Source organism: Nocardia sp. GCM10030253, assembly GCF_042675075.1.
Taxonomy (GTDB): Bacteria; Actinomycetota; Actinomycetes; order Mycobacteriales; family Mycobacteriaceae; genus Nocardia.
This window is the reverse complement of the sequence record NZ_JBHTDL010000011.1, coordinates 343,187-424,337: the sequence shown is the minus strand read 5'-3', so window position 1 is coordinate 424,337 and position 81,151 is coordinate 343,187. Positions and strand designations below refer to the sequence as shown.

The window sequence follows — 81,151 nt, the reverse complement described above, 5'->3', positions numbered from 1 at the left end:
AGCCCCAGCCCGCCGCCTGATTCGGTCTCGGTAGATCACCGCTCCGTCCGTGCCGCCCCTCAGGGCCGGACTTCTTTTGTGCCACTACGCAACACATCAGCGAGTGCACACTATTGCAGTGAATTTGCCAGAATCGCACCGGTCATTCGCCGTGTCGGACCCCGACGGGCGGACGCGCATTTGAAGTGCCCGCCCAAGACGGGTAAACAGTTCACTCGCCGAGTCACCGACCAGCCCACAAGCATTCAACGCCGAATGCCATCCGCGCACACGCCGCCGCGGTCGGGAGTACGTCACGAAACTGGTCGGTACCGGTAGCGTTTACCACGGTCGGCAGATGGTGACCGGCCGTCCATTCCGCGCCGGAAAGCCCATCACCGCACGCCGACTTCGTAGCCCTCCGGACTCGGTGCCCGACCACATCGAGGGTGCATTTCTCCCAGTCCGCGTAAAGACCGCGCTCGGCCTCCTCGAGGAAGATGTGCGAGGCGGTGTTCAGGCCCGGCATCGGCCGACTGTAGAGGAGCCCGGCGAGGCGGTTCCCGGCGAGCACGTCCAGGCGGTGGTCCATGATCAGACGCCGTCGATGACGCAGGTTCGGTAGAGCCGGTCGCCGTCGCTCAACGCCGCCCAACGGCCGTGCTGTCGCGGTATACGTCCCCTCAGCCACCTCCACGGTGACCTGCGGCTCGGCTGGCGCATTCAGATCGCCGAGCCACGCGCTCCGCGACTATCGCAGTTATATCAATGCGCGGGCTAGGTTCCGAGATCGAAGCGGATACCGGCACGCAGCATTGTCGTGGCGGACAGTCCGATCATGTCGCGGAAGGTTTCGCTGAAGTGGGACGGGGTGGCGAAGCCTGCGTCGATTGCGGATCGGGTGAGGTCGTGTCCGGCCACAGCCTTGCAGACCGTTTGGATCAAGCGGTTCCACCGCTGATACCCGCGGAATGTGGTGCCATACTGCTCGGTGAATAGCCGCAGGAAATGGGTGGTGGACAGGCCAAGGTTCGCGGCTATCCGGTCGGCGCGGAAGGTTCGTGACGGGTCAGTGCGAATAGCGGCGGCGACCTGCTCGATTCGCGGATCGGCGGGCGGTGCGGTGCCGGCGATGGCACAGGCGTAGATGCGGTCGGGGTCTACTCGCTCGGCTCGGCACAGCTCGGCCAACTCACGTTCCCGGCGGTGGTTGAGTCCGAAAGATCCTGCAGCAGAGGTCATCTCGTCAACAATTGCGGTGGCCGGTGCGCCTGCGGGCTCGACGAACAGCGCCAGGATCCATCCCTCGGTGGCGACTATGCGCTGCGTCGTGCGGGCGGGAGCGAAAGCACTGCCGGTGCGTATCCGCCCATGCGCGCCGGTATGCAGTACAAGCGGCGCGTCCAATCCGACGCTGAGCATCGCGACAGAGGGAGAATGCTGGTCGACGCCGAGATCTGGCCCGACGTATCCGATGTGACCAGGTCGCATCCACGCCACCGGTGCCCGCGCGGGGCCGCGGACCTCAGAAAGCGCGTAAGTCGTCACGCCTGCCAGGTTAGCGCTACGCCGCCTGCAATGCAGCGGCCGACGTACGGCATCACGAACAGGCATTACCGGACGTCCGGCGCCGCCGTGGAGCCGGTAGAGGTTGTTCGGCTTCGGAACTCCACGTGGCCGAGCCTCCGCTCGCTGGTTGCACGCTCGGATCGAAATGGTTGTGCAGCAAGGGGTTCGGGCCTGCGGTTGCTTGTCTTCAGTCGAACAAGCGCGGTACGACACCTACTGCACACGAGACCCGAGAACGGTCACACGGACCCTCTCGGTGCGGGAAAGCCCGTTGCGGCGTTTGGGGCTGAGGTAGGACGCGGCCTTAACAGGCCTGGTGGCCGCTCTTAACAGCGCAACCAGCAGGCATTTCCGGGCGTTCGTCGAAGGGGCCGGGCCGACCGTTGATCACCATCGGCCGTACGTCCTCCCGGCGGCATTGCTGCGCATCCACTGCCCACGAAACTCAGCCGAGAGCCGGAGCAGCTAGGTCACGACTTCGCCGGAGGCAACACGCCGAACACCAGTCATGGTTCGTGCTCGGCGGTGAGATCAGTCGGCGATATAGCGCGTCGCCCGATCCGGCAGGATCCCTGCCCGGACGAGTTCCTCGTAGATCCGCTGCTGCTCGTCGTCGAGATTCGAGTACAGCATGTCGTACGCCAGATCTTCCTCGGCGAGCACCGCGACCGGATCCCAGTCATCACCGAGCGCCGCGACGACGGCGCTGCGCCGTCGTGCCTCGTCCAGTGTGAGGTCGTAAGCAAAATTGTGGTCGGCCATATGGGCATCTCCAACCAGATTCTTTCCAAGAATGAATTGACGACGATGCCCAACCACGCCTTCTCTGGCAATGACCTGCATCACGTTCCACGGTTGGACTTCGTCACATTTGATGCCCGTGCGCGGACTGGACCACGGAGTAAATGCGGCACGAGCGGACGTTTGCATTCTGCCCGCAGGACTTGGATTACTCTGGCGGCGTGGGGTTTACCGAATATGCGCCAGGTGATGTCGTCTATTTCCCGGAGGGGCCGTTCAGCGGTGTCTGTGGGGTCGTGCGGGCAGTCGACGCCCCGGTATACAGGGACGACGACGGGCGAGGCACCGACCGAACCGCTTGACACTAAACGACTTACGCTGACCTGCGGTGTTTGATGCCGGGCGTGATCATGCGGCGCCGCTCGACGCGGCATGGTGACCGCGCGGAAATACGATCTCGGGTGTGGATCGGTTGGTCCTCGCGAAATCGGCGAAGCTCGACTCGCTGCGCCGACGCGTCCTGCTAACCCACGCAGGCGGCGATCAACGACGCACCCGGCATTGATCGCAGTGTTCGCGCTCGCGCTCGTCTAGGGTGTGGGTGCGGCGAGGCCGCGCAGTCAGATATGCGTGAACAGCGGTACGTTCCGTGGTTGTTTCCACCGAATCGAAAGGCGCTGCATGGCAAAGGATTTGACGCAAATCGAGCTACTGGCGGAGCTGGAGCCGGTCGTCGCGGCCAACATAGACCGGCATGTGGCCACGGTCAGGGACTGGTGTCCGCATGATTATGTTCCCTGGGACGAGGGCCGCAACTTCGCAGCAATGGGTGGCGAGGATTGGGATCCTGAGCAGTCACGGCTCTCGGAGGTCGCCAAGGTCGCGATGATCACGAATCTGCTGACCGAGGACAACTTGCCTTCCTACCACCGCGTGATCGCCGAGAACTTCTCTCGCAACGGTGCGTGGGGCACCTGGGTTGGCCGCTGGACCGCCGAGGAGAACCGGCACGCCATCGCCATGCGTGACTACCTCGTATGCACCCGCGCTGTCGATCCCGTCGCTTTGGAGAACGACCGGATGGTGCATCTGACCCGCGGTGTACACGCGCCGGATGGCTTCGGCGGTGTGCTCGATCAGGTCGCGTATGTGACTTTCCAGGAGTTGGCTACCCGGGTCAGCCATCGCAGCACAGCGCGAGTCTGCGACGATCCGATCGCCGAACGGATGCTGCAACGCATTGCGGCCGACGAGAATCTGCACATGATGTTCTATCGCAACATCACCGGTGCGGCGTTCGACATCGCTCCTGACCAGACGATGGAGTCGGTGACCACTATCGTGAAGACGTTCGCCATGCCGGGCGCCGGCATGCCGAACTGGCGTCGCAATGGCGTGTTGATGGTCAAGCACGGGATCTACGACCTGCGCCAGCACCTGGACGAGGTCGTGCTACCGGTCCTGCGAATCTGGAATGTCTTCAAGCGCACCGACTTCACCGCACGCGGCGAACGCAGCCGCGAAGAGCTCGACAAGTACCTCGACAAACTCGCTCGCGACGTCATCCGATTCGAAGAACAACGCGCCCGCATCCTCGCCCGCGAGGCGGCGCGGGTCGGGTAGGGCACGTCGGCGCGAGTCGGCCGAATACCGGTGGTTACCTGGCCGTTCGCGCCGCGGGTCCGGCGTCGCAATATCGTGTCCGACTTTGGCAACGAATCACGGTGCCGCCCCATTTCCGGCCGGGCTCACTTCGTGATGAATATGCCCGCCACGTCAGCCTTCTTGATCGGCGTCTCCGCATTGCGTTGCGTGCCGCACAGCAGGTCCACCGAGATCATCGTCGTGTCCACCACGGTTCCCGCGGGCTCGCGATCGTCCTTGGTCTGCTCCTTGACGAACTTGGTGATCGTCACCCGCTTGGTGTCCTGATCCTGCTTGACGTACTCGTTGCAGGGAGTGTCACCGCCGCGATTGAGCACCCGCTCGATATCACTGCACCCCGCCAGCAGTAACGCGACCGCCGCGACCCCGAGGCCGGTCCGGCCGGTCCGTGACAGCGTGGCATTCATCTTTTCCTCCTGGCAGCTGGTCGCGCGGTATTGCCCGCAACGATCGCTCCAAGCGTAGGGCCAATGAGGCTGGTCGTTCGCTATGGTGCTCGTGCGAGTTCAGCGCGCGTCGCACATTACCCGCCAGCGCGCGTCGACTACAGAGGTAAGCAGGTCGTGGGCGGTCAGGGGCGGTGGACGCGCAGTGGCACGTTCACTTCCGCGGGCGTGAGCGATCCGTGGTGGCCGATCAGCATGGATTGCAGTGGCTCGGCGCCGGTGCGGACGATGCCGCGGGAACCGGCCGCGACGACGACGAGGTCGCCGATGCGATCGGCGAAGCCGGGACGGACGGTGGGGCCGAACCAGCCGCGGGTGATGACGTCGGCGCGAGGCAGGACGTGGAAGTCGGGGCCGAGGAATTCCTGCCACGCCGATGCGACATCGGTGGCGGCGCCTCCGGTGGTGTAGACGTGGCGGGCGCGGGGTTCGCCGCCGAGGAGGGCTACGCCGTCTTGGAGGAGTGGGGTGTTGTCGAAATCTATTCGGGCGTCGAGCTCCACCATGCCGTGGTCGGCGGTGACGATCAGTGCGCCGTCCGGCGGTAGGTGTTCGGCGATGGTGGCGGCGAGGCGGTCGACGTGCGCCAACTCCAAAAGCCATGCGTCCGAGGCGGGCCCGCGTACATGGCCGGTGGTGTCGAGGTCGCCGTGGTAGGCATATACCAGCGAGCGATCACCTGCGCGCAGCGCTTCGGCAACGCCTGCGACGAGGTCGCCGGTCGAGAAGTTGGGGCGAAACTCGCAGCCGCGCAGTACCGCTCGGGTGAGCCCGGAGCCGGCTTGATAGTTGGGTGCCACCTGGGTGACCGTTATGCCATCGGCCGCAGCGCGCTCGAATACCGTTGCACTGGGCTGGAATTGCTCAGGGACGAGTTCGCTCAGCAGGTCGATCTTCGGTCCCTCGCCGTGCAGGCGCCAGCGCAGCGAGTTCACCAACCGGTCGTAGCCGGGAACGTTGATGAGATACCCGACGATTCCGTGCTCACCCGGTGGGACGCCGACGCCGAGAGAGCTCAGGCTGGTCGCGGTGGTGCTGGGAAAGCCCGCGGCGAGCTCGGCGGGCGCGAGGCTCGACAGGAACGGCGCCGCATCGGGATTCGCCGCCAATGCCTCGGCGCCGAGGCCGTCCACCAGCAGCACGCAGATCCGTGCGGCCGTGCAGCCGAGGCCGAGCCGATCGACCTCACCGGGCACGCCGAGCCCGGCGAGGACTGAGGGAAACAGATCTGCGAGGGAGCCCGTACCGTAACGGGGCGCGACGAACACGAGCGTCAGCCTGTCAAGAACGGGGCCGCGACCGCAAGAGTTTCAGGCTTGCCCGGTCTCGAATCGACTGACCTTGCCGTCGCGGAGGATGAAGCGCCAATTGGTGCGCATCGATCCCCAGCGTGAGTTGGTGTAGTTGGCCACCAGGTCGGTGCCGTGGTCACCGATCGATTCGACATCCAGGCGCCCGTTGCTGCCGAAGACCTCGGAGTCGGTCCACTGCGCGAGGTTGCGTTCGACGCCGTCGTCGGACATCGATGCGTCATCGGTCAGGATCGCAAAGAACCGGTCCTGGTCGCTGGCATTGAGCGCGTCCACGAATTCCTGGACCACTGGATCGAGCTGCTGTGCGGTCATCCGGTCTTCCCTCTCGGATCAGGTGGGGAGCGTAGGCGAAACAGCAAATATCCGGCACTCACTCTAGGTCGGTGCGGGCCTCGAGCGTGTGACCTTGCGGTGCGCGTTATGTACCGGGTGCGATGAGGGTGGTGAATGTGCGCATGATGTCGTCGACCAGCGCGGGAGCCGCGGTGCCGAGCTGGACAGAACGCTTCTCCAGTTGTCCGTCGAGCCAGAGCGAGGCGAGACCGTGCGCGAGTCCCCACCAGGCGACGGCGAGGGTGTCGGCTTTGTCGCTCGGAAGCAAGCCCGCGGCGACACAGTCGGCGACGGTTTCGGCCAGCACCGCGAACGCCGCGTCGCCCGCGGCCATGCCGTCGGGATGCTTGTCCGGCTGCGAGAGTTCGGGGCGGAACATCAGCCGGAAGTGGCCGGGATGTTCCTGGGAGAACCGCACATAGGCCTCGGCCAATGCGGTGAGCGCGTGCAGTGGGGTGTCCGCGGCCGCGCGAGCAGCGGCCACATCGCTGCCCAGCAGTTCGAAGCCCTGGGTGGACAGGGCGGCGAGCAGTGCCGAGCGATCGGCGAAATGGTGGTAGGGCGCGCCGGTGCTCACGCCCGCCTCGCGGGCGACGCGGCGCAGACTCACCGCGCCGATGCCCTCGGTTTCGATCAACCGGAGACAGGCGGCCAGCAGTGTGTCGCGCAATGCGCCGTGGTGGTAACTCGTCCGCGTCACTATCCGAGCCTATTCGACGAGCCCTGGACAACCTAACTATGCAATGCTTAGATTATCTGAGCGGCGCTCAGATTGGTTGGCCGCACTCTCACCTTCGAAGCGGGTAAAACGCATGGGCACACAGGTACTCGTCACCGGCGCAACAGGATTTGTCGCCGGACATTGCATCGCCGAACTGCTGGAGCACGGCTATGCCGTACGCGCGACGGTCCGGGATCTCGACAAAAAGGACAAGCGGGCGCACTTGGTGGCGCTCGCCGATCGCATCGGTGGCGAGCTGACGTTCGTCGAGGCCGATCTCGATGACGATTCCGGCTGGGCGGCGGCGGTTTCGGGTTGCGACTACGTCATGCACGTCGCATCGCCGTTTCCCGCGGCGCCGCCCGACGATGAGCGGGCATTGATCGCCACCGCGGTCAACGGGACCCTGCGGGTACTGCGCGCGTGCGCGGACACCGACACGGTGCGGCGGGTGGTGCTCACGTCCTCGATCGCGGCGGTAGCGCACGGTCATGACGACCCGGAGGCGATGCGTACCGAGGCGGACTGGTCGGTGGTCGAACGCAGCGCGTCCTATCAGAAGAGCAAGACGCTGGCCGAGCGCGCCGCCTGGGAATACATCGGCGAGCTGCCCTCGGGTCGTGGGTTGGAGCTGGTAGTGCTCAACCCCGGAATGGTGCTCGGGCCACTGCAATCCACGGCGCTGAGCACCTCGCACGTGCCGGTGCGGTGGCTGCTCGGGCGCGCTGTGCCCGGCTCGCCGCGGGTGGGCTGGTCGGTGGTCGACGTGCGCGACCTCGCCGTGGCCCACCGGCTGGCGATGGAGCTGCCGCAGGCAGCGGGCAACCGGTATATCTGTGCGGGCGAACATGTTTGGATGGGGGAGATCGCGGCGCTCCTTGCCGAGGAATTCGGCCCGCGTGGCTTCCGGGTGCCCACCCGAGGTATCCCCGACCTATTGGTGCGGGCGATGGCGCTGTTCGACAAGAGCGTTCGCCTGGCTGTACCGACACTGGGGCGACCAGAACGACTCAGCTCGGAGAAGGCTCGCCGGGAACTCGGCTGGGGTATGCGCCCGGTGCGGGAAACCGTTCTGGACACCGCCGAGAGCATGATCGCCAACGGTGTCGTCGCGGTGCCATGGCGTTCCGGTGCGCGCCCGTCCCGGCCGACAAGCGTCGTCGGCGCGTAGGGCCTCACCATGCTGATCGCGACATTGATCGTCACCATCGTCACTCTGGTCAAGCGCCGGCTGAGTAGGCGCACCACCACAACGTCATCCGACAATCGTCGGCGGATTCGTTCGCTCGGGTCATCACGATGGATCAACGTGCGGCGGCCGGTGCCGGTATTGGCCGCGGCGGTGACGCTCATCGGAATCGCCGTCGCGGCGGGCACTCTCGCGCAATGTTGACCGGCCGGCCACGGTGCTGAACGCCTTCGTGCTGAACATGCTGGGAAAGCCCCGGATCCGTCAGAATTTGCCCGTTTGATGCTCGATGCGGTGTCCCAGTTGTGCTCCGAACTCGGTGATGAAGGTGTCGGTGAGTGGTGGCCAACCCCAGAAGTCGAAGGCGAGTGCGCCGAGAGCGAACCCCCACGGCCATTGCCATTCGGTGACCGGGATGGCGTCACCGCAGGACTTGCAGGCGGCAGTGCCGACGCCTGTCTCCTTCCACGCGTCGATGCCGTTCCGGAATGGCCGCCAGATCTCGGGATCGGCTTTCCACTGCTGCGGGTAATCGATGACCACGGTCTTGGTGTGGCAGTGCGGGCACACAGCCGACTCCGGCTCGATCTCGCCCTGCCCACCATAGTGGTCGTCGCGCCCGACGATCACGGCTACCGGACCGGGGATCCAGTCGCCCCATTCCTGGGTGACCTGCGCCCAATCCGATCCTGGCACATAGCCTTCGTCCACCCCGAGGCTGTACATCGCGTCGCCGGACATCTCGCGCGAGAGCAGCCGCCGGGAAATCATCCAGTCCAGCATCCGGGCCGCCACCGCGTCCGCCTCTGTGGCAGTCACCTCGATATCGACGATCCGTTCGAAGTAGTCACCCATGATTTGTCGAGCACCTCCTAGAGCCGTGGTGCACACTCTGCCAGCACGAACCGACAGCGATTCGGGATACCGCCGATGCCCTGCTGCGCCCTGGGGCCGTGCTACCCATCTCAGCGTGGTGTGTCGAAGTCAATGCCCACCAGTGGCGGGTCGGGCCACCAGTTCCACCACGATCAGGGCCACGATGGTGACGAGGACGGTCACCACCACGACTACGCCCGACGGGTATCTCCAGAACACGAGGGTCATCACCGCGATCGCGATGATGACCACGCGCAGCGGGATGCGGAACTGGGCGGCGACGGACTCGATCGGATACGGGGCGCGCCCATGCTTCGGCGCTCTCGCCGCGTCGACTGCCTTGCCGAACGCGCCACGGATCGCGACTGCGGACCCGGACGGTCCGATGAGGTATCCGAGGACCGCGATGACCACCGCCAGCACGAACACCGCGCGCAGGGTGGTTCTCAGGGGGACCAGGAGGGTTTCGATCAGAACCGCGGCCGCTTGCGGCGCGAGAATATCCGCGGGCACGGCCCCGAGGTAGACCGACCGGCCCACGCTGATCGCCACGGCAAGCAGTGCCATGGCCACGGCCAGGCTGACCCCGACCAGCGAAAAGGCCCGCCGGCGTGCGCCTTTGGGCGCCACCCACACGACAGCGGCGGCCACGAGCAGGGTCAACCAGGGCAGCACGTCGGAAGCCTTCTCGAGCGCCGAGGTCGCCCGCTGCGCCTTGACCAGGTCCGGGGAGTGCAACAGCACGAACGACTTGTCGATCTCGGGGATATTGTCCGCGAAGGCGAACCCACGCTCGGTCAGTTCGGTGCGAACCCTGCCGATGATCGGCGTCAGCGAGATGCTCACCGTCCCCTGGTCACTGATCTGGATGGCAGCCCGGGTTTTGCCCGTCAGCAGCGCAACCAGCTCCTGATGGGCTTCCCTGTTGGCCTGGATCCACAAGGCTTCGAATTCGTCGGAGGACACGAACGATTCCACCGTCTTGTGCACGAACGATTGGGCCTGCTCGCCGATCACCGGTGCCAGGCCGACCACGGCAGGTGGGACGCGGGGCGCGTCCTCGGTGATCGACTTCAGTGCCTCGGCGGTGACTTTCTCGACGTCCAGCCGAGTCATGATCTCGTTGGTGATCTGGTCGGCGAGCTCGCCCTGCAGCACCGGATTCGATCCCAGCGGCGTCACCGTCTGGACGTAACGGTCGGTGTCGAGCAGCTCGCTGCGCGTGAACCGCGCCAGAACCGTGGAGAATGCCAGGACAGCGAGCAAGATCAGCAGCAGGACCGCCGCGGTCCAGCGCAGCGCCGGGTGACCGGCCGCCCGCGGTTGCGTGCCTGGTTCGCCACGAAGCTCCGCCAGCTCCCGGCGGAGGCGCTGAAGTTCCCCGCGCTCTGCCGCGCTGAGCGGTTCGTCAGATCCAGAAGCGTTCATGAATCAGCTCCGATCGGCGACGACCAACCCATCGGCCTCTCGACCGCTCGAGTCCAGGATTTTCGCGGCGGCGCGGTCTCACCCGCGGCGGGTGAGACCACACTCGCGCAGTCCTTCGGCACACTCACCGCGTTCACAATCGGCGCTGTTCGAATTCAGGTCGGTGAAATGGGCTGGAAGGGCCGGATTTCGTCAGCGCCGGCTCGGACCAGCCTCGCCGATGATTCCGGCACTTCGTTCCACGCGCCTGCCAGGTCGCGAAGCAGCGGCTCGGAGACCACGAAGCGGGTCTGCTCGCCCAGGTGGCGCAGCACCTGTACTTCGGGATGGAGCGCACGCAGCTTCGAGATCTCGGTGGAGTAGAACAGCGACCTCGTCTGCCGCTCGCTGGAGTAGCGGAAGATCCAGAAGGATTCGCCGTCACTGGTCGCGACGGTCATCTGTACGGGATGGTCGATCCCGTACGCGCGGCCGACATCTTCGACGAAGCCGACCGCACGGGCAACGCCGCTGAAGGGATCGTCTTCGAGACCGAACGTCAGTGCGAGGAAGAACAAGGCTTCCGAGTCCGTCGAACCTTCGATGTCGGGGAACAGGGTCGGGTCGACAGCCATCAGCAGATCGCGCTTGATCTCTTGAAAGCCGTGGAGGAGACCGTTGTGCATCCACAACCAGTGCCCGTGCCGGAACGGGTGGCAGTTGCTGCGCTGCACCGGCGTGCCGGTCGAGGCCCGCACATGCGCGAACAACAGCGGCGTTCGCATTTGACGGGTGATCTCGCGAAGGTTCCGATCGTTCCATGCTGGTTCGATGCTCTTGTAGACCGCCGGTTCGCGGCCCTCGCCGTACCAGCCGACACCGAAACCATCGCCATTCGTGGTCGTCGCCCCGAGATGGGAGTGCAAACTCTGGACGATCAGCGAATGCGCCGGACGGAACAGCAGATCCTCGGCGAGGATCGGCTCACCGGAGTAGGCCATCCACCTACACATATATCCATTGAAGCAGAACCCTCACTGGCTGCGACAGCAAACCGGGAGCGTGCCGTACCCAAAGCCGAACGGCCGTCGACGTGCCCGTAGGCCTACTGCACTGTTCGGCGCGGTGTGCGCCAGCGGTGCGGAGCCGCAGGCACACTTTCCATTGGCAGCTGCTGTCTTTTGGGATGGGACCGGTACCAGCGGACATAGCGGTCGGTCAACGGTGTAGCGGTCAGGCCGTGGGCATAGACGGACATGCCGATGGTGGTCACCGCGGCGAGCAGCAGCGTGTGCTCATTCGGTAGGTCTGCGTCCTGGATCAGCAACACGCCGAAGACGATGGTGGCGAGGCCGCGTGGGCCGAACCAGCCGACGAATGCCACGGTCTCTTTCCGGGCGCCGGTCCCCAACAGCGACAACGCCACCGGCAACATGCGCACGACGGTCAGGCTCAGCACGGCGTACAGGGCAAGTCGCCAGGTCAGGTCGTCCAGAACGGGGCCGAGGATAGCGGCGCCGAAGACAAGGAACGTGACAGCGTTCAGCAACTCGCCGCCCTGGTCGACGAGGTCGGTCACGTGGCCACCTACGCTGCCGCGGAGCGTGCCGAAGAGGAGACCGCCGACGAACGCGGCGATGAACATGCTGCCATGGAGCCCGTCGGCGATTCCAGCGCCGAGCAGTGCCGTGGCGACGGTGAGGATCTGCAGCCAGTACCGCTCGATCCAGCCGCGCTTCGCCCCGATCCGCAACGCGAACGCGCCGAGTACTCCTGCGATGACGCCGCCGACGATGCCATATCCGATCTCCTCGAGCACCAATCGGACCGCAGCGTGCTCGGTCAGCGCGCCCGCTTCCGCCTGGGCAAACCCGATCGCGATGAAGAACAGTGGCACGCACAGCCCGTCGTTGAGCCCACTCTCGACATTGAGTCCCTGCCTGATGCGTGACGGGATCCGTTCGTCGGTCACCACGGCCTGCCCCAGCGCCGCATCCGTACACGCAACCATCACCGCGAGCACCAGCGCTTCGACGCCGCTCACGCCCGGAAGCACCGCGACGCCGACCACCGCGCCCGCGGCAATGGTCAGCGGCAGACCGATCCCCAACAACCGGAGCGGCACGGCGTACTCGCTGCGGAGTCGGCCGAGTGAGATCCGGGATGCGTCCGAGAACAGCACCAGCGTCAAGGTGACCTCGACGAGCAGCTTCAGTGTCGACGAGCCGACCTCGAGTTCGAGGAGCCCGAGCACGGGTCCCGCAACAAGGCCCGCCGAGGTGAAGAAGATGGCAGGCGTGACCACGACCGAGAGCTTCCGCGAGAGCACCGCAAAGGCGAGCAGCAAGAACGCGATGGTCGAGATGTCCCAGGAATCCACGCGTCCAACCCCTTCGTCTGCCCAATCACCGGCTTGTAAGGGACATCGCCACTCTTGGCCCACCACCGGTCGCTGAGCACCATCCCCAGTGGGTGATTCGCGCTCGGCAGTCTCTTTCGCGCGCACTGGACGGCAAGCCGCACGCCGCGATGCTGGATGGCCGCCACGCTCGGAGTCCCGATAGTGCCGGATGTATCACCCGCTGCGGGTGATGCGCGCGGCCCCGCAACTGGGCACGGTCGCGTGCAGAGCGCTGAGTAGCGGATGCGAGGAGGCGGTCCATGGCGGCAGCCAACCAGGCAAATACCTCTCACGCCTCCCTCAGCGGGGAGACCGGGAACTCGGCGAGCGATCCGCTCCCGAGCTGGCGAGCGGGCGCCAGCAAACAGGCCATCCTGGGCTTCGTCGGGCAAGTGACGGCTGAAGGCGGGCCCGATACCGTCCCGCCCGAGGACCGGGTCGCGGTCTTCGACAACGACGGCACGCTGTGGTGCGAGAAGCCGATGCCTATCCAGCTCGACTTCATCCTGCGCCGCTTGGTCGCCATGGCCGAGCATGACCCGGCGCTGCGCACCCGCCAGCCGTGGCAGGCCGCCTACACGAAGGACTACGGCTGGCTGAACGGCGTCATCACCAAGCACTACCACGGCGATGACAGCGAGGTGGGCGTGCTCGCTTCCGGTGTGCTGACGGCATTTGCCGGCGTGACCGTGGAGGAGTTCGAGATCCGTGCCGATCAGTTCCTGCGCACGACCCGGCATCCCACTCTCGGCCGCTCCTACCTGGCATGCGGTTACGCACCGATGGTTGAACTGCTCGGCTTCCTGGAGGCCAATGGGTTCGACAACTACATCGCCTCGGGCGGGGGCCGCGACTTCATGCGACCGATCAGCCAGCAGATGTACGGCATTCCCCGCGAGCGTGTCATCGGCAGCAGCGTCTCGCTGGTCTGGAAGGACGGCACGCTCGTCCACAAAGCCGAGGTGGATGTCCTGGACGACGGACCCGAGAAGCCGGTGCGGATCTGGAGCCGGGTCGGCCGGCGACCCATACTGGCGGTTGGAAACACCAATGGGGACATCCCGATGCTGCAATTCACCGAGCAGCCGGACCGGCCGTCGCTGCGGATGCTGGTGCTCCACGATGACCCCGCCCGGGAGTTCGACTACGTGACGGGCGCCGAGCAGGCGCTCGAGCTGGCCGGGATTAATGGCTGGACGGTGGTCAGCATCAAGGACGACTGGGCGACCGTGTTCTGACCCGCCGCGCGGGGGAGACGCTGGGCGTGCTCGATCGAGGCATGCGGCGGGTTCGACCGAGCACCGGAAAGCGTCAACCCCGGGATCACCTGCGCATCACCCGTCACGGGTGATGTGACCCCATCCGCGGCTACCTAGCTTGGAGCGGGGGCCTACCTGTGAGGAGAAACGCCCATGGCAAATCCATTCCGCGGTGTGGTCAACCTCGACATCCGCGACTCGGTCCCGGACTGGGGCCCCTACGAACAGCCGAAGGCCCCGCCCGGTTCACCGAATGTGCTGTACATCGTGCTCGATGACGTCGGCTTCGGCGCCATGGGCTGTTATGGCGGCCCGATCGACACCCCGAACATCGACCGGATCGCCGCGAAAGGGCTGCGCTACAGCCAGTGGCACACCACCGCGCTGTGCTCCCCGACCCGCTCCTGCCTGCTCACCGGCCGCAACCACACCACCAACGGTATGGCCTGCATCAGCGAGTGTGCGGTGGGCTTTCCCGGCGCCAATGGCCATATCCCCCCGGAGTGCGCCACCCTCGCCGAGATCCTGGTCGAGCGGGGCTTCAGCACGGCCATGGTCGGCAAGTGGCATCTGTGCGCCGAGGACGAGATGAACTTGGCGTCCACCAAGCGAAACTGGCCCATCGGCCGCGGCTTCGAGCGCTTCTACGGCTTCCTCGGTGCGGAGACCAATCAGTGGTACCCGGACCTGGTGCACGACAACCACCCCGTCGAGCAGCCGTCAACGCCCGAGCAGGGCTACCACTTCAGCGTCGACATCACCGACCGAGCCCTCGAGTACATCGACGACGTCAAGGCGATCGCCCCCGATCGTCCGGTCTTCCTGTACTATGCGCCGGGCTGCGCGCACGCTCCGCACCACGTGCCACGCGAGTGGGTCGAGCGCTACAGCGGCCGGTTCGACGCGGGTTACGAGGCGATGCGTGAGCAGACTCTGACCCGGCAGAAACAGATGGGTCTGGTCCCGCAGAACACCGAGCTACCGCCGCTCAACCCGATCGGCACACCCGAGACTCGCAGCGGGCCAGACGGTCAGCCGTTCCCACCGCTGGACTACACCCGCCCCTGGGACACCCTCTCCGACGACGAGAAGCGGCTGTTCGCCCGCATGGCCGAGGTGTACGCGGGCTTCCTCTCGCACTGCGATGACCAGATCGGCCGCCTGCTCGCCTACCTGGAGCGGATCGAGGAGCTCGACAACACCATCATCGTGTTGGTCTCCGACAACGGAGCCAGCGGCGAGGGCGGCCCGGACGGCTCGGTCAACGAGAACAAGATCGCCAACAGCGTGCCGGACGACCTGGCCGAGAACCTGGCCATGCTGGACGAGCTGGGCAGCCCCAAGACCTACAACCACTACTCGAACGGGTGGGCGATGGCCTTCAACACCCCGTTCAAGATGTGGAAGCGGTACTCCTTCAACGGCGGCACCTGCGACCCGTGCCTCATCTCCTGGCCCGCCGGGATCAAGGCCCATGGCGAGACCCGCGACCAGTACCACCACGCTGTCGACGTGGTGCCCACCTTGCTGGACTGCCTCGGCATAGAGCTCCCGGAAACGGTGAAGGGCCATGCCCAGACGCCGATCCAAGGGGTGAGCATGCGCTACAGCTTCGACGCGGCCACCATCCCGACCGCCAAGCACACCCAGTTCTATTCGATGCTCGGCGGCCGAGGCATCTGGCACGACGGCTGGAAGGCAGTCACCACCCACCCGACCCTCAGCGGGTGGAGTCACTTCCCCGATGACACCTGGGAGCTCTACAACACCGACCGGGATCGCGCCGAGCTTCACGACCTCGCCGCCGAGGAACCCGGCAGACTGGCCGAACTCGTCGGCCTGTGGTTCTACGAGGCCGGCGCCAACCAGGCGTTCCCGCTCGACGACCGCTCCGGTGTCGAGATCCTCACCACGCCGCGCCCCCAGCTCGCGCCGCCGCGCAACCGCTACGTGTACCGTCCCGGCGGTGCCGAGGTGCCCGAGTCGGTTGCGGTCAACATCCGCAACCGCTCCTACTCGATCGGCGCGCTCGTCGACCTGCCCGGCTCGGGTGCGGCCGGGGTGCTGTTCTCCCACGGCGGCCGGTTCGGCGGACATGCCCTGTACGTCAAGGACAACCGGCTGCACTACGTCTACAACTTCCTGGGCAGCGAGGAACAAAAGATCAGCGCGACCGAGGACCTGCCGACCGGTCAGAACCTGATCCTGGCCGCCTCCTTCGACAAGACGAGCGAGGACCCGCCCGGCACCGCCCGCGGCACCCTCAGCCTCTACTACGGCGACCGCAAGGTCGGCGAGGGCCGGATCAGGACCCAGCCCGGCAAGTTCAGCATCGCAGGCGAGGGCCTCAACGCGGGCCGCGACAATGCGGAGGCCGTCACCGACGACTACCCCGGAACCTCCCCGTGGGCGTTCACCGGCGGGACTCTGCACCGGGTCGCTGTCGACGTCAGCGGCGAACCGTTCGTCGACCTCGAACGCGAAGCCGTAGCCATGCTTTCCCGCGAATAGGCATGAGCGGTCGCACACCGCTGCCTGCCGACTCGAAGATCCCCGCATCCTGCGGACACGGCGGCAAGCGCACCGGCCCGCGCGCGGTGCTCAGCTTCGAGTCGGCCGGTGCGCGTCCGCTCGCGTTCCGGCTGCTGGCCGATATCGCGCTGCTGGGCGAATGAAGAGATGGCCAACCGCTTTCCGCGCCTGTGACGGCGCTGGCGGACTGCGTCATTCGTGGTCGCCGCTAACCGGACCCCGCAGGTAGCGACCGACGGAGGTCTCGTCCAGGGCGAGCGCCTCGACCACCGATGCCGCGCCGACGATCACTACCGACATGACGAAAAGCCAACTGACCGAGGTGAAGGCAAGTCCCAGCGGACCGAAATGCTGCTGGGCGTTCGTCGTGATCCGGGGCAAGACGACGCGACCCGCCACGTGCACCGCGGTCAAACCGACGGCGGTGAGCACGCCGGACACCCAGAGCAGGCGCCCGGTCAGTGCTCCTTTCGTGAGCAGGAACGGAGCGAGAGTCCAGACGAATGCCCAAATAGCCACCTCGCCCACCAGGGCAAGCGGCTGACCTGCATAGCGGATCTGCGTAAGTTCCCGTGTCTGCCCCACGAGCCCTGCCGAGAGTGCGACCGCGAGCAGCGTGGCGAGCCACCGCCAGGCATCTCGAGGACCGATCACCGGCACCTTCCACACCGCTCCGTAGACGCGCGCCAGAGCGCGCGCGAACGAAGTGCCGCCGAGCACAACCATCAGCAGTCCAACCACACCGAACGCCGCGAAGGATGGATCGACCGGCACGGATCCATTACTGCCGGACAGCGATCCGGCATCGAAGCCGAACTGGTCGTTGATCGTCTTCGCCCCCGCATTCCAGCCGCTGAGAACGGAAGCGGTGATGATCACCGGCAGCACCGAGGTGAAGATCTGCGCGGCAAGCGCCAGCGACCGGTCGACGATCTGTATCGCTACCAGGCCATCGATCACACGCCGCAGCGTGCGGCCATATGGTGTTCCTCGCAACCAGCCGGTCACGGCCTCGGTTCGCGCCACCGATACTTCTCGGGCCAGCGCCACAGATAATTTCACGGACCGCACCGTGCTTCACTGCCCCTCTGCTTTGCGAGAACTATCCGTGAGCACGCACACACTGCCGAATCGACGCTACGCGGTCGTCGCGGCAACCACGTCGGCTTACATTTATCCGGTGACAAAGTCTCCATGACTCGGGCCCGGAGTCCGAGTGACTCGAAACGACACTCCCGACGATGCGCCTGTGCGAGGATCGGTAAAACTGCACCGTCGATCGAAGTGTGCACGCGGACTGTCTACCAGGTTCGATCTCGCGGAAGTTCCGATAATTCCCGGCATCGCGATGAATGCCGCAGATGGGATTTTCTCGCCGAATACAGGAGCAGTCAGATGGTATCCAGAAACAGCATCGGCGGAATCGCCGCTATTGCAGTAGTTCTGATCATGACCGCAGCCTGCGGGTCCGACAGCGACTCGCCCGATTCGACTACCTCGCCGAGCGTCCACACGAACGGGATGCGGAGCAGTATCGCCGCAACCGCCTCCTCTGTCGTGGGCTCCGCACTGAACACCGCACAGCAAGCAATCCAAGATGCGATCAACACGGCGCTCGCCGCCGCACCGATCACCTTCAGCAATGGCAGCTCGGATCTCGATGCAGTGGCTGTCGCAACTATCAAAGTGATAGCGATCCCGCTGAAAGGTAACGACACCGCGATACAGATCACGACCTACGCCCAGGATTCGAACATGATCGCGGCGAAATCCCTGGCCAACTCCCGTGGCGACAACGTCGCGGCGGCGCTCGAGGCCGAGGGCATCGACAAAACACGGATCACCGTGCGAGCCGACGCCAACCCGACCACGCCAGACGTTGAGGTCGACGAGGTACAGATTGCGGTGGTCGCCGAATAGGCGAGCCCGGCGCCGCCGCGCACGACGGCGATGGGATCAGAATGAATCCAGCATTCGCGTGCTCGAGTTCTTCGGCCCCTCGGGGTGTCGACCGGGACGGAGCCCGCATCGTCTACGCCGGCGTCGATACTCCTCGGAATCGCCGGTGCGGCGGGCACACTCGCGCAATGTTGACCAGCCCGTTGTGGCGTGCGGCCGCGACCGTGCCGAATCGTGATGGTAGACAGACCAGATGACTGTGCAACGTCCGTTCCGGTTCGGCGTCAACATGGTGGTTCCCGACTCCCGCGCGAATTGGATCGAAAAGTGCCGCAGGGCCGAGGAATTCGGCTACGACGTGATCGGAGTGGCCGATCACCTCGGGATGCCGGCGCCGTTTCCCGCGATGATTCTGGCGGCCGAGGCGACCGAGCGGGTCCGGCTGAACACCTTCGTGCTGAACACGCCGTTCTACAACCCGGTGCTGCTTGCTCGCGATGTGGCCGGCGCGGACCAGTTCACCGACGGTCGAGTGGAACTCGGGTTGGGCGCGGGCTACGTGCAGGCCGAATTCGAGGCTGCGGGCATCCCGTTCGCCAGCGGCGGCAAGCGTGTCGAGCACTTGGAGAAGACAATTACCACGCTGCGCGGACTGTTTTCGGATCCGGAGTATCAGCCGCGCCCCGCACAGCCGTCTGGGCCGCCGATGCTCATCGCGGGCTGGGGTGACCGGCTGCTCGGCGTTGCCGCGAAGCATGCCGATATCATCGGATTCACCGGGGCCGCGGCGGCGCGCAATGGTGGGCCACTACAGATGGCGGGGCTCGAAGAAACCGCGGAGCGGATCGACTACGTGCGCGCTCTGCTTGGCGCGCGAGTCGATCAGGTGGAGCTGAATATCCTGATCCAGCGCGTCGTTCCGCCGCATGAGCTGGCGGCCGTGCTGGAAGTATTCGGTCCCGCACTGCCGCCTGATGTCGCGGAGAGTCCGGAAGAGCTGCCGATCCTGCTGATGGGGACGCACGACGAGATGGCGCAGCGGCTACGCGATCGCCGCGAGCGGTACGGCATCAGCTATATCACCGTGCTCGAAGACAGCATGGAGAACTTTGCGCCGGTGATTCAGCTACTGCGTTAGCGTGCTTCGGCGCTTCCGGCCCCTGCTTTCGTGAGGACGTCGACGATATCTCGAGCCAGCGGCATGTCTGCGGCGGCGATGAATTTTTGTCGGTGGCCCATGGCCTTTGCGATATCGGCCAACGTGCCGAACCCGCAGTCGAGAGGTATGGGGTCACCTTGCAGGTCAAGGACGGTGCCGCCTGCAGCAGTGAGGATGTAATGGCCTGGAGCGAGATCCCATATCGCGAACCCCTTCGCGAACTCGATCATCGCATCGGTGAATCCGGCGGCAACATGACAGAGTCCGATGGACCCGAAGTCGACGCCGAGACGTCCGCGCTTGCTCCCGTCTGGCGAGGGTCGGCTCAGGGCTTGGATGAGTCCGGTCTGTTCAGCCAATGGAAGGAAGCGTTCCGCCGGTTTCATGAGGTAGTTGGTGACCAGCGACTCCGACAGGGCAGCGGATCCTTTCAGACGCAGTGGATGCAGGATGCCGTCTGTTGTGATGACAAAAGCCTGATCGCGCCCGGTGTGATCGCGCGCCGCGAGGTAGAGCTGGAGATGGTGGAAGATATCGCCGACCACTGCCGCGATCGGACGCCTGAGCGCGCGCGAGTAGACCATGACGTGGGTGTAGCCGTGCAGGGCGCGGACCGCGAGCTCGCTGGTGTCGAGTGGATCTACCAAGACGCACAGGTCCGGATCGGGATCATCACCGATGATCTGCGGGTCCGCTTCCTCGGAGGCGTAGACGAACGACGGAAGAAATTCGGTGAGCAGCTGCCGATACCGTTCGTGCATCCACAGATCGTGAACGGACAGAAAGTTGTCACTGTGCCGAAGGTTCGCGCTCTCCGCATGTTCGCCGGAGATCGCCCCCTCGACCAGCCGAGGGCGGATTTCACCGATCACTGTCGAGACCATGCTCGCAAGGTGTTGTGCGAGCTCCGGTTCGAGCTGAGGCCGGGTGGGCATCACAGTGCGTTACCTCTCGAATCAGCGTAGTTCCAAGGGCGGTTCGATACCGGGAGGGCTCATGGTGGCAGCGATGAACACCGCCGCGAAGTCAGCGGCTCTCATGATCGCGGCACCGGTCAAGTGATCGAAGCTTGCCACCTCGAGATCACATGCTTTGGTCATTGCCCCGAAGACCGCGAAGTAGATTTCAGCTCCGGGGTAGCGGCTGCGGATCTCGCGGCCGATGAGTCCGACTACGTTCGCATGCTTAACTTCGAAGTCGCATAATACGATTGTCGGTGCGTTCGGTAATCGGGGATAGATGGATGCCGGATCAAGAGTGATGTCGTCGCGGCTCTTATTGCACTTGAGGTATCCGATCGGGCAGCGGCTGAACTGAGCCGAGGCGAGAAAAGTCGCCATCACCAGCCCTGCCTCGTTGATGCCGAAACATGCATCGGCATCGAGGCGTCGCCCTAGATTTTTGATCTGGTGGATCAGCCGTTCGAGCCCGAAACCAAATGTCGCCCATGTCAGGTTCAACAGCTGGCCAGGCTGGGGATTCGGCAACGAGAACAGCCGAATCGCCGGATTGCCGTACTCGACGGTGGGCACGGCAAGTTCGAAGTCGGTGCCGATCAGGTTACCTTCCGCGACAAGCCGCGCCGCTGATCGCGAAGCAACGGGCGATGAGGTTGCAACGCCGGTGAACTTCCCGAGCGAGATCTGATCCTCCGGCGCGAGGCGCTCATACGCCTCGGCGACGAGGTCAATGGGAGAGATGCCTTCGTCGGCCACCCCCAGCGGTCCCCGCCCGTAGGCAGCAGCGAGAATCAAGAGGCTGGAGAAAGTCGGAGGCGAGCCGGAACTGCCACGGCCGCGGGCCCAGGTCTCCCATGCGTTGATAGTGGTACCGCCGAGGCTGGTCTGATGGTCTGTGATCTCGTTGTACCGGGCAGCGGCTTGATCTTGGGAGATGCCGCACGCATACCGATGCGCCTGCAGGCTCGAGGTTTTCGGATGGCGGTTCATCAACTCGACAGCCGCGTCTTTGACCGACCCGACTTCCTGCCAGAGTTGCCGCCCGACGCGCGCTCTCTACAGCTTGCATGGCCGCGTCGCCCGTCGCGTCCTATGCTGCGCCGCCGGATGTCATCGTCCGATTCGTGCAGGCGTTGCGGGAGTGGGATAGCGACTACACGGTCACCGTGGATGCCGATTCGGTCGGGTCTGCGCCGATGCCGTGCTGGCAGCTGTGGATCTGGGACTGACGCGGGTGCGGGGTGCGTGGCATGTCATCGCCGCTTCCGCAGGCGCGGTTAGTGAACTAGTTCGGCGAGTGCGTCTTTCAAGTAGGTGGCGATGTTCCAGACATCCGGGATCGTGTCGGTGCAGGCGAGGATGCCGAAGTCGAGGTGGCCGTTGTAGGACATGACGGTGATGTTGAGTGGGCCGGATAGGTCGGTGAGCACGGAGATGGGGTAGCTGCCGGCCACGCGAATTCCCCCGGCGTACAACGGCATCTGGGGGCCTGGCACGTTGGAGACGACCATGTTGGCCAGGGGGAGTGCGGGCGCGGCGGCGCGGAGCAGCATTCGGGTCGCCAGGCCGTGCAGGATCTGGGGGAGGACCGCGGTGGCGTAGTGCAGCAGGGACGGTGGGGTGGCTTGGAAGCGCTCCTTGGCGGCGAGCATGGCGGCGTGGGTGAGTTTCATGCGGTGCTGCGGGTTCGCTTCGCCGATCGGTAGTTCGCACAGCATGATGGAGAACTGGTTGCCGGCGGTGCCGCACTGCTCCGCGGTGCGGACCGAGACGGGTATCGCGGCAACGGCGGGGTCGTCGGCGGGTATGTCGTGTTCGACCAGCCAGCGGCGAAATGCGGAGGCGCACAACGTCATCACGACGTCGTTGACGGTGCCGCCGAAGCTGTTCTTGACCTGCTTGACGGTGTCGAGGGGCAGGGACGCGAAGGCAAAGGAGCGGTCGGTGCCGTTGGGGCCGGTGCCGGGCAACGTGGGATTCACCTTGCGCATATCGTCGAGCGCGCTCGGCAACATCGGTCCGAGGCGCAACGGCAGGCGCATCCGGTCGGCCTGGCGGGTCATCGTGTTCGCGATGCCGCGGCCGAGCATTTCGGCGGGGTTGGGAGTTCGGCCGAGCTTGACCCCGTCGGTCGGTGGCGGCACCGGCTGAGACTCCGGGACGATGTCGAAGACCACGGCCATCACCTCGGCACCGGATACGCCGTCGATCAGTGCGTGGTGCACCTTGGTGTAGATAGCTTGGCGACCTCCGGACAGTCCCGAGATCAGGTGGCATTCCCACAGCGGTCGGCTTCGGTCCAGCGGCCGCGCGTGCAGGCGAGCCGCGAGATCCGCCAGCGCCACGTCGGTCGAGCCTTCGGGCAGGCGCGTGTCGCGCACGTGATAGCCGAGGTCGATGGTGTCGCAGTCGTCCCAATAGGGGAGATCGAGACCCCAAGGGACAGTGCGCAGTCGCCACCGCAGCGGTGCGACGAGGTGTAGGCGGCTCGCGATCAACTCCCGCAATGCCGTGACGGTCAACGCGCTGCCTTCGGCGGTCGGCTCCAGCAGCGTGACGGATCCGACGTGCAGCAGCATGGTGGGTGATTCGGCATTGAGCAGCTGGACGTCGAGCGAGCTGAGCTGCCGAGACGGCCCGCGATCACTCGATAGCGGAATCCTTTGCGACGGCGCTGCCGAGTTCGCGGGTGTGCCGCCGGCGAGTTGGCCGGGCGTCGTGATGCGGACGTCCAAGTGGCTGGCGGGTTTCAGGTCGGCGTGGATCATGAGGTCTCCGCGGTGTCGCTGGGTCAGGACAGACTGCCGACTCGGTTCAGGCGCGGAGCGCGATGGTGCCGCAACGCATTGACGATCTGCCGGTATCTGCGAGCGCTAAGAACCGTGCGAGCTGCTGTGCTCGTCCGGTGACGCCACTGTCCGTGTCAAAGACGCGTCATTGATTTTAGTGGTCGACCGGGTGCTATCGGTCGCCATCGTGTGCTCGGCAGGTTAATTCTGCGCAAACCCTCGACAAGGGTGTGTAACTCCGGCGACCGCTCGTCGACTCCGGACCGCGCGCCCGCAACCGCGTCCGGGTGCGGCGCCAGGCTGAAATTGCCCTCGAGGCAGGACATTCCGGACTGACGCCTGGGCGTGATGCGTGAGGTCGGCGGGCGTTTACGGCCGTTCGGTGTACCGCGCTCGCGGACGGTGTGGAGAACTGTGCGCCGGTAATGCATATGCTGCATTAATGTGATATGCCTCACATCACCCCGCACAAATTGTCGGTGTCGGATGGCATGGTTGTCGGTATGCCATTGACCAATTCCGTTGCCGCCACCGATGTCATCCGAGTGTTGGGGGCCAGCGAGCACAACCTGCGCAATGTGTCGCTGGAGATTCCCAAGGACAAGATCACGGTGTTCACCGGTGTCTCCGGTTCCGGGAAGTCGTCCATCGTGTTCGACACCATCGCCGTGGAATCCCAGCGCCAGCTCTACGCAACGTTTCCCGCATTCATCCTCAACTTCCTGCCCCGCTACGAGCGCCCGCACGCGGAGGCGATCGAGAATCTGACCGCACCGGTGATCATCGACCAGCAGCCGGTCGGTGGCGGGCCGCGCTCCACCGTCGGCACCATGACCGATATCTACTCGATGGTCCGGGCGATGTTCGCCCGATTCGGTTCGCCTTCGGCCGGATTCGTCTACAACTACTCCTTCAACGTGCCGCAGGGCATGTGCCCGGATTGCGACGGGCTCGGTCAGGCAGTACGCGCCGATCCCGAGCGGCTGGTGGATCGGAGCAAGTCGCTCAACGAGGGTGCGATCCTCCTGCCCGGCTATGCGGTGGGCAGCGGAGACTGGCAGTTGTACGGCAACTCCGGCCGATTCGATCCGGACAAGAAGCTCGCCGACTACAGCGACGCGGAGTTCCAGGATCTGCTGTACGGCACCGGCGGCAAGGTGGAGCTGACCTTCGCCAAAGGCACCTGGAAAGCGAATTACGAGGGTGTGGCAACCAAGTTCACTCGCACCCGGCTGCAACGCGACACCTCCACGCTGAGCGAGAAGACCCGTGAGCAGATTCAGAAGTTTCTCACCGAGGGCGTGTGTCCGACGTGTAATGGCGCACGGCTCAACGCCGAGGCGCTCGCGACGAAAATCAACGGGCGCAATATCGCCGACTGGTCCGGGCTGCAGATCACCGATCTGATCGTGGTGCTGGACGAGATCGCCGATCCGGCCGCGCTCGGGCTGGCAGCCGCCATTCGCACCGCATTGCAGCGGGTGGCCGACATCGGGCTCGGCTATCTGAGCCTGGACCGGGCGACCTCCAGCCTGTCCGGCGGTGAGGGGCAGCGGCTGAAGATGATCAAGCACCTGGCCAGCACGTTGATCGGTATGACGTATATCTTCGACGAGCCGAGCGTCGGCTTGCATCCGCGCGATGTCGGGCGGTTGAACAACCTGCTGAAGGCATTGCGGGACAAGGGCAATACCGTGCTGGTCGTCGAGCACGATCCCGATGTCATCCAGATCGCCGATCACATCGTGGATGTCGGACCACGCGCGGGTGTGCACGGCGGGCAGGTGGTGTTCGAGGGTAGCTTCGCGGACCTGCGAGTGGCCGACACTCCGACCGGCGCCGGGTTGCGCAGGCCGTTCACGGTGAAGGACACCTTCCGGAAGTCGAACGGCGAGTTGCTGATCGAGCACGCGAACGTCCACAACCTGAAGGATGTGACGGTCGCGATCCCTACCGGCGTGCTCACCTCGATCACCGGCGTCGCGGGATCCGGTAAGAGCAGCCTCATTCGGGATGTGTTCGTGCGCGAGCATCCCGAGGCCATCTTCGTGGACCAGTCGGCCATCGCGGCGTCGTCGCGCTCCACCCCGGCCACGTATCTGGGGCTGATGGATCCCATCCGCAAGCTGTTCGCCAAGGCCACCGGTGAATCGCCGGGGCTGTTCAGCTTCAACTCGGCGGGCGCGTGCAAGCAATGCGAAGGCCGCGGCGTGATCATCACCGAGGTCGCCTACATGGATCCGGTGACCACACACTGCGACGCCTGCGATGGGCGGCGCTTCTCCGAGGAAGTCCTCGCACATACCTTGCGCGACAAGTCGATTGCCGACGTGCTGGAGATGTCGGCGGAAGAGGCGGTGCAGTTCTTCCCGGAGAAGGCGCTGCATACGAAGCTGCGCACCATGAACGAGGTCGGCCTGGACTATTTGAGCCTCGGTCAGGCGATGAGCACCCTGTCGGGCGGTGAGCGCCAACGCATCAAGCTCGCCACGCAGCTGCAGAACACCGGCACCGTCTACGTGCTCGACGAGCCGACCACCGGCCTGCACATGTCGGACGTGGACACGCTGCTCGCGCTGATGGACGGGCTGGTGGAGCGGGGCAACACGGTGGTGGTGATCGAGCACAACCTCGATGTCGTCGCCCACTCCGATTGGGTGGTCGATCTCGGTCCGGATGGTGGTAAGGACGGCGGTGAAGTGGTCTTCACCGGCACGCCCGCCGCGTTGCTGGAGCATCCGACGTCGCTCACCGGCGAATACCTCCGCAAATACAAAGCGGCGTAAGCGGCTCCGAGGTGACCGGGTCGAGTACCGGCCCGGTCACCTCGCTGTTCCGCTGGTTCAGCCAGGTGGAGCTGCCCGAGGCCGACCGGGTGCCGTCGCGCGGCAGCACCCGACTCGACATGGCGCGGGTCGCCTTCGCGCCCCTTCAGCAGACCTTGTCACCCGAACAGCTGGATCGGCTGACCAACGCGGTCGCGATGGTGTTCGGCACCGAGGCGATGGCCTAGCGATGATCGGCTGCCTCCGACCTCGGGGCGAATCAGTTATGGCCGGTGAACTGTTGGGTGCCGGTGATGCGGAGAAGGTCAAGCGCTGAGGCTACGGGGGTGCCGGGTGCCGCGGAGTAGACGATGACGGTCTGGTCGGAGTCGGGGACGAGGAGGGTGTCGCACTCCAGGACCAGGAGGCCGAGTTCTGGGTGGTCGACCGACTTGCTGGCACTGCGCCATGGTTCGGATGGCCGATCGTTCCACAACTGTTCGAATCGTGTGCTGCGCGTACGGAGTTCGCCGATCAGACGCAGCAGGCCGGGGTCATCGGGGTAGTGGGCTCGGGCGCTGCGCAGGCTGCTCACCGAGAAGACGGCAGCCGTCTGCGCCTCGGTCGGGGTCGTCGCGACACGCCGCGGTCCGGTGCCAAGGAACTGCTGCCAGATGATGTTGCGTTGCGCGGGCGGCCACTCGGTGAAGTCGCCGAGTAGGGCCGCTGCCATCGAATTCCACGCCAGCACATCGCCTTTCGCGGAAATGACCAGGGCGGGCAGGTCTGCCATCCGGTCCAGCAGTCGCAGCACGCTCGGCCGGACAACCATGGCGATCCGGCCCGCTTGCGGTGGTGGCGATCCGGCGAACCGGAACAGCAGATCGCGGTCTTCGTCGTTGAGGCGCAGAGCCCGGGCCAGGGCCGCGAGTACGGCGGTCGAGGGTCGTGGGCCACGGCCCTGTTCCAGCCGAACCACGTAATCGACGCTGACACCGGCCAGTTGCGCGACCTCTTCGCGGCGCAATCCCGGCACCTGTCTGCGGGAGCCCGCGGGGAGCCCGACATCGCGGGGCTGGATGCGCGCGCGGGCCTGCCGAAGCAGGGCGGCGAGTTCCGTGCGATCCATGTCCTCGATCATGCCGCAGCATTCGCACCGTGGGGTGGTACCACCGGTCCCAGGAGATACCGGTCCTGGAGTGCGGGTAATGTGGCCGGCGATGCTCGGACGATGACCAACCCCACGAACTCCACGACGACGGCTCTGATCACCGGAGCGAACAAAGGACTCGGTCGCGAAACCGTCCGCAGACTGGCGAGCCTCGGCTGGCAGGTGTTCCTGGCCGCACGCGACGCCGACCGCGGAAAGGCGGCAGCGGCCGACCTCGCCGACGCCGGTCTCGACGTCGAGTTCATTCAGCTGGACGTCACTTCCGCCGACTCCATAACCGCGGCCGTCGAGGCAGTCGGACAACGGACGCGGCAGCTCGATGTACTGGTGAACAACGCCGGAATCGGCGGCACCCGCAACCTCCCACCCGATATCGAAGCCGCGGACTTCCGAGAAGTGTTCGAAACCAACGTCTTCGGCGCGGTCCAGGTGACCAACGCGTTCCTGCCGCTACTACGCGCGGCCACCCAACCTCGAATCGTGATGGTGTCGAGCGGCATCGGGTCGCTGGCACGCACCTCCGATCCGACCCGCGTCGAGTCCACTGTGCTCGGCCTGCCGTACCCGTCCTCGAAGACCGCCCTGAACATGGTCACCTCGATGTACTCCCGCGCGCTGCCCGACATCCAAGTCAACGCCGCCGACCCCGGCTACACCGCAACGGATCTGAACAACAACTCAGGCCACCAAACAGTCACCGAGGGGACCGACGCGATTGTCCACTTGGCGTCGATCGGACCGGACGGACCGACCGGCGGATTCTTCGATCGCTTCGGTCCGGTGCCCTGGTGACCACGTTCGAGCGGTGAGGAACCGGATCAGCGGCGGGTTCCGCTACTGGTCCGGCTCGGCGGTGCGGTGGCCGTCATGACAGCAGTGCTCAGCGGGTCGTATTGATCGAAATGGACTGGTACCCGGCGGTTTGCGCGGCGGCGGCGAGCAGTGCCCGGACATCGCGGGGCTCGGCGGGTAGCAGTTCGAGCAGGTCGGTCCGGCTTGCCTCGAGTACGCCCGCGCCGATATTGGCGAACAGGGAGACGGCATTGGTGACCTGGTAGGGCTCCATTCCTATGTCCTGTAGTGCGATTCGAGTGTCGAACAGTGACATGGATCGGTAGCTCACCGGCCGGTTGAGCGATTCGGCCAGCACCGCTGCGATGTCGGACCCGCCGATCGTCGTGACACCTTCGAGTTCGTAGACCTTGCCCGCGTGCCTGCTGCGACCGCCCGCCGTGAGGTCGCGGCTGGTTTCAGCGGCCACTCGCACCGCCACGTCGGCGAGGTCCTCGCGAGCGACAACCGACACCCGTCCATTGCCGAATGCGGCTGTGTAGAAACCTGTTTCGGCAGCCGCCGCGGCGCCTGCCGCCGCCAATCCGACCGGCACCTCGGCGTACAGGCCGTTGCGCAGAATCGTCACATCGAGCGGCGCCGAGGCCAGACGCGTCTCGGTCCATCGGTGTGGGAGCGCGATGGTCATCAGGTCGCCGGAGCCCGCGAGGCTGGTGTAGACGACGTGCCGGACCCCGGCCGCAGTCGCGGCGGCGACCACCGCGTCGTGCCTGGCCAGCACCACGTCGTCTTCCGCGTATCCCAGCGCATGCTGACATTGACCACCAAGAGGCTGTGGCGGGACGGGATCATCGAACGGATCGCCTACCCGACCATCCCGCCGCAGGTCGAGTACCGGCTCACCACGACCGGTCGGAGTCTCGCCGAGACGATTCTTGTGCTCGCCGGCTGGTCGCGCGAGCACAAGGGTGTCATCGCTGCTGCTCGGCAGCAGTGGGATGCCGAGCACGCATCCGCGAATCAGGCTTGAACGGAACTGTGCGGCTGGTGTGCCGCTATCGGTCTCAGCGCTTTCTTTCGAGGCAGATCCACTTGCCATCGGCTCCGCACTCGCAGAAGAGGGGACCTTCTTCTTTGGTCTGGCCTACTTGGCACTCCGGCTCCGGGTCCTGCTGCGTTACGGCAGCTGCCGTGGCACCGGACAGCGCCAGGCTTCCGGCGGTTGCCAGGCCCGCGAGGAGGATTGTGAGTGAGCGGTTCGGCTTGACTTTCATTGCCGTGGCTCCTTCCCATCGACGTCGTCGATCGAACTACTCATTGTCCTCGCCATACCGGGCGGTCGCTATAGCGGCACTCGGGCTCGCTCAGCGGGCTCCACCGTTGACGTAGAGCGTTTGGCCACTGACGTAGGAGGCCTCATCGCTGGCCAGGAACGCGATGACGGCGGCGACCTCCTCGGGCTGTCCGACCCGGCCGAGCGGGGTGTGCTCGGCGACGGACTGCTGATGTTCCTCGGCGGTGAGCCCGACTCGGTGGGCGGTCGCGGCGGTCATTGCGGTGGCGATGTAGCCGGGGGCGACCGCGTTGACGTTGATGTTGTAGGGGCCGAGTTCGATGGCGAGCGTTGCGGTGAGGCCTTGGATGCCGGCCTTCGCGGCGGCGTAATTCGCCTGGCCTCGGTTGCCGAGTGCGGAGCGGCTGGAGAGCGAGACGATCTTGCCGTAGCGCTGGGCGACCATGAACTTCTGTGCCACCTGGGCGCAGTGATATGCGCCGGTCAGGTTGACCGAGAGCACCGCGTTCCAGTCGTCCTCCGACAGCCGGAAGAACATGTCGTCGCGGGTGATCCCGGCATTGTTGATCAAGATGTGCGGTTGCCCGAGATCCGTTGCCACCTGGTCGAATGCGGACTGCACTGACGCGCGATCGGTGACATCGCAGACATAGCCGCGGGCCGTGCCGCCCGCCGCGGTGATCTGCTCGGCGGTCTTGTCTGGGGCATTGCGGTCGAGCACCGCCACCGCCGCGCCCTCGGCGGCCAGCCGCACCGCGGTGGCCGCGCCGATGCCCTGTGCCGCACCGGTGACGACGGCGATCTTGTCGGTGAACCTGTTCATCGATGGTCCTTTCTGTTCTTCGACGAGGCCGGGTCCGACGTCGTCAGAATGCGCTGATTCCGGTCAGGTCTCGGCCGATCAGCAATTTCTGGATCTGGCTGGTGCCCTCGTAGAGGGTCATCACCTTGGCGTCGCGCAGATACTTACCGACCGGGAACTCGTCGATATAGCCGTAACCGCCGAACACCTGCAGCGCGCGGTCGGCAGCGCGCACGGCGGCCTCGCTCGCGAACAGCTTCGCCTTGGACGATGCGACCGCGAACTCGGCGCCGCGGTCGATCAGATCGGCGACCCGCCACACCAGCAGCCGGGCGGCGTCCACATCGAGTGCGATGTCGGCGAGCAGCTCCTGCACCAGCTGGTGGCCGGCGATCGGCTTGCCGAATTGCTCACGCTGCGTTGCGTATCCGACCGCGGCGTCGAGGCACGCCTGCGCGAGGCCGACACACCCCGCGGCCACCGACATCCGGCCCTTGGCCAGTGCCGCCATCGCGACGGTGAAACCCTTGCCCTCGGCGTGCAGTCGCGCACTGTCAGGTATCCGGACGCCGTCGAGCACGAGTTCGGCGGTGGCCTGCCCGCGCAGGCCGAGCTTGCCGTGCACGGGGCGGGCGGTGAAGCCGGGGGAGTCGGTCGGAACGAGAAATGCCGTGATGCCGCGGTGTCCCGCGCCGCCGGTGCGGGCGAACACCAGCGCGATGTCCGCCCAGGTGCCGTTGGTGATGAACATCTTGCTGCCCGAGAGCACCCAGTCGTCGCCGTCGCGGACCGCGCGCGTGCTCAATTGTGCCGCGTCCGAACCGGTTCCGGGTTCGGTGAGCGCGAAGCAGCCGAGTGCTTCGCCCGCGGTGAGCCGGGGCAGCCAGGTGCGCTTCTGTTCGTCGGTGCCGTAGCGATGGATGGACTTGGTGACCAGGCCGAGGGAGACCGAGACTATGCCGCGCACTGCGGAGTCGCCGCGGCCGAGTTCCTCCAGCACCAGGCAGTAGGTGAGATGGTCGCCGCCGCTGCCGCCGTATTCCTCCGCAATAGTGAGACCGAGGAACCCGAGCTCGCCGAGCCGCGGCACGATCGCCGGATCGACCGACTCGGCGCGATCCCATTCCGTTGCGCGCGGTGCGATCTCACGGTCGACGAAATCGGCGGCCATGCGCTGCGCCGCGGTCTGTTCGTCGGACAGTTCCAGGTTCACCGCAACTCCAAAAACTAGCGCCGGAAGTTTCTTGTAGGCTAGCTCCGCATAAACTAACAACGCAAGTTTATGAGCTCGCATGCGACACTGATAGCCGATCGACCAGGAGGTTTTCGTGGGTAGACCGCGCCGACCATTGCTGAGCCGCGACCGCATCGTGTCAGCCGCGCTGGCCCTGGTCGATGCCGAAGGGCTCGAGGCGGTGTCGATCCGCAGGCTGGCCACCGAACTCGGGGTCCAGGGGCCGTCGCTGTACAACCACGTGGCCACCAAGGACGACCTGCTGGACGCGATGGTCGACACGGTGCTCGGTCAGGTGGACCTGTCGATGTTCGCCGGCAACCCGGACTGGCGCGGCGCGCTCGCGGCCTGGGCCGGTTCCTACCGCGCGGCATTGGCGGACCATCCGAACCTGGTGCCCGCCTTGCATCAGGGCATGGGCAGGCGGCCGAATGCGCTGCGCCAGGCGGATGCGGTCTTCGGTGGGCTGGTGACCGCCGGATGGCCACGGCGCGAAGCAACGCAGGTGGGCGCGCTCATGCGGTTTTTCGTCACCGGTTCCACCTTGGGATCGTTTGCCGGCGGTTTCCCCGAGGACGCGGCGGTATATCGCGGCAACTACCCGCACCTCGACGAGGCGCACCTGCTGTCGGGACGCCAACGCGAAATCGACGACGCCGCTTTCGAAACCGGCCTGCGCGCACTGCTCGATGGCCTGACATTGCGCTTCCGAGCACTGTCCGCGGCCGACGGCTGACCGCGCGCCGGTCTCGCTGCTGCCAGCAGTCCCTTTGCTGCGACGAGGGGCGTGGAAGTACTGGTCAGCCGCTTGTCTCGGCGCTGTCCGCGACCGCGGGTTCGCCGAATTCGGTCAGCCAGTCCGGAAACTCGGTGAGGTTGTCGAGCACGACGTCCGCACCTGCCGCGCGTAGTTCGTCGGCGTCGCACGGTCCGGTGGTGACGCCGACGGCGGTCACGCCCGCCGCCCGCGCACCCCGCATATCGCCGGCATGGTCGCCGACGAATACTTCGGCTCGCTGGTCGCGCAGCACTCCGGCCTTGCCCGCTGACCAGAGATCACCTGCCAAATGGTCTACCCGCCAACCGAGTTCGACCAGATGCAGCCGGGCCAGCGGCTCGTGCTTGCCGGTGACGATCAGTACCCGCCCACCGCGCTCGGCAACAGCGGCCAGCGCCGCATCGGCACCCGGCATGGCCGGAATATGCGGCACCACCGTCGGATAGAGCTCGCGGTAGCGGGCGATCAAGGCCGGAATGAGGTCGGCGGGCACACCCGCATCGGCCAGCAGCATGTGGAGTGGGGGACCGAGCCGGTCGGCGAGCTCGATCCCACGCAGTGCGAGACCGAACTCGGTGGCGATGGTGTCGATCGCCCGTGCGACACCGGGACGTGAGTCGATCAGAGTCATGTCCAGGTCGAAACCAACGGTCCAGGTCACCAGTCGACCCTATCGGCCGGTTGATCGGCTCTCGCGAGTGCCTGTTATGCCTTGTCGTTCGGTTTGCGTTGTTCCTGAGGTCCTTGATCGTCCGGTGCCTCGATCGTCTCGGCTGCCTGGATGAACTCAGCGATCGGCATGATCTCCTCGGCATGTGCCGATCCCAGCTCACGCAATGCGTCGGGATCGATCTCGAGCTCCAGCAAATTGACCAGCGGCAGCGGTGTGTTTCGTACCGCCAGAAACGTATCGAGGAGCGCGAGCTCGTCGACAGTCATGTCGTACCCCAGGTATGACAGCTCGTCCTGCAGGATTTCCCGCCCTGGTGCTGCCTCGATTTCGGGTGATTCGAGATCGACACGCCGCCATTGGACGGTTGCCGTCCAGGACGGGTCGCCGCAGGTCCACGCCCAGATGACGTCACGGACCACGGTGTGCAGCATGGCGTATGCGCGGAAATGTTCCGAGGCGGAACCGGCCCGATGCTCTATTTCATAGACCGCGTCGCAGCGCCGCGTCTGGATGTAGGTCTCGTCGTCGCGTGCGACGACCAGAAACGGATCGTCCGGGTCGGCGGCACCGACCACCAAGTCCGCGAGCAGCGCGGTGGTGAGATAGGGCAGCGACCTTCCGTCGCCGACGGTGACGTGGACATCGACGCGGCCACGGGGGTCGTACAGGTGCCCGGTCTGAGCGTCGAGCACAGCGAGGTCGCGGTCCTTGGTCAGTTTCAACACGGTGAGCAGGTGCTGATCTCGGCCCGGTCCCCAGGTGCGCAACACTGCTCCGCGGGAATCCGCAACGGCCGCAACGAATCCGACGGCGCCACCGTTGCGGTTGATCTCGTCCACGAGATCGAGGACGACAGGCGCCGCCGCACTGCTGTCCGGAGTGGCGCACATCCGCTCATAGCGCTCGAGCGCGTCCAGGGCCGTATCGATTTCGTCGGCCGACATCACGCCGAAGTCGCACGTGACAGCCAGGCTGGTCAGCAGTGTCTCGAATTCCGGAGTGGGGTGGACCGCGACATTGCCGTCGCCATCGGTCTCGGTGTCGGCGGCGAGACTGATTTCCGAGTCCTTCCACCAATAGACCGCTGGGCTGACGGGTCGCGGTTCGCTGCGGTAGGTGTTGGCGGCTACCTTGCCGAGCAGGGTCATAGCGGTCAGCGTGTCCGGCCCGATGATCGGGTGGGCATACACGCTGCCTTCGTGGGACGCGACGAAAAGTGCACCGTGCGTTCCGATTACCGGGTAGTCGCCGAGCCACCGGGCGTGTGCGCTGGCGAAATCCGACCCGCTCAGGATGGCGAAGTTGGCATCGTTGTAGCCCTTCCACTCGAGATCGAGGTAGCCGTCGGCACGAGTGTTCGCCTCGGCCAGATCGAAGAGTTCGTCGAGCCCGATGCCCCAGATGGCGAGCATGTCAGGGGTGACGGCCACCGCGGTGAGGAGCTGACCGATCACCGCCGACTGAATGATTCCCGGCGCGACGTCACGGTGGACGACATCGATACCCGTGTCGGTGCCTGCCGGAGCGAAGTGGGTCCTGAGCAGGCCGCAGACCGTGGCGAAGTCGTTGGTGTCCAGCGGATCGGTGTATTCCATGTCCACTTCGGCGAGGAACGTGCCGACGTAGTCGGTGATGAGCGCCGGCCACTGGTCGGCAGGCTGCTCGTCCAGGCTCCGGCGCAGGTTGTCCAGCCACAGGAAGTGTGGGCCGTCGCCGCGCCTACCGATGAACTCCACCACTTCGTCGGCATTGGTTGCCCGACATACATAACCCATGCGTTGGGCTGCCATGGTTACCAGCGAAATCAGCGTGTCCGAAGGCAAATTGGGCAATGTCCCTCCCCGAGATCGGCGTCGTGACGACCTTAGATGAAGCGCCCCCACCGCCGGCGCCGCTGTTGCCGTCGATGGGAGGCCGAACCGAGCGTCTGCGCGTCAGGTCAGGCAGTGGTCGCGTACTCCTCGCTGAGGTGGACGAGCTCGGCGCTTCGGTCGGCGAACGTGGGGCCATAAGTAACCCTTGCTGGTATACATTTAAGCGGAAATAAGATTTCTGGTCTCGATTATTCGACTTCACTTTCATTTGCTCAGGCCCGGCATTTGCCGGGCCTTATCTATTTAAATGGACTACGGGATGTTCGGCTCGGTCGAATTCCGCGCGGTCCGGGGCCGATGACTGCCGCTCGCGCTTCGGTCGCCCTCTTCAGGGTTGCCCTCTGGATAACCAGGAGTATGCTCATTAATGAGTCCACTCATTGTCTGAGAGGTGCGGGATGTCGGATTCGCCCGAATCGGTGCGGGTAGGCCGTCGAGTGCGCAACATGCTCGACAAGCAGTCCCGCATCTTCGAGGCGGCCGCCGCGCTGATTGCCGAGCGAGGGTTCGAGAACATCACCACGCAGGAGATCTCCGACCGCGCGGACGTCGCCGCCGGGACGCTGTTCCGGTATGCGTCGTCCAAGGGCGAGTTGCTCCTCATGGTGTACAACGCGGATTTCCGGTCGGCGCTCGAAGTGGGCGAACGGGAGTCGCGAGCACAGCGTGATCCGGCGGAGGCGGTCTTCGGCATGGTCAAGCCGATCGTCGAGACAGCCGATCGTCGTATCGAGAACATCGTGGCCTACCAGCGTGAACTCTTGTTCGGCGCACCGACCGAGAAGTACCACGCGGAAGGGCTCGCGCTCGTCGCGCGGTTGGAAGCGATGATCGCCGACCGGCTCACCTCGGCCGCCACAGACCTTGGCCTCGAATCGGAGCGCGTTGCGGCACAGGCCCTGCTGGCAGGCCGCAGCGTATTCGCGGTGCTGCATCTGATCCTCGCCCGGCCGTCGACCGGTGCGTTTCCCGGTCACGACGCGCTGCGCGACCTGCGTGACCAGATCGCTCAGATCGTCGCCGGTTTCTTCGTATCGGTCGACGCAGTGGACATCGAGGGACGAACGTCGCCCCCCGAAGGAAGGAGAACGTCATGACGATCGAGATCCGCAAGGTGACCGTGCTCGGGACGGGGGTGCTCGGTTCGCAGATCGCGTTCCAGACCGCGTTCAGTGGGTTCGATGTCACCGCATACGACATCAGTGACGACGCCCTCGCCGCGGCCGGCGACCGCATCACCAAGCTGGCGGCGACCTATCGCGACGAGGTACCCGCAGCGGCCGACGGCAAGGCCGACAAGTCGGCGGCGGGCATCGCCCTGACCACTGATCTCGCCGCGGCGGTCGCAGACGCCGACCTCGTCATCGAAGCGATACCGGAGGTCCTCGCCATCAAGCAGGAGACCTATCAGCGCCTCGGCGAATTCGCGCCCGAGCGGACCATTTTCGCCACGAACTCCTCCACTTTGCTGCCCAGCGACATCAAGGACTTCACCGGACGCCCCGACAAGTTCCTCGCGCTGCACTTCGCGAACCTTGTGTGGAAGTACAACACCGCCGAAGTCATGGGCACATCCGACACGGACCCCGAGGTGTATCAGGCGGTCGTCGATTTCGCCGCCGCGATCGGCATGGTGCCGATCGAACTGCACAAGGAAAAGGCGGGGTACGTGCTCAACTCGCTGCTCGTGCCGCTGCTGAACGCCGCCATGGCGCTCTCCGCGGGCGGATACGCGGAGCCGGAGGCGGTCGACAAGACCTGGCGGATCGGCACCGGCGCCCCGGTCGGCCCGTTCCAGATCCTCGACATCATCGGGCTCACCACCCCCTACAACATCCTCGCCAACAGTGGCGAGGACGGACAGCAGCTCGCCGCGTGGCTGAAGGCCAACTACATCGACAAGGGCAAACTCGGTATCGCCAGCGGCGAGGGGTTCTACCGGTATTCGGCCTGATGAGCGCAGCCGGACACGGCGTCGGACCAGACCTCGGGGGCCACGGATGTGCTCAGTGACGAGGAGTGTCAGAGCCGCGAGGTCCGACGCCTACGCGGTCGTTGGTCCCGACTCGAAGCCCAAAAGTTCTGGTTCGGCTTCGAAAGTCGTTGTCGCGCTAAGGTGGGGTTTCGACAGCGGGTGTTGTCGCGTTCGGCGGCAGCGGTTTTCCAGATGCTTGCCGCATCTGCCGGTCGGCGTGCCGGGGCGGGGTGTTCGCGGGGATGACGAGCAAGGTGAGGCTGGCGCCGTCGGAGCCGATCAGGTGCATGACATCGGGTGGTTGGTTGTGGCCGGGTCCGTGCATGCGTATGCCGTCGTCGTGATCGATGCGGCGTTGGGTGAGACTGACGGCGTTCCAGTCGAAATCGATACGCACCGTGTGTCCTAGGCGTGGGGTGAGGGCGCTGATGAGGTCGTGGAGTTCGGCTGTGAGGTTTGCCGTCCAAGGCCACCATGCGCCGTCGACTTGGCTGGAGCGGGTGCTGTGTTCGCGTAGTAGCAGGCGTGGTGTGCGTGTGGGTGTTCGGAAGGGTTGCTTGTTGCTGCGGGGTGGACCGGTATTCCTGGTCATGTCGAAGTGGTTGGTGATAGGGCGTTGGGTACTGATGCGGGTCATGATCTGGCTTCCTTCATCTGGAGGTAGCGACCGCCGGTTCGGGGGCGACGGCGGCCATCAGGGCCGCATGCGCGGCGGGCTGGTTGGTTGCCGACGGGATTACCTGCAGCACGGTCAAGCTGCTATCGCTGCCGAAGACATACATCGTGTTCCACAGCTCGAATGGGTAGGCGTCGAGCCGAATTGCGTGACCGTTGGCGGTCATCTGCCGTGGTGCCGGTGACCAGCCTGTGGGGTCGTAGACGACTCGCCAGACGGGGCCAAGTCGAACTGTCAGTACTGCCAACAGATCTGGTAGTTCCGCGGTGAGTCCGCTGGATCGGGGCCACCATGCGCCGTCGAGGTATCCGCCGCGTTCGGCTTTCGGCTTCAACCGCAGCCGAGGCGTGTAGTCGGGCGGGACGCGATGGCGCGCGGAGTGTGGGTGAATCTGAGCTGAGGTCATGGTGCGGCTCCTGTCTCGGCTGCGAAACAGCTCTGTCAGCACCGAGTCGGTGCCGAATTCCGCTGCCGGAGTTGCCTGATCGGGCGGGTGCCCGGTCAGTCGTAGTGGAAGTCGCCATGTGGGGTGGCGACCGCACAGTGACCGGCAGCCATACGCCCGAACGGTCGACCCGACCGGGGGTCGGCCTGGCTGTGGCGGTTGACCCGGCGGCGTCGCCGGATGACCGTTGCGCTGCTGGAGACGCGGGAGTGAACGGGCGCCAGTGCTATGCCGATGGCGGCGATCAGGACGATGATGACGATCCTCGGATCTGTGTGGTCCTTCCAGTAGACGCCGCTTACAGTCTCGTGTCAACGGTGTAGGTCTACACTCATGACCTACGGGCGTGGATTAGCATGCAGACTCGATATAGATGAAGGAGCGTCCCGTGATGGCCGAACCGCCGACCAGCCGAACGAATTCTCGATCTGAGACCGATCGGCCCGAACCCGCGGCTATAGGTCCGAGTGGGAGTCCTGTCACGCGGGCGGCGGTGCTGAAGGCCGCACTCGAGATCATCGACCGTGACGGTATCGACAGGTTGTCGATGCGGCGGCTGGCCGATGCCGTCGGGCGCGATCCGATGGTGATCTACCGGCATGTGCCGAACAAGGCCGCAGTGCTCGATGGTGTCGCCGAGATCGTGTTCGAGCAGCTGACGGTCGATGCCACCGATACGGACTGGGTCGCCCAGTTGCGGGTGGTCGCCCGCGATTTCCGCCGACTCGCGCTGGCCCATCCGCGGACTGTGCCCCTGCTGGTGACCCGACCGCTGGCGACCCCGTTGGGGCAGCGCCCGCAAGCCATCGTCCGGCCGTTGGAAGACGTTCTCGCGCTGCTGACCCGCGCCGGATTCGCGGGGGCCGATGCGCTGCATATCTACCGTGCACTGTTCGGTTTCCTCTACGGGCACGTGCTCAACGAGTTGCAGGAAATCGTGGAGCGCCCCGAGGAGACCGACGAGGTGCTGCGGCTCGGGCTGCATCGGCTGCCGATCGGGGAGTTCCCGTTGCTACGCGGCCTGGCGCCGGTTCTGGCGGCTTACGACGGTGCCGCCGAGCTCGAACGCGGTCTCGATATCCTGCTGGCGGGCCTCGCCGCGACGCTGCCCGGCCCCGGGTGACCGTCGCGCTTCAGCGGGATTCGCCTCCGCCTTCGGAATCCCAACGCTGCTGTGCGGCAACTGTTTCGGTGTCGTCGATGCTGTCGGGCGCGGTGCTTTCCGGCAGCTCGTCGATGGTCGAGGCTTTGTGCGGGTCGGTTCGGGCGAGTTGGAGTGTCATGATTCAGGCTCCTGTCTGGGCTGCGGACCGGCGTGGGTCATGGTCATGGAGAGGCCGGACAGCAGGATGTCGAGGCCGCGTTCGAGCTCGGTGACGCCGTCGTAGGCGGCCAGATCCGAGGCGAGGCCGCGCAGCAGGGGGAATTCGCCGATCGGTAGGCGGTTGAGGCCCAGGCGTAGCAGGTCGGTGGTTTCTTCGGGGCGTTCGACGATTTCCTGGAGCTCGTTGAGCATGTGCCCGTAGAGGAAACCGAACAGGGCACGGTAGATGTGTAGGGCTTCGGCGCCGCTGAATTCGGCTCGGGTGAGCAGTTCCAGGGTGTGCTCCAGCGGCCGCAGCGTGCCGAGTGGCTGCAGTCCGAGCGGCGTGGCCAACGGGTGGGTGACCAGCAGCGGAACCACGTTCGGGTGAGCCACCGCCAGCTGGCGGAAGTCGCGCGCCACTATGCGCAGCTGGTGGCGCCAGTCGGGGTCGTAGGGGTCGACGGTCAGTTGCGCCAGCACGCTCTCAGCGACTCCGTCGAGGACTGCGGCCTTGTTGGCGGCGTGCCGGTAGAGCGCCATCGGGTCTCGACCGAGCGCCTCGCCGAGGCGCCGCATAGAAAGTTGGTCGACGCTGTCATGGTCGATGATCTCGAGTGCGGCGGCGAGCATCGCGGCGCGGGTCAGCGGGCTGTGCCGGGCGTGTTCCCTGTCGGGGGCATCTTCGGGGATGTCTGGGCGCCTGGTTGGTCCGTCTCTGGTTGCGTTCATCGAATTCAGCTCCTCTCGGCCGGAATCATTTCTGGCCAGCGCCTCGTCTACCAGCTGCGGCGCGCACGGCTTCGCCGCCGCCTTGGCCGGGGGCTGTAGCTACGCCAGCCTCGCATCGAACGACCGTTGGACCCCATGAACATCAGCACCGCGCCGATGATCAGAACCACGATTCCCGCGGTGACGAGCAAAGGGATGCCAAGCAGGAATCCAGTGAGGAGCACGACGGCTCCAAGGACGATGACGATCATGACGGTTACCTGGTTCAAGTAGATAAACAGATGAGGCAGAACAACTTCGGGTGGTGGTCAATTCGGTGTTCGGGTCCCGACCGACATGGCTGCTTGGACCCGGCTCGCGGGGCGCGGGCCGTTGGTGTGGTTCGCACGGGTCGGAGTGGATGTGACAGATCTTCAGTACACGCCGATATCGGCGCAGTGTCAACATTGTAGGTCTACACCAGTTGACTACAGTGTTTCGGGCGGTCAGATGTAGCGGGTCCGCTGCCTTACGGCAGCTCGCAGCGGATTGATCATGATTGCGGCTCCGGTCACGGCCATCCAGGTCGGGAGCGGATAGAACACCAGTCGCTCGGTGATTCCCACTTGCAAGCCGATGGCCAACAGAACGGTGCCGGTCAGTCCGGTCGACGCGCACAGCGCCGACCACATCGCGACGAGCCGACGCTGATTCCACAGCCAGATCGCCAGGAGTATCAGCACGATGTGGCGGGACACGAATGCCGGCATCACAGCCAGAAAGTGAACGACGGCGCCGTCGTTGGAGGGGAAGAAGCCGGTTGCGGCTGTGCTGAGGCCGATGATCACGGCCAGGGCGACGATCGACCACTGGCGGCGCCCGTGGGGCAGGAGATCGCGGAATCCGATCGCTCCGACGATCGTCAGCAGGCCTAGCGCTACGAACGCTGCATTCATCACCAGATGCAGTGGTGAGCACATGCTCGGGGTGCATGCGGTGATGCCGAGATCGCTGATCGTGTCGTGGCGGAAGCTGTAGGCCGTCTTCCAGGCGGTAGCGGTCACCAGCTCGGCGAGCAGATACGCGAACCCCAAGGTCCACGCGATTCCCGCCGTCGTGTGTCGGAAGCGATGAGGGTTGCTCGGGTCGCCCGCGCCCGCGTCGGTCTGGCGTCTCGGTTCGAGCAGTGGTTGTTCGGTCATCGCGAAAGCCCCCTTCTTTCGGGACAAACAACTGTAGTTCTGGAGTGTAGACCTACATCGTTGACATAGGGGTCTTGGCGGCGTCTACTTGAAGGACCCCCTCTTCCACGAAATTTCACGTACTTCTGAAGTCAGGTATCCACTGATGATCATTCTCGGAGCCGTCCTGCTGATCGCCGGATTCTTCCTCGGCATCACCCTGCTCACCACCGCCGGATTCGTCGTGCTCATCATCGGTGCAGTGCTGATGCTCATGGGTCGCAGCGGCCGTTCGGTCGGCGGCCGACGCCACTACTACTGACCGGTGCTCTACCCGGTCGACATCTACTGTGCCGCGATTTGTCTGCGCGGCAACCTGGATCGAGAGCAGGACACGATGCGGCGATCCGCTATCGACAACCGGATCGAGACGATCTCGATCCTCGAGGAACGAACTCGATGTGGTCTCCAGGAGATTCGTACCCCTGGCAGCCCGGAATTCAGTGGAGGTGTGTGATGCGCTTAGTGTCGTTGCTGGTGCTGGTGTGGTTGATCTTCGGTGTGGTCGCCGCCGGTCAACGCGGATACTTCACCGACCGTGAACAGAACTGCGCCAGCGTAGGAACGATCGCGGTGACGGTGATCGCGGGTCCGTTGAACTACGCGGGCGTCAACCCCAAAGTGACCAGCTGCAACGTGCCCCAACCCAGTCCGTAACCGGCCGACGCGATTTATGGCGGATCGCCGGGTTTGCGGCACGATGCGGTTCTCGATCAGCTGCGATGACTGTCGTTGAACGACTCCCGCCGGGCTGAATGTTGGAACCAGCCCGAGGGTGGGTATGCGAACATCCACCATGCAGAACGACGCGCTGGCCCGGTTCGGGCATGCGCTGTCGGATGCGACGCGCACGCAGATCCTGCTCCGGTTGCGGGAGGCGCCGGGTTATCCGGCCGACCTCGCGGAGGCGATCGGGGTTTCGCGGCAGATCCTGTCCAATCATCTTGCGTGCCTTCGGGGTTGCGGGTTGGTGGTCGCGGTGCCGGAGGGGCGGCGCAACCGGTATGAGCTGGCCGATCAGCGCATCGGACGGGCCCTGGACGATCTGCTCGGCCTGGTGCTCGCCGTCGATCCGGCGTGCTGTCCAGATGCTGCCGAGGGGTGCTGCTGATGGCGCGATCGCTCGGGAATTCGAGCTGGTCGGACTTGTCGTGGCGCCGGGTGCCAGCGATGGATCCGATGGGCACGGGGGAGGGCCGCTCGTAATGGCGCAATCTCTGGGGATGCCGATTCGGCGCGGACTTACCGAGCAGCGACGGATGGTGCTGTCGCAGCGGATTCGGTGGCTGGTCGCCGCGACCATCTCCTACAACGTGATCGAAGCGGTCGTCGCGCTGGGCGAGGGTGCGCGGGTGTCATCGACGGCGCTGATCGGATTCGGGTTGGACTCGGTGGTCGAGGTGTCCTCGGCGGCGGCGGTTGCCTGGCAGTTCTCCGGTCGGGATCCCGAAGCCAGGGAACGGCGTGCGCTGCAGGTCATCTCGTGGTCGTTCTTCGCATTGGCCGCGTATGTGTCGGTGGACGCGGTGCGCGCGCTGTTCGGTGCGGATGAACCGCGGCATTCTCCGGTGGGCATCGGACTGGCGGCGCTGAGTCTCTTGGTCATGCCGGTGCTGTCGGCGGTGCAGCGGGGAGCCGGGCGTGAGCTGGGATCCCGTTCCGCGGTGGCCGATTCCAAGCAGACGCTGCTGTGCACCTATCTGTCGGCGGTGCTGCTCGTAGGGTTGCTGCTCAACGCCTTGTTCGGGTGGTGGTGGGCCGATCCGATCGCGGGGCTCGGTATTGCCGCGATCGCTGTGAAGGAAGGGTTGGCCGCGCGACGAGGGGAGGGCTGCTGCGCCTCCGGCACCTGCCGGGATTGATGCCGCACGTCAGTCGTGGCAGCAGGGATGGCGTCGATGCATTCCGAGCCGTGGTCGAAGGCGATCCCGCTGCGCCATTAGGCAGCCGGCGTCGGAAGCGGCCGCAGCGACGCGACGGCCGTGCCGCGCACTGGTTGGATGCCGGAGCAGCTGGGCACCGCGAGCAGCATCGCTGCCGCGGCGCCCAGCAGTCGATAGCGATGCCACATGCGCGGACCCTGGGTCACCGATGAATGCCTTCGAGTAGAGCACTGGTCCGACATCGTGGGCGGGGTTCTTCGCCGGAACGAAACCTGAGCGGTATCGACGACAGGCTGATTCACGTGGAACTCCGCGTGCATTCGATGCGGTGTTGCGCGTGAGACGGCCGCCGCCAAGGGGAATGGCAACCCTGCGTTGCGCGCACAATGGCATTCAGTGAATCTTTCGTGCGGCGCTCGGGTGTTGACGGTCGGCGAAAGCCGAGTTCAGAGCGTTATGACGCGTGCAAATCACCTATTGCGTATCTGCGCGCAATTCCGTTCTGTTCTCGGGGAGTCACGGAGTAGCGCCAACTGCACTGTTGCATCGAGTGCAGTCGCGGAACTCGCGTCGAGCTATCCGGCCTCCGATTCGACACTGGTGTCGGGGAAGGAATGGTGCTCGTGCACCACGACCCAGCGCCCGTCCAGCTTGCGCAGGCCCAGGGTCAGGCGAAGCCGTTTTGCGGGGTCGGTGGCGAAATCCTCGGCGGTGCCACACAGCAGCAGCGCATAGGCGAAGGCCACGTCACCGGAGGCGGCGACCTCGAGGGAGACGATGTCGAATGTCGCGCCCTGGGACTGCCATTCGAAGAAGCCGGGCCAGCTGTCCCGATAGGCGTCGATGCCGCGGACACCCTCGTTCGGCGGCGGCACATCGAACATCACGATGTCGGGGGCGTGGTCGGCGAGGACACCGGCGAGATCGCCGACGTGTACCGCGGCCGCCCACCGTTCGATCAGGATCCGGATCTGCTTCTCATCATCGGACATAGGGTTGTTGTCCTTTCCGCACGGCCGTGGAGGGTGAGTGCCGCGACTCTTGCCAGAGAGCGTGCCGAAATCCCTGGTTATCCGCAATGAATCGGGAATCCTTTTGTCGAATTCGTGCAAGATCCTAATTGCGGGAAAGTCGCCCGCTACCGCTCGGCCTGAACTGTTTCCGCAGCGGTTTCCGGTTCCGCCATCACCGAGCGTTTACGGCCATAGCCCAGGTAGACGGCAATACCGATGGCCACCCAGACCGCGAAACGCACCCAGGTCAGCGCGTCGAGAGTGGTTGCCAGCAAGATGCAGCCGACCAGTGCCAGGATCGGGACCAACGGCACCAGTGGGGTGCGGAATGGACGTTCCCGGTTCGGTTCCAGCTTGCGCAGCACCAGCACACCCACGCATACCACGGCGAAGGCCGAGAGCGCGCCGATGTTCACCAACTCGACGACGATGTCGATCGGCAGCAATCCGGCGATGGTCGCGCAGACGGTGCCAAGCAGCAGTGTCAGCTGGACCGGGGTGGACCGCTTGCCGGTGGTAGCGAGATTGTTCGGCAGCAGCCGGTCGCGGCACATGGCGAACATCAGGCGGACCTGTGCGTACACGATCAGCAGCAGACCCTTGGTGAGCGCGATGATGGAGGCGATGACGATGACATTGCCGATCCAGCCGATGCGCAGTCCACCGAAGGCGGTCGCGATCGGCGAGGCGTTGTTCAGCGTCGGGAAGGGGGCGATTCCGGTGAGTACCGCGCTGACGAGCGCGTAGAGCACGGTGGCGATGAGCACCGTGCCGATGATCGCGAACGGCACGTCGCGGCGTGGGTTGCGCGCTTCCTCCGCCGAGGCCGCGACCACGTCGAAGCCGAGGAAGGCGAAGAACGCGATAGCGGCGCCGCCGACGATGCCGCCGATGCCGAAGGGCGCGAACGGGGCCCAGTTGCCCACATCGATGTGCGGGGAGCCGACGGCGACGACCAGCACGAGCACGCCGATGGTCACGCCGACCAGCGCCTTGGTGATGCGGGCCGTCAGCGAGACCTCGCCGACGAGCACCGCGACGATCACCGCGATGATCAGCACCGCGGGCAGGTTGACGACACCGCCCTCGGTGGGGCCTGCCGTGATGGCCTTCGGCAGCGTGATTCCGAACATCGTGTCCAGCGCGGACACCACTGTGCCGGACCAGCCGATGGCAACGGCCGCGCCCGCGATGACGAATTCCAACAGCAGATTCCACCCGACCAGGAACGCGGGTCCCTCGCCGAGGGTCGCGTAGGTATAGGTGTAGGCGCTACCGGAGACCGGCACCATCGCGGCGAGTTCGCTGTAGCAGAGCGCGACCAGCACGCAGACCGTGCCCGCGAGTATGAACGACAGCACGATCGACGGACCGGCCTTCTCCGCGGCGGCCACACCGGTGATCACGAAGATGCCCGCGCCGACGATGGTGCCGACGCCCATCGCGGTGAGGTCGACGCGGCCGAGGCTGCGCTTCAGCGTGGCGGAACCGGCATCGGGCGTGCTCGCTTCATCGGGGAAGCGGCGGCGCCACCGCCGCGCTGGTGCGCTTGTCATGGACTCCCTTTGGACGAAAAATGGTCTGCCGAGACCGCCCGGTGGGGTCGGACTCGACAGACCATTCTGGTCGTTGCGACACCAGTGCCCATGACTGGGGGTACTGCGGTGTCGGCGACGACACAGTGCATGCGTAGCTGCGTCACCTGCCGTTACTCGTCGCCCCGGCGGACGCCGGGGCCCATCTCGCCATGGATTCCGGCATCCTCCGAGACGACGAGTACGGGTCGTCAGCTGCCGGAGGACGCCGCGAACGGGGTAGCGCTCGGGGTGACTGTTCTGCTGACCGGGTTCCGCCACAGACCCTTGCGTTCGAGGATGGGCAGCACGCCCTCACCGAACCAATAGGCCTCTTCAAGGTGCGGGTAGCCGGACAGGATGAAGTGGCTGACGCCGACCTTCGAGTACTCGATGAGGCGCTCGGCCACTTCCTCGTGCGAGCCGACCAGTGCGGTGCCCGCGCCGCCGCGCACCAGCACCAGGTGCCCGTCGGGGTGAGCACGGCCTCGAAACCGTTGTCCTCGGCGGCGGCGCTGATCTGGTTGAGGTAACGCAGCGTCGCGGGGCGATCGCCGGACATGAAGGTGCCGTGCCCGCCCGCGACCAAACCGCGGGAATCACCGTAGGTGGGCAGGAACCAGTGGAACGACAGACTCATCGGAGCCAATCTCCCTTCAGGGGTATCGGTGGATCGACGATGCACTCACCGACCCGGCTGAGCCCGCAAGCAGCGCGAGACCGGCCGCAGTCGTTCATGATGTGCGCGATGAGTCCCCGGGGGCACCCTTTGTAACCAACGCGGTTTTAATGATCGGCGACCTGGCCGTGTCGACCTGCGACTAGACGTAACTGTCAATAACACGTAATCTCGTGGGAACGCGCGGCCGAGGGCGCCCGGGCGAGACCAGACGAAACGAGTACCTCAATGACGCGGCATGTCGACGTACTGATCATCGGCGCGGGCCTGTCCGGAATCGGCATGGCCTGCCACCTGACGCGCGAGCAGACCGGGCGCAGCTACGCGATCCTGGAGCGCAGGACCGCCATCGGCGGCACCTGGGATCTGTTCCGGTACCCGGGCATTCGCTCCGACTCGGACATGTACACCTTCGGCTACGGCTTCCGGCCCTGGATCGGCACCAAGGTGCTCGCCGACGGACCACACATCCGGCAGTACATCGAGGACACGGCGGCGGAGTACGGCGTCACCGACCACATCCGGTTCGGGCGAAAGGTGACCACAGCGCGCTGGTCCACCGAGTCGGGACTGTGGACCGTCGAGGCCCTCGACGAGCAGACCGGCGGCATCGAGGTCTATACCAGCAATTTCCTCGTCGGATGCACCGGCTACTACGACTACGACAACGGGTATCGGCCGGAGTTCCGTGGCGAAGCCGACTTCGGTGGCCAGATCGTGCATCCCCAGCATTGGCCCGCGGATCTCGACTACCAGGGCAAGCGGGTCGTCGTGATCGGCAGCGGCGCGACCGCGATCACGTTGATCCCCGCCATGAGCGATGACACCGCGCACGTCACCATGCTGCAGCGTTCGCCGACCTACATCACGGCACTGCCCGTCGATGATCCCGTCGCGGTCGGCATGAAGCTCACTCGCGTGCCCGCCAAGGTGGCCTACAAGCTGGGCCGTGCCCGCAATATCGCCTTGCAGCGCGCCAGCTTCCAGCTGTCGCGCACCAACCCCGAGATGGCCAAGAAGCTGCTGCTCGGCGCGGTTCGGATGCAGGTCGGCAAGGATATCGACATGCGCCATTTCACGCCGTCCTACAACCCGTGGGATCAGCGACTGTGCGTTGTCCCGAACGGTGACCTCTTCAAGGTTCTGCGTAGTGGCCGCGCCTCGATCGTCACCGATCGCATCGAGACCTTCACCGAGACCGGCATCCGACTCGAGTCCGGCGCGGAGCTGCCCGCCGACATCGTGATCAGCGCGACCGGCCTTACTGTGCAGATGCTGGGCGGCGCGACACTCGAGGTGGACGGCGAGCCGGTGGTGACCCGCGACCGAGTGGCCTACAAGGGCGCATTGCTCAGCGGCATCCCCAACGCCATGGTGGTGCTCGGCTACACGAACGCGTCCTGGACGTTGAAGGCCGACCTGGCGGCCGAGTACTTCTGCCGCTTGCTCAACCACATGAAGGCCAACGGCTTCGATCAGGTGGTTGCCGTGGCGCAAGACGGCGACCGCGCCGAAGACTCCCTGATGGGCGGCGCCCTGACCTCCGGCTACATCCAGCGCGGCGACGCGGTGATGCCGCGCCAAGGCACCCGCGGCCCATGGAAGGTGATCAACAACTACTTCCGCGACCGCACCCTGCTCCGCAAGGGCCCCATCGAAGACGGCGTACTCACCTTCACCACCCCCAACGCCGCTACCCGCCCCGGCCAACGACCCGTGGCCGACTCCCGAATCGCCTGAGCACCCCGCCCCTTCCGAGCTTGCCGCTCGGCAGACACTTCGAATTCGAACCCTTGCTCGGGATCCGCACCGACTCTGGGCACCCGCAGGGGCGCGAATCCCGCTAAAGGGTGCGGACTTTCGAGTGTCGACCGACGAGCGGAGGTGTCGCTAGTCGGGAGACAGGTTGAGCAGGGTTTCGGCGACTGTGTGGAGGTGGTTGAGGTATTCGGCGCGGGTGGCGGGAGGGGCGACGGCGCGGGCCAGGGTGCCGCGGGTGAGGGTGTAGCCGATGGTTTCGGCGATTATGCGGGGTGGGACCACGGGGGTGATCCGGCCTGCGGCGTGTAGGCGTTCCAGGTAGCGGGTGAAGCGGCGGATGGGGCGTTCGGCGATCTCTTCGGCGAGGGCGGCGACGCGGTCGTCGACGGCGCCGCGTTCGTCGATGAGACGCAGCATCGGGCCTGCGGCGAGGACGGCGGCGGCGAACGATTCGATGGTGGCGGCCAGCATGTTTCGTGGATCGTCGGCGTCGATGTCCGGCTCCTGGGCGGCGAGGAAATCGTCGCGGACCTGGGCGGCCAGGGCGAGGAAGATTTCCTCCTTGGAGGCGAAGTAGACGTACAGGGTGGCTCGCGAGACTCCGGCAGCCGCGGTGATGTCGGCGACGGTGGTGTTGTCGTAGCCGCGGGTGGCGAAGACCTTGGCCGCGGCGTCCAGGAGCGCGCGGTGGCGGGAGGTGTGCGATCTTTCTCGCGCCGCGCGCACCGACCAGCCGGCCTCTGTCATGGGTACATCGTCGTTGACATTGACGTCAATGTCAAAGCACACTGTCGGCATGCGCATAGCGGTGGCAAACAGGGGCGAGGTCGCGGTCCGGGTGATCCGGACTGCTCGCGAGCGGGCGTACTCGGCACTCGCATTGCACACTGGGGACGAAGCCGCAGCGCTGCATGTCCGGCTGGCGGAGGACGCGGTCCAACTGCCGGGATCCGGGGCGGCGGCGTATCTCGATATCGCTGCGGTGGTCGCTGCGGCGCGCAAGGCCGGTCCCGGCGCACTGGTGCATCCGGGCTACGGATTCCTCAGTGAGAGCGCGGATTTCGCGACAGCGTGTGCGGACGCGGGACTGGTGTTCGTCGGTCCAGCGCCGGAGGTGTTGCGGATCTTCGGCGACAAGCTCGCCGCGCGAGAGGCCGCGCAGCGGGCAGCGGTCGCAGTGTTGCCTGCGACATCCGCGGGGCCGGACCCTGGCGAGATCGCAGCGCTGCTCGCGGACAACCCGGGCGGGGTGATGGTGAAGGCCGCTGCCGGGGGAGGCGGGCGGGGAATGCGCGTGGTGCGCGAAGCATCTCGGATCGCCGAGGCGCACGAGCGCTGTGTTGCGGAGGCGCTCGCCGGCTTCGGTGACGGCACCGTCTATGCCGAAGCGCTGGCCCCCGGCGCGCGGCACATCGAGGTTCAGATTGTCGCCGACGGCACGCGGGCGGTCGCGATCGGCGATCGAGATTGCAGCGTGCAACGGCGTCACCAGAAGCTGATCGAGATTGCGCCTGCGCCGAATCTCGGTGCGGCGCTGCGAGAACGGCTGCACGAGGACGCCGTCCGGATCGCGGAGTCGGTGGGCTGTCGCGGCGTGATCACCGTCGAATTCCTGGTCGGAGGCGACGACGCGTGGTTCCTCGAGGTCAACCCGCGGCTACAGGTCGAGCACACGGTGACCGAGGAGGTGACGGGTGTGGATCTGGTGGCGGTCCAGTTCGATCTCGCGCGGGGATGCGCGCTCGCCGATCTCGCGCTGCCGGACGGGCCCGCGCGCGGATTCGCCGTGCAGGCGCGGATCAACGCCGAACGGGTAACTGCGGGTGGGGAAATGATCGCGACCTCGGCGTCCATCTTGCCGAGTACGGGCACCGTGACACAGTTCGCCGCGCCAACGGGAGCGGGCATTCGGGTAGATACCGCCGTATCCGCGGGTATGCGGCAGAGCGCGCTGTTCGATTCGTTGCTGGCGAAGGTCATTGCCCATGGGCCGACGTATTCGGCCGCGCTACGACGTTGTTCGGATGCGTTGGCGGAAACGGTCGTCGTCGGGGTGGACACAAATGCGGATCTGCTGCGGGCGGTGCTCGACCAGCTTGCCGGTGGCAGCACTGTGTCAACCTCGTGGTTCGAGGAGAATATCGGCGAACTCTCCAGTCGCGCAGCTGATTACGCATCGACCATGGTGCACGTCGATCCTGCTGCCGAGTCGTCAGCGGTCGGCTCGCATGGACAGCACGAGATCCCGGCCATCGAGCCGCAGGAGGCCATGCGCGACGACGAGCAGGCGCTTCGATCCCCGATGGGTGGCACCGTCGTCGCGCTCGCACCGCTGGGAGTCGTCATCTCCGCGGGCGCGGAAGTCGTTGTGCTCGAAGCGATGAAGATGCAGCATGTGCTGCGGGCCGAGCAGCCGCTGCGAGTGCTGCGCCATGTCGTCGAGCCGGGAGCTGTCGTCGACCCGCACGCGCTGCTGCTGACGTGGATCGAGGCGGACCACGATGGTCCGGCCACCGACTTCGACGCGGTGGATCTGGACACCATGCGCGCGGATCTGGCGGAAGTGCTGGAGCGTCACCGCATCGGGCTCGACGTGGGCCGTCCGGATGCGGTGGCCAAACGCCGTCGGCTCGGTCGCCGCACGGCGAGGGAGAACATCACTGATCTGGTCGACGACGGCAGCTTCGTCGAATACGGTGCGCTCGCGGTGGCCGCGCAGCGGCTGCGCCGCAGCCAGGAAGACCTGATCGCGAACACGCCGGCCGACGGGTTGATCGCGGGCATCGCGACCATCAACGCGGACCGCTTCGGCGCGGAATCGGCCGGCGCACTGGTGATGTCCTACGACTACACCGTGCTGGCGGGTACCCAGGGCATGCGCAACCACGCCAAGACCGACCGGATGCTCGAGCTGGCACACGAGCAGCGACTTCCGGTGGTGTTCTTCACCGAAGGCGGTGGCGGGCGGCCGGGAGATACCGACTATGCCGGTATCTCGGGTCTCGATGTCACCACGTTCCGTGCGATGGGCGCCCTGTCGGGCCGAGTTCCCTTGATCGGCATCGTGTCCGGACGCTGCTTCGCGGGCAATGCCGCGCTGCTGGGCATCTGTGACGTCGTCATCGCCACTCCCGACGCGAATATCGGCATGGGTGGTCCGGCGATGATCGAAGGCGGCGGACTCGGCGTCTTCGCTCCCGAGGACATCGGGCCCATCGATGTGCAGCGCCGCAATGGCGTCGTGCATGTTGTCGCGACCGACGAAGCCGAAGCGGTTGCGCTGGCTCGTCGCTACCTCGCGTATTTCCAAGGGGCAGTGCGGGACTGGGAGGCGCCGGATCCGCGCTTGTCCAGGCACGTGGTGCCCGAGAATCGTTTGCGGGCCTTCGATATCCGGGCCGCCATCGAATCGGTTGCCGACGTCGACTCGGTACTGGAACTGCGGCGTGACTGGGGTGTCGGTGTCGTCACCGCGTTGGTTCGCGTGGAGGGCCGCCCGTTCGGTCTGATCGCCAACAACTGCCACCACCTCGGCGGCGCGATCGACGCGCAGGCCGCCGACAAACTGAGCGCATTCCTGCGGCTGTGTGACGCTCACGGGCTGCCGATCGTCTCCCTATGCGACACGCCGGGTTTCATGGTCGGTCCGGAGGCCGAGAAGGAAGCAACGGTCACCAAGTTCAGTAGGCTGTTCATCGACTCCGCCGCCCTGTCGGTCCCGTTCGGTACCGTCATCGTGCGCAAGGGCTACGGCCTCGGCGCCCAAGCCATGGCGGCGGGCTCCTTCCGTGCCCCACGCTTCGTCATCGCCTGGCCCACCGGCGAGATCGGCGGCATGGGTCTGGAGGGCGCGGTCCGTCTCGGCTTCGCCAAGGAACTGGCTGCCATCGAAGACCCCGACAGACAACGCGAAGCCTTCGACAACCTCGTCCAACTCGCCTACGCCAACGGCAAAGCCCTCACCGCCGCCACCGTCCTGGAACTCGACGCCGTCATCGATCCCGCCGACACCCGTCGCTGGATCAGTACACTGCACTGACGCCCGATCGACTCCCCAGGAGAACGAAGCCGTTCGCCGCATTGCCTGCCATCGGCGCAATAAGCTGCTCTGATGGTGCCCGCCTCCCATCTCGTCGCGTTCGCTCTCGCCGCCCTCGTCATCGTCGTGATCCCCGGCCCGAATGTGCTGTTCGCGATCGGGAGGGCGTTGACGCTCGGTCGCCGTCCCGCATTGCTGTCGGTGCTCGGTGCGACACTGGGATCGACTGTGCCCTTGATTGCCGTCGTGCTGGGGCTCGGCACGGTTCTCGCGTCCTCGGCGATCCTGTTCACCCTCATCAAAATCGCGGGTGCCGCCTACCTGATCTACTTGGGCGTCATGGCAATTCGCGACCGCAAACACATGGCGGCCGCTCTGGAATCGGCCGCCGAAGCACCGGCTGTGGGCCGTATGGTGCGCCAAGGATTCGCCGTCGGAGCCACCAACCCGAAGGCCTACGTTTTCCTCGGCGCCGTCCTGCCTCAGTTCGCGGTCCCCGAGGCGGGCGCCCTGCCCATGCAGTTCCTGCTCCTCGGCGCAATATGCCTCGCCATCCAAGTGCTTTCGGACAGCACCTGGGCGATCCTCGCCGGCACCGCCCGCTCCTGGTTCGTCCGCTCGCCACGTCGTCTCGAGGCGGTAGGCAGCACCGGCGGCCTGATGATCATCGGTGTCGGCGCTAGCGTGGCGCTGAGCGGGAATCATTGACGGGCGGGATCACCGACGGCTAGGCCGAGGGCCCTGGCCCCACTTCGCGACTGACCGGCCACCGCTGCTGCGGTGTGACAATGACCAGATCGCACACTGCGCACAGCTTGTCCCGCGCATCGACGACATGCTCGACGCTTGGGGCGATGACCGCGGCGGCGTTGAGCCGGTTCAGCATCGCGATCAGCCGGTCGATGGCGTCGGCCGAGGGGCCGAGCATCACCATGCGGGCCATATCGTAGCCGAGTTCACGTGCCCGCGAACGGATTTCCATTTCATGGCGTTCTTGTCTGATGCCCGAAATGTCGCGGCGCAGAAATCCGATCGCCTTCGGCCTCATCGGCGCTCTCCCGTGTGCGAGTGTGGAGTTCGGTGGCACCCGGCGCAACGGACATTCGTCACCGACCAGCGGCTCACTGCAGGTCGATGTGCCCACTGCATCGACCCCGCGCCGGGTGCCGAGGCAAAATGTATGCGCCATCGTGGCCGAGACGGAACACAGTTGCGATTTGTTGCTGTACTGGCCGCACACCCCTTGACGTGCGGCGAAGACGCGGTTCAGGATGAACACGCGACGCAATTCTTCGCAACCGTCGAAGCCAGGGGGCATCATGCGGCTGACGTTCATCGGCAAGGATCCTGGTTCGAACCCGGCCGGTTCGCCAACGGTCTACCGAACCGATCGCGATTCGTGGGTGGTACAGGGTTGGGTGGTAACCGATTCGGAGGCTCTTGCTCAGATGGACATTCCCGCTGGTGAAACATGCGTAGAGATCCCGGACAGAATGATGCGGTTCTTCGGGCAGGGAGATCGTGGCGTCGATATCGGATGATGAGTTCGACCGGCTACTAACGCAATTCGAGCGCGAAGCCGTGCACCTCGAGGCACGTGATGCGTACGGGACGGCGGTCGAACTTCCGCACATGGCGAAGTGGGCGACAGGTCAGCCGGACGATCTGGCATGGCTTCGAGGATGGTGCGCGACAGTGCGTCTGCACAGCGTGGCGGGGCGTTCGGTTCGAAGGATCCGGATCGTGTCCGAACCACTGAGTGACTACCAGCGCTGGTCACACAGTATCGCCTGGCCGATGGTCGAGGCCGGAGAAGACATCCGATGGGCGCCTCGCCGATCGGTGTCCTCGGTCGCGATTCCCGGCAACGACTTCTATCTCTTCGACGATCGTCTCGTCGTATTCCTGATCTACGCGGGTAACGGGCTCGCCATCGAGAAAATGGCGTCTACCGAACCGCACGATGTTCGACTGTGCCGCACCGCATTCGATGCGTTGTGGCAGCTGGCGATACCGCACCGTGACTACCAACCCGTCTAGTTCTGCTCAGGAGGCGCGACGCGCGCTCGGCGGGAGGCTTCGGGACCTCCGCAAGGACGCGGGTCTCACCGGACGTGAGTTGGCGGCCGCGACCGGCCAGCACCCCACGCGGGTCAGCAAAATCGAGAACGGTGCCCAGGCGCCGACCGATCACGACATCCGCCGATGGTGTGCCGCATGCGCCGTCGACGACCAGGCCCCTGATCTGATTGCGACCCTGCGCTCGGTTGATTCGTCCTACTTGGAGTTCCGCAGGCAGAGCCGCGCCGGAATGAAACGGGTGCTCGGCGCGCATACGCTCCAGCAGTACGAGCAGACGAAGGTCTTTCGCATCTACGAGCACAACGTCATACCCGGAATCTTCCAGACGGCGGAGTACTCGACCGCGATGCTCTCCTTCTGGACCAAGTTCCTCGGCGCGCCGAACGATATCGACGAAGCGGTGGCCGTCCGCATGGAACGCCAGCGCGTCATCCGGCGCGGCGGCAAGCGGTTCGTCGTCGTGCTCGAGGAGCAGGCGTTGCGTACCTGGTTCGGCACCGCGGAAACCCAAGCAGGGCAACTCGGTCGGCTCCTCGAACTGCTGTCACGGCCGAACATCTCACTGGGAATCATCCCGTTGATGACCGAACGCACGGCCGTGGGCTCGACCGGCTTCTGGATCTTCGACGACACGCTGGTCGCACTCGAAACGCCCACCGCGAGCATTCAGGTCACCCAACCGCAAGAGTGCACCATGTATGCGCGAATGTTCGAGGCGCTGAAGGGCTCCGCCGTCTACGGACGAGCCGCGCGCGGACTCATCGTCGGGATACTGAGCGAGCTCGATCGTGCAGCGCCGCCGTCCGAACAGTCGCAGCCATAGGTCACCGCATTGCGTCAGGCCGGCGCGGCGTCGACGCGGCCGAGCTGAGTGCACGACTGCTCGTCACGACCGCCGTTCAGCTCGCCGCCGCGGATGCGCATTAGACTAAGCCATTGCGCCCGGCGCATCGAAAAGGGTTTCCGCGATGAAATACATACATTGTTGGGAGACTGAATTTTCATGACCACTTTCGACGATCTGCGGGCACTATTCATCAACTGCACGTTGAAGCGTTCCCCGGAGCCGAGCAATACCGAAGGCCTCATCAACGTGAGTGCCCGCATCTTGGAAAAGAACGGTGTCCAGGTTTCCCATATCCGCGCCGTCGATCACGACATCGCGACCGGTGTCTGGCCGGACATGACCGAGCACGGGTGGGCCACCGATGCGTGGCCCGCGCTGCAGCGGCAGGTCATGGATGCCGACATCCTGGTGCTGGCCGGGCCGATCTGGTTGGGCGACAACAGTTCGGTCACCAAACAGGTCATCGAACGGCTCTACGGCAACTCCTCGATCCTCAACGAGCGCGGCCAGTACGCCTACTACGGGCGAGTCGGTGGGTGTCTGATCACAGGCAACGAGGACGGCGTCAAGCACTGCGCGATGAATATCCTCTATAGCCTCCAGCACCTCGGATACACCATTCCACCGCAGGCCGACGCGGGCTGGATCGGTGAGGCCGGACCTGGCCCCTCCTACCTCGATCCCGGTTCCGGCGGACCGGAGAACGACTTCACCAACCGCAACACCACCTTCATGACCTGGAATCTGCTACACCTGGCCCGGATGCTGAAGGACAATGGCGGTATTCCCGCGCATGGTAATCAGCGCTCCGAGTGGGATGCCGGGTGCCGTTTCGACTTCGAGAACCCCGACTACCGGTGACAAGGTCCCCGTCCGCCAGCCCATAGATCGGGGTCGATATATGAAGCGCTACCGCCTAGGTCCCGTGCCCGAGGCGGGTTGCCAGGTCGGAGAGGTAGCTCTGTCCGGCTGGGCGCGCGTGGGTCTTGACGTCGGCGATGATTGCGGCGGCAACCCACACCAGCAGTAGGCCGATAGCGGCCATCGGTGCGCCGAGTGCGACCGCGAGAATGATCGGGAGCACTCCGGCGAACAGTGCGAGATTGGCATGTCTTTTAAAGCCGGAACCTCGGTTTTGCCCATCCGCCTGGTCTTCTGCCGAGGTGTTGCTTTGTATGTCGTGGTTAGTCGGGCTCGATGCGAACAGCGCAGACGGCTTCTCGGACACAACGAACTCCTCGGGATCACTGAGTGCGACGCAATCGACTAGGGATCGGTCAGTGCCTCGACCTGGGGGAAGCGTAGCCCTGTTGCGTGCGGGGTCCGGGCAGGCTCGCGGTGTGGTGTGGGAAGCTCGAGGATCCCGTGCATGCCAGAGCAAATCAGACTGGTGTACGCGTAATCGGCTGATGCTCGTCGGGCGAGTTGCCGAGCGATCGTGCTCAGCTGCTGTGGCCCGGCGCGTGCATCGATGTCCGAGAATGGTCAGCGGCTGCGACGTTCCTGACGAGCGGCATCAGCGCGATGCCGACAGAGCAGAGGAGTTGTCATGAAGTACATGATCCTGAGCTACGGCTCGCAGCAGGACTACGACGGCATGGTGGGCAAGGGGACCGGCAAACCGGCGTGGAGCGCCGAGGAATTCGCGGCGATGGTCGAGTTCATGGGGGAGTTGAACAAGAAGCTGGAGGAGTCCGGCGAGTTGGTCGAGACGCGTGGACTCGCGGAGCCGGTCCATACGCGGCGGATCGGCACCAAGCACGGTGCGCCGTTCGTGACCGACGGCCCGTACGCGGAGACGCAGGAAGTGCTGGCCGGCTATTGGATCGTCGAATGCGAAAGTTTCGATCGCGCCACCGAAATCGCGGCCGAGCTCGGTAAATGCCCGGCCCCTGCGCATATCGCCGAGACGGCCTACGCCGACGTGCGGCCGATCATCGAGTCCGCAGCCGAGTTCAGCTGAGCAAGCTCGGTGTCGGACACCGCGGTGGAGGATCTGCTGCGCCCGCTGGCGCCGCAGGTCCTCGCCGCCTTGGTTCGGCGGTACGGACACTTCGACACCGCCGAGGACGCGGTGCAGGAGGGATTGCTCGCGGCGGCGACGCAGTGGCCTACCGAGGGCGTCCCCGACAATCCGCGCGCCTGGCTGATCACGGTCGCCGCGCGCCGATTGACGGATCTGCTGCGCAATGAGCAGGCGCGCCGTCGTCGCGAGGACACAGTAGCGCGGTGGGCGCTGCCGGAAGACTGGCTGACGCCGCCCGCGGACCGCAGGCAGACCGATTCCGACGACACCCTCGTGCTGCTGTTCATGTGCTGTCATCCGTCGTTGTCACCGACCTCGCAGGTGTCGCTGACGTTGCGCGCGGTCGGCGGCCTGAGCACCGCCGAGATCGCCCGCGCGTTCCTGGTGCCCGAGGCGACGATGACCAAGCGCATCGGCCGCGCCAAGAAGTCGATCAAGGACAGCGGTGTGCCGTTCGCGCCACCGTCGGCCGCGGATCGCGACGTGCGTCTCGCCGCGGTGCTGCACGTGCTCTACCTGATCTTCACCGAGGGCTACGCGAGCACCTCGGGAGCGAGCCTGCATCGCGCCGAACTGTCCACCGAGGCGATCCGCCTGACCCGCCTTGTGCACCGGTTGCTACCAGACGACAACGAAATCGCAGGCTTGCTGGCCTTGATGCTGCTGACCGATGCCCGTAGACCGGCTCGGACCGGCCTCGGCGGCGAACTCATCCCGATGCAAGAGCAGGACCGCACCCGCTGGAACACCGAGGCCATCACCGAGGGCGTCGCGTTGATTACGGCCGCCTTGCGGCGAGGGGTGCCTGGCCCCTATCAGTTGCAGGCAGCGATCGCCGCCCTTCACGATGAGGCGGCTACCTATGAGGCCACCGACTGGCCACAGATCATGCTGCTCTACGAACGGTTGCTCGGCATCGTCGACAACCCGATGGTCGCCCTCAACCATGCCGTCGCTGTCGCAATGGCCCGCGGTCCACACGCCGGGCTGATACTGGTCGACGAGCTCGAAACCGACGACCGAATCGCGGACGACCACCGCCTGCACGCCGTCCGGGCTCACCTGCTGGAGATGGCTGGGGACAGTGTGGCAGCCCGCGATTCGTATATCCGTGCCGCACAACGGACTACGAATATTCCGACGCAACGTTACCTCTACGCCCGTATCGCCGAAATCGAGCGTGTCGGCGATTCCTGGTAGGCAAGGGGCGCCGTCGACAACGCTTCGACTGCACACGGCGATCGGCAGGATTCGAAACTCCAACTGTCCGTGACACTTCGACCGAACGGGTAGCCGCATCGGCGATGCGAGCCACTGAGGGGCGGCCCGACGGTCCATCGAAAGATGCGCCCGCAGCGCGACTCTCGTGCAATCCTTCATATGTGAATGTTTCATTCCAGCAAACATCATTTGCTTAGCAACAAGCTACCGGTTGGTAACTTTAGCTATTTTTGTGCACACTACTAGTGTTTGACGCCAAACCAGGGTCGTCGTATGTTCCTCGTCACAACTCCGGTGTGATGTGGTTGGCGGCACAGATGGTGGATGATGGGTATGGCCTACGGGCCTTGCTGACGCGGGCGTTACGCCGGATTCAGGAGTTGGAGGCGGAGCAGCACGGGCACGAACCGATCGCCGTCGTGGGGATCGGCTGCCGGTTGCCCGGCGGCGCGAACAGTCCAGACAACTACTGGGACCTGCTGATCTCGGGGCGTGACGCCATCGTCGAGGTCCCCGCGGACCGGTGGCCGATCACCGATCCGGCGCAGCCGAGCGGGCTGCGCCGGGCCGGTTTGCTCGACGCGCCGATCGAGGCGATCGACGCCGAATTCTTCGGAATCGCGCCGCGGGAGGCCGCCGCGATGGATCCGCAGCAACGTCTTGTGCTCGAAGTTGCCTGGGAGGCAATGGAAGACGCTGCGCTACTGCCCGACAGCGCAGCCGCGGCAAGAACCGGCGTCTTCTTGGGCGTCAGTTGGCAGGAGTATCAGCGGACCATCACGCCGGACGGGGTGCGTTCGGTCGACGCGCACACACTCACGGGAACGATGTCGAGCATCGTCGCGGGACGGGTGGCTTATCTGCTCGGCTTGCGCGGTCCAGTCGTCGCTCTCGACACAGCCTGCTCGTCGTCCCTGGTCGCGGTGCACCAAGCGTGTCGCAGCCTGCGGTCGGAGGAGTGCGACGTCGCCTTGGCCGGTGGGGTGAATCTGCTGCAGTCCGAGCTGACTTCGGCGGCGTTGTCGCGGATGGGCGCGCTGTCGGCCGACGGCCGGTGCCGACCGTTCGACGCACGAGCGAACGGGTATGTGCGCGGCGAGGGCGCGGGTGTGATTGTGCTCAAACGGCTTTCGCGCGCGATCGCGGATGGCGACGAGATACGTGCGCTCGTTCGAGGCTCGAGCGTGAACCACGATGGTCGTTCGATGGGGCTGACCGCGCCGAATCCAGTGGCACAGCGGGAGTTGCTGCGCGAGGCGCTCGCCGACGCGGGTTGTGACGCGGCACAGATCGCCTATGTCGAGACCCACGGGACGGGAACCCCACTCGGAGATCCGATCGAAATCGAGGCACTGTCGGAGGTTCTGGGTGCGCCACGGTCCGACGGGTCGGTGTGCCTGCTCGGCTCGGTGAAGTCCCAGATCGGACATCTGGAAGCAGCCGCGGGGATCGCGGGACTGATCAAGGCGGTGCTGCTGTTGCAGCGGGGACGGATCCTGCGCCAGCACGAATTCGACACGATGAATCCGCGAATCGCGCTCGACGGCATGGCATTGGCGGTGCCGACCCGCGATGTCGAATGGCCGGAGGCAGACCGGCCGCGGCTGGCCGGAGTGAGTTCGTTCGGGTTCGCCGGGACGAACGCGCACGTGGTGCTCGAGGCGGCGGCCGCGGTCGGCGAAAGTAAGAAGTCCGCTGAAATGCCTGCGGTGCTTGCCCTTTCGGCTCAAACCGGAACAGCCCTCGAGGCACTCTCCGCGCGATACCGCTCGCTATTGGCACACACGGAGCTGCCGCTCGCCGACATCGGCGCTACCGCGGCGCTCGGGCGAACGCACTTCGCGCACCGGCGCGCGATCGTCGCATCGACCTCGGCTGAGGCGGCGCGCCGACTCGCGGCGCCGCAGCGACGCGCTGGGTTGCCGGAAGAGCGGCGAAATCCCAGGGTCGCCATGCTGTTCACGGGCCAGGGCGCGCAGTACGCGGGTATGGGCGCGGTGCTGTACCACCGTTACCCCGCCTTCCGGGCGGCTCTGGATCGCTGTGACGACATCCTCGGCGTGCTGCCCGGTGGGCTGCGGCTGCGGTCGCTGCTGTTCGAGGTGAACGACGAAGTGCTGACGCGCACCGAGTACGTCCAGCCCGCACTGTTCGCGTTCGAGTGGGCGAGCGTCGAACTATGGTCCGCGTGGGGAATTCGCCCGGATGTGGTGCTCGGGCACAGTCTCGGCGAGCTGGTTGCGGCGACGGTCGCCGGAGTGCTCGACCTCGAGGAAGGGCTGCGGCTGGCGGCCGAGCGTGGGCGGCTGATGCAGGCGGCGCCGCAGCGGGGTGCGATGGCTGCGGTGTTCGGCGCGCAGGGCGAGTTCACGGATCTGCTCGGTGAACTCGCGCCGAGCCTGGCGGTGGCGGCCGTCAACGGGCCACGGCAGTTCGTTGTCTCGGGCACGGAGGCCGCGGTACAGCGAGTCCGAGACTTGGCCGCTGAGCGTGCCATTCGTGCCGTCCCGTTGCCCGGCACGACAGCGTTCCATTCGCCATTGCTCGACCCGATTCTCGACGACTTCGAAGCGAAGGTGGCCGAGCTGGTGGCGGGGTCGACCCGGATCGCCTCGATCCCGTTGGTGTCGAATGTGACTGGACAGTCCATCGAGGCCGCCGCGATGGATGCGGGGTACTGGCGCGAACACGCACGCGGGACAGTGCGTTTCGCTGAGGGAATGCGGTCGGTAGCCGACTTCGATGTGGACGTCTACCTCGAAGTGGGGCCTCATCCTGTGCTGCTGGACTTCGGGCGACAGGTGGATCCCGAGGCGCTGTGGCTGCCGAGCCTGCACCGCTCCTCCTCCGACGACACGACCATCCTGACGAGCCTCGGCGACATCTACTGTGCCGGAGCGGATGTCAACTGGGCAGCGGTGGTACCGGAAGGCGCCCGGCGACGGAATGGACTGCCGACCTACCCGTTCGAGCGGGAGCGTCTGGCGTTGCCGCTGAGTGCCGGTGCGTCGGTGGACACCGGATACCTCGCCGAACATCGGTTTCAGGATCGGCCGGTGGTGCCTGCGGCATACCTGGCATGGGCAGCGCTGCGGGCCGCCGGTGCGGATCGTGAGCTGGTCGATTTCGTTGTTGTACGGCCGGTTCCGCTGGAACAGCTCGCTGCGCCGGTCCTCGACGCGGCAGACGATCGCATCGACATCAGGTTCTCGGTCGAAACCGGGAGTGCGGCGATTGTTTCCGCGTCAGCAGTGCGCGCGCAACCGCCGCAGCCGGGGGGCACGAACGACCTCGCCGCGGCCGTGCACAGCGACGCGGCGGAATGGGACGTCGCCGAATTCTATCGGACCTGTACCGAGGCGGGCCTTACGTTCGGCCCCCGGTTTCGGTGGATCACGCAGCTGCGTGCCGGCGGTCATTTCATGCTGGCCAAGCTGTCTCGCCCCGCCGAGCTGGCAGCCGAACCGCAGGCGTTGCTGCCGTGCCTGCTCGACGCCGCCGTGCAAACCGGGCTCGCGTTGGTGACCCGGCCGGGGGATACCGGCCAATTGCCGGTCGGTATCGGCAGATTGCGCGTCTACCGCACAGACGAGGTCGAGACGGCGTGGGCACTCGCGACCCGTACCGGCCGAACGAGTCGAATCCGGGTTTTCGATACCGACGGCGACCTCATCTGCGATATCGAAGATGTGTGGTTCGCGAAGACCGGATTCGGTCGACCGGCGCACGATCGGGCGACCATGCCCGACCTGATCCACCTCCCGACCTGGCAGCGAACCGTTGCCGAACTCGTTGTGGCCGCGCCGGATTCGTGGCTGGTCGTTGGGCCCGGTGAGCAGGCGGATCGGCTGGCCGTGGCGCTTCGTGCGGCGGGTCACTCGGCTGTGGGGATCGAGCGGACGACCAACCGGGCCGCCATCGAAGGGATGCTCGCCGAGGATGGCCGTGCGGTTGTCTATCTCGGTGACGCCGAGGCAGACGACAGCGCGATCGCGGCGCGTATCGAAACCGAGTCCGCCCTCGACGTCGTGCAATCCCTGGCCCGTACCGCGCACGACGGACCCCTGTACCTGGTCACCACCGCTGGCGTCGCGGTAGCGCCGGGCGAGCGAGTGCGTCCGGCGGCCGCCGCGGTGCGCGGACTCGGGGCGGTGGTGGGTACCGAACTTCCGGAGTTGCGCTGCCGTCTGATCGATTTGCCGGATCGCGCTCGATCCGATGACCACCGGCTCGTCGCGGAACTTCTCGCCGCTGCCGCCGATCGTGCGATTGCGTTGCGGGGACGGGATCGTTATGCGCCACGCATGGTGGCACCCGCGGGCGTTGCAGGGCTGGACGATCCTGCCGACGCCCAGCGTGATGTCGGGCTTCCTGTACCGCGCCTGTCGGAACTAGACAGTGCCGCAGCCTATTTGGTTACCGGTGGTCTCGGTGCGTTGGGCCTGCTCGCTGGGCGGGCACTTGCCGAGGCAGGTGCCGCAACGGTGGTGCTGGCAGGCAGGCATAGCCCGAATGCGCAGGCCGCGGCAGCGATTGCGGGCATCGCGGCGCTCGGCACTCGGGTGGAGACGGTGCAGGTCGATGTTGGTGATCGAGAAGCGCTGTCTGCCTTGATCTCCCGATTCGGTGGCCAGCTGCCGCGGCTTGCCGGGGTTGTGCACTGTGCGGGAATACTGGACGACGCGCTGTTGATCGAGCAGTCCCCTGAGCGGGTGCGTCGGGTGTTCGTGGGCAAGGCGCTCGGTGCCTGGAATCTCCACGAGCTCACCGCTGCCCATTCGCTCGACCTGTTCGTGCTGTTCTCCTCGGCTAGCGCCACCATGGGCACCGCCGGACAAGGGAACTACGCGGCCGCGAACGCGTATCTCGATGCACTGGCCCGAGTCCGGATTGCCAGTGGCCTACCTGCCCTGAGTATCCAATGGGGACCATGGGCAGGCACCGGGATGGCGCGCGGCCTGAACGCGGCGGCCCGCCGCGCCTGGGAGCGCCACGGCGTGGCACAGCTCGAGGTCCAGGACGGAGTCCGAACTCTGAAGTCGCTGTTGGCCGTCGACGGCGTCGTAGCCGTATACCCGCCCTCCGCCGCGAGTTCGGAGCACGCCGCCGCACAACCGGCCGCTGCCGTCTACCCCACCCAGCCCGCCGCAGCCACTCGATCAATGGCAGCCACCCAATCGACTTCCGCCGCGCACCCCCCGATAGCAGACTTCCTGGCGACGGTCCGCGCCCACGCCACCACCGCACTCGGCCGCAAGACGCCGGTCGCCGACCGCACCCCGCTGCGTGCGTTCGGCCTGGATTCGATGATGGCAGTGGAACTTCGGAACACCTTGTCATCGGAACTCGGGGTCCGACTACCCGCCACACTGCTCTTCGACCACCCGACCGTTGCCGCCGTGGCGGACGAAATCGCCCGGCTCGCCGCTGAACAGCTCCGGCCACGCGTAACCGGCACAACAGTGCACGAACCCGAGAACACGGCGACCTTCGCCGCAACCGAAGACGCTGAGCCCGCCACACTCGCTGCGGCAACGCATGAACCCGCCTACCGCACCACCGTCCCGACCCTCGCGGCGGCCGGCGGAGCCGAACGGCTCACTACCTCTGCTCAGCCGGGGGAGGCTGGGTGGCCCGAGGTCGAGGATCGGCAGGATCAGGATGTCGCCGGATCGAGTGAGTACGACGACGCGATCGCGATTATCGGGATGGGATGCCGGTATCCGGGTGGGGTCCGGGGCCCAGGGGATCTGTGGCGGCTGGTGTCGGAGGAAACCGACGCGGTGACCGAGGTGCCCGCGGATCGATGGGATGTCGAGGCGTACTTCGATGCGGATCCGGATACCGAGGGGAAGACGTATACGCGGTGGGGCGGGTTTGTCGACGGTGTCGAAGAGTTCGATGCGGGATTCTTCGACATTTCGGTCGGCGAGGCGCGGATGCTCGACCCGCAGCAGCGGTTGCTGCTCGAAACATCCTGGGAAGCATTGGAACACGCGGGGTATCCGGCGGACCGGCTGACCGGGAGCCGCACCGGGGTCTTCGTCGGATTGATGTCCACCGACTATGCGGAGCGGATGGCGCGGGCCGATGTGGCGCCGAATGCTTGGTTCGGCACGGGAAATCTGGCGAGCGTCGCTTCGGGACGGTTGTCGTATTTCTTCGGCGCCAATGGTCCGAGCCTGACCATTGACACCGCGTGCTCCTCGTCGTTGGTGACGGTGCATTTGGCGGTGCAGAGCCTCCGGCGCGGAGAATGCGATCTGGCGCTGGCGGGCGGTGCGACCGTGGTGCTGACACCCTCGCTCGACATCTATTTCGCGCGGGCGCGCGGGCTGGCCGCGGACGGGCGGTGCAAGAGTTTCGATGCCCGCGCCGACGGTGTGGTGTGGAGCGACGGCGCGGGAACGCTTGTGCTCAAACGATTGTCGGACGCGCGCCGCGATGGGGACACGGTGCTTGCGCTGGTGCGGGGCTCGGCGGTGAATTCCGATGGCCGCAGCCAGGGCTTGAGCGCGCCGAATGGGCCCGCACAGGAAAGGGTGATCCGGGCGGCGCTGGCCGACGCGGCGCTGACGGCGGCCGATATCGACTATGTCGAGACGCACGGCACGGGAACGGCGCTCGGCGATCCGATCGAAGTGAACGCGCTCGCCTCGGCACTGACAGGCGAACGGGCCGACAGCACACCGCTGCTGATCGGTTCGGTGAAATCGAACATCGGGCACACTCAGGCCGCTGCCGGGATCGCCAACATCATCAAGGTGGTCGAGTCCATGCGGCACGACCGGATCCCCGCGTCCCTGCATTTCCGGTCCGGGAATCCGCATATCGACTGGGACGACATCGATGTGCGTGTCGTCGCCGAGGAGCGGGCGTGGCCGCGCTCGTCACGGCCGCGCCGGGCCGGGGTGAGCGCGTTCGGCATCAGCGGGACGAATGCGCACGTCGTACTCGAAGAAGCCCCTGCGATTTCGTACACCGACACTCCCGACCGTGCCGACGGGCACCTGCTGGCCTTGTCCGCGAAGAGTGCGGTCGCCTTGCGTGCCCTGGCCACTCGATACCTGGACTTCCTGACCGCACACCCCGACACCGGGCTCCGCGACCTGTGCGCCTCGGCGAATACCGGCCGCACGCATTTCGTCGACCGAGTGGCGATCGTCGTCGACACCGCCGCACAACTGCGCGCCGCCCTCGAGTCGGTGGCAACCGGGAGCAGCGCCGCAGGCACAGTCGCGGACCTGACCACCGCCTCCGACGAGTCGGCAGCGATGGCTCGCCGGTATGTCGAGGGTGACGATATCGATTGGCACACACTGTATTCCGAACGAGCATGGCGGCGAATCGAACTGCCGACGTATCCTTTCCAGCGCAAGCGGCATTGGCTCGACCTCGCGCCAGCGCGGCCGGTCGAGAACTCGACGCGCCGAGGGTCGGCTGATGGCGTTGCACCTGAGAGGCCCGGCGGCGGGCTGTCGACCAGCGTGTTGGCGGTCGAGCCCGGGATGTTCAGCGGCCATCGGTTGCACGGTGCGCCAACGGTTCCCGCGGCTTGGATAAGCACGCAACTCGCCCGGATTACGGCCGAGCTGCCCGGGCCCGATCGGTGGGAGGTCACCCGGTTGCGGCTTACATCGCCTCTTGCCGTCCGGTCAGTGGGCGCGGTCGAGATACGGATGGAGGCCGTGGCGACCGGATACGACGTTCGATTCATCAGTAACTCCGGCGCCGGGGGTGAGGCGAGCACTTTCGCTCGGGCGGCGTTGCGAGCAATCGAAGGAGATGCCGGGTCCGCTCCGTATCGTGGCGGCGACTCCGCTTATGGTGCAATGGATCTCGCTGCCTGGCCTTCCTACTACGACAGGGTGGCGGAGCTGGGTCTGTGGTTGGGAGAGGACTACCGGTGCGCTGCCGGTTTCCGGCGCATCAGCGCCACCGAATCCGAGACCTCGCTGCGGTCGTTCGCTTCGAGCGAGTCCGGTTCGCTCGATCCGGTTCTGCTCGATGCGTGTTTGCACAGCATCGTGCTGACCGCCGATCCGGACGCGCTGTATCTGCCTGCTTCGATTGATCGAGTCGCGCTGTCCGGCAGTGCGGTCGCCGCCGGTGACAGTCTCCGCTGCCACGTTCGGGTGACCGACCGCGGCGAGCGAGTGATCGCTGGTGACGCGATCCTGATCGACAGCGCCGGACGCACGATCGCGACGATCGGCGGTGCGTGCCTCATTGCGGCCGCGGGTACCGACACCCCACAGGTGGCGCGAACCTCGGGCGTGAACATGGAATCCGTTGGTCCCGCGCATGCGGCAGCCCGGGTCGATCGGCTGCTCCATCATCTCGAGTGGACACCGATCACACTCGGTGAACAGCTCCCCGCGGGCCGGGACTCCGCGGGCCGATGGCTGGTGTTCAGCGACGGACCGACGGGGGATGCCGTCGCCGCCGGGCTTTCGACGCGAAGTATCGAGACCAGCCTTGTTCGCCCGGAAGACGTTCTGGGCCAAGGATTGTCGTTAGAGCCCGCCGAAGCGAACTTTACGGAGCTCCTCGCCGGCGCACCGTTGGGCGGCATCGTCTACGCATGGACCACCGGTTCCACGGCGGTTCGGGTCGGCACAGTACTGCGGCTCGCCCGCTCGCTGGACGGTGCCGGCCGCGTGCGGTCCACGCTGTGGCTGCTCACTGTGGGTGCCCAACGCGTCGCGAACTCCGACCGCCCCGACCCGGAGCAGGCCATGATATGGGGGCTGGGGCGCACTCTCGCCACCGAACATCCCGAATTCGGTTGTCGGCTGGTGGATCTGGAAGCAGAACGCGCCGTCGACGCGGCGCTGGTCGTCGATGGCATGGTCGCCGGGATCGAAGACCGTGAACTCGCTGTTCGGGACGGCCGGTGGCTCGCCGCCCGCCTGGCAGACGGACTGGCGGGTTCGGATGTGGCGGACAACTACCGTCTGGTGGCTCACCGATCCGGTGACCTCGGCCGACTGCACTGGGATTCGACTGCCCGTCGCGCCCCGGCGCCGGGCGAAGTGGAAATCGCGGTCGAGGCCACCGGTCTGAACGCGCGTGACCTGTGGCTGGCGTTGGGCACTCACCCGGATGCTCCGGCACCGCTCGGCTCGGAATGCTCGGGCCACGTCACCGCGCTGGGCGCCGGCGTCACCGAGTTCCGCATCGGTGACCGCGTGGTGGCATTGGCGGGCGGCAGTTTCGCGCGCTACGTCACGGTGGACCACCGGCTGGTGGCGCCGCTGCCCGCGCGGATGACGTTCACCGAGGGTGCCACCATCCCGGCCGCGTTCGTGACCGCGTGGTACGGACTGTTCGAGGTGGCGGGTCTGCGCGCGGGTGAAAACGTGCTGGTGCACGCTCCCGCGGACGGAATCGGCATGGCAGCCGTGCGGTTGGCCGGGTGGGCGGGGGCGCGCGTGCTCGGCACCCGCGCACTCAGCCGATGGGCGGCAGGCGTCGGACTCGATATCCCGCAGGTCGACACCTGGCGGGTACACGGCCTGGCCGACCAACTTCACACGCTCACCGACGGCCGGGGAGCCGATGTCGTCCTCAACGCGATCGCCGGTGAGTTCGCCGCGCGCGCCCCGGAAATCGTCAGCCCACAAGGACGATTCATCGATGTTGATGATCCAGGTCAGTCCCGACGGGAGCACGGGGCACAGGCAGGGCACGGCATCGATTATCGAGTGGTCGATCCGAACACGGCCGATCCAGAACGTCTGGGCACGATTTTGCGCACGGTGCTGGAACTGTTCGACAACGGGACGCTGGCTGCCTGGCAGCCGGCGGTGCATGACGCAGACGACGCCGAGACCGCGTTCCGTGCCTTGTGGCAGCGCCATCACTCGGCCCCGATTGTGCTGCGGCGCAATACTGCTCGCGGTGCCACGGACGGCACCCGAACGGTCGCGGGCACGGGCACCTATCTGGTCACGGGGGGATTCGGTGGACTCGGCGCGGCAGCGGCACGATGGCTCGCCGCACACGGGGCGCGCACGCTGCTGTTGGTCGGCAGGCGCGGACCGGACGACGCGGGTGAACAGCTCATGGCTTCGCTGCGTGCAGACGGCGTTCGCGTGGTATCCCGTCAAGTCGACGTCGCGCAGCGGGAAGCGGTGGCGGAGCTGCTCGCCGGGATCGACGAATCGGGGTTGCCGCCGCTGCGTGGCGTGATCCATTGCGCGGGCGTGCTCGACGACGGTGTTGTCACCGAATTGTCCTGGTCTCGCTTCCGGACCGTCCTCGGACCGAAATATCGTGCGGCCAAGCACCTGGACGAGCTGACCCGCGGCACGGAACTGGACCTGTTCATCACCTACTCGTCGGTCGCGGGTTGGCTCGGCACTCCGGGGCAGGCGAACTATGCCGCCGCCAACGCGGCGCTGGACGCGTTGGCATGGCGGCGGCGCGCCGACGGGCTGCCCGCGCAAAGTATCGCGTGGGGACCCTTTGCCGATGTCGGGATGGCCGCGGGGCGGCCCGAGCTCACGCGGCGTCTCGACCGACGGGGTCTGCCGCCGCTGCGCGCGGCGGACGCCACCGCGGCACTGGACCGATTGCTGACGGTCGACAGTCCTTGTCCCGGCGTCTTCGATTTCGCGGCCGATCGTTGGTACCGCGCTTATCCGGGCCGCGGTACAGCCACGGAAGCGAAACGGGAGTCGATGCAGGACACGCAACGTACCGGTGCTGATACAACCCCGTCGCAGGTGGCCGGGCGGCACCCTTCGGAAAGCACTGCTACCCAGAGCGATACGGCTCCCTGGGTAGCGCTTGTACAGCGAGTCGCGATGCGCGTGCTCGATCGGTCCACCGAAATCGATCCCGAGCTGCCGTTGCACGACATCGGTGTCGACTCGCTCACCGGGATGGAGTTGCGCGCCGCACTGGCCACCGAGATCGGTGCCCCCCTGCCCGTCGGACTCGTCTTCGACTATCCGACCGTGCGTGATATCGCGAAGTTGTTGCAGCGCAAGGGTACTGACGACAGTCTCAACCGCTCCGACGGTGTCGGCCAGGTCAACCATTCGGACCGCGCGGATCATCTCGGCCACCCGACGAGTGACTACCGCCTCAATCACTCCAACGGTGCCGGCCAGGTCAACCACTCGGACCGTGCGCATCACCTCGACCACCCGAAGAGTGACGACCGGCTCGACGGGGTGGCGAGCGCCGTCCGTCACGACCGTGACGCCACGCACATCGACGACGAGGACGACGACCCGATCGTCATCGTCGGCATGGCTTGCCGATTCCCGGGTGGCGTCCGGACCCCGGAGGAGTTCTGGGACCTGCTGTGGGCGGGCCGGGACGCGATCACCGAGGTGCCGCCGCAGCGGTGGGACGTCGACGCCTTCTACGATCCGGACCCCGCCGCCCTCGGCACGATGTACACCCGATGGGGTGGATTCATCGACGGCGCCGACGAATTCGATCCCGCTTTCTTCGGCATCGGCGCGGCCGAGGCCAGGGCCATGGATCCGCAGCAGCGCCTGCTCCTGGAGACGAGCTGGGAGGCGCTGGAGCGGTCCGGACGGGCGCCAGGAAGTGTGGTGGGCAGCCGGACCGGAGTGTTCGTCGGCTTGTGTTTCAGTGAGTACCCCGGAACACCTACGCAGGCAACGGATCCGGCGTCGATCGGCGCTTACTCGGTGATCGGTTCGGCGCCGAGCGTCGCGGCCGGGCGGGTGGCCTACGCTCTCGGACTGCAAGGTCCCGCGGTCACGCTCGACACGGCATGCTCCTCGTCGCTGGTCGCCGTGCAGTCGGCGTGGGACGGCCTGCGGGCGGGGCGCTGCGATCTCGCGCTGGTGGGTGGCGTCAATCTGCAGCTGGCACCGGAGACCACGATCGGGTTCTGCCGTCTCGCCTCGCTGTCGCCCGATGGCCGCTCGCGGGCGTTCGACGCCGACGCCAACGGCTATGTCCGCGCGGATGGTTGCGGTGTCCTGGTGCTGACGCGACTGTCCGCTGCTCGGCGGCACGGCGACCGGGTGCTCGCGGTTGTTCATGGCATCGGGGTGAATCACGACGGCAGGTCCAATGGGCTCACCGCGCCCAACGGACCGGCCCAGCAACGGGTCATCCGCGATGCCTTGGCGCAGGCGGGAGTTCGACCCGATGAAGTCGACTACGTGGAAGCCCACGGCACCGGAACGCCGTTGGGTGATCCGATCGAGGCGACGGCACTTGCCGAGGTCTACGGCGAGAACCGCACCGCGCCACTGCTGATCGGTTCCGTCAAGACGAACATCGGGCACACCGAAGGGGCGGCCGGTGTCGCTGGTGTGATCAAGGCCGTGCTGATGCTGCAGCACGCGAAGATTCCGCCGAGCCTGCACTTCCACACGCCGAATCCGCTGATCGACTGGTCGGGGATGCCGCTGGAGGTTGTGCGGGAGCCGCGTGTGTGGCCGGAGACCGGCCGCCGCCGCACGGTCGGTGTCAGCTCGTTCGGGATGAGCGGGACAAATGCGCACATTATTCTGCGGCAGCCCGCACCGGAATCCGCTCGCAACCCGTCTGATTCGGCACCGCAGGTACTGGTGCTGTCGGCACGTGACGACGCCGCATTGGTCGAGTCGGCGCGGCGCTGGGCGGACCGGTTGAATGTCAGCAGTGGCGAGCTTGCCGATTTCGCCTACACCGCCGCGACCGGGCGCACCCACTTCGAGGAGCGCCTGGCAGTGGTCGCCGAGACGGCGGATGCCGCCGCCGCTCGATTGCGCGCTGCGGTCGCGGATGCGCGGTCGGCGGTGCGCGGCCGGGTCGAGCGCGCCTCGGCCGCGCCGAAGGTCGCGCTGCTGTTCACCGGGCAGGGATCACAGTATCCGGGCATGGCCCGGGGGTTGTACGAGTCCGAACCGGTGTTCCGGCGGGCGCTTCGGCACTGCGATGACGTGCTGGGGCCGATCGCGGACGGTGTCGGGCTTCTCGATGCCTTGTACGCCGACCGCGCGTCCGCGGAGGTGCTCAGCCGCACGGTGTTCACCCAGCCCGTGCTGTTCGCGGTCGAGTGGGCGCTGTGGGAGATGTGGCGCGACTGGGGGATTACGCCCGCAGCGGTGCTCGGCCACAGTGTCGGCGAATATGTGGCCGCGTGCGCGGCAGGCGCGATGCAGGTGGACGATGCGCTGCGGTTGATCGCCGTCCGCGGCAGGCTGATGCAGAGCCTGCCCGATGGTGGCGGAATGCTGGCGGTCGAGGCCGATCCGCCGGCCATCGCCCGGCTGCTCGAACGATACGAGCCCGCGGTGGCGATCGCCGGATTCAACAGCCCGGCTCAGATCGCCGTCGCCGGACCGCGCCGCACACTCGAACTGCTGCGGGACGACTTGGCATCGGCGGGAATTCGCGCGAGCACCCTCCCGGTGTCACATGCGTTCCATTCGCCCCTGATGGACCCGATTCTCGATGATCTGGCCGAAGCCGCCCGGCGCACCGTGCGGCAGGATCCCGGGATCCCGATGATCTCGAATGTCACCGGCGCACCCTTGCGCGCCGGAGAGCTCACCGCGCAGTACTGGGCGAGACATGCTCGGCAGCCGGTTCGCTTCGCCGAGGGGATGCGGGCCCTCGCGGAACTCGGAATCGGCACGTTCCTCGAAATTGGGCCACAGCCAACACTTTCCACGCTGGGCGGTCGTGCAATCGAGGCCGACGCAAGGTTTGTCGCAGCACTGCGTCGCGGCCGCGATGACCGGGAGATGACGGCGAATGCGCTGGCGCAGCTGTATGTCGGCGGCGTGACCATCGATTGGGAGCGCGTACACCTGCCGCACACACGGCGACGGGCACTCGCTCCGACCTACCCTTTTCAGCGGCAGCGCTACTGGGTCGATAAGCCGCAGCAGACACCGGCGCTCGGCCAGGACGAACACGACGCGACCGCGCACCGCCTCGGAAATGCCGGTCCTCGCCCGACCGCTACCACGCCGACAGCAGGAGTGAATACGCCGCTTCCGTTCGTCCCGTGCCGTCTCGATTTGCCGGGAGATGCTACGCATTTCGCCCTGACCCTCGCCCCGGCCGCACCGCGCTATCTGGCCGATCATGTGGTCGATCGCGACGTGGTGGTTCCGGCCGCTTGGTTCGTCGCCACCATCATGGCGACGGCGCAGGAAGTGACCGGCGCCGAAGTCGTCGCGATCGAGGATCTCGTGATCGCAAGCGGTCTTACGGTGACGAAGGACCATCCCGTTCAGGTGCGGTTCGCGCCACAGCCCGACGGTCTCGCCGTAGAGGTCGCGAGCCGAACGGCGGACGGCTGGCGCACCCACGCTCGTGCGCAGGTCACCACCACCGCCACTCCAATAACCGCCGAAGTCACCGTCGCCGATCTGCTGAATCGTTGCGCCGCACGGCAATCCGCCGACGACTTCTACCGGATGCTCGCCGCCGCCGGACTGCACTACGGGCCCGCGTTCCGGCGTGTCGTCGAGGTCCGGACCGGTGATCGAGAAGCCGTGGTGAGGCTATCGGATCCCGACACCGATCCCGGCGCCGACATGCTGCACCCTGTCCTGCTCGATGCGGCCTTCCAGGCCACCTATGCCGCGATGGTGCCGCAGGCGGGGGAGGGGCATACCTGGGTGCCCCTTGCCATCGACCGGGTGAGCGTTGCGGCTGTGGGCGGGCGAGTCCGATTCGGCCAGGTGCGCGTCCTCGAGCAGACGCCACAGCTGTGTATCGCCGAGGTTCGACTGCTCGACGAGGAGGGTGCTCCGGTGCTGATCGCAGACGGTTTGCGAGTGATGCGGATGGCCACCGAAGGTACGCACAGCGACGCGACCCTTCGGGATGTGTACCGCATGGCTTGGCAGGACGCCGGGTCGGTCGCGATCGGCGCTGCGGTGGGCCGCTGGCTCGTCGTCGGTGCCGCGGGCGGACCGGGCGACGCGATCGCGGCTCGCCTGCGGGCATCGGGCGCGCAATGCGCGGTGGCGCGGCCCGGCAGCGGGTTCGGGTTCCGCGGGGACGACGAGTTCGACGTGGACCTCGGGGTACCGGCGGCGGTGCGGGCCTTGCTCGGCGCGGCAGGGGACGGGCGGACGGCGCTACGCGGCATCGTCTACACGACACCGGTGTGCGACGCCGACTGCGCGACGCCGGATCGGGCGCAGCAGGCGGTCGTCGGCGCGCTGCACCTCGTGCAGGCCGCGGCCGTGACCGGCGAACCCGCAGTGTGGCTGCTCACCCGCAACGGTCAGCAAGTCGACGCGTCCGATCTGGTCGCACCGGATCAGTCCGCACTCTGGGGGTTTGCCCGCAGCGCGCAACTCGAACAGCACGAAATCGGCTGCCGGATCATAGATCTCGACGAACGAGCGGCAGCGAACGCGGACGCGGTTGTCGCCGAGATACTCTCGAACGCACCACACCGGCAACTCGCGCTGCGGGGTGGAAAGCGGCTGCTGCCGCGGCTTGTTCCGGTGCGGCAACTCCGACCGGGACTGGACAGTTTCGACAACGTGGCGACCACGCAGACGGTGCTGATCACCGGGGGACTGGGCGGAATCGGCCGGGCCATGGCCCGCTGGTTGGTCGACCGCGGTGCGCGCAGCCTGGTTCTGGCCGGGCGCAGCGCACCGGACGCCACGGCAATCCAGCTGATCACCGAGCTGAGGGAGCGTGGCGCGCGTATCGAGATCCGGACCCTCGACGTGGCCGATCGTGCCGCGGTAGCGGCCACACTGGATTGGATCGACCGTGAACTCCCACCGCTGGCCGGGGTCGTTCACCTGGCGGGCGTGCTCGATGACGGGGTGATCGCAGAGCAGACCGCGACCCGACTCGGCCGGGTGTTCGCGCCGAAACTGCACGGCGCCTGGCATCTGCACGAGCTGACCGCACCGCGCGCACTGCGGTTTTTCCTGCTGTTCTCCTCGGCGTCCGCGGTGGTCGGCCTGCCCGGCCAGTCGAGTTACAGTGCGGCCAACGCGTTCCTGGACGGGTTGGCCGAGCTGCGCCGCGCCGCCGGCCTGCCCGCGCTGTCGATCGCCTGGGGCCCCTGGGCCGGAACCGGCATGGTTGGCCAGCTCGGCGATGGCGATGTACAACGCCTTGCCCGCCGTGGCTACCACCTGCTCTCCGACCGTGATGCGCTCGAAATCCTTTCGCACACTATGGATTCGGGGAGCGGTGCCCTCACGGCGCTGCCGCTCGACCTGCCCGCCCTGCACCGGTCCGGCGTCGAGGTGCCCGAGGTGCTGGCGGGCCTCGTCGGCGGTGACACACCGCCGCCCGCCCCGGCTTCCGTCGAGGCGCAGCACCGGCGCACCCACGATCGAACCGGATTCGACGCCGAGATGGCGGCACTGGTCCGGCACTGTATCGGCCTTACCCCGGAGGCGGACCTCGATCGTCCACTGCACGAACTCGGCCTTGATTCCGTCGCGGCCATCGAGATCCGGGACGAGCTGTCCCGCTCCGTCGGGCACCGCCTGCCCGCCACACTGGCCTTCGAATACCCGACCCCGCGTGCGGTGATCGACTTGCTTGTGCAATTGGGTCCCGCTGGCCGACAGCCGGATTCGCGGCACCTCGGCTTCCCCGCGGCGAGTTCGCCACCACCCACGGACGGCCCGGCTCGGGATGCGGTTTCGCGACCACCACAGCGCGACGTTCCCGCGGAGACTGACAGCTCCAGCTCGCCTGCATCGGCAAACGGTGTCCGACTCGAGGATGTTCGGGCAGCGGGTCCCGCGCCCGATGAGAACGGTGCACATGGGGCTGCGAGGAGCGATATGGCATCGGAAACGGATCGGGCAGCCGACCTCTCGCTCTCGGCGCCGGCTCGACGGGAGCATCCGAGCGAGGGCCTCGGGGATATCGCCATCGTGGGTATGAGCGGACGCTATCCCGGGGCGGACGGGTTGGATGAGTACTGGCGGGTGCTGCTCGAGGGACGCGACTGCATTACCGAGATTCCACGGGAGCGGTGGGATCATTCGCGGTACTTCGTCCCGGATCGGCACAACCCGTATACCTCCTACACCAAGTGGGGCGGGTTCCTCGACGATGTCGATTGTTTCGATCCGCTGTTCTTCGCGATCTCGCCGCGTGAGGCGGAGGTGATGGATCCGCAGGAGCGGCTGTTCCTGCAAACTGCATGGGCCGCTTTGGAAGACGCGGGGCATACCAGGGCCGATCTGGCGCGGGGCGGGTTGCGTCCCGAGGACGCCGGGGTGTTTGTCGGAATCATGTGGGGCACGTACCAGATGTTCGGCGCGGAGGAGTCGCGGCTGGGACGCGGGACCTTGCCCGCGTCGACCTTCTGGAGCGTCGCCAACCGGGTATCGCATGCGCTCGATTTCCAGGGACCGAGCATGGCCGTGGACACCGCTTGTTCGTCCTCGCTGACCGCGCTGCACCTGGCCTGCCAGAGCCTGCGGACCGGGGAGTGCCGGTTGGCCGTGGTCGGCGGGGTGAACCTGTCGCTGCACCCCTACAAGTTCGTGGCGTTGAGCCAGGGGCAGTTCGCCTCGACCGACGGCCGCTGCCGTTCCTTCGGGGCGGGCGGCGACGGGTATGTGGCCGGCGAGGGTGTCGGCGCGCTGGTGCTGCGGCCGCTGGCCGACGCCGAGGCCGATGGCGACACCATCCACGCGGTCATCAAGGGTACAGCGGTGAACCACGGCGGCCGGGTGAACGGCTTCACCGTGCCCAATCCAACGGTGCAGGCGGCAGTGATCCGTTCGGCGCTGCGCACCGGCGGCGTCGATCCGGAGTCGGTGTCCTACATCGAGGCACACGGCACCGGGACCGCACTGGGCGACCCCATCGAAATTGCCGGCCTGACAAAGGTATTCGGTGGTACCGGGCGGGCCGAGCTGCCGATCGGTTCGGTGAAGTCCAATGTCGGGCATCTGGAAGCCGCGGCAGGCGTGGCGGCACTGACCAAGGTGCTGCTCCAGCTGCGCCACGAGATCATCGTGCCTTCACTGCACGCGACGCCACCCAACCCGAACATCGACTTCGCAAGCACTCCGTTCCGGATTCCCGAGCGGCCGATACCGTGGCCGTCCGGTGGTCCCGGGCAGCCGCGCCGGGCGGCGATCAGCTCATTCGGCGCCGGGGGATCCAATGCGAATGTCGTGCTCGAGGAGTACGTGGATCAGCGGCCCGCCACCCGATGGCATGGCGATCAGGTCGTGCCCGTATCAGCACGGGACGCCGAGCGCCTCGCCGAATACGTTGCCGCACTGGATCGTTTCCTCTCCACGAACGAGCCGAACCTTGCCGATCTGGCGTACACGATGCAGGTCGGCAGGCTGGTCGGCAGCGCACGGGCCGCATTCACAGCCCGCGATCTGGACGAGCTTCGCGTGGCGGTTCGCGCGTGGGTGGAAGATTCGCCGGGCACCAGCGCTACGAACCGCGCGGCCGCGGATCACCGTGTCGCGGGCTGGCTCGAGGGCGGCGAGATCGATTGGGAGAGTGTGGGTGAGAACGGACCCCGACGCCGCATCCCCCTGCCGACCTACCCGTTCGCCCGCGAACGCTACTGGATCCCCGACGTAGCGGACGGAAACGGGAGTTCGACGGCGGTCGACGCGACCGCCTCCGCAGCAAGTGCCACCGGCCGCGAAGTCCGTGCCGCAGACCTCGGAGCTCATGCCGGACACCGGGAAGCTCCCGAGGCGGAAACAGTCACCCCGCGCGCGCCACAACGTGCACTGGTACCCGTTTGGCGGCCCGCGGAACCCGGCCGCGGTGATGTACGCGACCACCGTCCATTGGTCCTGTTCGACGACCGGACACCCGCATCCCTGGTCGAGACACTCATAGCAACGTTCGGCGATCCGCAGCGTCTGATCCGGGTCACCGATGTCCCACGCGGCGGTGAGCTCGATCGCGCCGACTTCGCCGCGGGTGCCCAGCTCGGTCGCGCACTGCTGGCTCGATACCCGGACACCGACAGCGTGATCGATCTCTGCGACCTCGCCCCGCTGCCTTCGGGTCACCGGCCGACGACGGATCTCGGCCGAATAGGCTTGTACCAGGGAGTGATCGATGCCCGAGCAGGCGCCCTGATCCTGCTGCACATGGCAGCGGGCAACCCGGGCGCCGACGGTCCGGAGTGCACGCCGCTCGCCGGATTGGTCGCGGCCCTCGCCGACGAGATCGGTGACGTGCACACCCGAACTGTGCATCTGGTCGACCACCGTGCCGCCGTCTGCGCTGATCCGAACTCGCTGATCGAGATCCTCGGTGCGGAGTGCGCGTCCGTCGGTGACGATGCCCCGCGCGTGCGGTACCGGGCCGGGCGGCGCGAGACTGTCTGGCTCGATCCGGTGACGCCACGCACCGGACTCGTCGTCGATCCCGCACGCACCTATGTCGTGACCGGCGGAACTCGCGGCCTCGGCGCGGAGTTCGCCGCAATGCTCGTAGAGCGCGGCGCGCGGCGGCTGGCCGTTCTCGGACGCGAGCCGCTGCCACCCGAATCCGAATGGTCTCGGCTCGCCGATACCGACGGGCCGCAGGCGGCCAAGGTGCGGCGGCTGGCCACGCTGCGCGACCGAGGCGTCGCGATACGTACCTACTTCGGCAGCCTTACCGACCAGGCGGCACTGACCCGCTTCTTCGCGGAGGTCCGGCGCGAGCTGGGCCCGATCGGCGGGGTATTGCACTGCGCGGGCAGTGTTTCCGCGGAGAGTCCCGCGTTCGTCCGCAAGACCGCGCCCGCGGTGGCGGACGTACTGGCGCCGAAGATCGCCGGAACGGAGGTGCTCGCGGAGGTGCTCGCCGCGGATCGGCCGGACTTCTTCGTGTTGTTCTCCTCCGTCTCGGCTGTCCTGCCCGGCCTCGCGGTCGGGTTGTCCGACTACGCGATGGCCAACGCACACCTGGACCGATTCGCTGAGGCCCAGCACGCCAACGGCAGGACGTGGTTCCACTCGATCGAGTGGCCGTCCTTCCGTGGCACCGGGTTCGGTGAGGTGACAACGTCGGCGTACCGGTCGACCGGGCTGCCGACGATGACTGCCGCGGCGGGTTTCGATCTCCTCGACGGCATCCTCGGCTTGGGCGATACACCGGTCGTGTTGCCCTATCACGGTGCACCACTGCAACTCTCGCTCCGACCGTCGAAGCCCGCCGCGGCCTCGACACCGGCCGCGGCCCCGCCTGCCGTCGACGCCGCCCCACGCGGCCGGTCGAGCCGGGCATATCAAGAGTTGCTGGGGATCTTCTCCGACGAGCTGAAGCTCGCTCCCACCCGTTTCGAGGGGCACAAGCGCTTCGAGGAGTACGGCGCCGACTCCGTACTCATCGCTTCCGCGGTGCGCCGCATCGAAAACGTGACCGGACAGCCCTTCGACCCCGCGCTGGTGCTGGAGTACCCCACACTGGACGCACTGTCGGACTTGCTGACCGAACAGCATCCGGAACTGTTCGCCGCGACATCGCATTCGAATCAGACTGCATTCCAGGTTGATTCAGGTCCAGCGAGCACAATCGACCGTGCCGCGACCAATGGCACTGGCACGCACCGCGCCGGCGCACTCCCGGCGTCGGACGAGCGGCGCGGAGGGTCGGTGGCACCGATCGCCATCGTCGGCATCGGCTGCCGCCTGCCGGGCGGGGATGACCCGAACGCGTTCTGGCGCATGCTCGCCACCGGCGAATCCGGCATCCGCGAGGTCGATCCGGCGCGCTGGGATCCCGCGAGGTACTACCACCCGACCGGTGGTCCGGGACTGACCAACAGCAAATGGGGCGGGTTCGTCGACGGCGTCGACCTGTTCGACCCCGAGTTCTTCGGGATCAGTGACGCGCTCGCCTGGCAAATGGACCCCCTGCAGCGGTTGCTGCTGGAAGCGTCCGTGCTGGCGACCGCGGATGCCGGATATCACCGCGACGAGCTCGCGGGCCGGCGGATCGGGGTGTACGCAGGCAGCCGTACGGCCAACTACTTCAACCGCATCCCGGTCGCCGACCGGCACACCATCGTCGGCATCGGGCAGAACTTCATCGCCGCTCGTATCTCCGACTACTTCGATTGGCACGCAGGCAATCTCATACTGGACAGCGCCTGCTCGTCATCGCTGGTGTCGGTACACCTGGCCTGCCAGGCGCTGCGCGCGGGTGAACTCGACGCGGCACTGGCCGGTGGCGTCGAGGTGCTGTTGGACGAGACACCGTTCCTGACACTGGCCGCGGCCGGTGTGCTGTCCCCGAACGGCCGTTGCGCCACCTTCTCCGAGCACGCCGACGGTTTCGTGCCGGGAGAAGGCGCGGCACTACTGATGCTCAAGCGACTCGACGACGCGGTCCGCGACGGAGACCGGATCTACGCGGTGCTGCGCGGCTCGGCGATCGGCAACGACGGGCACACGATGGGCATCACCACCCCCAACATGCACGCGCAGATCGAGGTCATCACCGCTGCCCTCGACACCGCGGGCATGTCGCCCGACGCGCTGTCCTACGTCGAGGCACATGGCACCGGCACCATGATCGGCGATCCGATCGAACTGAAAGCCTTGGCGACCGTGCTCGGCGACCGCTCGCGCGGTCCGGAGCCCTGCGCCGTCGGCAGCGTGAAAACCAATATCGGCCATCTGCTTTCGGCGGCCGGGATCGCCGGTGCGGTGAAAACGATTCTCGCGGTGCACCATGGTGCGCTGCCACCCTCGCTGCACTGCGAGAACCTCAACCCGCGTTTCGCGTTCGCCGGGTCACCGCTGTACATCAACCGCGAGCTGCGCCCGTGGCGCAGCGCCGACGGCAGGCCTCGTGCCGCGGGCGTCAGCTCGTTCGGGTTCGGCGGCACCAACGCACACCTGATCGTCGAAGAGGCACCTGCGGCGCACCGTCCGGTGCGTAATCCGCTGTCGTCACCCGTCTTCCGCAAGAGGAGCTTCATGCTGCCGAAAACGGTCCCGAACACACCGGCCGATCCCGGGCCTCGGTTCGTGCTTCCTCCGGTGCCCACCGCGCCCGCGCCGAAAATGCCCACCGCGTCGTTTCTGCGCGTGGAGCCGCTGGTATGAGAAACATCGAGCTGGACAGCTTTGCCACCACTGTCCTCGCGGACGATCCGGTAGTGCGGGACCATCGGGTGCACGGCGTGCGGATCCTGCCCGGTGTGGTGTATCTCGACATGATCCTGCGTGCCGCGATGGCGGCCGGCTACGCACCGGCGGACCTGGTGATCCGGGAGGCGTTGTTCCATCGGCCGGTCGCGCTGGACTCCGGCGGCGCGGTCCGCATCGCGTTCCGAGTGGAGACGAGCAGCGGTCGCGTTCGGATCGATGTGCAGCGGCTCGACTCGGGCGTACCGACCGGGCCTATCGAGTTTGTCGCCGAATGTGTTGTCACGCACTCTGATTCATCTGCCGACCCGGAACCGGCGGAGCTGGGTGCCGTTCGGGCGGCGCTGATCGCGGCCCGTGGTCTGGACGAGATGTATCGGCAGAGCGGTAGCCGCGGCATCGAGCATCGCGATTTCATGCGCGCCGCAGGCGTTTTCGGTCGCCATGAGGATGTGGTGACCGCAGAGCTGACGCTTGGCGCCGAAGGGGCGGCGTACCTGCCCGGGTTTCTGCTGCATCCGACGTTCTTGGACGCGTCGACGATCGTGCCGTTCGTCGATCCGCATCGACTGGGCATCGATGACGACAGCGCGTTCATTCCGATCCACTTCAGCGAGGTCCGGGCGTGGCGCCCGACGCCGGAGCGGGTGTTCGTGTATGCCACGGTTCGTGGCCACGCACAGGATCTGTTGCGGGCGCAAGTGCAGCTGTATGACGAGGCCGGCCGCGCGGTCGCGGAATACCGGCTGACCTCCAAACGCGTTCGAGGCGGCGCGGACATCCATCGCTTGCTGACCGAGCCCTACGCGGCGCAGCCGACGGCGACGATGTCACCGGTCGCGGCTTCGACCGGACCGGCACAGGCCGGGATCGGGTCCGCGCCGAGCCATCGGGCGGATACCCGGGATCCGCTCGCGCTGATCACCGCGGACCTGGTGGCGCTCGTCGCCACCGAGATAGCCATCGACTCCACCGGCATCGCGACCGACGTGGG

64 protein-coding genes and 1 pseudogene (1 of these 65 only partly in view) are annotated in these 81,151 nt (G+C 66.3%); 31 read left to right on the top strand and 34 right to left on the bottom strand.

From position 1 onward, the window contains the following. Window positions 1–223 precede the first annotated feature (223 nt). From ACFQZZ_RS26385 to ACFQZZ_RS26375, 3 genes are all read right to left on the bottom strand, one after another. Window positions 224–571 carry a hypothetical protein gene (locus tag ACFQZZ_RS26385; RefSeq protein ID WP_378686159.1) on the bottom strand — a complete coding sequence of 116 codons (348 nt, stop codon included), beginning with the start codon at window positions 569–571 and terminating at the stop codon, window positions 224–226. A 185-nt stretch (window positions 572–756) separates the two neighbouring features. Next, the gene (locus ACFQZZ_RS26380; protein ID WP_378686157.1) at window positions 757–1,527 is read right to left on the bottom strand and encodes a helix-turn-helix domain-containing protein; all 771 of its coding nucleotides are present in this window, start codon (window positions 1,525–1,527) and stop codon (window positions 757–759) included. A gap of 552 nt (window positions 1,528–2,079) precedes the next feature. Beyond that, window positions 2,080–2,310, bottom strand: a complete 231-nt coding sequence (locus ACFQZZ_RS26375; protein ID WP_378686155.1) for a DUF6400 family protein — start codon at window positions 2,308–2,310, stop codon at window positions 2,080–2,082. A gap of 660 nt (window positions 2,311–2,970) precedes the next feature. On the opposite strand from ACFQZZ_RS26375, the gene ACFQZZ_RS26370 reads away from it, so the two are divergent. After that, complete coding sequence (locus tag ACFQZZ_RS26370) at window positions 2,971–3,912, top strand: acyl-ACP desaturase (RefSeq protein ID WP_378686152.1); 942 nt, start codon at window positions 2,971–2,973, stop codon at window positions 3,910–3,912. Between the two features lie 125 nt (window positions 3,913–4,037). Here ACFQZZ_RS26370 and ACFQZZ_RS26365 read toward each other — a convergent pair whose 3' ends face one another. From ACFQZZ_RS26365 to ACFQZZ_RS26350, 4 genes are all read right to left on the bottom strand, one after another. After that, window positions 4,038–4,361: a hypothetical protein gene (locus ACFQZZ_RS26365; RefSeq protein WP_378686150.1), complete on the bottom strand. Its 324-nt coding sequence runs from the start codon at window positions 4,359–4,361 to the stop codon at window positions 4,038–4,040. Window positions 4,362–4,525: 164 nt separating this feature from the next. Next, a complete protein-coding gene (locus ACFQZZ_RS26360; protein ID WP_378686147.1) occupies window positions 4,526–5,668 on the bottom strand; it encodes an alkaline phosphatase family protein in 1,143 nt (380 codons plus the stop codon). A gap of 42 nt (window positions 5,669–5,710) precedes the next feature. After that, window positions 5,711–6,025: a nuclear transport factor 2 family protein gene (locus tag ACFQZZ_RS26355; protein ID WP_378686144.1), complete on the bottom strand. Its 315-nt coding sequence runs from the start codon at window positions 6,023–6,025 to the stop codon at window positions 5,711–5,713. 106 nt (window positions 6,026–6,131) lie between these two features. Then, window positions 6,132–6,746 carry a TetR/AcrR family transcriptional regulator gene (locus tag ACFQZZ_RS26350; protein ID WP_378686141.1) on the bottom strand — a complete coding sequence of 205 codons (615 nt, stop codon included), beginning with the start codon at window positions 6,744–6,746 and terminating at the stop codon, window positions 6,132–6,134. A 112-nt stretch (window positions 6,747–6,858) separates the two neighbouring features. Between ACFQZZ_RS26350 and ACFQZZ_RS26345 the strand changes: the two genes are divergently transcribed. Both ACFQZZ_RS26345 and ACFQZZ_RS26340 read left to right on the top strand, forming a co-directional pair. Beyond that, window positions 6,859–7,938 (top strand): SDR family oxidoreductase, encoded by a 1,080-nt coding sequence (locus ACFQZZ_RS26345; RefSeq protein ID WP_378686139.1) that lies wholly within the window; start codon window positions 6,859–6,861, stop codon window positions 7,936–7,938. A gap of 9 nt (window positions 7,939–7,947) precedes the next feature. Further along, the gene (locus ACFQZZ_RS26340; protein WP_378686136.1) at window positions 7,948–8,160 is read left to right on the top strand and encodes a hypothetical protein; all 213 of its coding nucleotides are present in this window, start codon (window positions 7,948–7,950) and stop codon (window positions 8,158–8,160) included. 60 nt (window positions 8,161–8,220) lie between these two features. Here the strand turns inward: ACFQZZ_RS26340 and ACFQZZ_RS26335 are convergent, their stop codons facing one another. The 4 genes from ACFQZZ_RS26335 to ACFQZZ_RS26320 form a co-directional block, all read right to left on the bottom strand. Then, window positions 8,221–8,811, bottom strand: a complete 591-nt coding sequence (locus ACFQZZ_RS26335; protein WP_378686134.1) for a hypothetical protein — start codon at window positions 8,809–8,811, stop codon at window positions 8,221–8,223. Window positions 8,812–8,940: 129 nt separating this feature from the next. Next, complete coding sequence (locus tag ACFQZZ_RS26330; RefSeq protein ID WP_378686132.1) at window positions 8,941–10,260, bottom strand: hypothetical protein; 1,320 nt, start codon at window positions 10,258–10,260, stop codon at window positions 8,941–8,943. A gap of 155 nt (window positions 10,261–10,415) precedes the next feature. Then, window positions 10,416–11,240 carry a class II glutamine amidotransferase gene (locus ACFQZZ_RS26325; RefSeq protein WP_378686130.1) on the bottom strand — a complete coding sequence of 275 codons (825 nt, stop codon included), beginning with the start codon at window positions 11,238–11,240 and terminating at the stop codon, window positions 10,416–10,418. A gap of 104 nt (window positions 11,241–11,344) precedes the next feature. Next, window positions 11,345–12,619 (bottom strand): cation:proton antiporter, encoded by a 1,275-nt coding sequence (locus ACFQZZ_RS26320; protein ID WP_378686127.1) that lies wholly within the window; start codon window positions 12,617–12,619, stop codon window positions 11,345–11,347. A gap of 281 nt (window positions 12,620–12,900) precedes the next feature. Here ACFQZZ_RS26320 and ACFQZZ_RS26315 point away from each other — a divergent pair, with 281 nt between their 5' ends. From ACFQZZ_RS26315 to ACFQZZ_RS26305, 3 genes are all read left to right on the top strand, one after another. Beyond that, a complete protein-coding gene (locus ACFQZZ_RS26315; protein WP_378686124.1) occupies window positions 12,901–13,878 on the top strand; it encodes an HAD family hydrolase in 978 nt (325 codons plus the stop codon). A gap of 174 nt (window positions 13,879–14,052) precedes the next feature. Next, window positions 14,053–16,410, top strand: a complete 2,358-nt coding sequence (locus tag ACFQZZ_RS26310) for a sulfatase-like hydrolase/transferase (protein ID WP_378686121.1) — start codon at window positions 14,053–14,055, stop codon at window positions 16,408–16,410. Window positions 16,411–16,412: 2 nt separating this feature from the next. After that, window positions 16,413–16,574: a hypothetical protein gene (locus ACFQZZ_RS26305; protein WP_378686118.1), complete on the top strand. Its 162-nt coding sequence runs from the start codon at window positions 16,413–16,415 to the stop codon at window positions 16,572–16,574. A gap of 49 nt (window positions 16,575–16,623) precedes the next feature. Here ACFQZZ_RS26305 and ACFQZZ_RS26300 read toward each other — a convergent pair whose 3' ends face one another. After that, window positions 16,624–17,502, bottom strand: coding sequence for a hypothetical protein (locus tag ACFQZZ_RS26300; protein ID WP_378686116.1), 879 nt, complete (start codon window positions 17,500–17,502; stop codon window positions 16,624–16,626). Window positions 17,503–17,826: 324 nt separating this feature from the next. Between ACFQZZ_RS26300 and ACFQZZ_RS26295 the strand changes: the two genes are divergently transcribed. Together ACFQZZ_RS26295 and ACFQZZ_RS26290 are read left to right on the top strand one after the other, a co-directional pair. Beyond that, window positions 17,827–18,351 (top strand): OmpA family protein, encoded by a 525-nt coding sequence (locus ACFQZZ_RS26295; protein ID WP_378686113.1) that lies wholly within the window; start codon window positions 17,827–17,829, stop codon window positions 18,349–18,351. 232 nt (window positions 18,352–18,583) lie between these two features. Next, window positions 18,584–19,468, top strand: coding sequence for an LLM class F420-dependent oxidoreductase (locus ACFQZZ_RS26290; RefSeq protein ID WP_378686110.1), 885 nt, complete (start codon window positions 18,584–18,586; stop codon window positions 19,466–19,468). Here ACFQZZ_RS26290 and ACFQZZ_RS26285 read toward each other — a convergent pair. Then, entirely contained in the window at window positions 19,465–20,373 is a 909-nt protein-coding gene (locus ACFQZZ_RS26285) for an inositol monophosphatase family protein (RefSeq protein ID WP_378686107.1), read from the bottom strand. The genes ACFQZZ_RS26290 and ACFQZZ_RS26285 overlap by 4 nt on opposite strands. A gap of 72 nt (window positions 20,374–20,445) precedes the next feature. After that, window positions 20,446–21,438, bottom strand: coding sequence for a hypothetical protein (locus tag ACFQZZ_RS26280; protein WP_378686104.1), 993 nt, complete (start codon window positions 21,436–21,438; stop codon window positions 20,446–20,448). Between the two features lie 77 nt (window positions 21,439–21,515). Here ACFQZZ_RS26280 and ACFQZZ_RS26275 point away from each other — a divergent pair, with 77 nt between their 5' ends. After that, entirely contained in the window at window positions 21,516–21,677 is a 162-nt protein-coding gene (locus tag ACFQZZ_RS26275) for a hypothetical protein (protein ID WP_378686102.1), read from the top strand. A 48-nt stretch (window positions 21,678–21,725) separates the two neighbouring features. Here the strand turns inward: ACFQZZ_RS26275 and ACFQZZ_RS26270 are convergent, their stop codons facing one another. Next, complete coding sequence (locus tag ACFQZZ_RS26270; protein ID WP_378686099.1) at window positions 21,726–23,216, bottom strand: wax ester/triacylglycerol synthase family O-acyltransferase; 1,491 nt, start codon at window positions 23,214–23,216, stop codon at window positions 21,726–21,728. A 524-nt stretch (window positions 23,217–23,740) separates the two neighbouring features. On the opposite strand from ACFQZZ_RS26270, the gene ACFQZZ_RS26265 reads away from it, so the two are divergent. Both ACFQZZ_RS26265 and ACFQZZ_RS26260 read left to right on the top strand, forming a co-directional pair. Then, window positions 23,741–26,023 (top strand): ATP-binding cassette domain-containing protein, encoded by a 2,283-nt coding sequence (locus ACFQZZ_RS26265; RefSeq protein ID WP_378686096.1) that lies wholly within the window; start codon window positions 23,741–23,743, stop codon window positions 26,021–26,023. 11 nt (window positions 26,024–26,034) lie between these two features. Beyond that, window positions 26,035–26,250 carry a hypothetical protein gene (locus ACFQZZ_RS26260; protein WP_378686093.1) on the top strand — a complete coding sequence of 72 codons (216 nt, stop codon included), beginning with the start codon at window positions 26,035–26,037 and terminating at the stop codon, window positions 26,248–26,250. Window positions 26,251–26,282: 32 nt separating this feature from the next. On the opposite strand, the gene ACFQZZ_RS26255 is transcribed toward ACFQZZ_RS26260, so the two are convergent. After that, a complete protein-coding gene (locus ACFQZZ_RS26255; RefSeq protein WP_378686090.1) occupies window positions 26,283–27,131 on the bottom strand; it encodes a helix-turn-helix transcriptional regulator in 849 nt (282 codons plus the stop codon). A gap of 102 nt (window positions 27,132–27,233) precedes the next feature. Between ACFQZZ_RS26255 and ACFQZZ_RS26250 the strand changes: the two genes are divergently transcribed. Beyond that, window positions 27,234–27,965, top strand: a complete 732-nt coding sequence (locus ACFQZZ_RS26250; RefSeq protein ID WP_378686087.1) for an SDR family NAD(P)-dependent oxidoreductase — start codon at window positions 27,234–27,236, stop codon at window positions 27,963–27,965. Between the two features lie 88 nt (window positions 27,966–28,053). Here ACFQZZ_RS26250 and ACFQZZ_RS26245 read toward each other — a convergent pair whose 3' ends face one another. Further along, complete coding sequence (locus ACFQZZ_RS26245; protein ID WP_378686191.1) at window positions 28,054–28,749, bottom strand: hypothetical protein; 696 nt, start codon at window positions 28,747–28,749, stop codon at window positions 28,054–28,056. Between ACFQZZ_RS26245 and ACFQZZ_RS26240 the strand changes: the two genes are divergently transcribed. Then, window positions 28,633–28,995 (top strand): winged helix-turn-helix transcriptional regulator, encoded by a 363-nt coding sequence (locus ACFQZZ_RS26240; protein ID WP_378686085.1) that lies wholly within the window; start codon window positions 28,633–28,635, stop codon window positions 28,993–28,995. The two genes, ACFQZZ_RS26245 and ACFQZZ_RS26240, sit on opposite strands and share 117 nt — an antisense overlap. Before the next feature lie 34 nt (window positions 28,996–29,029). On the opposite strand, the gene ACFQZZ_RS26235 is transcribed toward ACFQZZ_RS26240, so the two are convergent. From ACFQZZ_RS26235 to ACFQZZ_RS26225, 3 genes are all read right to left on the bottom strand, one after another. After that, a complete protein-coding gene (locus ACFQZZ_RS26235) occupies window positions 29,030–29,239 on the bottom strand; it encodes a hypothetical protein (RefSeq protein WP_378686083.1) in 210 nt (69 codons plus the stop codon). 90 nt (window positions 29,240–29,329) lie between these two features. After that, window positions 29,330–30,082 (bottom strand): SDR family NAD(P)-dependent oxidoreductase, encoded by a 753-nt coding sequence (locus ACFQZZ_RS26230; protein ID WP_378686081.1) that lies wholly within the window; start codon window positions 30,080–30,082, stop codon window positions 29,330–29,332. A gap of 43 nt (window positions 30,083–30,125) precedes the next feature. After that, complete coding sequence (locus tag ACFQZZ_RS26225) at window positions 30,126–31,274, bottom strand: acyl-CoA dehydrogenase family protein (RefSeq protein ID WP_378686078.1); 1,149 nt, start codon at window positions 31,272–31,274, stop codon at window positions 30,126–30,128. 115 nt (window positions 31,275–31,389) lie between these two features. On the opposite strand from ACFQZZ_RS26225, the gene ACFQZZ_RS26220 reads away from it, so the two are divergent. Further along, on the top strand, window positions 31,390–32,031 hold the full coding sequence (locus tag ACFQZZ_RS26220) for a TetR/AcrR family transcriptional regulator (protein ID WP_378686075.1): 642 nt from the start codon (window positions 31,390–31,392) through the stop codon (window positions 32,029–32,031). A 64-nt stretch (window positions 32,032–32,095) separates the two neighbouring features. On the opposite strand, the gene ACFQZZ_RS26215 is transcribed toward ACFQZZ_RS26220, so the two are convergent. Both ACFQZZ_RS26215 and ACFQZZ_RS26210 read right to left on the bottom strand, forming a co-directional pair. Beyond that, window positions 32,096–32,734, bottom strand: a complete 639-nt coding sequence (locus ACFQZZ_RS26215; RefSeq protein ID WP_378686073.1) for an HAD family hydrolase — start codon at window positions 32,732–32,734, stop codon at window positions 32,096–32,098. Window positions 32,735–32,778: 44 nt separating this feature from the next. Next, window positions 32,779–34,536, bottom strand: a complete 1,758-nt coding sequence (locus tag ACFQZZ_RS26210; RefSeq protein WP_378686070.1) for a hypothetical protein — start codon at window positions 34,534–34,536, stop codon at window positions 32,779–32,781. A 482-nt stretch (window positions 34,537–35,018) separates the two neighbouring features. On the opposite strand from ACFQZZ_RS26210, the gene ACFQZZ_RS26205 reads away from it, so the two are divergent. Both ACFQZZ_RS26205 and ACFQZZ_RS26200 read left to right on the top strand, forming a co-directional pair. Beyond that, window positions 35,019–35,717 (top strand): TetR/AcrR family transcriptional regulator, encoded by a 699-nt coding sequence (locus ACFQZZ_RS26205; protein WP_378686067.1) that lies wholly within the window; start codon window positions 35,019–35,021, stop codon window positions 35,715–35,717. Beyond that, the gene (locus tag ACFQZZ_RS26200; RefSeq protein WP_378686065.1) at window positions 35,714–36,574 is read left to right on the top strand and encodes a 3-hydroxyacyl-CoA dehydrogenase; all 861 of its coding nucleotides are present in this window, start codon (window positions 35,714–35,716) and stop codon (window positions 36,572–36,574) included. The genes ACFQZZ_RS26205 and ACFQZZ_RS26200 overlap by 4 nt, the downstream gene beginning before the upstream one ends. Before the next feature lie 157 nt (window positions 36,575–36,731). Here ACFQZZ_RS26200 and ACFQZZ_RS26195 read toward each other — a convergent pair whose 3' ends face one another. Together ACFQZZ_RS26195 and ACFQZZ_RS26190 are read right to left on the bottom strand one after the other, a co-directional pair. After that, the gene (locus ACFQZZ_RS26195; protein ID WP_378686062.1) at window positions 36,732–37,232 is read right to left on the bottom strand and encodes a DUF5994 family protein; all 501 of its coding nucleotides are present in this window, start codon (window positions 37,230–37,232) and stop codon (window positions 36,732–36,734) included. Between the two features lie 13 nt (window positions 37,233–37,245). Continuing rightward, window positions 37,246–37,677, bottom strand: a complete 432-nt coding sequence (locus tag ACFQZZ_RS26190) for a DUF5994 family protein (protein WP_378686060.1) — start codon at window positions 37,675–37,677, stop codon at window positions 37,246–37,248. Window positions 37,678–38,107: 430 nt separating this feature from the next. Between ACFQZZ_RS26190 and ACFQZZ_RS26185 the strand changes: the two genes are divergently transcribed. Further along, entirely contained in the window at window positions 38,108–38,839 is a 732-nt protein-coding gene (locus ACFQZZ_RS26185; RefSeq protein ID WP_378686189.1) for a TetR/AcrR family transcriptional regulator C-terminal domain-containing protein, read from the top strand. A 10-nt stretch (window positions 38,840–38,849) separates the two neighbouring features. Here ACFQZZ_RS26185 and ACFQZZ_RS26180 read toward each other — a convergent pair whose 3' ends face one another. The 4 genes from ACFQZZ_RS26180 to ACFQZZ_RS26165 all read right to left on the bottom strand — a co-directional run bounded on the left by ACFQZZ_RS26180 (window position 38,850) and on the right by ACFQZZ_RS26165 (window position 40,932). Continuing rightward, the gene (locus ACFQZZ_RS26180; protein ID WP_378686058.1) at window positions 38,850–38,999 is read right to left on the bottom strand and encodes a hypothetical protein; all 150 of its coding nucleotides are present in this window, start codon (window positions 38,997–38,999) and stop codon (window positions 38,850–38,852) included. Further along, window positions 38,996–39,751: a TetR/AcrR family transcriptional regulator gene (locus ACFQZZ_RS26175; protein ID WP_378686055.1), complete on the bottom strand. Its 756-nt coding sequence runs from the start codon at window positions 39,749–39,751 to the stop codon at window positions 38,996–38,998. The genes ACFQZZ_RS26180 and ACFQZZ_RS26175 overlap by 4 nt, the downstream gene beginning before the upstream one ends. A gap of 47 nt (window positions 39,752–39,798) precedes the next feature. Continuing rightward, entirely contained in the window at window positions 39,799–40,002 is a 204-nt protein-coding gene (locus tag ACFQZZ_RS26170; protein WP_378686053.1) for a hypothetical protein, read from the bottom strand. Between the two features lie 234 nt (window positions 40,003–40,236). Beyond that, window positions 40,237–40,932: a DUF998 domain-containing protein gene (locus tag ACFQZZ_RS26165; RefSeq protein ID WP_378686051.1), complete on the bottom strand. Its 696-nt coding sequence runs from the start codon at window positions 40,930–40,932 to the stop codon at window positions 40,237–40,239. A gap of 145 nt (window positions 40,933–41,077) precedes the next feature. On the opposite strand from ACFQZZ_RS26165, the gene ACFQZZ_RS26160 reads away from it, so the two are divergent. The 4 genes from ACFQZZ_RS26160 to ACFQZZ_RS26145 all read left to right on the top strand — a co-directional run bounded on the left by ACFQZZ_RS26160 (window position 41,078) and on the right by ACFQZZ_RS26145 (window position 42,833). Next, window positions 41,078–41,233: a DUF6131 family protein gene (locus tag ACFQZZ_RS26160; RefSeq protein WP_378686049.1), complete on the top strand. Its 156-nt coding sequence runs from the start codon at window positions 41,078–41,080 to the stop codon at window positions 41,231–41,233. Window positions 41,234–41,427: 194 nt separating this feature from the next. Beyond that, on the top strand, window positions 41,428–41,628 hold the full coding sequence (locus tag ACFQZZ_RS26155; protein WP_378686047.1) for a hypothetical protein: 201 nt from the start codon (window positions 41,428–41,430) through the stop codon (window positions 41,626–41,628). Window positions 41,629–41,752: 124 nt separating this feature from the next. Continuing rightward, window positions 41,753–42,082 carry an ArsR/SmtB family transcription factor gene (locus tag ACFQZZ_RS26150; RefSeq protein ID WP_378686044.1) on the top strand — a complete coding sequence of 110 codons (330 nt, stop codon included), beginning with the start codon at window positions 41,753–41,755 and terminating at the stop codon, window positions 42,080–42,082. Window positions 42,083–42,176: 94 nt separating this feature from the next. Next, on the top strand, window positions 42,177–42,833 hold the full coding sequence (locus tag ACFQZZ_RS26145) for a cation transporter (RefSeq protein ID WP_378686042.1): 657 nt from the start codon (window positions 42,177–42,179) through the stop codon (window positions 42,831–42,833). Between the two features lie 596 nt (window positions 42,834–43,429). Here ACFQZZ_RS26145 and ACFQZZ_RS26140 read toward each other — a convergent pair. The 3 genes and pseudogenes from ACFQZZ_RS26140 to ACFQZZ_RS26130 all read right to left on the bottom strand — a co-directional run bounded on the left by ACFQZZ_RS26140 (window position 43,430) and on the right by ACFQZZ_RS26130 (window position 46,081). Further along, the gene (locus tag ACFQZZ_RS26140; protein WP_378686039.1) at window positions 43,430–43,846 is read right to left on the bottom strand and encodes a nuclear transport factor 2 family protein; all 417 of its coding nucleotides are present in this window, start codon (window positions 43,844–43,846) and stop codon (window positions 43,430–43,432) included. Window positions 43,847–43,992: 146 nt separating this feature from the next. Further along, complete coding sequence (locus ACFQZZ_RS26135; protein ID WP_378686037.1) at window positions 43,993–45,423, bottom strand: APC family permease; 1,431 nt, start codon at window positions 45,421–45,423, stop codon at window positions 43,993–43,995. Between the two features lie 230 nt (window positions 45,424–45,653). After that, window positions 45,654–46,081: pseudogene (locus ACFQZZ_RS26130) on the bottom strand (hypothetical protein). Between the two features lie 267 nt (window positions 46,082–46,348). Between ACFQZZ_RS26130 and ACFQZZ_RS26125 the strand changes: the two are divergent. Next, window positions 46,349–47,860: a flavin-containing monooxygenase gene (locus ACFQZZ_RS26125; RefSeq protein ID WP_378686035.1), complete on the top strand. Its 1,512-nt coding sequence runs from the start codon at window positions 46,349–46,351 to the stop codon at window positions 47,858–47,860. 150 nt (window positions 47,861–48,010) lie between these two features. Here the strand turns inward: ACFQZZ_RS26125 and ACFQZZ_RS26120 are convergent, their stop codons facing one another. Next, complete coding sequence (locus ACFQZZ_RS26120) at window positions 48,011–48,628, bottom strand: TetR/AcrR family transcriptional regulator (RefSeq protein WP_378686033.1); 618 nt, start codon at window positions 48,626–48,628, stop codon at window positions 48,011–48,013. A gap of 49 nt (window positions 48,629–48,677) precedes the next feature. On the opposite strand from ACFQZZ_RS26120, the gene ACFQZZ_RS26115 reads away from it, so the two are divergent. Further along, window positions 48,678–51,920, top strand: a complete 3,243-nt coding sequence (locus ACFQZZ_RS26115) for a carboxyl transferase domain-containing protein (RefSeq protein WP_378686187.1) — start codon at window positions 48,678–48,680, stop codon at window positions 51,918–51,920. 72 nt (window positions 51,921–51,992) lie between these two features. Continuing rightward, window positions 51,993–52,628: a LysE family translocator gene (locus tag ACFQZZ_RS26110; RefSeq protein ID WP_378686030.1), complete on the top strand. Its 636-nt coding sequence runs from the start codon at window positions 51,993–51,995 to the stop codon at window positions 52,626–52,628. Window positions 52,629–52,647: 19 nt separating this feature from the next. Here ACFQZZ_RS26110 and ACFQZZ_RS26105 read toward each other — a convergent pair whose 3' ends face one another. Then, window positions 52,648–52,968: a hypothetical protein gene (locus ACFQZZ_RS26105; RefSeq protein ID WP_378686027.1), complete on the bottom strand. Its 321-nt coding sequence runs from the start codon at window positions 52,966–52,968 to the stop codon at window positions 52,648–52,650. Between the two features lie 473 nt (window positions 52,969–53,441). Between ACFQZZ_RS26105 and ACFQZZ_RS26100 the strand changes: the two genes are divergently transcribed. The 3 genes from ACFQZZ_RS26100 (at window position 53,442) to ACFQZZ_RS26090 (ending at window position 55,710) form a co-directional block, all read left to right on the top strand. After that, window positions 53,442–53,960 (top strand): DUF6879 family protein, encoded by a 519-nt coding sequence (locus ACFQZZ_RS26100; protein WP_378686024.1) that lies wholly within the window; start codon window positions 53,442–53,444, stop codon window positions 53,958–53,960. Beyond that, window positions 53,941–54,825, top strand: coding sequence for a helix-turn-helix domain-containing protein (locus ACFQZZ_RS26095; RefSeq protein ID WP_378686021.1), 885 nt, complete (start codon window positions 53,941–53,943; stop codon window positions 54,823–54,825). The genes ACFQZZ_RS26100 and ACFQZZ_RS26095 overlap by 20 nt, the downstream gene beginning before the upstream one ends. A gap of 180 nt (window positions 54,826–55,005) precedes the next feature. Continuing rightward, window positions 55,006–55,710, top strand: a complete 705-nt coding sequence (locus tag ACFQZZ_RS26090; RefSeq protein WP_378686019.1) for a flavodoxin family protein — start codon at window positions 55,006–55,008, stop codon at window positions 55,708–55,710. Between the two features lie 55 nt (window positions 55,711–55,765). Here the strand turns inward: ACFQZZ_RS26090 and ACFQZZ_RS26085 are convergent, their stop codons facing one another. Beyond that, complete coding sequence (locus ACFQZZ_RS26085) at window positions 55,766–55,933, bottom strand: hypothetical protein (protein WP_378686016.1); 168 nt, start codon at window positions 55,931–55,933, stop codon at window positions 55,766–55,768. 465 nt (window positions 55,934–56,398) lie between these two features. Between ACFQZZ_RS26085 and ACFQZZ_RS26080 the strand changes: the two genes are divergently transcribed. The 4 genes from ACFQZZ_RS26080 to ACFQZZ_RS26065 form a co-directional block, all read left to right on the top strand. Beyond that, window positions 56,399–56,812, top strand: coding sequence for a YciI family protein (locus ACFQZZ_RS26080; RefSeq protein WP_378686013.1), 414 nt, complete (start codon window positions 56,399–56,401; stop codon window positions 56,810–56,812). A 9-nt stretch (window positions 56,813–56,821) separates the two neighbouring features. After that, the gene (locus ACFQZZ_RS26075) at window positions 56,822–58,075 is read left to right on the top strand and encodes an RNA polymerase sigma factor (protein WP_378686011.1); all 1,254 of its coding nucleotides are present in this window, start codon (window positions 56,822–56,824) and stop codon (window positions 58,073–58,075) included. A 338-nt stretch (window positions 58,076–58,413) separates the two neighbouring features. Beyond that, entirely contained in the window at window positions 58,414–80,115 is a 21,702-nt protein-coding gene (locus tag ACFQZZ_RS26070) for an SDR family NAD(P)-dependent oxidoreductase (RefSeq protein ID WP_378686008.1), read from the top strand. Further along, a protein-coding gene (locus ACFQZZ_RS26065) for an SDR family NAD(P)-dependent oxidoreductase (RefSeq protein WP_378686005.1) crosses the window boundary here: on the top strand, window positions 80,112–81,151 show its 5' portion. It continues 10,909 nt past the right edge of the window; only the first 1,040 of its 11,949 coding nucleotides appear in the window; the start codon lies at window positions 80,112–80,114; its stop codon lies beyond the right edge, outside the window. Before ACFQZZ_RS26070 ends, ACFQZZ_RS26065 begins: the two co-directional genes overlap by 4 nt.

Excerpts from the sequence above, each read along its gene's own strand:
- ACFQZZ_RS26385 (WP_378686159.1), bottom strand. The coding sequence starts at position 571 with ATGGACCACCGCCTGGACGTGCTCGCCGGGAACCGCCTCGCCGGGCTC.
- ACFQZZ_RS26375 (WP_378686155.1), bottom strand. The coding sequence starts at position 2,310 with ATGGCCGACCACAATTTTGCTTACGACCTCACACTGGACGAGGCACGA.
- ACFQZZ_RS26370 (WP_378686152.1), top strand. The coding sequence starts at position 2,971 with ATGGCAAAGGATTTGACGCAAATCGAGCTACTGGCGGAGCTGGAGCCG.
- ACFQZZ_RS26365 (WP_378686150.1), bottom strand. The coding sequence starts at position 4,361 with ATGAATGCCACGCTGTCACGGACCGGCCGGACCGGCCTCGGGGTCGCG.
- ACFQZZ_RS26355 (WP_378686144.1), bottom strand. The coding sequence starts at position 6,025 with ATGACCGCACAGCAGCTCGATCCAGTGGTCCAGGAATTCGTGGACGCG.
- ACFQZZ_RS26345 (WP_378686139.1), top strand. The coding sequence starts at position 6,859 with ATGGGCACACAGGTACTCGTCACCGGCGCAACAGGATTTGTCGCCGGA.
- ACFQZZ_RS26340 (WP_378686136.1), top strand. The coding sequence starts at position 7,948 with ATGCTGATCGCGACATTGATCGTCACCATCGTCACTCTGGTCAAGCGC.
- ACFQZZ_RS26335 (WP_378686134.1), bottom strand. The coding sequence starts at position 8,811 with ATGGGTGACTACTTCGAACGGATCGTCGATATCGAGGTGACTGCCACA.
- ACFQZZ_RS26330 (WP_378686132.1), bottom strand. The coding sequence starts at position 10,260 with ATGAACGCTTCTGGATCTGACGAACCGCTCAGCGCGGCAGAGCGCGGG.
- ACFQZZ_RS26325 (WP_378686130.1), bottom strand. The coding sequence starts at position 11,240 with ATGGCCTACTCCGGTGAGCCGATCCTCGCCGAGGATCTGCTGTTCCGT.
- ACFQZZ_RS26315 (WP_378686124.1), top strand. The coding sequence starts at position 12,901 with ATGGCGGCAGCCAACCAGGCAAATACCTCTCACGCCTCCCTCAGCGGG.
- ACFQZZ_RS26310 (WP_378686121.1), top strand. The coding sequence starts at position 14,053 with ATGGCAAATCCATTCCGCGGTGTGGTCAACCTCGACATCCGCGACTCG.
- ACFQZZ_RS26305 (WP_378686118.1), top strand. The coding sequence starts at position 16,413 with ATGAGCGGTCGCACACCGCTGCCTGCCGACTCGAAGATCCCCGCATCC.
- ACFQZZ_RS26295 (WP_378686113.1), top strand. The coding sequence starts at position 17,827 with ATGGTATCCAGAAACAGCATCGGCGGAATCGCCGCTATTGCAGTAGTT.
- ACFQZZ_RS26290 (WP_378686110.1), top strand. The coding sequence starts at position 18,584 with ATGACTGTGCAACGTCCGTTCCGGTTCGGCGTCAACATGGTGGTTCCC.
- ACFQZZ_RS26285 (WP_378686107.1), bottom strand. The coding sequence starts at position 20,373 with ATGGTCTCGACAGTGATCGGTGAAATCCGCCCTCGGCTGGTCGAGGGG.
- ACFQZZ_RS26280 (WP_378686104.1), bottom strand. The coding sequence starts at position 21,438 with ATGAACCGCCATCCGAAAACCTCGAGCCTGCAGGCGCATCGGTATGCG.
- ACFQZZ_RS26275 (WP_378686102.1), top strand. The coding sequence starts at position 21,516 with ATGGCCGCGTCGCCCGTCGCGTCCTATGCTGCGCCGCCGGATGTCATC.
- ACFQZZ_RS26270 (WP_378686099.1), bottom strand. The coding sequence starts at position 23,216 with ATGATCCACGCCGACCTGAAACCCGCCAGCCACTTGGACGTCCGCATC.
- ACFQZZ_RS26265 (WP_378686096.1), top strand. The coding sequence starts at position 23,741 with ATGCCATTGACCAATTCCGTTGCCGCCACCGATGTCATCCGAGTGTTG.
- ACFQZZ_RS26255 (WP_378686090.1), bottom strand. The coding sequence starts at position 27,131 with ATGGATCGCACGGAACTCGCCGCCCTGCTTCGGCAGGCCCGCGCGCGC.
- ACFQZZ_RS26250 (WP_378686087.1), top strand. The coding sequence starts at position 27,234 with ATGACCAACCCCACGAACTCCACGACGACGGCTCTGATCACCGGAGCG.
- ACFQZZ_RS26235 (WP_378686083.1), bottom strand. The coding sequence starts at position 29,239 with ATGAAAGTCAAGCCGAACCGCTCACTCACAATCCTCCTCGCGGGCCTG.
- ACFQZZ_RS26230 (WP_378686081.1), bottom strand. The coding sequence starts at position 30,082 with ATGAACAGGTTCACCGACAAGATCGCCGTCGTCACCGGTGCGGCACAG.
- ACFQZZ_RS26210 (WP_378686070.1), bottom strand. The coding sequence starts at position 34,536 with ATGGCAGCCCAACGCATGGGTTATGTATGTCGGGCAACCAATGCCGAC.
- ACFQZZ_RS26205 (WP_378686067.1), top strand. The coding sequence starts at position 35,019 with ATGTCGGATTCGCCCGAATCGGTGCGGGTAGGCCGTCGAGTGCGCAAC.
- ACFQZZ_RS26200 (WP_378686065.1), top strand. The coding sequence starts at position 35,714 with ATGACGATCGAGATCCGCAAGGTGACCGTGCTCGGGACGGGGGTGCTC.
- ACFQZZ_RS26195 (WP_378686062.1), bottom strand. The coding sequence starts at position 37,232 with ATGACCCGCATCAGTACCCAACGCCCTATCACCAACCACTTCGACATG.
- ACFQZZ_RS26190 (WP_378686060.1), bottom strand. The coding sequence starts at position 37,677 with ATGACCTCAGCTCAGATTCACCCACACTCCGCGCGCCATCGCGTCCCG.
- ACFQZZ_RS26185 (WP_378686189.1), top strand. The coding sequence starts at position 38,108 with ATGGCCGAACCGCCGACCAGCCGAACGAATTCTCGATCTGAGACCGAT.
- ACFQZZ_RS26180 (WP_378686058.1), bottom strand. The coding sequence starts at position 38,999 with ATGACACTCCAACTCGCCCGAACCGACCCGCACAAAGCCTCGACCATC.
- ACFQZZ_RS26175 (WP_378686055.1), bottom strand. The coding sequence starts at position 39,751 with ATGAACGCAACCAGAGACGGACCAACCAGGCGCCCAGACATCCCCGAA.
- ACFQZZ_RS26170 (WP_378686053.1), bottom strand. The coding sequence starts at position 40,002 with ATGATCGTCATCGTCCTTGGAGCCGTCGTGCTCCTCACTGGATTCCTG.
- ACFQZZ_RS26165 (WP_378686051.1), bottom strand. The coding sequence starts at position 40,932 with ATGACCGAACAACCACTGCTCGAACCGAGACGCCAGACCGACGCGGGC.
- ACFQZZ_RS26160 (WP_378686049.1), top strand. The coding sequence starts at position 41,078 with ATGATCATTCTCGGAGCCGTCCTGCTGATCGCCGGATTCTTCCTCGGC.
- ACFQZZ_RS26155 (WP_378686047.1), top strand. The coding sequence starts at position 41,428 with ATGCGCTTAGTGTCGTTGCTGGTGCTGGTGTGGTTGATCTTCGGTGTG.
- ACFQZZ_RS26150 (WP_378686044.1), top strand. The coding sequence starts at position 41,753 with ATGCGAACATCCACCATGCAGAACGACGCGCTGGCCCGGTTCGGGCAT.
- ACFQZZ_RS26145 (WP_378686042.1), top strand. The coding sequence starts at position 42,177 with ATGGCGCAATCTCTGGGGATGCCGATTCGGCGCGGACTTACCGAGCAG.
- ACFQZZ_RS26140 (WP_378686039.1), bottom strand. The coding sequence starts at position 43,846 with ATGTCCGATGATGAGAAGCAGATCCGGATCCTGATCGAACGGTGGGCG.
- ACFQZZ_RS26135 (WP_378686037.1), bottom strand. The coding sequence starts at position 45,423 with ATGACAAGCGCACCAGCGCGGCGGTGGCGCCGCCGCTTCCCCGATGAA.
- ACFQZZ_RS26125 (WP_378686035.1), top strand. The coding sequence starts at position 46,349 with ATGACGCGGCATGTCGACGTACTGATCATCGGCGCGGGCCTGTCCGGA.
- ACFQZZ_RS26120 (WP_378686033.1), bottom strand. The coding sequence starts at position 48,628 with ATGACAGAGGCCGGCTGGTCGGTGCGCGCGGCGCGAGAAAGATCGCAC.
- ACFQZZ_RS26115 (WP_378686187.1), top strand. The coding sequence starts at position 48,678 with ATGCGCATAGCGGTGGCAAACAGGGGCGAGGTCGCGGTCCGGGTGATC.
- ACFQZZ_RS26110 (WP_378686030.1), top strand. The coding sequence starts at position 51,993 with ATGGTGCCCGCCTCCCATCTCGTCGCGTTCGCTCTCGCCGCCCTCGTC.
- ACFQZZ_RS26105 (WP_378686027.1), bottom strand. The coding sequence starts at position 52,968 with ATGAGGCCGAAGGCGATCGGATTTCTGCGCCGCGACATTTCGGGCATC.
- ACFQZZ_RS26090 (WP_378686019.1), top strand. The coding sequence starts at position 55,006 with ATGACCACTTTCGACGATCTGCGGGCACTATTCATCAACTGCACGTTG.
- ACFQZZ_RS26080 (WP_378686013.1), top strand. The coding sequence starts at position 56,399 with ATGAAGTACATGATCCTGAGCTACGGCTCGCAGCAGGACTACGACGGC.
- ACFQZZ_RS26070 (WP_378686008.1), top strand. The coding sequence starts at position 58,414 with ATGGTGGATGATGGGTATGGCCTACGGGCCTTGCTGACGCGGGCGTTA.